This window comes from Klebsiella sp. CN_Kp073, assembly GCF_040065495.2.
In the GTDB taxonomy this organism is placed as follows: Bacteria; Pseudomonadota; Gammaproteobacteria; order Enterobacterales; family Enterobacteriaceae; genus Klebsiella; species Klebsiella aerogenes.
The window spans coordinates 1549822-1663929 of the sequence record NZ_CM198051.1 but is presented as its reverse complement, the minus strand read 5'-3'; the positions used below and the strand labels follow the sequence as shown (position 1 = coordinate 1663929).

The following is a 114108-nucleotide window of genomic DNA, read 5'->3' as shown; positions in this document are numbered from 1 at the left end:
AACTTGCCGCTCTCTTATCCGATGACCGCTCGCCGCTTCCTTGAGAAGCATGGCCTGCTCGACGCTCAGGATTACCAGCGCCGTCTGGTTGAACAAGGCGCGCCGGAAGCGGTTTCGGTGCAGTATCCGCTGAGCGATCTGCGCTATCGCGACCTCGGCACGGGCTACAACGTGCTGCTCATTACCGTGGATAATCTCAACTATTCACGCTTCGAGAAGAACATGCCGCAGCTGGCTGCTTTTGCAAAAGAGAGCGTCAACTTTAGTCAGCATATGAGCTCCGGTAATAGTACCGATAGCGGAATGTTCGGCCTGTTCTACGGCATATCGCCGGGTTATATGGATGGCGTGCTCTCGGCGCGTATCCCGGCGGCGCTGATTACCGCCCTCAACCAACAGGGTTACCAGTTGGGCCTGTTCTCATCTGACGGTTTCAGCAGTCCGCTCTATCGTCAGGCGCTGCTGTCGGACTTCTCGCTGCCGGCGGCCAAAACGCAAAGTGACGAGCAAACGGCAGACCAATGGATCGGCTGGCTGGATCGCTACGCCCAGGATGAGAACCGCTGGTTCTCGTGGGTATCGCTGAACGGCACTAATATTGATAACAGCCAGCAGCAGAATTTTGCGCGCACCTATGGCCGCGCCGCAGGCGACGTCGATACGCAAATTGGCCGCGTGCTCGACGCGCTGCGCAAAGCGGGCAAACTGGATAATACGGTGGTGATTATTACCGCCGGGCACGGTATGCCGCTGGATAACAAGCAGGGTAAATTCGACTGGTCACGGGGCAATCTGCAGGTGCCGCTGGTTATTCACTGGCCGGGAACCCCAGCGCAGGAGATCGCCACGCTCACGGATAACAAAGACGTGATGACGACGCTGATGCAGCGTCTGCTGCACGTGTCGACGCCAGCGAATGAATATTCGCAGGGCGAAGACCTGTTTAGCCCGGCGCGCCGCCGCAGCTGGGTCACCGCGGCCAATAGCGATACTCTGGCGATTACCACGCCAACGATGACCGTGGTGCTCGACCACAACGGCACCTATCACACCTGGAACAGTAACGGCGAGAAGGTGAAAGACCAAAAACCACAGCTCAGCCTGCTGCTGCAGGTACTGACGGATGAAAAACGCTTTATCGCTAACTGATTGATTAATTTTGAATCAATCAGTTGTCGGTCGCTTGCATTCGATGGGGGAACGGGTAATATTATCCTCCACGCGTCGGCACGTAGCGCAGCCTGGTAGCGCACCGTCATGGGGTGTCGGGGGTCGGAGGTTCAAATCCTCTCGTGCCGACCAAAAACCTTCGAAAAACCAGCCTCTTATGGCTGGTTTTTTTGTACCTGTTTTTCATACGGGGAGTTATTGGGGTGAAACTGGGGTGAAACTGGGGTGAAACCCCGTCAAAAACTAGATGACTGGGCAACCTTCTGAAATCTCTGAATGTACGTCTGTAATTAGGAAAGTAACGACTCCAATCACTTCAGTTTCATCAAGTGCCTCACCTTCTATTGACTCTCCATCTGCCGTGATAAAAGCCCGGCCTAGGATCTTTGCAAACTCGATCTTTCCTTCGCTCCTGATTAGGACAGTATTACCCTGCTCAGCCTTTCTCGCTAAATCAACAACCGCATAACCACTATCCGTAACAATCGCTCGTGTATTAGCACCCAATCTACACAATGTGTTGATGTCTAATCTGCGTTCTACATAATCATTTGCCGGCGAGGGAAACCCCATAATTTCGCTCCTACCACTTGAATACTGTACAAACAAACAGTATAAATACTGTATATCCAACCAGTAAAAAAGGAAACAAAAATGTTTGTTGAACTCGTCTACGACAAAAGAAACTTTGAAGGCCTGCAAGATGCGAAAGGGATCATCCATGGCGAACTAACCAAGCGAATACATCGTATCTTTCCTGATGCTGATATTAGGGTAAAACCAATGATGTCATTACCAGCTATCAACACTGATGCAAGCAAACACGAAAAGGAAAGGATTAGTGCAGCTATTCAGGAAATGTTTGAAGAAGCAGATATGTGGCTGGTTGAGGAGTAATCCTGCATGGACAACATCATCATTTCAGGTGTCAGGATTTACTTCCCAAAACCAGGGGAAAAGCTACCTCTTCCTCCAGATACTATGCCTACTTTTGCTATTCAGGGAACAGCTGATTCTCGTTGTTGTCTTCTTGGCTTTCTGCAAAATTCATGGATGGTGTGGTCGCTACCTGAATACGAACATTCAGGCAAAGCAATAATGGCTGCTGTCAGACAAGGGAAAAAAATATGGCGATAATCTGCGGAAATGCACCTCGTTTTGATCGACTTAATGTCGATCGCCGGGCATGAACACCTGCGATTCCCCACCCGGTAACTTTTGTATACGGTTACAGGGTGGCTTCCAGTTTCAGCCTCTCTGTAAAGTTGATAACGTTTAGTGATTGTGTTGCATCGAAGCAAGTAGTGTACTATTTTACCTTTAGTCTTCCATGGCTGGATGGGCAAATATGTCACAAATTGATCTTCTAATTCTTGTTTTTACCTTTGGCATTACGGCCTTGGGTTATTCCATCTGGCTTCTGATTGAGCATTCCCTGAGTTTAATATCAAAAAAAAGTCTGGATGAATGAGATCCCTAGTTATTTGCTTTAACTACAACCAGATGCTAATTAAAGCCCATTACTGAATAGGAACACTCAGCAATGTCAGTGATGCTTAAGTTTATCTTTTTATGGATATTTTTTGTCTTAATTGTCAAAGCTACAATTAAGGCAGGTTTTCTCGATGCGCTGATCATTTGATTGCCCTAACCTCCGTGCAAACTAGTCAGGCGTAAATTTTTAAAATAGCCAAACCAGCCAAAGCCTTCACACATCTCACCAGGTAACTATTACATACTGTTACTCAGTATTAACATGGTATCAGATGGCATTATTGCTAGTTTTCACATGCAGATAATCTCGCCTCCAGTTCGTCTACTCGCTTAATCAATACTTGTACCGCAGCCAGTGTGTCCATCATTATCACGTTATTATCTAACTGAAGGCGGTCGTCATCCACCCGTTCACCGTTGCGCATGTATGCCGTGTTAACCTGTTTCACATACTGCGGATCAACGTCCCGCGCCTGCTGCGCGATAATTCCCCGGCGCGTCCTTCCCTGCTCGTCGTCGTTATAGACGAACGTCACCAGCTCAAGCGCCCGGATGCGGTCGACAGATAGCTGTCCGTCCGTCGGATTAATGTCATGCTTCATGCGCGCGTCGGACGTTCCCTGGAACTGGACGTTACCGTTCTGGCTGCTGTAGATCCTGCCGTCGCTCAGGAACTGCCACCACTGCTGGTTAGCGTTGAACCCCTGAACGGTGATCGCTAATCGGTGGTTTGTTCCCACCTGTTCCTCAAAATACGCCGCCGCCATTCCGGCCTCTGCGCCTTTACTGTCTGCGCCTCGCTGTTTGAACCGCCATGTCATGTTAGGGGAGTTGATAAGAGTACCGTTAGCCGGTGCGCCAGGTTCGTCAAATCGCGTAGCTACGAACCCCCACCAAATATTGCCCTCGACAGTGTTAGCCCCAAACGTCCGCTGATTACCGTATACACGCCAGCCAGGTGACACGGCAAGCGCGCCGTCTTCGGCGATGATGCGATGCGTGTAGTCAGCCGTACTATTGCCATAGTGAAAATCAATGTAAGGCGTTGGTGCGGTTAGCTCGATATGAGACCCGGCAATCTGTACGCCGTTTAAATTTCCGTTAACCGTTAGGTTCTTGTCGACCGTCAGGTTGTTTTTAAAGGTGCTGCTTACATTCCACGTCTGCGCCTGCGTCCACGTGTTGTCCGCCGTCGTCTTCGCTACGTCCTTCAGCGCCGTGTCGATGTTCTGCTGTCGTGTGGCGTATTCTCTCAGAAATTGCGCCCACGATTTTACCGTGCCCGTTGTACCGTCCGGCTTCGTGATCGTCACGTTCCCGGCTCCAAATAAAAACTGCTGTTGATTTGCTAAATCCACATAAGTGCGGTCGAAACATTTCTGGATGCTGGCCGCTAATTCGTCACTAATTATCGCCATATTGTTAAGGGCCCCGAAGGCCCCCTCCTGTTAAAGTAGGCTTATCGCGTTACTGTTGCGCGCGACAAAAGCGTCGAAGCGCATCAAAGTACGAAGTTCCATTGAACCGTTACGGTCGAGATAACATCCGAAGCGGACAATCGCATCACCAGTTCCAGCCGGTACAATAAAGCGGAGACTTTCTATCGTCGCGTACCCTTCCTTTGACGACCAAAATATTTGTCCGTCAATAGATATCGCCGTTGTCATCGGCCCACCGCCGGAAGTATCGCCACCTGGGCGCATAAGTATTGCGTACCCTACGTAGCCCGGATTGAGTCCGCCATCCGCGCCGGACTGATATGACATACCAGCACGAAGGTCGCCGTACTTATCCGCCTGACGTAATGCGCCTTTGATATCGACTACTTGATCAAATCCCTGCTTACGAATACGCAGAAGATCCCACCACTGCCATGTTGCTTTTGGCACACGGTTGTACGTGGCCTTGTAACAGTTGATTGCGAACGAGCCAACGTCACCCTCGATCCGCGACGCGTACACGGTGCCGTTAAAGTAACCATCATTGGCACGTACGGTGCCGGTAAATACGCCGTCCGTCGCGAATACCCTACCGCGGACCGTTACGTCGTTGAACTCTGCGCCGCCGCCTTTCGAGATGCTCCACCCTTTACCCGCCTGGCCTGGCTGGTAGTTCGTCGAGCGGATGTTGTCGGAGATTTGCGCGAAGTCGATGACCAGGTTACGGGCCATCGCCTGCTGCATATAAGCGCCGTTCCCGTCGACACCGAAGGCCAGATTGCTTTTATCGCCGTTAGGCACATAAATGCCGAACTGGTCAGCCTGCACCAGGAACTGTGACTGGCCGCTGCCGTCAATCCCCAACTGAAGACCCGCTACGTAGTTCTTACCGCCGGAAGACGTGTTGACCTTCACGCCCCACTGCGCTCCCAATTTCCCGTTTAAATCCGCCACGGTGGATGCCGTCTGCTGAACGGTCGCAGACATATCCCCGACCTGCGAGGTCAGCGTGGTGATTTGCTCCGTGGTTGATTTTTCCAGGTCGGCAACGGTTTTGTTCGTCGTGGTGATTGCCGCGCTGTTGTCGCCAATCATGCTGCGCATCTGGTTAAAGCCGGTCGCCATTGCCAGGCCGTTAGAGGCGATGGTTTCGTCCTGCTTCGTGATACGCGACTCTGCATCGCCCACACGCGAGCCGAGGCTGGTGATTTGCCCTGCCTGCGCGGTGATATCCTTCCCTTGCTGGGTAACGGTCGCAGTAAGCTGGGTAACGGCGTTCGCTGCGCCGGTGGCAGTATCCTGCGCCTCCTGTGCGTCGGTCACATCGACAATGCTGATATCGTCCAGATACAGCGAATAACCGGCTCCACCGTTCGACCCCCTGGTGGAAATCCACATCTGCGCAATGCTCCGGTCGGCACCGACGGTCGCTACTCCCGTCAGGAGAACCCATTTGCCGCGCGAGATGTTTGTCTCGGAGATACGGACGGCTTCCGGCCACTGGTTTGCGCCGCCATTCTCTCCGCGAGCAAAGAGGCCGACAGACACGTTCCATCCGTTCGGTGTCGACATATCACTGGCCATGTAAGCCCAGAGAGAAAACCGATACTTACCGCCACCACGAACAGCAAGCCAGTTCCCAATCATCTTGTCGCTGTTGCCGTTCTCGCCGTTGTTACGCGTGATTTTGAGCGACTTCTGGCCATTGCGGTAAACATCGGTCGAGACGCGCGCCAGCGAGCTGCTGCCCAGCTGCTGGTTTGCGGTGTACGACTCAAATGAGCCATCACACCAGGGGTTTAATCCCTGACTCTGCAGCGCACCGATTGAGGCGTTGACCGACGTGATCGCGCTGGCATTAGAGGCAATATCTTTTCCCTGCTGTGTCACGGTCGACTGCAGGTTAGATACAGCGCCAGCCGTGGCATCGAGATCGACCCGGTCAGTAATATCGATAACGTACACATCGTCGATATAAATTTCGCCTGCATTCAAAAACGCGTTGATGCTGACCGACATGGTGCCGTCTTTAGTGGCGGTATACGTGTTGCTGTACTCCTGCCATACGCTGCCAGTAGGCATTGTGGCCGGGTCGAAGCGCGCCTCAGCGATTACAGAGCTATCGAGGTAAGCAAATCGAACCTTGTTATTCGGCTGCGTATTCGGTTGCATAGTCGACCCGGCCTTAGCCCGCAACCACGCACCAAACTTGTACGTCCTGCCCTTAACGGCAGTAATAACAGTGTCGCTCGACAAAAGAGTCGCGTTGGTAGCAGCGACATATTTCACGATTTTTTTGCCGCTGTGTGGATTCTGCGCCGACATCACTGTCGCCTGTGCTGGCGCGGTCCAGTTGGTGAAGTCACGCTCGAATCCCCCGTTTAAAATCAGGTTGCCCGTGATTTTGTTATCCACGTCAGCCATCGCTGCATTCAGGTTTGCAGAAACTGCGGTCGTGGCGCTGGCATTCGCAGCAATATCCTTGCCCTGCTGTGTGACCGTCTGCTGCAGCTGCGTGACCGCAGACGTATTCGCATCGATGGCCACCGCATCGGTGATGTCATAGATGGCGATGTAATCAATCTGAATGACCGACGCGTTCGGGTAGCAATAGAGCGCAAAAACAGAACCATCCACTGTCGCCGACGATGGCGCGCTAAACTCAGCGGCGTACGTCGCCCAGGTATCCGTGGCGGAGAACTGGCGGTTTTCATAAGTCCCGGCCACATTCCCCAGGTAGTTAAACCGGCGAACCATGAAATTCATCGCGCCGGATACGCCCTTCGCCTTAACGATGACCTGGTAGCGGCGTGGGGTATTGTGTGGCAGCGGCGCTTTCTGGTTAGCAAAGAGGCCGGTATACAACGTGCTGTCGAGCTGCGTCATCTGGACGCCGGGTTTACCGTCGCCAAAGTCGCCAAACTCCACCTTGTTACGCGTATTCCCCTGGACACCCCACAGCGCCGATCCGCTCATAAAATTAAAATCGTTTGCCAGGTTCTCGCCGCGATTGAGCATCGCATTCACCGAGCCGGTGACGGAGGTGATCGCCTGGCTGTTCGTTTCAATTTTCCCTTCCGCTGCCGTGGTTCGTTGCGTCAGGGATTGAATTGCGCTGCTGTTCGCGCTCTGCCCGGATTCAAGGTTCGACACCCGACCAGTGATGGCCGTAATCGCCTGGCCCTGGCTGGTAATGGTGTTGCCCTGCTGCGTCACTTTCGCATCCAGCTGGGTCACAGCACCGGCGGCAGCGTCGGCAGCAGTCTGCGCACCCTGCGCGGCGGTGATCTCCCGGCAGTGGAAATCAGTTGCATACCATACGGAGCCATACGGCGCGTTCTGGTTCACCTGCAGGAACGGGCGCATATATCCGCGCGGGAAGTTAGCCGGGACCGTCCAGCGGTATTTTTTCTCCGTCCAGGTCTGAGTGGGCACAACACTACCCGGTAACGCAGCGTACGCCACGGCACCCGTATTCGGTCCCGTAGCCGAGCCGATGTACATGTTAAATGCGGCGTTGGAACCTGCCTTTGCCGCTACCCAGACCGAAATCTCGAATACCTGTCCCGCTTTTACCGGCCACGGTGGCGTATTGAGCTGGTGATCGCGTGAGGCCAGTCGTGCTACATAGCGACGCGGAGCCCCAGCCGGGATGTCAGCATCATACGGAATACCATCATCGTCGTTGCTGTCTACCGTATCCCGGCGGGTAAAGCCCATAGACGGATATGCGGGGTCAAATGTCGGGTTCAGGATGTAGTCGCCACCCGCTGCCGTCTGCGAATTCAGAGCAACATTAATCCCGGTGATCGCCGTTCCCTGCGATTCAATTTTCCCCTCAGCGTTTGTAACGCGTGTATCCAGTTTACTCACGGCATCGGCGGTGGCCGCTTTGGCCAGCCCTTCCTCAACCGTCGAAACACGCCCTTTCAGGCTGGTGATGGCCTGGTTCGCCGCCGTAATATCCTTGCCCTGCTGGGTCACGGTGGCGCTAAGGTCCTGTACTGTCTTGTTATCGGCCTTCTGGTCAATCCGCTTGCCGAGGTCAGTATTCACCGTATCGACTTTATTGCTGACCTGCGTAATCTGCTGGCCCTGACTGGTGATGCGGTCGCCCTGCTGTGAAACAGTTTGCGATAAACCAGAGATCGCCTGGCCGTTCGCGGCAATCGCAGAATCAGCATTCTGCTTATTCTGGTTAACGGTATTGGTTAACGCCGTCGTCCGCTCCGCCTGTGCGGTAATATCCTTACCCTGCTGCGTGACGGTGGCCTTCAGGCTATCCAGCGCGGCGGTGGTGGCTTTCTTCGCCACCTCGGCATTGGTGGCATCAATACGCCCACCCAGGCTGGTGATCGCGCTGGCGTTGGTGGCAATGTCGTCACCGTTCTTCGTGACCTGCGACTGCAGGTCCTGCACTGCTGATGCATCGGCTTTACCAGCGATACCGTTTGAGGCGGTCAGCATGAAGCCCTGCAGGTAAACGCGAGCGGTCGACGGCGTCCATCCTCCGCAGGCCATGCGCAGGTAACACCACCTCCCTTTGAAGTTATCCGGGATCGTGAACGTCAGCGTGCGGGTCTGGTAGCCGGTGGTGATACCCGCAAACCAGTTATTGTCCTGGACAAGCCAGTTAGTCGGATTCCCCCAATTCTCAATCAGGCCCATCGTAAAATTCTGGGTCCCGATGCTGATCGTCGCGTCGTCCGTCTTGAATCCGAAGGTGAGCGTCAGTTTCTGACCGGCTTCAACCGGGATTTTTGTTCCGTTGGCGATCCGCATCGCCGGCTCGGTCGTGGTGAGACCTTTCATCACCGCGTCATAGACCGGAGCCCCCGCGCCGGTGCCGGACAGCTGCCAGTTATCCGCTTTATTAATCAGGTCGCCATTCAGCAGGAGGTTGCCGGTCGTAATCTGTGACTTGAGCGCCGTCGTCTGCTGCGCCGTGGTGGCCAGCGTATTCTCGGCAGTCGTGACGCGGGTCGTCAGTTGCTGGACGGCATCCGAGCTGGCGCTGTCTGCCGGTGCCTGGCTCCAGTCGCTCACAATATTTCCGGATTCAAACATCGGAGAGCTGATCCACGCTTCGCGCGCTGCAGCTGCGCCGTCGAGTCTGGCCACAACGAGGTACGCCGTCCCGGACAAGCCAGGTTTGCGTTTGTATTTAACCCAATAGCGTCTCCAGGACGTGGAGAGCGTTACGGTCACATCGCCGTTATACCCGGCTGGACGCTCCACAATAACGCCCTGGCTGGTTTCAGCGCGGATAGTGGCATCCGGCGTATTCAGGAAACAACGAACCGGCGTTTTGTCCGTCTTCGCTTTCGCATAGAACGACAGAACATACTCGGTACCGTCAACCGGCGCGGCCAGCGTGTAGTCGAGGACGGCGAAATCAGTCGCTCCGGCGGCACGCGTCAGGATGCGAACCGCGTTCCCCCGGTAGCGTTCGGTTGCTGATGGCGATTTGCCGGTCAGTTCCCCGGAGTTGGGTATCAGGTTTACGCCGCCGATTCGGATGTTATCGACCTTAGATTCCACCCCGGCAATCTGGCTGGCGTTAGCCTGAACTTTGCCGTCGATGGTCTGGACGTCACCCTCGATTTTCTGGATGGCCAGCGTATGGCCAGCAATGACGCCGTTCGCTGAAACAAGGTCCGCGGCGACCTGATCCGTTTTCGAGGCTGTCGACTGCAGGTCGCTCGCCAGCGTATCCATGCGCTGGGTCGCCGCTGCAGTGGATTTATCATAATCGACGCGCAACGTATCAACGCGGGAGCCGATGGCCTTCTCCGCCGTCACGCGGATTTTCCGCTCTTCGAAAATCAGACCAGAAACCAGTTTATCCGGGTTGGTGCCTTCTTCGTTGCCGCGCAGCTGCACCGCCAGCTGGTTACGCGCCAGCGCCTCGGCGGAATCAGCGGCGGTCATCGCCGTTTTCAGGTCCTGAATCTGCGCCTGCGATGCGCCAGGAGTCGGGCGCCCAACGGCCAGCCAGTCAACGGCATAATAGTTATCAGCGTCAGCCGCTCCACCCTGTGAGAAGTCGAGACGCAGGCGGCGGATGGTGCCGGAGGCCTGCCACGGGATATCCGGGATCGCGATAGTGCTGATGCCGGTGGCCGGGTCAAAATCCGGTGCTGGCAGCACCAGGCGGCGTCTTTCGATCCAGCCGGTTTCATCAGCACCAATCCAGTACAGCCGACCGCCCCAGGCCGGGTTGCCGACTTTCTTGATGCGCAGGCGGAGGTACTTATAGGCGCTGCCGTCAATCAGCGTGCCAGCGCCCGACGGGCTGCGCATGGTCGAAATGGAATCCGCAGGAAGGATCCACCCGTCGTCGGTCGTCGGGAGCGGTTTCGTGCCGCCGTCGTCAGAACTCCACCCCTCGTTGTCCTTATCGAAATACCAGATTTTGAGACTGTCGAACTGCTCGCCGGTACCGGCTGAAATCGACGCCATCTGCTGCGCCAGACTGTCAAAGCCGTCCTGCATGGTGACGTTCGTCGTCTCAATCGCTGCTTCAACTTCGCGTTTGGCACTCAGCAGGTTATCGGCGGCCTGCTTCGCCACAGCGGCATCGTCCGTTTCGGCTTTCGCCACCGCTGCCGCAGTGTCGCTGGCCGCTTTCTGCGCCGTGGCAGCATCACCTGCAGCGCGGTCTTTCACTTCCTGCGCCAGCTTGTTGGTCGTGTCATTGGTTTTAGCGATGTTGGCAGCCAGGTCCTTGCCCTGCTGCGAGACGATGGCCCCCTGCGCGGCGACATCCTTCGCCGCCTGGTCAGCGGTTCCCTGGGCGGCGTCCGCAGCCTGTTGCGCAGCGTCGGCGGCAGCGCTGTTGTCCTGAATACCTTTGTTCAGTTCCTCGTATGTATCCGAGCCTTTAAGGGCATCATCGAGCTGCTGGTAATAATCAGAAACGTTATCGCTGGACATACCATGCACCCAGTCGGTCCACGGCGAGGCATTGCCCAGGCGGTCAACCAGGCGCGCACGGTACCAGAACTGCGTGGCAATCTGCAGGCCCATCTGCTGATAGTGTTTGCCCGGATACGCTAAATCGGTCAACGGCATCGCGCCGTTCCCGCTCTGGTCCGGGCTGTACTGCAGTTCGGTTCGCTGGGTATCCTCTGCACCTTCAGGGAATTCCCAGCGAATTTCGATACCTGCGGTCAGTGAAACGGTCGTCAGCGACAGTGGCGGCAGCGGCTCGCCGACTTTCCCGGTCAGGGTTTTCTCTTCCGAGTACGCCCAGCCACTGGAAATTTCCGCCGCGTTGATTGCACGGACGCGAACCAGATAACGGCCGGCATAAATGCCGCTGACCTCAAATGACGTGGTCGAGCTGCGCGGCACGTTAATCCAGTTGCCATCATTTCGGCGCCACTGCGCCTCATAGGCGATAGCATTTTGCACCGCGTCCCAATTGGCCTGCAGCGTTTCGACGCTGATACCCTGATTCACCACGGAGAAGGACGTCAGGAGGATGCCATCTGGCGGAGCCTGGTTGCCAGGCGGGATAACACTAATCGGGCGTTGGTCGATGATCGCGCCGTTATCGATACGCGGGAATTTATCCGGGTCGTGAGCCACGCCGGTGATGGTGAGCGTGCCGTTATTGTTGTCCTTTACACCGATAACGCGGTACTGCTGAGGCACCAGGTCTGTATATTCGACGATCCAGACGCACTCCGCCTCTGGCGTCTCGCTGTATGCCGTTGTGACTGTCACCTGCCGACGACCGTTCACCGACTGAATGGTCCGGGCCTGCGAGATACCCGACGGCAGATTCAGATGCAGGCGGTCGCCCTCTTTTGCATCAATATCACGGTCGAGCGTGATGACGCGCCCATTCACCGCGCTGATACGACCACCATTAACCCGCCCGGCCAGCCGTTCGTCGCCCAGCCCAATGATGTAACCCGGCTGCGGGATCCTGCCGTCCAGACCAACATCAATTTCGACCATGCGGTCCTTGTTGTTGGTCAGAATGGCCCATAACCCTTTACGATGGGCTTCACTCTGCCGCGTACATCCAATGGCCGTGACTTCCACCTGATTAAAGCTGTAACGGGAAACCAGTTCCGGGATAAATGCGGGTTCCATCGCATCGGCATAGGCGTTATCCGGGTCAGACCACGAAACAAGGGCATTGGTGTACCGAGCCTTACTGGTGCTGCTGGAATAACGAGGACTACCGATAATATTCGCGCGCGTATAGTTGAAATCGACATCACGCGGCATATCGGCCTGCACGATAATCTGCTCACCACTCCAGCAGGTCATACCCCGGAAAATAGCAGCGAAATCACGCAGTACGGTGTAGGCGTCGTTGCGCTCCTGCACATAAACGTTACAGATATGGCGAGGCTCCATGCCATCGCCACCCCTGCCATCGGGTATCAGCTGATCGCAATACTGCGCAATCGGGTAAAGCGCCCATTTGGAGATATTCGCGCTGGTCAGACGATCGCCAAGACCGAAACGATCAGAGACAACAATGTCGTAATAAATCCATGCCGGGTTATCAGTCCATGCCCATTTAAAGCCTCCGGTCCATGTGCCGGTGTATTCGCGTGTTTCCGGGTTGTAGTTATCAGGGACACGGATAACACGCCCGCGCGGCTCGCAGGATATTTGCGGGATAGAGCCATTGAACTGGCTGGAGTCGAATTCGATGTACAGCAGCGCGGTGTGTGGGTAACGCAGTTTCGCGTCAATAACCTCGGTGTAGCTCTGCAGCGTCATGACGTCACCGATTTTGACGCTGTTCGCGTCCGGCGATACCTTGCGAAGACGCAGCGTCCAGGTGCTGCCTGCCTGCGGTAAATCGATGCGGTGGCTACGTTCATACCCGGAAGTGGTTTTGCCGGAGACGGCGGTCTCCAGTACCGTCTGCCAGGCACCGCCATCCGTTTGTAAATCGATTGCGTATTTAACGGTATTCCCCACCACATCGCCGTCGTCTTCCTGTTTCATCAGGGACGGCCATTTCAGGCGGACACGAACGGCAGAAAGCTGGGTATTGGTAAATGTGTGGGTCCATGCGGTCTCACTGGAAACCTCCGTCCCTACGGAAATTTCATTTTCAGTACCGGGAATACCCTGAATATAACTTTGTGCCTGCGTCCCAGGTCGGAATTCCCAGGCCACACCACTGAAGTTTTGCGAACCATCGGCATTCTCAAGAGGGGTACCGTCGAGATAAATATCTTTCCCGGTTAGACCACCCGCAAACTCCCCCTCACCCAATGCGATAAGAATTTTGGCTTTTGCTACAGACTGTAAATCGTCCGGCTGTTCCGTCGGCGTGCGCTGTTTAGAGCTGCCACCCTTGCGCCCTTTAATTATGTTATTTGCCATATTGCGCCCATAAAAAAAGCCACCGCAAGGTGGCCTGAATTGGAGGGAATTACTTACTGAATATATTTATTGCTGGTCTTCGACATAGATACCGGCGGAAATAATCGCGCCGCCAATTCGCCGCTTACCATAAAGCAAACCAACGGGATAACCCTGTGAGGCGGTATTGGTTACACCGCCAAAGGCATAGCTGGCTTTATTCTCGGGGGACTCTTTACGGGCAAGTCCTCCGGGCTGAGGGGAGAGCATCTGGACAACGCCACCAGCCATCATGGATGCCCCGGACATCATACCATACGCTGCGTTCCCCCAATCCTGAGTGAAATATCCATACACCGCACTGGCGGCGATAATGACAGCACCCAGAATGGTCTGAAGCAAACCGGCTTTTTTACTGCCCACGATAACCGGGACAATGCGAATAGCATCACCCGTTACCGGATAACCCAAATCATCGGGGCCAATATTAGTTTTTCCCCTGAAAACAGCAAAGGTCAGCCCTTTATCTTTGCTATCAATCATGAATCGCTCAAAACCCGGGATCGTCGCCGCTAATGCTACGCCGGCTTCCTGAGTCGTTCTAATTACTCGGTGGTGAACACGGCCGAATGTTTTAGCCAAGACACCACTAAGTTCAATACGGGTCATTACTTCTTTCATTCCATCCCCCAAAAGAAAAGGCCACTAAATGGCCTTTTCTAAAAACAATTAAAAAAAATAATTAGTCCAAAAAGCATTTGGTTCAATGTTTATTTTGACATTACAAAGTCATGTATTTCTTTTGCTTCTCGACATGTATCATCACGCTGCGCCGCTGCAATATTCGAGCACTCAATGTAAACATTTTCATTTGCAACAAGATAACTCATAGTTGAAAAAAATAATTTTTCACATGAGGAAGGGTTATGGCTATTGATACAAATATTACTTGCTGTGTTATTTAATTTTTCGGTTATCGATGGTTGCTCAGCATGCGCAGCTGTCACAAAAATAGATGCAATCAGTAAGATGTATTTAGTCACTTATATCACTCCATTAGTCAATCAGAAAAGATACTATCACACTTACTGTATCTGACGACCTTCATCGTCCTGTCCATCCAGTAACCTCCATAAGGCACGCGCTGGCTGAGATGGCCATAAAGGTGGTGCAGCAGCATGTTACCTTCCAGCAAAACCCCGGCATGGTTCCATTTGTCCGACTGCACCTGCATGATCACCAGATCACCCGGCTGCGGTGGACCTTCAAATTCACGAAACCCGCACTCATACCAGCAATCGTGGTAGAAGTTTTCGGGATAGTCGTTCTCCCACCAGGGGTAATCAACACGGTAATCATGCAACTCGATGCCGTGGATCTGCCGGAAATAGCTCATCACCAGCCCCCAGCAATCATAGTGGCCAAGCACGAACGGACGCTCAAGGAGGGGCAATTCTCCGCGTGGGTGGATGGTACGAAGATCGCCTTCCGGCCAGCTGATAATATGCCAGGGGAGCAGCGTTGCATCGCACTGCGCCTTATCCAGTTCGCTGGGTTGCGTGGTCGCATCAGGATGGCTGTGAACAATGCCGATAATCGTTCCCCAGTCCTCTACTGCTGCGTAATCCTCCGGCGCCAGTACAAAATTATCATTTGACTCGCAGGCCAGGTTTCTGCAGGGAAAGTATCGCTCTACTCGCCCCTTTTGGGCAATCAAGCCGCATGCCTCACGGGGGTAATCAGCTGCAGCATGAACCTGTATCGCCTCAATCGTTTTTTGGCGCATATCAGCTCCTTATCAGCGACGTGCCGGGGAACCCGCCAAACGGCAGTTCGTTATGCTCACCAAAACGCAGTTTGCAGGCAGTGAGTGTTCCGTTGCAGACGTCCTTCGATGGATCATCAACCGGCTTGTTATTCTTGTCGAAATACTTTGTCCCGGCATAATCGCAACCATCGCCACTACGGTATTTATTGCGAATACACCAGGTACAAACCGAATGATACTGACGAGTAGGGATCAGTTTCCCCTGCAACCCCATCGGGCTATCGAGCGCGAACTCCACCGTTTCATCGGTTTCAAGACTTTTGGTGTCGATAAAATAGAGGTGCCGTTTTTCCTGCGTTGGATCCGCGGTGGCATTACCCGCAGGGAAATTTCGCGCATCCAGATACTGCTTTTGTGTCTCATGGATAATGACCCGAGCCATCGCCAAATCGTCATAATGCAAACACAACGCGGAAATCGAACCATCAATGTTGCCCACCCTCAGTGTCGGCTGCGCGTCGCTTCCTGAAGTCGAGGATTCGATCCCCTCTAATTCACACGGCCACGCTTTATATTCGGTGCCCTGCCACCAGATACTTTTAGCGGGCAATTTTGATTCATCGCCACCAGCGGCTAAAATTTCCGCTTCAGTATGGGGAATGTTATATCCGTGGAAATATAAAATATCCCCCATATTAAAAGCACTTCCGTCAATTTCGAAAAGCCGGATTTCATCTCCCGGCTCCAGTTTTTGATAATCAGCGTGAAGACTCATGGTACGAATGCCTGTTCAAATGTTGCGGTGACTGTCATGACTTTGCTATTCAGAATGGTTTTTTGCAGGCTGTCAGCCTGAACCCGCCATAGCGCTAACTCGTCATACGGTGGTTTAAAGGCAAAGGATTTAGTTTTATGCCGTCGCAGGAATTTATAAATATCCAGGCCGGTTTGCAGATCTCCGGTAAATGAAAATGCATAATTTAAGGTTTCCGGGTTTATTCCCTCCCCTGAAACCTGCGCATATCCATCGCCAAATTGCGCCTTGCGAATATTATCCTTACTCGTTGTCGCCGGCTGACTGGCGGCCTGAATTCGCCAGGAAAATGTTTCAATAGTCATAAATAGCCTTTATCTCCGCCAGTAAAAAAGCCGCAAAGCGGCTTCTGGTATTAACGCCCTTCTTTTATTGCCTTCCAGAGTGGCGTGCCGGGCCGTTGGGCCTGTTCACTGACGACACTAATGATGGCGGGTTTCAGTTGCTTGAGGATACCGTTACTGTCAATCGCTGACCGCTGCGTAGACTGCTGTTCGTTGCCACTACTGATATAGACGCCGCCCATGTTGACCATTACACTGCCAGGAGACACACTTGCTGGACTGGAAGCGTTGCCGACATACCCGCCGGAGGCATAACCGCGCATCATCCGGTAAAGGTTGCTCACGCCGATGCGGCTGGTCGCCTCTTTGGTGAATACAAACTCACCGCGGTGAACAACCCCGGCGGGCTCGTACTTACCACCATGCCCGGTATAACCACCACCATCAAAGCCAGAGGGACGATAGGAAGGAACGGCAAAAGACTGACCAGAATTTGAAGAACTGCTCCCTCCGCTGATCCACCCCATCGCAGCCTGAAAGGTGTAGGCCACAATAAGCTGATCAATGACCTGAGCGATCATCTTCAAAATGGATGTGGTGAATTCCTTAAAACTCGCTTTGCCGGTGGTATTGAGCAATGTCAGCTGATTGGCCAGCCCCCCGAAGGTGGCCTGGGATATTTGTTGAACAGAGGAAAATACATTAGTCGCGGAATCCTGATACTCCGCCCAGCCCTGTTTGGCGCCGGCCAGCCAGTTACCGCGTAATGCATCCTCAGCTTCATAGGTGGCTTGCTGTTCCGCCAGCACCTTCCGCTGCGCATCAGGATTGAAGGCGTACGTTTCACTCAGCTTTTCAAGCGTGGTCCTTCTGTTCGACTCCCTGCCAGAAAGCCCCTCGGCCTGAGCCTTGATCCCCGCCCGGATCGCACTCTGCTGCTGCGCAAATTTATTGGCCTGATCAGCCAGATTATTCAGCTTCTGCTGCCGGGCGACCTTATCACCGAGATCGGCCAGCTGGCGTTTGTATTCCAGCGTTTCGTTTTTGTGGGCCAGCAGGGATTTTTCCTGCGTGGACAACTGGCGGCGGCCGGCGGCCTCCTGTAAAACGGCATACTGGTTTTCCGTCTGCCAGAGGTCACGGCGCTGCTTACTGATCACATCGTTAACGTCGGTATGCTGCTGCAGGGTTTTAAGCTGCGCCTTTAGCGTCAGCAGATCCGCCTGCGCCCCTTCCTCAGCTTTACTGCCAGCGGGCGTAGTATATTGCCTGCCTTTCGGCGTTTTCGGATCTTTGTATTTGCTATCGATACCTGCGCGGATTTTCGCGATATCGCTGTCCGTCCAGCGGGTAGCAATCCCATCGATGGCATCCTGTTTATTTTTCGCAACAAGCTTATTAAATTCTTCCTGAGCGCGGGCCCGCCGCTCGGCAGGTTTCAGGCCAGCGTCAAGAAGCTGGTTAAACTGCTGCTGATTCCTTATTGCCTGCTGCTGCTGGTCATTGCGCAGCTTCTCGCGCGCCGCAGCTAACCCCTCCTGAGCATATGCTTTATCAGCCTCGTCATAGGCCTGTTTTTTGAGAGATAACTGCTCACGGGCGTTGCGAAGACGCTCTGCATCAGCTTTCACCAGCGGGTTATTCCCCGCATAGTCAGGATCGACTTTAAGGTTTGAAGACAGCGCGCGATATTCCTTTTCGGCTGTCTGCCAGTCCGCAAAAGCCCCCTGCTGCTTCATGGCCGTATCAGGATTCCGACCAATGCCCATCATGGCATCCCAGGCGCCGCTGGCGGCATTTTTCACCCAGTTCCACGCAGTTTCCAGTGTCCCCAGATTTTCCTTCACCGCATTTGCGCGCTGGATAACGCTGTCGGAATAGGCCCGCATCGCGAGCTCGGCAGCGCGCTGCGAATCCCCCATCGCCTGCGCAGCTGAAATCTGTTCAAACTGGCTTGCGGTCAGAAAATGTAACGACTCATTCAGCGTTGCAACCGCATTAACCGGATCCTCTTTCAGCCGTTTGAACTGGTTAATAGTTTCATCCACCGCCTGGCCGGTCGCCTGCTGGAGCCTTGCAGCCACGTTGGCAACGCGTTCGACGTCGGCGCCACCGAATGCCCCACTTCCGACAACCTGCGCTAATACAGCTGCCGCGGCGTGCTGAGTGACTCCATTTCCTGAGATGTTCCGCGCCAGCACCTGCAGTTGTCCCGATGTTTTCCCGGCATAGTTCCCGGTGAGAATGAGCTGTTTGTTAAACTCTTCGGCTTCCTTCCCGCCCTCGTACCATGCCTTTCCCAGCAGAACGACGGATGCCGCTATGCCACCGACCACGCCGGCGATCCCCAGTCCGCGTAGCGTCATCATTTTTTCGAGCCACCCGGCCTGGTTCGCCAGGGTTATCCCGGAGCCACGCAGCGCGCCGAAATTACCACGCAATAATTCCCCCGCCAGCACGCCAAGTTCCCGACGTGCGCCAGCGCTCTCGAGACCAAGGCTGTGCGTGGCGACCTTTGCCGCTTCCAGTTTGCGGATATAGACTTCAGCAGCATCGCCGGCGCCCACCTGCGCCGCTTTCATTCTCAGGAGCTCTGTACCAGACAGCTTTTGCTCGACAACCTGCGCCTTCAGCTGGCGAAGAAATTTCTCGCGCGCCTGGTTCGCTTTTTCCTCAACCTGCTGGAGTTCTTTCTGCCGCGCCGTGGTGCGGGAAATCAGGGAGAGATAATCACCCTGAGTGATGTTCCCCTGTGCGCGGGCCTTGCGGAATTGTTCCTGGACACTGGCCAGCGACCGTGTTTCACCACTGAGGGATCGAACGCCATCTATCTGCCGAAAGAACGATTCCGCCAGCGCATCCTGCCGCCGCGCCAGCGCCTCAGCCTGCGCATCGTTCTCCCGATAACGCTGGTTTAGCCCGGTGACGCGCTGGTAAGTCTCATCGACCGATTTGGAGACCCGTTGCAGTTCGCTCTGAAGCCCGGCGGCGGCATCCGCCTGTCGCTTCTGCATATCGGACACGGCGCCTGCGCTGGCGGCGCTGGTGGTTTTCAGCGCGCTAATTTGTGCCTCTGCTGCACTACGCATGCGCGTCTGCACTTTGTCCGATTCATTCGCCATACCGGACAGTTGCCCCTTAATCCTGGCAATCTGTTCGGTGAATGTGGCGTTGTCGACATCCAGGTTAATGACAAGGTCGCTAATCTGCTGGGCCATATCTGGTGCCTCCTGTTATTCCCTCTGCGGCCAGCATCATGGCGTCATCGTCCTGCACATTATCCGCTGTAGCCTCAGCAGACGGGGACAGCAGGCTGAAGTGTGCAGGGGTGATATCCGGATCCCGGTATAAGAAGGTTGAAATGGTGTAAAGCAGCCCGGAGAAATGGGCATCGAGTTGCGCATCCTGAAAATAACGATCCCGGTAAAAGTGATGCCAGTCGCCCAGCTCGGAGGACGTCATGCCAGCAAGCATGGCGCGCCAGTCGGGCCGCCCGAACTCACGCGCCAGTTTCAGGACAAAATCAAGCTCGCTGGCTAGGGCTTTTCCGCAGTAACAGGTTCATCACCCAGCGCGGTGGCATCAATATCTTCATCCGTGGATTGATCTTCTTCGGCAACCGGCGCCAGCATGCCGGAGAGCAGCTTGATCTGCATTTCCGCTTTGCCAATCGCTTCCGCCGGCCAGGTACTCATCACCTGCTGGTGGAGTTCCTCTTCAGATGGCCCCTTCGGATCGTTATGCCAGAGCGAGAGCGCAATCAGGCGCGCGCCTGCGCGAATACTCATGCTGACCAGCCCGGCGGACATTGTCTGGTCATCCACGTCATCAGAAATGGCGGATAAGGCTTTTTCTTCTGCGGCCAGATATTCGAGATAAGTAATGCGCTGCAATGCCGACAATTCGGTGATTGGCACCGAAGCGCCGTTATGGGTAAATTCGTCTTTCTTCAAAAACATGCTCATGCCTTTATCCTCAGGACGCAGTCACGGTGGTCTTGCAGGTCGCCACAAAATTACCGTCATTGCTCATGACAATAATGTCTACCGCGCCAGCCGCCACGCCGGTGACAATCAGAGATTTACCACTCACGGCCACAGTCGCCTTCGCGCTATCCGAGGTCGCCGCACGGAAAGACTGTTCCGATGCACTGGCAGGCAGGAAGGTGACGTTTAGCGTTGTGGTTGCGCCGACGGCCACGCTGGCCGTTGCCTTGTCGAGTTTGATGCCGGTCACTGCGATCGGCGGGTTGCCGCTTTCTTCCGCCAGTTCCGGTTTCCCGGTATTGGTGATTTTGGCGGTACGCGTGATCACTTCCTTCGCGGGGATGGCCTTACCCAGGCTACTGCACCAGCCTTTGAACACATCCACGGTGCCATTCGGATACTTAATTTTGTACGCCCGTACAGAGCCATCGACGAACCAGGCCACCAGCGATTTTTGACCCTCCTCTCCCGGTTTCCAGGCCAGCGTTAATGATGTATCACCTGCCGATTTTGCCCCCTGGGCGGTAGCGGTCCAGTCTGCATCTTCATCATCAAGGTAGGTGTCATCGTAGGACTCCGCCGTCATTTCGCCCGGCGTCAGTTCCTTAATTTTTGCCAGGCGCTGCCAGTCAGCATCTGACAGAGGGTTCGCATAAGCATCCCCGGTCCCGGTGTACAGCCAGAGTGTCGTTCCTGCCCCTTTTACCGGCGCAAGTGGGTTAGGTGTTGGCATAAATCCTCACATATCATAAGTAATTGAATATTTCATATCCGCGGAACTCCATAGCCCGAGGCTGTCATCCCTCTGGTATTCATAACCCTGCTGCACCATCACGGTAATCAGTCCACTCAGCGCAGAGATACCTGATATTGCCGGATAAACCCGGGTTTCCATCCACTCATCAAGTTCGGAGTCAGGCACCTGGGCAGGAAGGAAAACTTCAATATGTAAAGTGGCCTGCCAGGTATCAGCATCCAGATCCTCCCCGGTGTATTCGGCATCAGTCAGATAAACCGCCACAGCAGGAAAATCTTCTTCCTCAATGACAGCCGGACGACCATCAAAAAAAATGGCGCTATTCCCTATCATGCTTTCCAGGCCATCGATCACGGCCTGACGTATTTCGGTGTGTTTCATCGTTTAAGGTGTAACCTCAGTTGTTGCTTGAGCGCAGCGGCCAGTTGCTTTGGCATCTCCTCATCAAGCATGCGTTTTTTCTCCGCTTCGAAAGCAGTTGTAAGCGGCGCAGCCAGTGGGATTTTCACAACATCGATGGGGTAGCGATTTTTCCCTTCGATACGCTTCATGACATGCCAGCGACCGTTGGCTAATTGCTGAATGAAAGAGTCCCTGAAAAGATATTTCCCGATTTTCAGGACACTCCCTCTCCGTAGAAGCGCCCCTTTCTTTCTTGTTAAGCGGACTTGCGCGGCACCAAGCTTGATTGCCGGTAAGTTTCCCCGGTTGACCTTTATCCTGGCGTTCATCCGGCCATTAGAGGATGCTTTACTGACTCTGACCCGCTGTTTAACCAGCTTGACCGGGATACCTTTCACGCGGTTATCGCCCGCTATCGTTTCGTTAGCCACTTTTCGGGTCGCTGCGGTAACGGCAGTTCTGGCGACGCGGTTGATTGCCCAGGCGCTGGCCTTAGGCACCATATTGCGATCAAGGCTGTTCAGGTTCGCAATGACTTGCTCCAGCCCCTTAATACCCATAAAACCTCCTATCGGCGGCGGTTTCCAACGGGGGGATGTCCGGTGCCTAGCCAGAGATGGCAGGATCCACAATCGTCCGGGCCAATACGGTCAATCCAGTAGGAGATGCCGTTAATGGTGAGGGTATCCAGCCGCTGTAACGCGCTGGCATACACTGACTTAATGAAAAATGAAGGGCTTGTGCCCTCCACCCTCACGCCGGGAGCCGCATAGTCAATATTTTCAGGATCATCAAATACCCCGGAGATACTCCGCCCGGTAAGCTCGCCCGAAGAGATAAGCGCCACCGTGCCCATGGTCGAGCGTATCGTTTCATCCGCCCGCGATATTGCAGCATCGAAAATATTATCGAAATCGGTCATACCCGCCCCGCTATGGTTCGACAGCCAGCCCCCGTGCAATCAACTCTTCCGCATCCCCAGTGCTGACACGAACGGTAGTACCCGGCAAAACAAGGCTCACTTGTTCATTCTTTACAGCGTGCAGTGCTTCGAGGTGTAACGTCGCACGAGTTTTCACTGCTACCAGGTCCCCAGATCCGGATTTTTTTTCCTGGGGCGACGGAGTTAATACGTTATTCTGTGCTTTGCTATCGTTGCCCTCCCCGCCGGGGGCCGAATTCTCAGTGCCTGGTTCATTGCTGTCTCCGCCATCGTCAAGCTCCTCTTCCAGCTCAGCAATACGCAGCGCCAGCTCTTCTTTTGATCCGGTCAGGCTGACCTCACGGTTCAGCATGATGCCCAGCTCTTTCAGGCGGGCAATCAACTCTTCTTTGGTCATCACTCTTTCCTCTTTAATAAGAAAGGCCCCGAAGGGCCGTGGTCCCACTTGTTAGGCCAGTTTTACGGAGACGAACTCATCCGGATCTGCCAGTAGCATCAGCGGTGCTGACTGAATCATGGTGAATTCGCGTGCAGGGTCTCCCGACTGAACCCAGTTTTTTGGGTAGCGAGTTGAAGCGTTAATACCTTCGCGCTGGGCGTCTGCATCAAGGATGCAACCATAGGTGCGCAGACCGCGGGCCTGGGTGTTACCCAGTACCATAGACAGGTCCGGCAGAGCATTTTTTTTGACGTCATTTTCAACGAGCTGACCGGCATAAACCACAATAGCGACATCGCCGTACATGCCCTTATAAGAAACGGCTTTACCCAGGTCTTTCAGGGCAGTTTCCAGTTCCGAGTTCGAGCCACGGCGAGTATCCAGCTTCTCCTTAACGGCATCGAAAGAGCGGAACAGTGCCCAGCCCTTCGGATCGAATACGATAATGTTGATCGTACCGCTGGCGTTGAGAGCATAGGCTTCAATGTCATCGGTCGGATCATAGGTTTTTTTATCGCGGCCAGACCATGCTGCCGCCCCTGCCTGAATGATGTTATTGCCGGCACTGCGCCCCATATCAACTTCAACTGGCTCAAATGCTTCTCCACTCATGGTGTATTTCCCATAGAGCACAGCTTCAATTGCTTGTTTCTCTTCGACCTGTGCAATCGCCAGTTCCTCATCTTTCATATTCTGAAGAATGATGCGGCGACGGCGATAAGCAGGATCTGCCAGTTTCTGAGGATCTTCATCAGGCAGGCGACGGAGAGTCATTTGTGGGTTAACTTCGTGTTTCGGCTTCACATAGCCCGGGGTAAATTCTGACGTGCTGCCGCCACGAGAGCGAATCACTTTCCCGGAGACAATCGGCGACACATACAGCGCCATGTTGACCAGGCCTGGAATTTGCGACAGGTAGACCTTCTCAGTCGTGAAGGGATAACTTTCACGGAAGAAGATGCGCAGGAAAAGCGGATCGAATTTGAATTTCTTCTCATTGACCGCCAGCAGTTGGGCTGTTGTATAAACTGACATAGATTTTTCCCGTAAAAAAAGCCGCTAAGGCGGCTTTTATGAATGATGAAATTGGTAAAGGAGTCGGTTAAACGATGCTGATAGCAGTGCCAGCAAAGGCATTACGTTTAATGCTGTCGTCGGTGACTGCATCCGGCCAGTGAATATCTTCAACACGGAAAGAGCCGGATTTATAAAAGGTAAGTTCTGTGCTGTTCTGGTCGGCGGCTACCGCCAGGATGCCGCATGCCGCGCCAGCATGCTCGCCGTCCCAGGCAACGAGTTTTCCCGCCGTCGCCTCCAGCATTAACGGAGTCATAACGGGCGTTGCCGCTGCCAGTGCGCCAGCGCCATAAGCGGTGTGGGCTGGATCGCTATTACCCAGCGGCTGGTAGTGTGTAAATTCTTCAGTGTTAGCCATGTGAGCCTCTTAAACAGGGGTATTCATCAAATCATCGGTTTCACTGGCAGCCGGTGCTCCGGACGCCAGCGTTTCTGGTGCGGTTTCCATCAGGCGATCCAACGCGGTTTCGCTTCGGGCCTGTGAACTTTGCGGCGCCGCCGCCAGAATGCGTTGTGCATGCTCAACCGTCATTCCCGGCGTTTCTGCCAGCGCACGGGCCTGTTCCTCCCGACCGCTTGCGGCCTCACAGTTCAGGATCCCCATAATTCGGGCATTCTCAGCAGAGACCGCCGCGGCAACCTGAGCATTTACATCCGGTGTGGGTGCAGCAGCCGCTGGCACTGCCGGAGCAGTTACAATTGCGCCATTGGCTTCCGCCGCGGCATTGGCGTCTGGTTGGGTTGCAGCTGCATTCGTCGTCGTTGTCTTCATCGTTCCTCCGATATGGATGGTCTTTTTGGTATCCAGCGCGCTGCGCATTACGCCGATCGCATCTGTACTGTTAACAAGTTCGTCCGCCAGCCCATGATCAATGGACTCCTGCCCGGAGAAGACCGCAGCCTCAGTATCGAGAACCGCCCTCACCGACATTCCCGTATAACCTGCCACTTTTTCAGCAAACATCTGCCGGGTGGCATCGATACGGGACTGAAAAGCTTCACGAACATCTTTCGGCAATTTTTCGTAAGGGTTGCCATCAACCTTGTGGTCGCCGCTGTAAATCAACGTGACCTCGACCCCCTGCGATTTCAGCACCTGACCATAATTGCTGTGGGCCATCATCACACCGATGGACCCTGTCCTTGCTGTCTGTGTCACAAGCCGACGTGATGCCGCACTGGCGATAAGCTGTCCGGCGCTGCAGTTCATATCGTTCGCCAGCGCCCAAACGGGTTTAATATCGCGGGCCCGGGCAATAATGTCGGCGCAGTCAAAAGCTCCGGCGACCATCCCGCCCGGCGTATCCATATCCAGCAAAACTCCGTCAACATCAGGATCGCTGATAGCCTGCTGCAGGCGGGCAATAACACCGTTGTACCCGGTCATGCCGGAATACGGCTGGAGTGAACGGGTTTTATTGACCAGGGTCCCGGCAACCGGTAATACCGCGATGCCATTCATTACCTGATAGCTACGAGCCGGACGCGGCCCGGCCTCCTCGTTACCGAATAGCATTAGTGGTTCCGCCATTTGCTCGGTGCCCAGGGTTGTCCCCGATACGGTATCAGTCAGGCGGGTAATGCCCAGTTGGCCTGCCAGCGCGCAAAAGAAAACCCGCGCATAGGCGGGTTCAAGGAGCAGCGGTTCGTTAAATGCCAGGCTGGCAATATGTGGAAGGTTACGCAGCTCGGGCGTCATCTTGTTCCTCCTTACCGGAATTCTCCAGACCAGACTGGAACGCCGCAGCTGCCCACGAAGGCGGTCTTAACCCTGCCTGTCGCCGTTCCATCGTTTCACGCACCTGCTGGGCAAAGATTTCCTGATAATCATCGCCGCGCTTCGCGCATTCTTTTTCATAGGTACTGAGGCCTGCTTCAATCAGCATAACCGCCTCCTGCACCTCCTTAAGGCCGTCAATCGCCATCCTGCCGGAGCCGATCCAGTCGCAGTTCGCCCAGCTTGTCCTGGCCTCCTGGAAACTGTAACGGGCGCGGGATGGCAGGCTGACGACACGACGGACGATCGCCTCTTCCAGCCAGCACAAAAACATCATGCTCGCCTGCCGGGCAGCGATAAATTTGCGCCGGCCCATGAAATAGGCCCAGGACTCATTGGCGCTCGCGCGTGCGGTGGAATAACTCATTTGTGAGTAGTTACGGGATAACTGCTCGTAAGAAACGCCAAGCCCTGCGGCGATGTAACGTAAGAGCGATTGCTCGAATACGGAATACCCATTATCGGTATTCTGAGCAGATTGCAGATTCAGTGAATCCCCGGGCATCAGGTGTGGCACCTTCGCCCCTCCAAGTCTGACCGGGGCGGCCGCATAATACGTTGCGATTTCCCCAAGCCATCCGGTCAGCTTTTTCGTCTGCTCCGGATTGTCCGCACCGAGGATAAAATCCATCGCTGTCTGGGTATCCATCTCACTTTCAATCGTGGCGGCATACATCGCCTTGACGATGGCGCTTTGCAGTTGGGTGTTTTGCAGCGTATCGAGCATTTTCATCTGCTCCATAACGCTATAAAACTGATTCGCTCCCCTTGTCTGTCCATCTTCCATTGGCTCAAACACATGGATAAAGGCCGTTCGCCCGCCAGGTAGCTCACGCGGAATATAATTCCACTTCTGAGCCATCCACCCGGGATAGTTATCCTCGCTGACGTAGTAACCCTGGGCGGCACCAGCATCATTAATTCTTACCCCTGCCCGGCAATTTCGGGTATCACCCTGATTGCCTGGATTACCGATCCGCTTAGGACTGACCATCTTAAACTGTGTTCTAAATAGCCTGTTCGCGCTGGTATCCCAGGTCGCCTGAGTAAATAACTCTCCGTTAAAAGTGTGCATGGCCACCCCTTCACGGATCATCATGGTGAACGTGCGTTTACGTTCGGCATCAATAAAACAGTGGTCGTCCTCCGCGTATTCTTTCCAGGCATCCTCGCACTCACGGGCAAACGCACGCGCATCCTCTTCGCTGATCCCAAGATAGCGCCAGGCAGGCCGGTGGCTAAGACGGAAAAATGAACCAACGATATGATCCTGGTGAAGCTGTACCGCATTCGCCGCGAGGCCGTTATTACGAACAAGATCGTCGGCGCGGGCGTTTCCACGCTGGAAGTTCGGCAGTAGTGCGGCATCACCACTTTCACTGGGTGGATTCCACGCGCGCAGCTGGCCACCAAAGCCACCAGCCCCACCATGGTATCCGGCATATTCCCGGAGCGACGTTTTACCGTCGGGTCCAACAAGTGCTGGTAATTTCATGCGTAAAATCCTGCTGGCCCGCGCCGGCGACTGGTGATGCCAATCTGAACTTCAAGTTCGGCAATATATTTTTTCAAATCAGCAACTGACGTGGCAGTAAACTCAACGCGGCGGCCATCTTTCTGTACCGTCGCAACGCGTTTCCCTGTCATCAGGTCATGAAGTGCGGCGCGGGCACTGTCCAGTTCAGACTGTGTTGCCATTATTCATCTCCGGCTAATGCCCGGGCATAATCCGCCAGGGTCTTTTTCGGTTTAGAGGTAAGTTCGTCCTCCTGCATGCTGATCAGAAGAGACTCAAGATTCAGCTGCCAGCGGGAAACACTTATCCGCAGAGCTGCCAGCGCGTAGACAAAACAGTCCAGCGCCTCATTACGACGTTTTTTACTGTCCCAGAGTATTTTCCGCTCGCCGTTTACCCATTTTTCAACCTGCTCCTCTGCTGTCAGCTGCTGAGCCTCGGTCAGGTCGAAGATTTCCGGGTTGTTAGGAAAATGAACGGCGCCGGCCATTGGCTCATCACCAACCGGAATAAGCGTTAATCGGTTATAAATCTGCTCCTTCGCCGTATCGGTACCAACCTCCGTCAGATACACCCCGTTTTTATTTCGTTTACGGGGCATATTCGCTACAGGTTTACCGTATACAGAAGCACCTTTGATGGGAATTACGCGAAAAAGACCATGCTTTTTCGAACGGCTATAAACGATTGTTGGGTCAATCCCCCCGATATCCCAGCAGATGCGGGAAATACTCATCTCCGCGCCATTTCGGCGTTTATAGGTCTTGTTGATCGCCTCATCTACGCGTTGAAGGGTCTGCTCGTCATCATGACGCCCCATGATTATCTGTCGGTCCACCAGCCAGCTTTCTTCACCAGGTCCCCAACCCCAGACTCGCATTTCATAACGATCAAGCTGTGAATCAATTCCGGCAGTAAGGTAGACAACGCGATCCGGCACTGCGGCAGCAAAGAGTTCCTTTCGCTCTTCGATAAGATCGGCATCAGGCCGTTCACCAATTTTCGCCTCCCAGGTTTCCCCGAGAGTGGTATTGGTGAAAGTTTTGCGTTTGCCTGTATCACCCTTGGTTTTAATCCACTCTTTAACAATCTGCACCCATGTGGTGAACGGGCTGTAAGCCGTCCAGATATGGAAGGTCACACTGTCAGGCGGGTCTATTTCTCCACCCGAGGAAGAGAACCAGTTAAGACCGTCCCCCGTCCAGATACCGGTTCGCTCGCAGATATAGCGTGCATGAGTGAAATCCAGCTCCTGTTGCTTAATGACGCACCCGTTATGCTCGCACAGGTAAAAAACGCTGGCAGGCTCACCGGGAGACCATTTAAAACCAAAAGGCGTTTCCTTATCGCCGAACTTGAGGTATTGCTCTTCCCCGCAATGCGGGCACGCAACATGGAAACGCATAAAATGCTGCGATTCGCTGGCGGCTCGCTCAATCTGGCAGGTACCGCGAATTTTTGGGGTAGAGCCGCGGATCGATTTGGGCCAGACAGAGCCCTCAATTCGCTTATCACCCAGAAACGTTGGCGAACCTTCTTTCTCGATGTCCTCATCGAATGCCGCCAGCTCATCATAACCGGCAACATCGACCGATTTCTCACGGTAGTTCTTGGCAGCCTTACCGCCGAGACACCAGAAGCCGCGGCCGTTAGAGAATCGTTTCATGCTGAGCGTGTTATTGCGGTGTTTTTTCCCATACCACGGCGCCAGCGCCAGCAATGCTGGAATATCACGGATCGTCGGCTCAACGTGCGACTTCATAAAGTTTTCGGCATCGCCGTCGGTCGGCAGCCAGATGAGGGAATTTCGCTGCTTATGCTCAATAAAATAGGAATAGACGCCCAGCAGCATCTTTGAGTAACCGACACGGGCAGACTTAACAACGTTCACTTCCCGTATGTAGTCATTTCCCATCGCATTCATTATCGCGCGCTGAAAAGGCAGCGTGACCCAGCGCCCTTCCTGGTATGCCGACTCTTTCGGCAGGTAATAATTTTTGTCTGCCCATTCCACTGCCGTTTGCGGCTCCGGGCGATAGAGTGAGCGCAGCCCGGCGCGTGCGGATGACTGCAGCCCCTTAATCTGACTGTTCGATATATTCACTCAGCAACCCCGGTATAATTTCATCCAGCGCAGCTGCCTTGTTCATGGCTTTGATTACGTCCTTTTTAAGGAAATCAATGTGTCGATTCTCCAGCTCAGGAAACCGCCGCTGCACCGACAGGGGGATCCCGTCCAGGATACTGGCTATTTCGCCGGCCACGCGTGAAAGCACGAACGTGCAGAATGCGGTCTCCACCACCTCAGCAGAACTTTTGGCGTTTTTTAGCTCCTGGGCATCAGCCTGCGACCGGGTCAGACGGTAGCGCTCATAATCAATCGTTCCAGGCTGTAGCTCTGATTCACCAGCCTTACGGAGCTCTTCTACTTCCTTTCTCAACTTTTCGTTTTCGATATCAGCATCGCGCTCGGCAAACCACTTAATCGCAGCGGCGGAATCGTAAAGCACCTCATTACCTTTGCCGCCGCCGCGTACAACCGGCATACCCTGATCCTGCCAGTTCTGGATCGTACGAACGCTGACACCAAAAATATCGGAGAGCTGTTTTTTGTTCACCTCCATACGCACTCCTTGAGTGAAAACGGGGTACGGAAACGATCTTGAGTGATCCGGGCAGGAAACTAACTCCTGGCTTCCTTTCTTCTCATGTAACAACCTATTAATAAACAATGAGTTACACAGAAGAAGAACGGAAACGCCTTAAACTCAGAAATTTTCATATGTAGCGAGAATCCGCGAGGTCGCCGCCCCGTAACTGCTCGAACTCCCGGAAAGGACCCGCAACGATAACGGTTATCATTACCGTTTTAATGGTCATTCATCGAGGTCGCTCACTGAACAACCTCTGTGAATGCTCACCCTGCGGACGCGCCACCGTCGGCCTGCAGTACATCCTCGGGGATGCGCGCCGGCAGAGGTTCATTCTCGAAGACCTTCAGCCCATTGAAGCCGAGGAACGTAGAGGACTGGCTGATATTGCCAGCAATGAAGTCGCCAACATCGACCAGTAACCCGGTCACGACCGCCTCAGTGTTCTGGCGCCAGTAGCTCTCCAGAGCAACCAGCAGCGGATCAGAGCCATTGGAGACCATCTGCTCGCCGACGGAATAAGCCTTCTTACCAGCCTTATCAGTGATGCACTGCAGCTTGTTGCTCTGCATGGCCACCATGTCAGAATTGTTCACCTGAACGGTCAATGTCGCGACTTTTTCGCCTTCCTCATTCGTGCTGGAAGCATAGAAAAGCGAAAGGGTCAGATCATTACGATTAAACATTACTGGCTCCGGTTGCGGTTACGGTTGCGATGACGGTGACGGCGCGCTGGTCGTGGCGCAGTATCACCCGGCGGCAAGAGCTCACCTTCTTTTGCAGGCTGCACTTCTTCTACAGCAGTTGGTGTCTGTTCTGGCTCTGCCGATTGTGGTTGCGCTGGTGCTGCCGGTACGAATGGTGCACCACCAGCTTCAATCTCAATCTTGAGGTGCGGGAAAATCTTAGCGGTATGGTCGAAATGGATAGCTGAAACAGGCAGATGCGCGTAAGACACGCCGTCACGCTCCAGCGCCACCAGCGCGCCATTAACATATTCAATCTTGATATTTTGCATCGTGTACCTTAACGAATAGAAAAGCCCCACGGACGAGAGGCTACTGGTTAAATATCAGGGTGTTACTATGAATCTTCAGCGTGTAAGGTTGCCTCTCAGCCCGTCAGTGGTGGGACACTGGCGCTTATTTAACCGGGGGAAAGGCTGATTACCTCTGATGAAGGATAAATATGACTATTTCAAAAGAAGAATTTGAACAACTCAAAGCAAGAACTCTCGTGACCGAAGTCGCGTTGGCTTATACGATTACAAACCTTTCAGCAAAATTTAGTGATATTAAGCCATCTGTGGTCGAGGCTTTAAAGTTAGATGCAAAATCAAATACGGAAAAAGCACCTCAAGTTGCGAAAGCATTGAACGATTTAGCTGGGTTGATCGAGACTTTTGCTTTTACGCAAGACTAATGATCCCGGAGAACGTAGCGTTCATCATTTCGTTCTCTATTTTATTAAATACGGTCTTATTTTGGGCCGTATTTTCAGTCCCCCCCCGACATAACAGCTCCTGACTCGTCTGATTTAAAGCCGAATGAACATCTGCGCGAAGCGCTTCAATTGAGCAGCTAGTAGATTTAGTAACATCTTCGAGCTGCTTTTTCAGCGCTTCCACTTTTTGCTCTAATACTTCGATTCTTTGTTCTGAAGTCATATAACACTCCCTAATTTTAAACCCTGCTAAGGGATATCATGAGCTTTACCCCTCGCAGGGATAGAGGTTCTCACCGATTCGTAAATCCGCTCGCAGGTCATTCCTGCTGTGTAGCGTTCGTCAGCGATTGCAGCATATCGTCGAGCCTCTTCTGCAAGGTCTCCAAGCATGTCGGCGAGCATTCCGGCGGTGGCGCCGGTTGTTTTGCTTCTGACGGTAGCGGCAAGACTTGCGGTGTGCTTTGCGGCGTCCAGGCGGGTGGCAAGGTTTTTTGCCTGCTGGCGCAGCTGGTTAACAGTGCCAGAGAGAGTAGCGGCAGCAGCGCGCGCTGCAGCGGTTTGGGCTTGAGCATCTTGTACGGCCTCATCACGGGCGATCATACGCCCTTGTTCAATCATCCGGGCGGCGGTTTGCGCGTTAACTTCCTGAGCCGATTCGGTGCTATCACGTTCAGCCCACCGCTTTTCCCATGCCCGATCGCTCCAGGCTAAACCAGCAACAAAGGCACCAGCAATAATCACCGCGGCGATAGCTGGCTTTAAGTAAGTTGCATTCACTGGTCAATCCCCCAGCACGTCAGCGCACTTTCCTGATCCCGGCGAGTTACCTGCCCATAGCAGTTATTAGAGCGTATGCGGCAATCCTTCCCACCGTCCTTAATCCACCAGCGAATCGCTTCACATGCGCCTTTACGGTCGCCGGCGTTGATGCGCTGGTAGAATGTAGACGGGAAGCATTTACCGGGGCCGATGTTGTACGGACAGAATGAAGCAATGCCGACTTTCTGCGGAGGAGTCAACGGAACGCGGATATTCCGGTCAACCCACGCCAGCGCCTTATCACGTTCGATAGCATTCACCTCGTCGCATTTTGCCTGGGTTAACTTCATTCCCTGCGTGACAGGTTTACCATCAATACGCGTGGCACCTCGGCAAATAGTCCAGATACCCTGGCTACCATCGCGATACGCGGTAAGGCTGTTACCTTCTTTCTCATCCAGGAACTGATCCATCAGGGTTGGGGCGGATGCACCAGCCGCTATTAATCCCAGCATGGCTGCGCTGAGTTTCGTTTTCAGGGATGCCATTTTATTTATCCTGCGGCGGTTGCGTCACATACCCCCGCCTGAGCGCATCCTCATAGGCTTTGGTTTGCCGACGTTTGAAATATAGGTTCGTGAAATAAGTGGCGACGCCGATCACTACACCACTGACAAGCGCAATGAAGTTCCAGTCAAGACCATGGAACCAGTCATAAACACGCGCCAGGCCAGTACAAATCAGGCCGCCTGACGTGCAGTACGTAGCCGCTGAAAAGATTTTGTCAGGCATGATTTTGTTCATCCGTCACCTCCTGCTGAGGTGTTAACCGTGAGATTAAAAAAGGTGGGTACTATAACCACTAAACTATTGCACGCTTCGTCGATGGTGGGTATAATACCCACATGTTAACGAAACGGAGGATTGATGAGCAGTGCAGAGTTAATCAAAAAACTGATAGCTGATGGTTGGGTTAAGCAAAGACAGACAGGAAGCCATGTAACGCTAACAAAACCGGGAATAGAGAAAATAATCACCATTCCCCACCCCAGAAAGGATTCTTCAAAGGGGATTGTTAGACAGGCTCAACAGATATCAGGACTTAAATTGATGTAAAAGGGAGCGGCGAAAGCCGCCCCTCTCTGCAAGGGTTATCAATACGCAATTAGTGAGGTACCTATGATTTATCCGCTCTTCATTTTCAAAGCCGATGACGGCACTTTTGATGGCTACTTTCCTGACGTCGAAGGTTGCATGTTTGCCGGGAACAACCTCGAAAGGGCATTGAGGGATGCTGAGACAGCTTTCGGTCAGCACATGGAAGTGCTAACCGAACAAGGCGGGCATGTGCCTGCGCCGCGCGATCCAGCTGATTATCTGGGGGATAACCGCTTAACCTCAGATAATGGCTTTCTAGCGCTTGTAGAAATAGATCCAGCAAAGTACGAAACAAAAGCTATCAAGTTCAATCTCACCATGCCTGGCAACTTGTTGACTGCAATCGACAGATACATTGAAAGCCACGGTAGATACAAAAACCGTTCTGCCTTTCTTTCTGAGATTGCAAGAAAAGAGATAGCAAGAGGCTAAAAATAACAAGGCACCTGCGGGTGCCTTGTCTTTGAACTAATGATATAAGTTAATAAATTCTGCATATAAGCCCCCTTTTCCCATCATCTCATCCCATCTGCACGCAAACATTTTTCAATTTATTGATCTCTATCTCTTACGTTTCACGAATTGAAGAGCTATATGATCAATGTCCAGTTTTTACTGGTAAAAAAATTACAAATGGAGCTCAGATGATTACAGCAAACGAAGAAGCTTTTATTCTCAAAAAAGACGGTTCACGCAAGGGGCCATACAAAGCTAAATTTGCAGGAGATACTGTTGTTATAAATGACAAGATGGCCGATATTGATGATGGAGATTTTGTCGTTAGAGTCCTACCGAATGGTAAGGAAGAACATAAAGAAATCTACAAAGCAAATTTCTACGACACTAAACTCGGTGGCTTTGGTCCACACTTTCAACTGAAAGTTGGCCCCAAAAAAGACATGCCGTCATTTGCCTCTCAGCATATCAACATTCATGGCGGTAATGTTCAAATAGGTAATCACAATCGTCTAGAAATATCGAATAGCATCGAAACGCTGAACAATCTAATCAATAACGCTGAAACAACTACAGAACAAAAAGAAGAGGCAAAAGGATTGCTACGCAAACTAGCTGAGCACCCTTTAATCACAGCTCTCGCTGGTGGTGCGATAGGCCTACTTTAATAAAAAACCCGCCATTGAGGCGGGTTATAAACTTTTGGTAACGTATCAAATTACCCTAAAATATCGCTCATTTTGTTGCATTTTGCAAGCCCATTTGACGAAGATAGCCAACTTTAATCACATTTTTCCGTTCTGGCCTCTTCTATTAGTTCATGATGGCTGTAGATGTGTTGCAATGCGTTGCTATCCATCTCAACGAAAGCCTTTTTAAGCCGCTCCCAATGACCTGCATACACTCTTTTCCATGTAGAACGATCAACGGAAACCATACGCGCCAGTGCTGCGCCAGCGTAGGCTTTATAAGTCTCATTATTCCGTGTCGCGGCAACCTCCTGGGCAGCTAACCAGACCAGCCCCACCAGCTTTTTGATAACTCTCGATTGGATCGCCCTGCCTACCTGATAGTTCTGGTATTCAGTCCAGACGTGTTGGCACATTATCGTCTGGTACCGAAAGTTAAGGTCGAAGCCATAACAATAGCGCACCCATGCCTGGTGATGCTCTTCCAGCAGGTTCACAGCCCGGCGCCACGGTGAATAACCAAACTCGATATCATTGATGGGTGGCATTGGTCGGCGGCGGCTGCGGGTCTCCATTACATGAACAGGAGTGGTCAGAGCTTTAACTACAGACGGGCCGCAGCCAATCCCCCCACCAAGAACGACCATGTGGCTGGCGCGCCGTGGATTTTTATTCTTATCTGCTGGTGGGTTCTCGCTGAATGCCTCGAGTTGTCCCTTTGTTGCGCCGGATGAATCCAACAACGCTCGACGAACTTCAATACGGGTATATTCCAGATTTTGTAGGTCCATACTGCTCAGTGCTCCATACACTTATGCTTTTACAATCACGCCGATCGCTATGGCTCTATCAAGGAAACGGAACAACAGCTGAAGCTGTGAGCCGTTCTTCTCTTCAAACGCATTTACGTCGGCATGTAGCTCGTCGTGACACTCTCTGCACAGAGGAAACACGAAGAGATCGTGGGCTTTGGTTGCGGTACCGCCCATGCCATGCCCGATGACATGATGCGGATCATCTGCGGGGCGACGACAGCATTCGCATGGCTGACGCTTTACCCAATCGGTGTATGTCTGGTTAACCCAACGGCGGCGCTTAGGTTTAAGCATGAATGATTCAGGCGACTCAGGATCGACAGCCAGCGACAGAACCTTCGGCTGCTCTGGCAGCGCCAGGGCGTTTTGGCTGTGGCCGTTTTTCTTTGGTGCATCTGTAGGTAACTTTTCCCGCAAAATGCTGGTGGCAGCTACTGAAGGCCGGATGTCGCTTTCTTTATATACGGACTGGAATTTATCTTCTGGTAAGCGAAGACCGCGCTGGGCCATCGTCTCGGTTATCTCATCGGCGACGCCAGCATATACTGCCCACCAGCACAGCTCTGCGAGGGATAACTCTCTTTCGAGGCCCAATTGCAGATCCAAAATTGCTGTATCAATGATCCAGTCGACAACATTACGGCGAGCCAGATCGCTGAGGGTTTTCGTTGTTTGTTCCCGCAGGCGCGTGTCGCAATACCAACAGAGTTGAATCGCTCCCGGAGGATGACGCATGGTCACCAGTTCATTGTGGTGATAATCAGAATGGCGAAACTGACATTCGCGTTTATTGCGTTCCAGCCAGTATTCAAGGGCAGGCAGGCCGCCCGCCGCATTAATTACCTTTTCACTGGTAAAAAAGCCCTCCAGTTCCTTATCCTCAGCCAGTGGCTGGCGCGCGTCAGGAACGGCACCAGCCTCCAGCCCCGCCATACTTTTTGGCTCAGACTCGATTAGCACTCTCCCGTTGCGGAAAAGCCTCATCAGTTCTTTACCTGGCTTAAACAGTACCACGCCTAAGCGTGGCACCACTTCAGGAGTTAGCAGCGCTCTCATGCCGCTACTCCTGATAGCTCACTCACCATACCGGCTGCCAATGCAATAATTTCATCCTTTGCCATGCGCTCCAGCCAGAGCTGATTAATCTGGGCCTTTACCTTATTTTGCTGAGGCTCACCCAGTTCTGAAGCACCATCCACCTGTTCAAAAACCAGATTAACTTCCAAAGGCCAGATCCGAGCTTCTACCTGATTCTCAACGGCTGGAGTGATATTTTTACGAACATGGTTGCGGATCACTCGACTATTGAACCAATTCGACTTTTCCAGATTAGCTACAATGACAATAAAGTCCGTGACCTTGCATTCATCCGCAAACTCACTAAAGACAGAACTCATGCGCTCGATAGTTTCGGACCGGGCAGCATCAGATTCGAATTCTTCATCGTTCAGCCATCCCACCAGCACCTCTAGCGAATTTTTATAGGCAATTAAAGATTGAGCCTTTGCAATTACATCAGGATGCACCGGAGTAATCTCTGGTTTATCTACGGAATCCGCCGCCCATGTATGCCCAAACTTAGATTCGGCAAAGGTATACTCTGGCTTATCGCCAAAGGCTGCTACTACACAGGCCCATGCCTGAATACCACTCTGATCGAGGATTGCCGACTGCTGCAGCGGTATTTCGGTTTCAACCGTGGCGTTTGGGATAGTTTTCGTTTCTGCTGGCTGAGCCTGCTTACTAACGGCGAACTGCGCCAGCGCCATACTTGCGCGCCCTTTCGCTTCCAGCTCTACGCGATCGATATAGCTAAAGCGCTCGCCGCGCCAGGTCTTATCAAATATCACTATTGCGCCAGCAAAGAAGGCGCTGGTGGGTTTCTGTTTATCATCCGCTGGCACAAACCAGGTCGGAAGATCGAAGCCAATGCGACCGCGGATAAAACAGACGTGATCAGCATCTTCAGGCCACCATGTCTCACTCGTTGCCGACTTAACCAGGAAAACATAGCGGCCGCCGTTTTCTCGCTGCTCAGATGCATAACTCATGATGTGCTTCATGCCGGTGATAGCCTGTTTTTCATGGTATTGCGAGCGGCTATATGGCGGGTTGCCGAAGGCTGCGCCGCCGAGATCTACCAGACGACCAGACCAGTCCTGCGTCAGCGCATTGTCTTCAGCGGTATACCATGCCGGGCATTTTGCGTTGCTGTCGTCGGCAAACAGGTCCAAGACCAGCGGACCAAACAAAGCGTTAACCCCCCAGAACAACAGATCCGGAGTCCGCCATTGATCGCCAACTTCTTTTAAATAATGCGCTTCCTGGGCGCGCAGTTGCGCCAGTGCCTGGCTGTAAGGACTAAGATTCATGCTGCTCCTCCGTTCTTGGCCACTACAGACCAGATATTGTTCCATCCAAATTGAGCCAAACCGTGGTCATGCCCCTTTGCTTTCAAACCATCGCGATCGGCCCTGGCTCGGACTTGTACCTCAATCTCGCTCTTCGGTTCGTTGTCAGCCTCAAGGTCGTGGTAGCGGCGCCAAGCAAGGTCACGTTCGGCAATATCGACGCCAGCATCCTGGCTGTAGCTGTTTGGCAGTTCGGTCTGTTTTTTCCCCTTCCCCCAACTTTCACGGGCTGGGCGACCACGGCTTTCCCAGCGGGTAGCATTCTGCAAATATCCTTCAAACTTTGTCGGTCGAAACAGCGTGGAGGGCTGCATGTATTCGTAATGTTCGGTGTCCTCCCAATGCACATGCTTGTAGTCAACAACCAGCAGCAGCTGCTGCACCGTGTAATCATCACGCAGGCGGGCTCTAATATTCTCCAGTGAGGTCTTCCCGGTTCGGAATTGTTTCCCGGTGACGGCGTTCAGGTGCTTGAGCACAGCGATCGCATTGTCAGTGATAACCACTTCAGGGTCGGGTTGCGCAGCAACCGGACAAGAGGGTTTTGAATTACCCTGTGTATTCTCCTGAGTAGTCTCTGTGTAATCTCCTGTAGGAAAGTTTGCGGGACCCCCACATGCTTGTTCGGGGGAATCACCCATACTTGTTTGCGGCATTTCCACATTCTTGTTTGCGGCATCACCGCAATCTAGTTTGCGGGATTGCACCAATCCAGATTGCGGCGTTTCCACATTCTGGACATCCCGCAATCTGGATTTATCCTTAGTGACCTTCTTCGCTGGCTTCGCCATTTCAATTAGCAGAGCTTCCAGGCGTTCAGCGTTGATGCGATAGTGCATTGTTGCTGGAACCCCACGACGGTCTTCCTCCAATACACCCAGAGCAATAAGACGCTTGCGAGCGGTTTCCTGCTCGTCCCGGGTCAGCGCTGTCTCGGAAGCAATGTCAGCCTGGGTTTTATACATCCAGCCGCCGTCCATACGGTTATGCCAGTAAACCATCTGAGAAAGGAAAACAGCGGCAACAGGTCCAGCTTTTACCTTCCCCACACGCAGCTTGGCAAACGCCGGGTTATAAGCGATTGGGCGATCAAGTAACTGAATGAGGGTGCTCACTGATCAATCCTCTTGAATCTGGCGCGGAAGATGATCATCGGAGCAACACACTCCCACTCATATCCCGGGCGGCGGTAAATCACACGCTGGCGTCCAGCGTCATAGCCAGTCACATGCACAACAATGCCGTGCTGATCGCGATAAAGGCGGTCCATTGGTTGAATATTCTCTTCCAAATCAACCTCCCATCAGTTCAGAGGCGTAACGCTGTGCTATCCACTGGACGCCGCGGGGAGTTACTCGGGTTTGGGTGTAGGCATGGCCATAATCAGATGTACCCGTTTTGACGGTAAACAGGCCTTCGCGCTGACGCAGGGCATGAGGTAGCAAATTGCCGGACTGACGGAACAGCACCTTGTCACGCAGAAGCGTGTCGATCATGGCCTTTTCCGGCATATTCAGGATTTTTGCGGTTTCACGCAGACTTTTGGCACCGCCGGCTTCGACATACTGATTCACAAACGCCACCTTGGGCGCGTCCTGCTGGACCTTAAGTGAGAGCTTCGCATTTCTTTCAGCCATGTCGGCTGCCAGGCGAAGTGCCTCTGGCAATGTTTGCGGTATAGCGTTGGCGCTTCCCTCAAGCTCACGCAAACGACGGATAATCTTCATGCGTAGCGGCGCGCTGTACCCCGCGATTAAACATTCTGTATGCTCACGGTCTAGGCGGTATTCCCGGTATTGCTGGTGGTTTTGGGGGTGTGTCCAATAATGGGCATACCCCTCCAGTGACTCTCCCAACTGCTGCATCATCGCTTCGATGTCACGCACCACATGCTTATGCTGCTTGCCAGTGAGAGAAGATATCTCACGGCTGCTCATGGTAGCGGCGCCAGCGATGTAAGGAGAGGCATGAACTAAAGATGAAGTCGGCTGGTTATTTACCTGCTGCGCCATTCTGCTTCCCTCCCTTTGTAATAAAATCCCCCACAGCCCATTCGGTAAAGCTGTGGTTAACCTGGGCCCACCCACCCGGTATTCTTACGGCATAGCAATACGCAATAACGCTTTTACCACCGCGAACTGGCAATGCGCGAAGTTGCGAACGCTGATTATTTGCGGTTAAATTGCTCATGCGGATTTCTCCATACACATTGATTTATTCGCCACGACGCCCGGAGCTGCACACTCGCGGGCGTCATTCTTTTCTGGCTGGCAGAAAATGCGATAAACAAGAGCCGAATGCTCCTGAAGTTTTTGAATAGAGCTATAGAGCTCCCCATCGATCACCGCCCGTTCATGCGGCTCAATCACACCATCTTCGATCGCTGCGCGAATCTGTTGCGAATAGGCTGTTATCTGTTCGATAACCTCAAGCAGGCGCTGATTGATATCCGCGTTATCCACTTCTTCAATATCCGCAAGCGGAACAAAAACCCCACCGGATTGGCGCGCTACCGCGTCAGCGATATGACTTGTACCACCAGCACGCTGCAGCACCATCACCCATCCAAACGGGAAGATCTGATCACCATCGACGCGCAGGCGGTTGAATAAGGCGTTTTCAGTTACACCCAGCCATTCAGCCGCCTCGGCATAACCTCCAGGCAGTTCAGTAATCGTTTTCTTGATTGCGGCCACCAGCCAAGCTGGTTGACGCACTACTTTCCAAATTGGCTCGTTACCCACGGCTTACCCCTCGCTTCTGTGGTTTTAATCATGCGACTGAGTGGCTACGCTTCTCATAAAGTGATTGGTCAACTTTCAAATCACCTTTCGTAAGCGCCTGTATCTCAAACGCCCGCCCTTTTGGGATAACCTCATCCCAACCTGATACGGAAGCGTGTGAGATATTCAGCGCCTTAGCGGTTTTCCCGACGCCTCCGAAGTAAGAAATAACGTCACTTTTTTTCATTTTTCCCTCTGGAGTTAGGTAATGCAGTGTGATGATAGTAGGATATCTTACATATCATGGTCAAGCACTCCTACATCAGAAAGTGGTAGGATTGCCTACATGAAAATGAATGATCGAATCCGAAGCAGACGCAAAGAGCTAAAGATGACGCAAGCCGTTCTGGCAAAGCTCGTCGGGGTTAATCGCGTCACCATCACCGGCTGGGAGTCAGGTGACTACAAACCCGGTGGTGAAAACCTCCAGGCGCTTTCGGCTGCATTAGAAAAGAGCCCGCAGTGGCTATTGGAAGGCAAGGATGATGAGAGCCAGCAGCATCCAACTATAAACCCCGAACAAAGATTCGGAATTAGGTCAGTCCCAGTGCTTACCTGGGTCCAGGCCGGTGAATGGACGGCTAATAGTGGTGCAATTACAGAACGTGATATTCGGGACTGGGTCTACACCTCAGCAGCAGTCTCTGAGAATGCATTCGCTCTAATTGTTCGTGGTGACTCGATGACCAACCCCTCCGGCGCCCCAAGCATTCCGGAGGGGTCAATTGTCGTCGTTGAACCTGATTTTGGAGATGCTAACCAAGCTAATGGCAAAATTGTAATTGCTCAGCTCATTGGTAGCGATGAAGCAACCATTAAAAAGTTCGTCATGGATGGTCCGCTGAAATATCTGGTACCTCTCAATCCTAATTACAGGATGCTAGAGGTTAATGGCAACTGCCGATTGGTAGGGCTAGTAAGACAGGTAATAATGGATTTATAAGAAACCGGGTCCTCCGGTTTTTTTTTGCCCCTCCATGTAAGTTATCCAACATTTTCACTTGACCTTTCAATGTAAGTTACCCTACATTAATCACATCAACAGCGAACAGGCAGGATGCCCACGAAGTAGCCGCCGGTGGCGTATGAATAACCGGATGATTCGCTGACAGGTGTCTTAGAAGCGGGTAGCAAAGGAGCAGCAAGTTAAAGATGAAAATTGAGTTAATCGTAGACGGAAGCCCCACTGCTGAATGCAACAGTGAGGCGGAATTTCTGAAATTTCAAGCAGCTGTTTTTAACGCTCTTTACTGCATGCAGTTAACACATTATTCAGAGCGGAGGGAGCGCGCAAAGTCAAAGATGGCTCATCTAAATGAGACCGTTTTCAAAACGGTTCCCAAGGATCGCAATGAAGCGGATCAAGAAGCTTAATTACCTGATAAGTAATTGCCTCCTGACCCACAGTCCTTCCTGGACTAGCAAGTTGGTTGCGTAGAATTTTGATTTGGTTTTGCAAATCTTCGGAGACCGGGCCTTCATTAGCACATATGGCTGCTGAAATAGTTTTAACTGCAGCCTCAATGGCAGAAATCCTTAACTCCATAAGTTCGTTATTCATGGACTTGCCTTATTGGGTGTGTGAGAACTCCCAATATATCACCACTGAGCCTGATGTGGTTAAAAGACAGGCACACAACATGAAAGCGCATTCCCCTTCTTTCCGGTGGGGATCGGTTTGTAACTGAAGGAGTGCGCTTCCAGTTGTGAACGGCAAAATTCACGACCGTTGTATGGCACATGCAGCGTTAGCGGCCTGAGAGTTCCTTTATCCATCAACTCTCAGAACAGCCGGAATGTGCAAGCTAAGTGTTTCAGGCACGACGTGCGCTCCACCAGCGCGGCGAAAAGGTGTGACGCCCGGGAAGAGTCCGGGACACAACAGGAAAGGGGCTGGTTGGAACGCGCATAGAAGCTTTGTTGTCTGCGCCAGTGGCCGGGGACGAATCCGGTACAAACCGAGCAGCGGCCAGATCGGCGCCAGGTTACGCGGCCCCTTTCCGTTGTGGTAATGCGGCTCAGCGCTCGCGGCGTGGCCATTAATTCAACTTTTGAAATGAATGATCGTTTTGTTAAGTGTCGTCGCCGGGCCTGGCCGTTCCGGCAGGTGGAGGCACCACCGCCACAACTCAAATTGTTGTGTGTAGTCTTTGCCCAGTCTCCCCGATGGGCCCTTTTTTTACACAACAGGAAAGAGCACCACCGGCGCCGGGAACTAACCCTACCCGGAACCGGGTTCACAGCGTGGACCCTCTCTCCTTCAGGCTCTGAACTGGTGCTCTTCCCTGTTGTGTATGGAGAAACTGTCGGCGGTGGCAGCCGCCCTAACTAAGAGGTAGTGCTATGAGCAATGATCGCATGACCAATGTCCCGGACTTCCTGGGTGAATTGGATGCTGGCGTGTTCATGAACAAAATCGCCGGGGCGCTCAATACCGCCGCGCTGGGCGTTCTGAACAACGGTAGCAAAGGCAAAGTTGTGCTCACTTTCGACATCGACCGCATGGGTAATTCGATCGAAGAAAAGCGAGTAATGATCAAACACAAGCTGCAGTACGTCACCCCCACCCCACGCGGCAAAGTTTCCGAAGAAGACACGACAGAAACGCCGATGTTCGTGAACCGCGGCGGCAAGCTGACCATCCTGCAGGAAGACCAGGGCAACCTGTTTACTCTGGGCGGGGATCCGGATGCAAAGCTGCGAGCGGCTCAGTAGGCCGCGATTAACGTGCTTTTAGTTTAACTGTATTCATCTTTAAGGAAATTTTATGTCCCAGCAATTAGACAGCAGCGCAATTAACCAAATTAAAGACCTAGTGCTTTCAGGCTACCACCTGAACGACATTCACGGTCTGGCCTGCCCGACGACTATTCTGCCGGAAGGTACCACCGTCGCGAGCCTTGAGCGTTTCGCACTGGAGCGTTACCGCTTCCGCGGCGCTATGGACACAACCAGCATTGACGATTTCGTTCGCTATTCCGTTGGTTATGCCCAGGAAGACGAAAAAGCCCGTTGCTTCATCGATGCAGATAACATGCTGGCGCGCTCTATCTTCAACATCGGTACGCTGGATAACCCAGGCCACGCTGATAATGTTGCTTCGATCAAACTGAAGAAAACCGCACCGTTCCGCGCGCTGCTGTCGATCAACGGCGATCACCTCAATCAGAAGCAAATTGCCGAATGGCTAGAAGACTGGAGCGATTACCTTATTGCCTTCGATGCCGACGGCAACACGATGAAAATCGCCCAGGCAGCACAGGCAGTTCGCCGCGTCACCATTCAGCAAACTAACGCCTCCGATCATGAGGATGGTGATTTCAGTGGCAAAAAATCGCTGATGCAGAGTATCGAAGCCAGCAGTAAAGACGTGATGCCGGTAGCGTTCGAGTTCAAATGTGTGCCGTATGAAGGACTCGGCGAACGAGCATTCAGCCTGCGCAATAGTCTGCTGAAAAGTTCTGACCCGGTATTCGTCCTGCGTATCGTCCAGCTGGAAGCCCAGGAAGAAGCTATCGCTAATGAGTTCCGCGATCTGCTGACTGGTAAGTTCGACGGCAAGCCAGTGGAAACCTTTATCGGCAACTTCAAAGCCTGATTGCTCTCCATTAAATCCCCGGCGCCGCGGGGATTTATTAAAGCGTAATCCTGCAATTAATCGCCACGTGGCGAGGGATTTCTACACCCAAAATTTAGCGCTGTGCAGAGCGCTATTAAACGGAGAAATACGATGAGCTTTATTCAAACACTGTCTGGCAAGCACTTTAACTATAACGATATTCAAGAGGACGCTATCGTCATTGAGGACATTGCAACAGCCCTCTCGCACATCTGCCGCTTTGCCGGCCATCTGCCGGAGTTCTACAGCGTCGGCCAGCATAGCGTTCTGGTTAGCCACCTGGTACCTCAGGAATTCGCACTCGAGGCTTTACTGCATGACGCGGCAGAGGCTTATATGCAAGACATCCCTGCGCCGCTTAAGCGATTACTGCCCGACTACCAGGTTATAGAAAAACGTGTTGATGCGGCGATCCGCAGAAAGTTTGGTCTGCCGGCAGAGCAGCACCCCACCGTTAAATATGCAGACTTAGTCATGCTGGCCAGCGAACGCCGTGATTTCGAGATCGACGACAGCACGCACTGGCCTATGCTCGATGGAATTATTCCTACCGACCAATTCGTTATTAACCCGGTCCGCCCTGGGCAGTCTTACGGCATGTTCATGAACCGCTTTAACCAGCTGATGGAGCAGCGCTAATGGCACACGTAAAAGTAAAAGACCTCGTTGCGGCAGCTTATGCCGCATCACAGGGTTTGCCACCAGCAGAGGCAAAACTGATGCGTGATGTCGCTACCCGTCTGGATGTAACTTATGTCGCTCTGACTGAATCGATGGATATTAATACCGCGCTGTCCGCCGATATTGCCAAGCTTCGCGAGGTTAGCAATGACTGATATCACCCGACTGTTAACCAGCCTCAAGCGCCGCTCAGCCCACGCAAAAGAGTTTGGGGATAGCATTACGTTTGTAAAGCTGAAAGACATCGACGCGCTGGTAGAGGCGCTGGAGAAGGCGCAGCAGCGAATTGATGAACTGGAGAACGATGAAGTTCGTCAGCGCTTGGCTAACGCTGAGCATCAACTATATATGGCTGAACTGGCTAAGCATAACCTCAAAGCAAGTCGCAAAGCCCAGTTCCGCAAGCGCAAGGCGGCTGAGCAGCGCATCGCCGAGCTGGAGCCCCGCACCGTGAAGCTGCCGAAGCGCTCCGTTGGCGAAGTTATGCACATGAGCGGGTTTAGCCGGGATTATGCCGAGGGTTGGTGTGCCGGTAATGACAACGCCATTCATGAAATGCGCGTCGCTGGAGTCAATGTTATCGAAGGAGAGCAGAATAATGGCTAAATCATCAGACGTACATGACCTGTTAACGGCTTACCAGAAACAGGCGCGGAAAATCCCTGTTAAGGGTGTCTATGCATCGAGGCATCGGCAGGTTGAGGTACAGGCGGCTCACACACGCAAGATAATGCGCAAGCGTCGGCGGTCAGTTGGCAAGTCAAATAAGCTTGGCTGTCGCTTTACTGCGGAAATGCGAGTGGCGCTGATTTGCGATATGAATTTTTGGGCATTGGTGTGCCGCTCTAACCGCAACCAGGTAAATACGACGGGAGCCAACCAATGACCAAATCAAACATAACCAGAGAGCCAATTACTCACTACCTGAAAATTTACCCGGAGTTCTTCTCTGTTGTGTGTACTGGCGTTAAACGTGCGGAACTGCGTAAAAATGACCGTGATTATCGTGTTGGCGACACTCTTCACCTAATTGAGACGCCACGCGGTAGTAGCTTTCCAACAGGAGAATTCATCAACGCTAAAATCACTCACATAGCTGATGTTGGCGAGTTAATGCCGGGTTATGTCATGCTGAGCATCGAGAGAGAGGCGCTGGACAGCGAGCCGGTAGCATGGACTGAAAAATGCGAAATTACCAATATGCAGGCAACCGGGTTATACCTGCGTGGTTTCCCTGATAACTCGCATGGTCGAGATATTCCGCTCTATCGCCACGCGCAGCAAGTGCCTGTAGTGCCGGATGGTTACGTGATGGTGCCGAAGGTACCCACTGAATATATGCTCGTAGCCATTCCACCAGCACCGAAGAATTAATCTAACGCCCGGGTGCAGCCGGGCTGTATGGAGATCTTGTCATGGCAAAACTAATGAAAGCGAGTCAATGGGGCAAACGCGAATTTGCCAAAGACTCTATTCCGGATAACCGAACCATTAAACGTTGGGTTGAAAATGGACTACTCACTGGGAAGATCGTTGACGGTTCTGTTTTCGTCTTCGAGTCTGAAAAATGGGGAGTCGACTCAATGGTTAATCATACGGTTCGACAGTTAATAAATGAAGGTTGACCATGGCAGCCAGACCAAGAAAAAGAGAATATCGCCACCTTCCTGAATATCTTTTATTTGATAAAGATCGCGGTGTTTATAAATTTACGCTTATAACAGGAAAGAAAAAAAACCTTGGTAAAGATCGAGCTATGGCGATTGCTGTAGCTCGCGAATATAACCTAAGAATGAGACCATTAAACGCGCCATCTGTTGATATATTAATTAGGGAATCAGGTGGTATCGCTGGTGAGGCCAAACCATTTGCTGAATATGTAGACCATATTATGAAGCGAGCAATTGAGAATGAGCGGCCATCACAAAATACCCTCGACGATTGGAATAATGATGCCATTCGTGTGAAAGAATTTTTTATCAATATTCCCGCTTGCGATATTGAACTGGAGCATGTAAACGCCTACATAAACCATTATCATGCTGAAGCTTCAGCAAACGTACAGAATAGGAAAGTCAGCTTCCTTAAAAAACTTTTCTCCTATGCGGTCGATGAATCATTAATGTTTGATAACCCGGCCACACGTAAAAAGATGCGCAGGACTGAGGAGAAGAAACGGCAGCGCCTGTCACTCGAACACTTTAAAGCCATCAGACGCGCTGCCGAACCATGGCTACGTACTGCTATGGATTTAGCATTGCAGACGACGCATGCGCGCCTTGAGGTGTCACGAATCCGATATTCAATCAGTGAGCCAAAAGATGGCGTCTGCGGGTGCGTATGGCTTGCACAGTCGGAAAACGGGATTTATGGCACGCTGTACATCCACCGCCAGAAAGTGCAGAAGAAAGAGGCCTCGCATGTCGCAATCCCGATCGGGGAAGAGTTGAAGCGGATTATTGACGAAAGCCGCGATAATGTAGCCAGCCCGTTTATCGTTCACCGGATTCCAGACAGGCAGGTTAAGCGTAGTAAAGAAGTTTCACACCCAACACAGGTTGCGCCGGACTATCTGAGCCGGGCCTTTTCAGCGGTGCGCGACAAACTAGGCTTATGCGACAAACTGGCGATGGACGAAAGACCAACCTTTCACGAAATTCGAGCGCTGGCCGCCCATCTTTTTGATCAGCAAGGTATCGATCCGCAAGGACGAATGGCGCACAGTGATGCGAAGTCGACCAAGATTTACACGCAAAACCATATCGATTGGGTTGTCGTTCCACATGGAGAAATAAAGGCTGGTTAAAAGCACAATGACTTAGACTTTTCATGAAAAATGTTGCGGCACAGAGCTAATTAATTATAATAAAAATGCTTTGTGCCGCAAGCGGATTTTATATAAAAAGCTTTAACCAAGCTCAACTTTAAATAACACATTAAACATGAACATTAAAATCCCTTAAATAAATAAATTTTCATTTGATTCATCCCTAAAATAAGAATATATAAATCGCCCCACTAGAACTATGAAACCTACACTAAATAAGTACTTAATAACATCAGAAAATGAAGTTCCAAATATTTCCAACTTAGACTTAAGATATGTTATCTTTCTTATGTTTAACATTTTGTCATCTACAAACAACAAATCCGCAGTTCCATATATTTTTATTTTTTTATTCTTATTAACAAGCCCAACCAAATTTCCACTGTAAATAATCACGTCAGACTCTGGTTTAATCTCAAGTTTCTTACCATTTATGATGATTTGACTAAGCCCCTTCCCCCTCAAAGAAATTAACTTTCCATTACTAATATCATCATATATTTTTTCAATATTCGGATAGGTTTTTTTATAAAAAGCAAATTCGGCGCTTAATGTTATTGTTGGTGAGTTTTTAAAGATAATTATATCATCAGGAATAACTGAAATTAGAATTCCGGTTAAATATTTCCCCTTAACCTCATAGGTGTAGCTATCAGCTGATAACTGTTGATATTCACATTTCATTTTCTTATTTGCATCTAACCTTGATCTTGGCTCTATCAAATTTGTTATTGTATATTTTTTATCATTTACTATGATATCATAGTGATACTTATCTAAATAGGTGTGATCGCTAATTGGCAAAAAAGTAAAAGCTGAAACTGTTTTAGCATTATTTGTATTAAATACGATTTTCGACTTACTTATACTTGATGCTAACATGTATTCTTTGCTTTCTTTGGTTAACATCAATTGAGAAGCACCGTGTGGAGTCACTTGTACCGAATCACCTTGAATATAACCCATCATTGGAAAATCTTGTTTCAAAACTATAGATGTTGCATTCAATATAGTTTTGTTTTTGTCTACCGGGGGATGTTCGAGTAGAGTGGGCATAGAAAAACAACCTGAAATAATAAATATATTCGCGGCACTCAAACCCTTTTTATCATTATAAACAAACTCCCCTTTACGCATAACATCTAGATAAGTCGGAGTGCTTGTCAGTTTATCATTTAAGAATCCAAATGAATCTTCATTATCTGGGCTTCCAGAATAACCAATATTAGCGCCTTCGGAAACATCAAGTTCTACCTCAACAGGTTGTCTTGCATATACAAGATAAATAAGTACCGTAAGCGACAACGTTAAAATTATTGATATAATAAAAGGAACTATACAAGATAAAAATATAGAAACACCCTTTTTTTTATGCAAGTAAAAAACAATGGAGTTTGATACGCATACAATAAACGACAAAATCAAGGCACCAGCCAAGTTATATATCAAATTAAGTATAAAATCATTTAGAGTTAATCTTTGATATATATAAGACAAAAACAAATCCGTTACAGTTAAAGCACCCCAAATAATAGTTAATAGTGAAAGATAACTTTGAAGCCTTTTCTTGATAAATAAAGCTGCCAACGAAATAATTATAGCAGGAAAGAAATAATAAAAGGTATCGCTTGAAAAATAAAATTGTTTTATATAATCAATTTTCATAGAACATTCATAGCAATTACCAGGATTAAAAGCACCAGTAAAATATTGAAAAAAAACGCCACTCCTCAAAATAAGAAATAGAGACAATATATAAAAGAATAAAAATACAAATGTTTTTGCTTTATTTTTAAGGACACCAAAAAAAACATCCCTTTGATTATGTATCATCATAGCTTATCCATTTTTACCCTATAGCAAGCAATAAAATATTTTTGCAGCCTATGGAATGTCACAACGTTAGTAAAAAATTGTAAAGTAATAATACACCTTCGCAGTAAACATGTGAAGATTGTGTGCTTGCTCTTATCGTGTTAAACAATCCCCCCCGTCATCAAAAGCATAACATTGTGTATTTGTTCTTATTTTTGCTTAACTAACGTAATTTTCAGAACAATATGTCGTGTCGAGCGGGTTCATTGAGTCCCGATTGACCTTCAACCCTTGTTACAAAGCCCAGCATAACTCACCATCACAATTGAAACGGAATGCAGCATAGAGTATTTAGTTTTAGATACTCCCATAGGAGTAGGCATTGAAAGCAATGCCGTATTTCATCTAGTCTCACTTATGTGATCTGCGTACACGATTTACACCTGCCAGAGTTCATCTGCTCCATTTCACTGCATAATGTTGAAAACGATAGGTAAGCACTGAACTAAAATGTTCAAATATCTGGGGTGAAACTATCCCCTAACTCATTGATGTATATAGAGCAGATTTTGCCAAAAAAGCACTGTCTGTTTATACATACAAACATCCCTCACCACCAGTAATGGCGCGGCTTTCAGCGTTTTGAAAGCGGTGTCATGGGGTGTCGGGGGTCGGAGGTTCAAATCCTCTCGTGCCGACCAAAAACCTTCGAAAAACCAGCCTCTTATGGCTGGTTTTTTTGTGCCTGTTTTTTGCAGGGGGTGAAACCCCGTCGAAAAACTCGATCCTTCCTTCACTCCAGACCTGAAACGTGTCTCCCTGCCCGGCCTTTCTCTATAGATCATTCACCGCGTAACCGCCGGCTGTAACTCCCCCTGCCCATCATGATGAAGCAGGACATCCGCCCCTCGCTCCCAGCGGAAATTCAACTCAGTAAATATATACTTCTTACTCAACCTGTTTTCCCATATTTGTTATATGACGGCAGGAAACTTATATGGCATAAGAGCAATAAACGCACATCAAAAGGAATGGCGCTATGTCGCTTTATGACCTCAGAACCGAAGCGCATGCATTACCTGAAGCCTGGCACTCTCATGTATTAGGCCGCATTGGCACTGCAAATCTTAAAGTTGTACGAATGGATGAACGCTCAGTAGCTGAAGAAGTACATGAGTATGACGAGGGGTTGCTGGTCATTAATGGACAACTGGAGCTGAGTGTGAAGGGAGAAAAAATCACTGTATCGTCTGGCCAGCTTTATGTGGCAAAAGCTGGCATTCCTCATACGGTAGATACGGGCAGCTTTGGTATACTGGTTATCATTGATTTACCCGAAACGGACGTTGTCTAAACGTTGATTGCAAGGATGTTAAAGACCGCTTTATGGATATGTTCAAGTTAACACCCTGGCTAAATTGCTGGAATCTCATTCCTGATGGCACCCCATTTGTCACTCATACGTCACAGTTGTATCCGGTCAAAACAGCAACCCATGGTATTAAAGCCATGTTAAAAGTCACTGATGATACTGACGAACAAGCCGGTAATGCACTCATGGTATGGTGGGAAGGGAACGGCGCTGCCCATGTGATTGCACATGAAAAGGAAGCTATTCTTCTCTCAAGAGCCACAGGTTCCGCGTCTTTATCAGCAATGTCTCGTGGAGATAGGGATGATATCGCTTGTCGTATTTTATGTATGACTGCGAACCGGCTTCATTCATTCGCCAAAAGACCGTTCCCCCGGCTAACCTCCCTGCGTGAATGGTTTTATCCTCTAAAACCAGCCGCCTTGCAGTATGGCGGTATCCTGACACGTTGCGCAGAAATTTCAGAAGAGTTGCTTTCTTCTCCACGAGATGTGGTTGTATTACATGGCGACTTACATCACGGTAACGTGCTTGATTTTGAAACGTCCGGTTGGTTAGCCATTGACCCCAAAGGGCTGATAGGTGAACGGGGATTCGACTTTGCTAATATTTTTACTAATCCGGATCTTGGTTATCCGGTACCTGCTGTTGCGACTGTACCAGAGACCTTTAAACAGCGTCTAAGCATCGTTACCAGGATGGCAGACATGGATAAAGAGCGCCTGCTCAAATGGATAATTGCGTGGTGCGGTCTTTCAACCGCCTGGTCACTCTCAAGTAACGAAACGACTTCAATAACAATAAAAATTGCCGAACTGGCGATTGCTGAATTGGAATCGTGAGTGGGATATCGCAACTGGATATGGTGATTTCCTGCACGCCCGCTTCGCGTCAAGAGTAGATACATCAGGAAACAAGCCAACAAGTACCTGAATATGAGTGTTTGCCAGACAGATTTTATCCCTTGGTATAAATATCAGGCCTGGTAATAGTCCAGGCGTAGTTTTCCTGGTTTACTGGCTGGTAGCCGAACTTTTCGTAAAGCCAGGGCGCGGTGGTGGTGAATAACATAATTCTGCGAAGCTGTTCAAATAAAGGATGATTATGCAAACATTCCATCATCCACCTTCCAAGCCCTTCTCCCTGATATTCTTCGAGCACATACACATCACAAAGATAGGCAAATGTAGCAAAATCCGTAATCAGGCGAGCGAAGCCTATCTGAGTATCATGATGATAAATGCCAAAATTAAGGCTGTTTTCAATTGATGTAGCGACAGTGTCAAGATTGATACCCTTGGCCCAGGTCGACCTTGTCAGATACCGATGGATAGCCTTAACATCCAGTTTTTCTCTGTCTGTACTGACCAGGTAGCTATTCTTGCGCCACTCGTAGATCTCGGAAATATTCACTTTCGGCCATACCTCAAATAGTTAGATAAACCCAAGCCTATCACCTGACGAAAAAATGTATGATTTAAATTGCACGGACGGATCGCCACACATGATCATGTCGTCTTGTAGCACATCTTTTTAATGTTTGTACTCCCCTTCCCGCTAAGACTGCGATTATCCTGATGGCAAATTGTTAAATTCCATCTATTATTCGACTGTATTCGTTATCATCTGGAGCGGACCCAATGAGAGTTAAAGGACTTCCCAAAGGATTTTTTATCCTTATTTTACTGATCGTTACCCTGGCCTTTTTTGACGTACTCTCCCCTTACTATTCCGCTATCCTGTGGGCCGCAATCCTGGCGGTGATATTTAATCCGATAAAAAACAATATCCGTACGCGCATCGGTGAACGCAACGGCATCGCGGCGCTCCTGACCGTCGTCATTATCTGTCTTATTGTTTTCACCCCGTTGGCGATTATCATTTCGTCGCTAGCCTTCGAGCTGAACGTGGTCTACACCAAGCTACAGCATAATGACACCCAGTTTCCGACGGTGGTCGCGAACCTGTTTGCCCATCTCCCGAGCTGGGCCAGAAGTTTCCTCTCAGAGCACAATCTCGACAGCGCGGAACAGATTCAGCAGCAACTATCCGATGCCGCCCTGAAAGGTGGACAATATCTGGCCGGTAGCGCCTTCCTGATCGGTAAAGGGACGTTCGGCTTTACCGTCAGCTTCGGCATTATGTTATACCTGCTGTTCTTCCTGCTGAAAGACGGCCCTTATCTGGTGCTGTTAATCCTTGAATCTTTGCCGCTATCCAATTATGTCAAACAGCACCTGTTTGCCAAATTCGCCGCCGTCGCGCGGGCGACGGTTAAAGGTACCGTCGCCGTCGCGCTGGCACAGGGGGCGCTCGGCGGCTTTGCATTCTGGATCGTCGGTCTTGATGGCAGCATTCTATGGGGCGCTTTAATGGCCTTTCTGTCGCTCATCCCGGCGGTGGGCTCCGCCATTATCTGGGTGCCGGCGGCGATTTATCTGTTCGCCACCGGGCAATTGTGGCAAGGGGCGTTTATTGTCGGTTTCTTCGTCATTGTCATCGGCCTGGTGGATAACATTCTGCGTCCGCTGCTGGTGGGAAAAGATACCAAAATGCCGGATTACCTGATCCTGATTGCCACTCTTGGCGGCATGGAAATCTACGGTATCAACGGTTTCGTCATTGGCCCGCTGATTGCCGCCTTGTTTATTGCCTGCTGGAACCTGTTATCGGGGCGTGAACACGCCGGGAACGCCGACTTACTGGACGAAGAGTTTATTGAAGAAGCCAAAAACAGCCGCGATGAATAGCTGGCGCACGCTTCACTTCACTTCACTAGTGCATTTCACTATTCATAATGAAAATAATGGTAAATAACTCTTACCATTCAGGCCAATGATGTTAGTCTGTATTGGTTAGTAACGATAATAAAGGATGATCAACCGTGAAAAAAAATCGCTACGCTTGCTGTTTCTCTGCTGGCCGTTGCCTGTGTTTCCACCAGCGCGTTAGCCGCTGAGCAGCCGTTGGAGAAAGTCGCCCCCTATCCGAAAGCGGAAAAAGGGATGAAGCGTCAGGTGATTCAGCTGCCGCAGCAGCAGGATGAATCCGCGTTAAAAGTTGAACTGATGATTGGCCAGACGCTGGAAGTCGACTGTAACTACCATCGTCTCGGCGGACAACTGGAAAGCAAAACCCTGCATGGCTGGGGCTATGATTATTATGTCTTTGATAAGCTGAGCGGCCCGGTATCAACCATGATGGGTTGCCCGGACGGTAAGAAAGAGAAGAAATTTGTTACCGCGGGTCTCGGCGATGCAGCCATGCTGCGCTACAACAGCAAGCTGCCGATCGTGGTTTATACTCCGGCCAACGTTGAAGTGAAATACCGCATCTGGAAAGCCGAAGAAACTATCGGTAATGCCGTGGAGCGTTAATCGCCAGCGGTAATACAAAACGGCAGCCCTCGGGCTGCCGTTTTTGTTATAGCGCGATATCCGCCATCGGTTTGCCGCCGGTCAGCGGCTTGAGTTCGGCCTGCGGCACGTCGTCTGCCGCGGTCGTCGGCTCGTAGTGTAGCCCCAGCACTTCACTGGTCCACGCCAGCGCCTGCTCAATAGCGGCCGGATTACCATCCAGACGCATGCCGTAGCTCGGCACGATCTCTTTCATCTTCGCCTGCCAGGCCGGCGTCTGTACTTTGTCTTTGAAGACTTTCTCCAACAGCTGCACCATGATCGGCGCCGCCGTCGACGCGCCAGGAGAAGCGCCCAGCAGCGCGGCTACGGTGCCTTCATCATCGCACACCACTTCGGTGCCAAGACGCAACACGCCGCCCATCTTCTTATCACGCTTGATAATCTGTACACGCTGGCCGGCCTGCCACAGGCGCCAGTCTTCTTTGCGCGCTTCCGGGTAGTACTCGCACAGCGCGGCATGACGATCTTTATCTTTCTGCAATACCTGGCTAATCAGATATTTCACCAGGTCAAAGTTATCCATCCCGACGTTAAGCATCGGCAGAATATTCGAGGTATTGGTCGACGCCAGCAGATCCCAAAGGGAGCCGTTTTTCAGAAAGCGGGTCGAGAAGGTCGCGAACGGCCCGAACAGCACCACGCGTTTGCCGTCGATAATACGGGTGTCGATATGCGGCACCGACATCGGCGGCGCGCCAACTTCCGCCTGGCCATAGACTTTCGCCAGGTGATGATTAACCACTTCCGGGTTCTCACACACCAGGAACTGTCCGCCAACCGGGAAGCCCGCATACTCTTTCGCCTGCGGAATGCCGGTTTCCTGCAGCAGCGTCAGGGCAGCGCCGCCCGCGCCAATAAAGATGAATTTGGTTTTGATCGTCCGCTTCTGGTGACGATTGTTGGCATCCGCCAGCGTCACCGTCCAGCTGTTGTCCGCATTGCGCTTAAAGCGGCGAACGACGGTACCCAACTGGAGAGAGAAGTTATCATGCGTCTGTAGCCCGGCGATCAGCTGGCGAGTGATCTCGCCGTAGTTAACGTCGGTACCCATTTCGGTACGCGTCGCCGCGACTTTTTGCTGCGGATCGCGCCCTTCCATCACCAGCGGCGCCCACTCTTTGATCTGCTGATGATCTTCAGAATAACGAATACCGCGGAATAGTTCGCTCTGCTGCAGCGCCGCGTAGCGCGCGCGCAGGAAGTTAACGTTGTCTTCGCCCCACACAAAGCTCATGTGCGGCACGCTGTTAATAAAGGATTTCGGCTTAGTCAGGATGCCGCGGGTCACCTGGTGGGCCCAAAACTGACGAGAAATATGGAAGGACTCATTGATATCGACCGCTTTGTCGATATTGATCCCATTGGCGGTTTGCGGCGTGTAGTTGAGCTCCATCAACGCCGCATGGCCGGTACCCGCATTGTTCCAGCCGTTCGAGCTTTCCTCGGCAACGCTGGTCATCTGCTCGACCATGGTAATAGACCAATCCGGCTCCAGTTCCTGCAGCCAGGTTCCCAACGTGGCGCTCATGATACCGCCGCCAATCAACAATACATCCGTCTCTTGCTCATGGCGGGTGTTGGTCCGATTTGTATTGGAACCAACCGCCTGTGAGCTGGGTACGGCCATCTTTTTCTTCATCGGATTTGAGCCTTACTTTTACTCGCTTTTTTTATTTAGCGCAGGTGAAACGATTCTCGGGATCAAAGGTACCACCTGTACTCAAAAATTTAAATATTGTTTAAATTTTAAGTTGAGTTTTGAGATCTGTTATAAAAATGTTTAATAAATGTGTACACAAAATCACTTTTTGTACTGGTATGATAGCCCTTTCCGCGCTATCATCTCCCGTTCTGTGATGGAGCGCACGCCAACGGCGGCTTCTCTCCCTTCAAATTTTTAATCATCCGCGAACTTTTATGCCCTCAACTTCCCGCACTCTCTCACCGGCGTTGATAACACGCGAGACCCTCGCTGGCGTGCTAACTGCCCTGGCGTTAATCCCTGAAGTCATTTCATTTTCGGTCATTGCCGGCGTGGACCCGCAGGTCAGCCTGATTGCTTCAGTGGTGCTCTGTCTGGCGATGTCGGTTCTCGGCGGGCGTCCGGCGATGGTGACGGCGGCGGCAGGTTCTGTCGCCCTGGTAATTGGCCCGATGGTACATCAGCATGGCGTAGGGTATATTCTGCCTGCTGTCATTCTGGCTGGTATTATTCAAATTTTGTTTGGGGTATGCGGTATGGCGCGGTTAATGCGCTTTATCCCGCCAGCGGTGATGACCGGTTTTGTTAATGCGCTCGGCATTCTTATTTTTTTCGCCCAGGTTCCCCATTTCTGGAGCAGGCAGCCGCTCATCGTCGGCCTGTTCGTTCTGACGCTGCTCATCGTGCTGTGGGCGCCGCGTTTTATCAAAGCCGTGCCGGCGCCGCTTATTGCTATCGTCCTTCTCACCGTTTATACCGTCACCAGCGGACAGTTGCTGCCGACCGTGGGTGATGAAGGCGCCATGGGCGGCGGTCTGCCGGGCTTCAACGCGCTGGCGGTGCCGCTGGATTTAAGCACCTTGAAAATTATCTGGCCCTGCGCCCTGAGTATCGCCTTTGTCGGCCTGATGGAATCGCTGTTGACGGCAAAGCTGGTTGACGATCTCACCCATACGCCGTCAAATAAGTCGCGTGAGAGCGCAGGACTGGGGGTCGCCAATATCCTCGCGGGCTGCTATGGCGGCATCGCCGGGTGCGCGATGATCGGCCAGACTATCGTTAACGTGGAAATGGGCAAGGCGCGTAGCCGCCTATCGACGATAGTGGCCGGTCTGGTACTGCTGCTTCTGGTGACGGCGCTTAGCCAGGTGATGGCCAAAATTCCAATGGCGGTGCTGGCCGGGGTCATGGTGATCGTGGCGGTGAAAACCTTCAGCTGGCAGAGTATTCGCCCAACCGCGCTGGCGCGCAATCCGTGGCCGGAAACGCTGGTCATGGCGGCAACCGTCGTCGTGACGGTCACGACCAGTAATCTGGCGATCGGCGTACTGGCGGGGCTTATCGCAATGGCGCTCATCCCTCGCCGCCTGCGCGTAAAAGCGCAGCTTACATCAGAAACAGCGTCGCCAGACCAAGGAAAATAAAGAACCCGCCGGTGTCGGTAATCGCGGTGATCATCACGCTGGAGCCGACCGCCGGATCGCGCCCCAGCTTGACCATCACCATCGGGATGATAACCCCCATCATCGCCGCCATCAGCAGATTGAGCATCATCGCCAACGTCATCACCCCGCCAAGCTGCGGGTCATCGTATAACCACCAGGTGATAGCCCCCATAATCCCGCCCCATACGAGGCCATTAATCAGCGCCACCCCCATCTCGCGCAGGATCAGGAAGGTAAAACTTCCCGGCTGGATCTTTTGCAGCGCCATCGCGCGGACGATCATGGTGATCGTCTGATTGCCGGTATTCCCGCCTATCCCGGCGACGATCGGCATCAGCGAGGCCAGGGCCACCAGCTGCGAAATGGTATGTTCAAAGCCATCGATCACCCGTGAAGCGATAAACGCCGTACAGAGGTTCACCGCCAGCCACGCCCAGCGGGTTTTCACCGCTTTGCTTACCGGCGCAAAAACATCATCATCTTCGCTCAGTCCGCCCATCCGGCGCAGATCGTTATCGGTCTCTTCGTACACCACATCGACGATTTCATCGATGGTCAAACGCCCCATCAGCTTGCCGTCGGCATCAATCACCGCAGCACTCAGTAAGTCATCACGTTCGAAGGTACGCGCCACTTTCTCCGCCTCTTCCTGCGGCTGGAAAGTCACCGGATCGCCTTCCATCACCTCGCCAACGCGCTTTTGCGCATCGTTGAGCAGAATAGTCTGCAGCTCCAGCTCGCCGAGCAGCAGTTTATTGCGCGTGGTGACGAACAGTTTATCGGTGTTTTCCGGCATTTTGCCCAACCGGCGCAGATAGCGCTGTACCGCCGCCAGAGTGGCTTCCGGGCGAACGGTAATCACCTCAAACTCCATGATCGCGCCGACGGTGTTATCGGCGTAGCGCATCATCTGGCGAATGCGCGCGCGTTTATCCGGCGGCAGCGTCGCCAGCAGGCGGCCGGTTAAGTCGCGCGGCAGGTGCTGCAACAGGTAAACCTGTTCATCAATATCCAGCGATTGCAGGGCAAATATCAGGTCGTGGTCGCTCATCTTGTCGATGAGATCGCCCCATACGCTCTCTGACGCCTCCAGCAGCACTTCGCCGCGCTTGTCATCGGCAACCAGCCCCCACAGCGCGGTACGCGCGTCATAAGGCAGCGCTTCCAGGGCATCGGCGAGATCCGGCGGCGGCAGATGCGACACCAGCACTTCCACTTCCGCCAGGTCATCGGCCAGCGTCCCTTCATCATAGCGCTCCGCGAGGGTGAGTTTCCCCAGCAGCGCGGAGGTGACGGCTTTATCAGTGCTCAATAGCCAAATCAGGCGGGCGCGTTCTTCATCGCGTAATCGGGCGCTTTTTTTATGCAAAACGGACATCGCTCAGGCAATCCTTGTGAGAATAGAAGTCGACCTGCATGGCCGCAGCCATAAGCATAGCGCGAGGAGGGGGAAATAATAACCGCCAGCAATTTATCTGCTGTAAAAACCAGCAATATGTCCCGATCGGACGAAAACGCCCGATCGGGTAACCAGCAAAAACGTTAAGCAGTACGTGCTACCGCGTCGCGGGTCGCCAGTTCGCGCTCAACGCCGGTGAGCTCGCTCAGCTTGCCGCTGCGCATCTCCAGCAGGCGATCGGCATGCTGGAAATAGTGATCATCGTGGCTGATGGCAAACACGGTTTTCCCCATTTGCTGCATCAGCGGCAATAGCACCTGATAAAACTCGCGGCGGAAATGCGGATCCTGATCCGCGGCCCACTCATCGAGCAAAATTATATCGCGCTCTTCGGCCAGCGCCAGCAGCAGCGCCACACGCTTTTTCTGCCCTTTAGACAGCTTCAGATCGAGGATTTTCCCCTCTTCCAGCTGCAGCTTGTGGTCCATCTTCAGATACGCCAGCCACTTCGCGACCAGCGCCGGATCGGCGCGTTCGCCTTTTGGCCCTAACAGACGATCAAATAGCCAGACATCGGTAAATACCGCCGAGAATAGCTTGCGGTAATCTTCTGGTTTTTCCGTCGCCAGAGGTTGACCATCGAGCAGGATCTGCCCGGAGAGCGGTTGATACAGCCCGGTCAGCAGCATCGCCAGCGTCGACTTGCCGCTGCCATTGCCGCCAATCAGAAACACCAGTTCGCCGCGTTTGAGAGTCAGATTAATCGGCCCGACGGCAAAACTGTTATCCGGGTAGCGGAACGAGACGTCGCGCAGCTCCAGAGTCTGCCAGTGCGGATGCGCCTGCGGCTCGGGGAAACCGGGGCGGTAAGGCGCCAGCGCGAACTGATGCAGTTTATTGAATGCCACCTGGGCGCTGAGCAAGGTCGGCAGCGCCCCCACTGCCGACAGCAGCGGCGTACGCAGGAATAGCAGCGTCAGGGAATAGGTCGCCGCCACCGCGGTATTGGCCCACCCGAGGCCATTAGCCATCCAGAACACCAGACCGATGGCGCCAAGCATCATGATATTCGACCAGTTCACCGCGCTCAGGTGGAACGTATCGGCGCGAATGATGTGGTGGCGATAATCGCGGGCATCCGGCAGATACAGCTGATTAAAAACATATTCGGCGCGTTCGCGGTTCAGCGTCAGCTCTTTGCGCCCTTCCAGCACCGTCTGATAATCATGATACAGCTTATCTTCGGTCTCGCGCAGCGTCGCCATATGCTTATAGACGCGCGCCACCAACACAAAGCCGCCCCAGATGGTGACCGCCATCCAGACCGCGGTCACCAGCATCATTTTACCTGACAGAAAAGCCAGGTAGGCGGCGGACCCGAAGGTCAGGATAATCCCCTGCACCAGCTCCGGCAGGCGCACAAAGGCGATGGTAATGTTACGCACGTCGCTGGTTAAGCCCGCCAGCAGCGAAGCGCTGCCGATTTTTTCGATCTTTTCGATTTGGGTGTCGAGAATGCGTTTTATAAATTCGCCGCGCAGGCGATAGACGAAATGGTGGCCAAGGGTGGTTAACGCCAGCTGCGAGCCGAGCGTGACCGCCATCAACAGCAGCAGCAGGCCGAGAAACTCCGGCAGCACGGTGAGCGAGGTATCCACAAGGGAAATCAGGCGCAGGTTTATAAAAGCGATAAGCCCGATACCCAGCGCCGCGCTGAGCAAACTGAGCGCCATGACGGCAATGAACGGCCAGCGGTACTGGCGCCAGACAAGAACAAGTAATTCCATAAGCTACGATCCGGACAAGCAAACAGCCAGCAGTTTAAACGGCTTGCCGACGACAGCAAGAATAATTCTTATTTTTGTTTTTGCCGGTGACCCGCGAGGCGAAAAGTGAGGTTGTAACGACAGGCGCCGGTCAGCGGGTGCTCCCCCGGTTTAAGCGGCTGGATGCCGTGGTAAAAGAGCCGTGATTCGCCGCCCCACACCACCACATCGCCATGCTCCAGCAGCAGCCGACGCAGCGGATCGTTACGTTTCAGCCCGCCAAACTGAAACACTGCCGGCAGTCCCAGCGACACGGAAACGATAGGCGCGCGCAAATCCCGCTCGTCTTTATCCTGATGCAGCGACAGCTTCGCGCCAGGCTGGTAGCGGTTAATCAAACAGGCGTCCGGGGAGAAATGAGCATAGCCCGCCTCCTGCGCCGCCTCCGCCGCCAGTTGCTGAAAAATCAATGGCATCGGCGGCCAATGTTCGCCGGTCAACGGATCGCCCGGCGCATAGAGATAGCCGTGCATATCGGTCGTCCAGCCGAGTTGGCCACAGTTGGTCATAGCCACCGACATGGTATAACCACCGGGGGTCACCATCTGGCGGAACGGAGAAGCGCTGGCCACTCCGGCGATGGCCTGCAGCAGCGCCGGCGCGCGCTGAACGGCGAAACGGCGTAATATCATCGCCCCGGGGGCCAGCGGCTCCTGCCAGGGTGGCGTATCGGCAAACAGATCGAGCATTATTTCTCCCGTATTTTTGCTTCGCGCGCCAGCAGCAGCGCTTTGCGTTCGCTGCCCCAGCGATAGCCGGAAAGCGCCCCACCCTCACGCACTACCCGATGGCAAGGAATGACTATCGCCAGTTTATTAGCCGCACAGGCCCCGGCAACCGCTCTGACCGCACGCGGTTGACCAATGCTGTGCGCCACCTCGCGGTAGCTGCGGGTTTCGCCTGGCGGGATCTGGCGCAAGGCTTGCCACACCCGTTGCTGGAAAGCGGTACCGCGAATATCCAGCGGCAAATTCACCGCCTGCTGCGGATTATCCAGATGGGCAACCACCTGCGCCACGCGTTCGGTAAACGTGTCATCACCCGGCTGTAATTGGGCGCCGGGAAACAAGCTCGCCAGCTGCGCATATAACGCCTTATCGTCATCGCCCAGCAACACGGCGCATACGCCACGTTCGCTGAACGCCACCAGGCACCGGCCAGAGGCGCTATCGCTGCAAACCCAGCGAATCACCACATCTTCGCCGCCGCGTTTAAACTGGCGGGCGGTCATGCCCAGCGTCTCGTTTGCCTGGCGATAATAGCTGGCGGAATCGGGGAAGCCTGCAGCTAATGCCGCGCGGGTGACATTCTCGCCCTGGCTTAATGCTTCGCGTAGGCGCCGCGCGCGCCACGCCTGCTGCCAGGCCTTGGGCGTAAGCCCGGTGACCGATTTAAAAATACGATGGAAGTGAAACGGGCTGACCGCCAGCTGCTGCGCCAGCGCCTCAAGGGTGATTGGCGCCTCTTGTTCCAGCAGGCGACAGGCGGCGGCCACCTTCTCGACCCGCTGTTGGTCGGGGTCGAGATTATCCGGCCGACACCGTTTACAGGGGCGATATCCGGCGGCCTTTGCCGCTTCGACATCAGAATAAAAGCGGACATTCTCCCGTAGCGCGCGCCGTGAACGGCACGAGGGACGGCAGCAGACGCCGGTGGTCAACACGGCGAAGACAAACTGCCCGTCGGCGCTGGCGTCACGTTCGCAGACCGCCTGCCAGCGGCGGTCATCGTTAGTCATATCGGCAATCATCGGTTTCATAGCGGGCTCCTGCTGTAAGTGTATCCTTACTTTGCGCCTTGCTCCGATCTAAAAAACTGCGCTTCTTGCTTTTTAATTCTGCTCGCCGACCAGGAAGGTGCGGAACTGCGGCGACATCCAGGTCTTAAAGCCGTCGCCCTCTTTGACAATCATATAGACCGCCAGCCCCTGCTCGTGTGCCACCTGTTGGGCTTTTTCCGGCCCTAATACCATCAGCCCGGTATCCCAACCGTCGGCTTCCAGCGCCGTCGGCGCAATCACCGTCACCGAAACCAGCTTATGGTTGATGGGGTGCCCGGTTTGCGGATCGATAACGTGAGAAATACGTTTGCCGTCCAGCTCGTAGTAGTTGCGATAGCTGCCGGAGGTGCTGATGCCGTGGCCGTTGATATCGACTATCGCCTGGACGGCGTTTTCGCGGTCGGTTGGTTTTTGAATCGCCACTCGCCAGGGTTTATCGTCGCCGTTCATCCCGCGGCTGACCAGCGCGCCGCCAACCGATACCAGATAGCGGGCAATTCCTTCCTGCTCCATCAGCCGCGCCAGATGATCGGCGGCATAGCCCTCGCCGACCGTGGAAAGATCGACAAATAAATCGGCAATATCTTTTTGCAGATACTGTTGATCGGCGCGGTTAATCACCGTCAGATGCTGCAGCCCGGTACGCGCTTTTGCCGCCGCGATTTGCTGCTCCGTCGGCGTTTTTACCGGTTGCTTATCCGGGCCAAATCCCCATAGATTGACCAGCGGCCCGACGGTAACATCCATCGCTCCGGCGGTTTTTGCGCCAATACGCAGCGACAGAGTGACGATATCCGCCATCGCTTCGTTCACCGGCCACTGTTCGGTAGTGGCGGCATGATTGAAGCGCATCAGCGCGGAGTCGTTTTTCCAGGTCGAAAGCAGCAGATCGTCACCATCGAGCTGCGCCTGAACTTTATGGCGTAAATCTTCGGCTTTCGCCGGATCCAACCCGACGACGCTAACGCGCCAATAGGTCCCCATCGTTTTGCCATCGAGCACGGTGGCGGCGGATTTTGGCGTGGCCGGGGAGGTCGCGGAATCACAGCCGGTAAGCAGAACGCAGAGGCCGATAAAGGCGGCGCGGAAAAAGGTGGTATCCATGAAAACGGGCTCCTGTTACAAAGGCAGCCAGAGTATACCAGCGAGGTTAAACCGGGCATAAAAAAAGGCGCCCACAGGCGCCTTTTTCAACACTTCAGCTTGCTTAGAACTGGTAAACCAGGCCCAGAGCAACGACGTTGTCGGTAGAGATACCGGCAGCGCGGGTGAAGTCGTTGTCGTCCAGCAGGTTGATTTTGTAATCAACGTAGGTGGACATGTTTTTGTTGAAGTAGTAGGTCGCGCCCAGGTCAACGTATTTCAGGATATCCTGGTCGCCATAGTTGATACCGGTGCCACGAATGGACAGGTCCTTACCTTTAGACTGCAGGTAAGCGATGGACGGACGCAGGCCGAAATCGAACTGGTACTGAGCAACCACTTCGAAGTTCTGCGCTTTGTCAGCAAAACCGATGTCGCCAGTGCGAGTTGCGTTGTAAGTCTGGGTGTACTGAGTCGCCAGGTATACGTTGTTAGCGTCGTATTTCAGGCCACCGGTATAGGTTTCAGCGTCGTCGCCGTGACCCATAACACCATTAACGTTCTGATCGTCAGTACGTTTAGAGTGGGAGTACGCGAAACCAGCGCTGATGCCGTCCCAGATATCATAAGTAACGGAGGTGCCGTAGCCTTCGCCGTTCTGTTTCTGGAAGCCGCGACCGTTGTTGGTCATGTCTTCACCGCTGGTGCTGCCGTTTTTACCCTGGTACTGCAGAGCAAAGTTCAGGCCGTCAACCAGACCGAAGAAGTCAGAGTTACGGTAGGTAGCAACGCCGTTAGCACGGGACTGCAGGAAGTTGTCGGAACCGTAGGTGTCGCCGCCGAATTCCGGCAGAACGTCGGTCCAGGAAGTCACGTCGTATACAACGCCGTAGTTACGACCGTAGTCGAAAGAACCCGCGTCGCCGAATTTCAGACCAGCGAATGCCAGACGGGTCCAGGACTGCTTGTCAGAACCTTCGGTGTTGTTAGCCTGAACGTTGTATTCCCACTGGCCGTAACCGGTCAGCTGGTCGTTGATCTGGGTTTCGCCTTTCACGCCGATACGCATGTAGGTCTGGTCGCCGTCTACGCTCTTGTCGTCAGAGAAGTAGTGCAGACCATCAATTTTACCGTACAGATCTAATTTGTTGCCGTCTTTGTTATAAATTTCAGCCGCATTTGCTGCGCCCGCTACCAGCAGTGCTGGTACCAGGAGGGACAGTACTTTAACTTTCATGTTATTAACCCTCTGTTTGTTATATGCCTTTTATTATTGCCACTGCTTACTGATTACCCTTCTAATCAGTCGGCTGTATTCATTGTGCTGCAAAATGCAGAATAATCCAACAAGAATATGATACGAAAACTTCTAAGGTGTTTCAAAATGCGCACAAGATGTTTCAATTTGTAAATATCAAGGAACTTTTCAGGCACGATAATGGTCGCCAAAATAAGCATCAAAAATCAAAAAAATAATATTTATCTTTAAAATCAAATTATTGAAAGCATGTAAATGTATAGCACTGAATGGTAAAACAAAATCTTCCCCGAAGACTAAAATAATCCTCGCTATCATCATTAACTTTATTTATTACCGTCATTCAGTTCTGAATGTCTGTTTACCCCTATTTCAACCGGATGCCTCGCATCCGGTTTTTTTTACCCTTCTTTACGTATCTTTAATTATGCTGTGCTATCGCATAAAAAAAATAACGACTATTAATCAATCAATTCCGAATGAAAGTTAGCCTATTTCGCCAATTTCTTGTTTTTTCGTGCTATTTACCTGCAACAAATGCCAGTTAATTGTACAAGATCAATTCCACTGTACATATTCGTCGTCGCTATGGTTTTGAGACAAATCTCAGCATTAAAAGATCCCTCAGCGTCAATCTGTTGTATGGATTTCCCGTTTTAGCCTTTATACTTCCAGCCAGTATTCGTTGTGCTGCCCGTCACTATGGCGCAACATCTTGTTTACAAACACTACTGAGCAGCTCTGCTACGCGATGACCCAAAAAAAATTCTCCCTGATCCCAGGCAACATCACCCGCTTCTTCATTTTGATGGTTATCGTCTTGCTCGCGACGATGGGCGTGATGATCCAAAGCTCGGTCAATACGTGGCTAAAAGACAGAAGTTACCAGGTGGTTGATATCAGCCACGCGTTGCACAAACGCATCGATACCTGGCGTTACGCCACCTGGCAGATTTACGACAATATCGCAGCCACCAGTTCCAGTACTTCAAGCGATGGGCTGCAGGAAACCCGGCTAAAGCAGGATGTCTACTATCTGGAAAAGCCTCGGCGCAAAACCGAGGCGCTGATTTTCGGATCTCATGACAGCTCGACGCTTGAGATGACGCAGAAAATTTCTAATTACCTCGATATTCTATGGGGCGCGGAAACCATCCCCTGGTCGATGTATTATCTGAACGGGCTGGATAACAGCTTGATTCTGGTCTCTACCCTGCCGCTGAAAGATCTGTCTTCGAGTTTTAAAGAATCGACGATTAGCAGCGTGGTGGAATCCCGCCGCGCCGAAATGCTGCTGCAGGCAAATACGCTGGACGAACGGGAAACCTTTTCTTCGCTGCGCCATTTGACCTGGCAAAATGGCCACTACTTCACGCTGCGTACCACCTTTAACCAACCGGGCCACCTGGCAACGGTGGTGGCCTTCGATTTACCGATTAACGACCTCATCCCCCCGAGCATGTCGTTGGACAGCTTCCGTCTGGAGGCAGATCCGGCGCAGAATGCCGCCAACAGCCCTGATAAAGAAGCCGTTGATAACGTTAGCGTCAGCTTCAATGGCCTGCGTATTGAGATAACTACCGCCATCAATACCACCGGCATGCGGCTGGTGTGGGTCGTGCCGTTCAGCACTTTGCTGATGGAATCCCTGCAGAATATTTTACTGCCGCTGCTGCTCACCATTGGTCTGCTGGCATTAACCCTGTTTGGCTTTACCACATTCCGTCACTATAGCGGTCGCCGTAATCCTGGCAGCGTTAGCGCGGCACCCACCGCCGCCAACAGCGAGCTTCGCGCTCAGCGCGCAATTAATGAAGAGATTGTCTCTTTGCTGCCGCTGGGCCTGTTGGTGCACGATCAGGAAGCCAATCGCACTATTATCAGCAACCCGATCGCCGATCATCTGTTGCCTCATCTGAACCTGCAGAACATCACCAACATGGCCGATCAGCATCAAGGGGTCATTCAGGCGACGATCAATAATGAACTTTATGAAATCCGCCAGTACCGTAGCCAGGTTGCTCCTCGCACGCAGATCCTGATTATTCGCGACCAGGACAGAGAAGTACTGGTGAACAAAAAGCTCAAACAGGCCCAGCGTCTGTATGAAAAAAATCAGCAGGGGCGTATCGCCTTTATGCAGAACATCGGCGCCGCGCTGAAAGAACCGGCGCAGGCGCTGGCGCATGAAGCGGCGGCCATCGGCATTAATGAGAGCCGTAAACTGGCGCAGCGCGCGGATGAACTGGTTCATCTGGTCGATGAGATTCAGTTGGCGAACTTACTGGAAAGCGACGCCTGGAAAACTACCCCCGGTTTATTCTCCATTCAGGGCTTAATAGATGAAGTGGTTCCTGAAGTCCTACCGATGGTAAAACGCAAGGGACTTCAGCTGTTAATCAATAACGCGCTGCCGGCCAACGAGCAGCGCTACGGCGATCGCGACGCGCTGCGCCGCACGCTATTACTGCTGATTCAGTACGCGATCACCACTACCTCTATCGGTAAAATCACCCTTGAGGTGAGCAAAGATGAATCTGCCGACGATCGGCTGACTTTCCGTATTCTTGATACCGGCAACGGCGTAAGCGCTAATGAAATCGATAATATGCACTTCCCGTTCCTTAACGAGACGCAAGCCGACCAGTACGGCAAGGCCAATGCCCTCACCTTCTGGTTATGCGACCGTTTAACCCGCAAGCTTGGCGGGCAGCTTAATATTAAGGCGCGAGAATCGCTCGGCACCCGCTACTCGCTACACCTTAAAATGGCGGCAAGCGAGGAAGAGAGCGACTCCGGCGAACACCTGTTAGACGATGTAGTCGTGATGATTGACATTACCGCCAATGAAGTACGCCGCATCGTGACGCGCCAGTTAGAGAGCTGGGGCGCAAGCTGCATCACCCCGGACGAAAGACTCGCAAGTCAAGAGTACGATCTCTTTTTAACTGATAATCCGTCTAATCTTACTGCTTCAGGCTTGCTTTTAAGCGATGATGAGGTTGGGATACGCAAAATTGGCCCTGGTCAGTTGAGCGTCAATTTTAATATCAGCACTGCCATGCAGGAAGCTATCCTGCAGCTGATTGAGCAGCAGCTGGCGCAAGAAGAGATTCAGCCCACCTCCACTGGAAATGAAGGGAATGCTGAACTCCATGCCAGCGGTTATTACGCGCTGTTTGCCGACACTGTTCCGGATGATGTTCAGAGATTGTATACTGAATTAACCATCAGCGATTTCGCTGCGCTGGCGCAGACCGCTCACCGCCTCAAAGGGGCGTTTGCGATGCTTAATCTGATACCCGGCAAGCAGTTATGTGAAGCGCTTGAGCATCTGATTCATGAAAGAGATGCTCAAGGTATAGAAAAATACATCAGCGACATTGACGGTTACGTCAAGAGCTTGCTGTAGCAAGGTAGCCTAATACATGAACAATATGAACGTAATTATTGCCGATGACCATCCGATCGTACTGTTCGGCATTCGTAAGTCACTTGAGCAGATCGAGTGGGTGAATGTTGTTGGCGAATTTGAAGATTCCACAGCTCTGATTAACAATCTTCCTAAACTTGACGCGCACGTCCTGATTACCGACTTGTCGATGCCTGGCGACAAATATGGCGATGGGATCACCCTGATCAAATACATCAAACGTCATTTTCCTGAACTGTCGATTATCGTTCTGACCATGAACAACAACCCGGCTATCCTCAGCGCAGTACTGGATCTCGATATTGAAGGGATCGTACTGAAGCAGGGTGCGCCGACCGATCTGCCGAAAGCGCTGGCCGCGCTGCAGAAAGGCAAAAAGTTTACTCCGGAAAGCGTCTCCCGCCTGCTGGAAAAAATCAGCGCCGGCGGTTATGGCGACAAACGCCTGTCGCCGAAAGAGAGTGAAGTTCTGCGTTTGTTCGCTGAAGGCTTCCTGGTCACCGAGATCGCCAAAAAGCTGAACCGCAGCATTAAAACCATCAGTAGCCAGAAGAAATCGGCAATGATGAAGCTGGGTGTCGAAAATGATATCGCACTGCTGAACTACCTCTCTTCCGTTTCTCTTACCTCAACGGATAAAGAGTAATTCACTTTTCCCGGATGGCGGCCAGCCGCCGTTTCCGGGCCATTCTGAAACTTTATTCCCGCCCCGGAGAGCATCGCGCGCCGGGGAGCTCTCAGCACCATTCCGTGCGGCCTCAGCTTGTTTTTCTGGCTTTACGTACCTGTGCGGCATAGGTGGCCAGCGTGTGCTTAAGGATATCCAGCGTCACCGGTTTTGACAGGCAGCTATCCATTCCCGATTCCAGACAACGCTGTTTTTCTTCCGCCAGCGCGTTAGCCGTCACGCCAATAACCGGCAACGTCATCTCCAGCTGACGGATCCGCTGCGTCAGACGGTAACCATCCATATTGGGCATGTTCACATCGCTGAGAACAATATCAATATGCTGTTTACTGAGGACGTTAAGCGCATCGATGCCATCATTGGCCGTTACGCATTGATAACCCAGCGAGCCAAGCTGATCGGCCAACAGGCGGCGGTTAATCGGATGATCGTCGACCACCAGAATCATCATGTCGTCATTGCTGGCCGTTGGCGCGTCATGGGCCGATAGCGCCGGACCATTCTCTTCCGCCGCCAGCGCCAGATGCAGCAGACGCCCCAGTAATGGCAGGAGCTCATGCGGCGTGGTAACGCTATGTAGCCACTCTCCCGGCGCGCGCTCAACAGGAATGCCGATATGGCGGCGGCAGAAGATCACCGCAGCGCTTCCCGGCCAACCCTCATAGCCTTCATCATCGGTTAATAAAATATCGTCGGCAGCCGGCGTCTGACCAGCAAATTGACGTACCGTCAGGCCATGATATTGCAGCAGCGATTCGACAAAAAGCGCCAGTGACGTGTTATGAATCGCCAGCCAACAGGTGCTGTTGCTGTGCCGATCGGCCAGCAGCGGCGGCATCGGCTGCATGCCGTATAGCGGAATACGAATAGTGAAACGGCTTCCCATGCCGGGTTCAGTTTCCACGGCAATGTCGCCATCCATCATGCTGATAAGTTTTTCACAGATAGCCAGCCCCAAGCCGGTGCCCTGGAAATTACGCTGTACTCCGGTACCGACCTGGAAGAACGGGTCGAACAGGCGCACAACCTCTTTCGCCGGGATCCCCTCGCCGGTGTCACGTACGCTAATTTGCAGATAGTCGCCGGCGCGCTGGACGTGCAACACGATACAGCCGGTATCGGTAAATTTAATAGCGTTACTCAGCAGGTTGGAAATAACCTGCTGCAGACGCATCGGGTCGCCGATCATCGTTTGCGGGACACCCGGCTCGATGAAACAGTACAGCCCCAGCTGTTTGCGCACCACCAGCGGTAGATAGTTCGCCGAAATATGATTCATGACCTCGCGTGGCGAGAACTCTCGCGGTTCGATTTTTAGCTGCTCTGACTCAATCTTCGAGAAGTCGAGAATATCGCTGATAATCTTCAATAGCAGGCTGGAGGAGTTATTCATCGCCGTCACCAGCCGATCGACTCCCTTCGGCAACGCTTTGGTCTGCAGCAGATCGAGGTTGCCAATAATGCCGTACAGCGGCGTACGCAACTCGTGGCTAACGGTGGCGAGGAACATCGATTTCGACTGGCTGGCCTGTTCCGCCGCCTGGGCCATCTCCTGCAGCGACTCTTCCATTTTCACACGGGCGGAAACATCCACCAGCACGCATATCGCTACGTTTTCATTACGATAGCGCGAGTGTACAAAGCTAATCTGCAGGTTGGTGTTGTTGCTGGTTAACACGTCGACGAAGTTGACCTGCTGGCCGCAGATAATCTGCGTGAGCCGCTGGCGGTCTTCGTGAGTCAGCATATTCAGATAGTTATGCGCCAGTTCGTTACTCAGTATGTTAGTGCCGTCCTGGGTACGCAAAATACAGATCCCTACCGGCGCGGAGGCGACGATTTTACGGTTGAACTGCTCATGCTCTTCCAGACGCTGGGCGTCGTTTTCCGCCGGAATAAATATCCGCCGTTCATACATGCGCGCCAGCGCGAACAGGATCGCGCCCGTCAGGATATTCAGCACGATAGCGTTGAGGATCAGCATCCTGATGCGCTCGAGCACCTGATCGACGGAAACCGAATAGACAATACTCAGCGATGACGGCAGCAGGCTCTTTTTCAGCACCAGTTCGCGGAAACCAGAGCTGTAGCCAAACCACATCCGCTCCTGCATCCAGCGGGTTTCCGGTTTAATACTGTTATCCGGCCCGGCAAGGGAAATGAGCTGCTGGCCGTTATCATCGAGGATCGTCACGCTCATCGGCAGGCTGCCCGGCGTAAAGAAGCTCTCCATGCGGATAGTCTGCTCGACGCCGAGCATCGCCTGCAGGCGGTTAGCCATATAGATTGGCGTCAGGGCATAGAAATAGCCGACGCCGGGACGCACGCCCTGGCTAATCCAGAACAGGTTATTGCCCCGCTCGTTTTGCGGCGCATCGCGATATTGTTCGATACGTTGATGCAGCACCTTCAGCGCCTGATCGCGCTCCAGCGGCATATCGCGCAGGCCGAAGTTAGCCATACAGAGGTTGTCGCTGCCAATTAAAAAGATACGGTTCAGGTCGTAGGCGGCGGAGAAATTATCGCGCCAGTAGCGCATGAACCACGCCAGCGATTGCAGCGAATTGCGCCAGGCGCCGCTCATTGCGCTGCAGTCGGAATCCGGATACAGCGGTTCAAAATTGGGGATAGTGATATTGCCGCTGTTGGCCAGCGCCGCGCTGCCCTCGCTCCCGGTCGCCGCACGATTGCCTGCGACGTACTTCAGCTCTTTAATGACATCCGCAGTCCGCTGGATATAGCGCTGCGCCTGGTCGGCGTTAAGATTCAGTTCCTGACGAATTTCCGATTCCCGTTCATGCAGCGCATTAACGATATAAAACACGGAGACAAAAGCAATCAGCATCCATAGCAGAACCGCCAGCGCTCTGAACAGATAACGAGAAACCTTTAAGGTCGTATGAAACGAGGCAAGATATTTCAATGGGGCAATGCTCGGTCGTCAGGGGCTCAACAGAATGGGGTTAAAGTAGCGGTAAATGGGCTTTATCGCAATGTTAATGCAAAAAGGGCCGGGATAATACCCGGCCCTTTCAGAACATTTACCTGCGACGATTACTCTTCGTCTTCGGCGATGTCGTCGTCAGCATCGTTTTCCGGCGTGATATCATCATCGCCTTCCGCTACGCTGCCGTCGATGGCATCCAGTTCTTCGTCGTCAACCGGTTCAGCCACGCGCTGCAGGCCAACAACATTTTCATCTTCCGCGGTACGGATCAGAATCACGCCCTGAGTATTACGACCCACGATGCTCACTTCAGAAACGCGAGTACGCACCAGGGTGCCCGCATCGGTGATCATCATGATCTGGTCGCAATCATCGACCTGCACGGCGCCGACCACGGAACCGTTACGTTCGGTGACCTTAATAGAGATAACGCCCTGCGTCGCACGTGACTTGGTCGGATACTCTGCTGCCGCAGTACGCTTGCCGTAACCGTTTTGCGTCACGGTCAGGATAGCGCCTTCGCCGCGAGGAATGATCAGCGACACTACGCTATCTTCGCCTGCCAGCTTGATGCCGCGTACGCCGGTTGCGGTACGCCCCATCGCGCGAACGGCGTCTTCTTTAAAGCGCACCACTTTACCAGCGGCGGAGAACAGCATCACTTCGTCCTGGCCAGAAGTCAGATCGACGCCGATCAGTTCGTCGCCTTCGTTCAGATTAACGGCAATGATACCGGCAGAACGCGGACGGCTGAACTCGGTCAATGCCGTTTTCTTCACGGTACCGCTGGCGGTCGCCATAAAGACGTTAACGCCCTCTTCGTACTCGCGAACCGGCAGGATAGCGGTGATACGCTCGTCAGCTTCCAGCGGCAGCAGGTTGACGATCGGCCGACCACGCGCGCCGCGGCTGGCTTCCGGCAGCTGATAAACCTTCATCCAGTACAAACGACCACGGCTGGAGAAGCAGAGGATCGTGTCATGGGTGTTGGCCACCAGCAGGCGGTCGATAAAGTCTTCTTCTTTAATACGCGCTGCCGATTTGCCTTTACCGCCACGACGCTGCGCTTCGTAGTCGGTTAATGGCTGATATTTCACATAGCCCTGGTGCGACAGGGTCACGACAACATCTTCCTGGTTGATCAGGTCTTCGATATTGATATCGGCGCTGTTGGCGGTGATTTCGGTACGACGCGCATCGCCAAACTGTTCTTTAACCAGCTCCAGCTCTTCGCGAATAACTTCCATCAGACGATCGGCGCTACCCAGAATGTGCAGCAGCTCGGCAATCTGATCCAGCAGCTCTTTGTACTCGTCGAGCAGTTTTTCATGCTCCAGACCGGTCAGTTTCTGCAGACGCAGATCCAGAATCGCCTGGGCCTGCTGTTCGGTCAGATAGTACTGGCCGTCACGCACGCCGAACTCTGGCTCCAGCCACTCCGGACGCGCAGCGTTATCGCCGGCGCGCTCCAGCATCGCGGAGACATTGCCCAGATCCCATGAACGCGCGATTAAACCCGCTTTTGCTTCCGCCGGCGTCGGCGCGCGGCGAATCAATTCGATAATCGGATCGATGTTAGCCAGCGCAATCGCCAGCGCTTCAAGGATATGCGCACGGTCGCGCGCTTTGCGCAGTTCGAAAATAGTACGACGAGTGACAACTTCGCGGCGGTGACGAACAAACGCCGCGATGATGTCTTTCAGGTTCATGATCTTCGGCTGACCGTGGTGCAGCGCAACCATGTTGATACCGAAAGAAACCTGCAGTTGGGTCTGGGAGTAGAGGTTGTTAAGAACCACTTCACCCACCGCGTCGCGTTTTACTTCGATAACGATACGCATACCGTCTTTGTCAGACTCGTCGCGCAGCGCGCTGATGCCTTCAACGCGTTTTTCTTTCACCAGCTCGGCGATTTTCTCAATCAGGCGCGCTTTGTTCACCTGATACGGAATTTCGTGCACGATGATGGTTTCACGACCGGTTTTCGCGTCAGCTTCGACTTCCGCGCGCGCGCGAATGTAAACTTTACCGCGACCGGTACGATAGGCCTCTTCAATACCGCGACGGCCGTTAATGATAGCGGCGGTCGGGAAGTCCGGGCCCGGAATGTGTTCCATCAGCCCTTCAATGCTGATGTCTTCGTTATCAACGTACGCCAGGCAGCCGTTGATCACTTCCGTCAGGTTATGCGGCGGAATGTTGGTCGCCATACCTACGGCGATACCGGAAGAACCGTTCACCAGCAGGTTAGGGATTTTTGTCGGCATGACGTCAGGGATTTTCTCCGTGCCGTCATAGTTGTCGACGAAATCAACCGTCTCTTTTTCGAGATCGGCCATCAGCTCATGAGCGATCTTCGACATACGGATTTCCGTATAACGCATCGCTGCGGCGGAGTCGCCATCGACAGAACCAAAGTTACCCTGGCCATCGACCAGCATATAACGCAAGGAGAACGGCTGCGCCATACGTACGATGGTGTCATAAACGGCGGTATCACCATGCGGGTGGTATTTACCGATTACGTCGCCAACGACACGGGCTGATTTTTTATAGGCTTTGTTCCAGTCATTGCCCAATACGTTCATGGCGTATAGTACGCGACGGTGTACCGGCTTCAGGCCATCTCGGACATCCGGCAGCGCACGGCCAACAATGACCGACATCGCATAATCCAGATACGAGCTTTTCAGCTCTTCCTCAATGTTGACCGGTGTAATTTCTCTCGCAAGGTCGCTCATCTAACCGCTATCCCTCTACTGTGTCCCGGATTCAAAGGTCGCAAATTATAACACAGCCGTCGTAATAGAGGTAAAGCAATACGGTTTATTCGTGGCAGTCTGCTGATATACTCGCAGGTCAGAACAGAAAAGGAGTAAAAGCGCCCATGAATGCCGAAAAACCGTCGGTGGCCCCCAACGTTGATCACAATGAAATCGCCAAATTTGAAGCCGTCGCCTCGCGCTGGTGGGATCTAGAAGGCGAGTTCAAACCGCTGCATCGCATCAACCCGTTGCGCCTTGGCTATATTGCCGAACGCTCCGGCGGCCTGTTCGGCAAAAAAGTGCTTGATGTCGGCTGCGGCGGCGGCATCCTCGCCGAAAGCATGGCGCGCGAAGGTGCGACAGTCACCGGTCTGGATATGGGCTTCGAGCCGCTGCAGGTCGCAAAACTGCACGCGCTGGAGAGCGGCGTTCAGGTGGAGTATGTGCAGGAGACCGTCGAAGAGCACGCGGCGAAGCACGCCCAACAGTACGACGTCGTCACCTGTATGGAGATGCTCGAGCACGTCCCTGATCCACAGTCGGTCGTGCATGCCTGCGCGCGACTGGTGAAGCCCGGCGGCCAGGTCTTCTTCTCGACCATTAACCGCAACGGCAAAGCCTGGCTGATGGCCGTGGTCGGCGCAGAATACGTGATGAAAATGGTGCCAAAAGGTACGCATGACGTTAAGAAGTTCATCAAGCCGGCGGAGCTCATCGGCTGGATCGATCAGACTTCTCTGAAAGAGCAGCACATTACCGGCCTGCATTACAATCCGCTCACTAATACCTTCAAGCTGGCGCCGGGGGTTGATGTTAACTATATGTTGCATACAACGGCGAAAAAAGCATAACGTCATACGTTTTTATGATGATGATTGCGCGGCATCAAGCTGCGCAATTTTCCCTTCCGACGAAGAAATCAGCACTCGATCAAATTTTGATTTTTTTTTCTGTTTTATTGACTTCTTCTCCAGGCCTTATACGGCGTGGACTTAGCGATTATTACGCCTGCGCAACCTCAAATTAACGTCAAAATCAACCCTTGTACTCAAAAGAATCCTTACTAAAATAACTCACCATATAGCGTTCTTTTTATCGACAACCCCCTACATATAGTATTTATCCACAGAGTTAGTCACAACGACTTGCTGTGGATAAATGGGGGGATATTTTTTCTCACGGACAGGTAAAAACCACATGAATCAGAGTCTGCTGGTGACAAAGCGCGACGGTAGCACCGAGCGTATCAATCTCGACAAAATCCATCGCGTACTAGATTGGGCGGCAGAAGGACTGAATAACGTTTCGATTTCTCAGGTAGAACTGCGTTCGCATATTCAGTTCTATGACGGCATCAAAACCGCCGACATCCACGAGACCATTATTAAGGCCGCAGCGGACCTGATCTCCCGCGATGCACCGGACTACCAGTACCTCGCCGCGCGACTGGCGATTTTCCACCTGCGCAAAAAAGCGTTTGGCCAGTTTGAACCGCCGGCGCTGTACACCCATGTGGTGAACATGGTCGAAAAAGGTAAATACGATCATCATCTGCTGGAAGACTACACGGAAGAAGAGTTCCAGCAGATGGACGGTTTTATCGACCACTGGCGCGATATGAACTTCTCCTATGCGGCCGTTAAGCAGCTGGAAGGTAAATACCTGGTGCAGAACCGCGTCAGCGGCGAAATCTATGAAAGCGCCCAGTTCCTCTATATTCTGGTCGCGGCTTGCCTGTTCTCTAATTATCCGCGTGAGACTCGTCTGGACTACATCAAGCGTTTCTATGACGCGGTGTCCACCTTTAAAATCTCGCTGCCGACGCCGATCATGTCCGGCGTGCGTACCCCAACTCGTCAGTTCAGCTCCTGCGTGCTGATCGAGTGCGGCGATAGCCTGGATTCGATCAACGCCACCTCCAGCGCGATTGTGAAATACGTTTCCCAGCGCGCCGGTATCGGTATCAACGCCGGCCGCATTCGCGCGCTGGGTAGCCCGATCCGCGGCGGCGAAGCTTTCCACACCGGCTGCATCCCGTTCTATAAGCACTTCCAGACCGCGGTGAAATCCTGCTCGCAGGGCGGCGTTCGCGGCGGCGCGGCCACCCTCTTCTATCCAATGTGGCATCTGGAAGTCGAAAGCCTGCTGGTGTTGAAAAACAACCGCGGCACCGACGCCAACCGCGTTCGCCACATGGACTACGGCGTGCAGATCAACAAGCTGATGTACACCCGCCTGCTGAAAGGCGAGGACATCACCCTGTTCAGCCCGTCCGACGTTCCTGGCCTGTACGATGCGTTCTTCGCCGATCAGGACGAGTTCGAACGTCTGTACACTAAATACGAAAAAGACGACAGCATCCGCAAACAGCGTATTAAAGCCGTTGAGCTGTTCTCGCTGATGATGCAGGAACGCGCCTCCACCGGCCGTATCTATATCCAGAACGTTGACCACTGCAACACCCACAGCCCGTTCGACCCGGTTGTCGCGCCGGTGCGTCAGTCTAACCTGTGCCTGGAAATCGCCCTGCCGACCAAACCGCTGGACGATGTGAACGACGAAAACGGCGAAATCGCGCTGTGCACGCTGTCGGCGTTCAACCTTGGCGCCATCGATAGCCTCGATGAGCTGGAAGATCTGGCGGTGCTGGCGGTGCGCGCGCTGGATGCGTTGCTGGATTATCAGGATTACCCAATCCCGGCGGCCAAACGCGGCGCGATGGGTCGTCGTACGCTGGGCATCGGCGTTATCAACTTCGCTTACTATCTGGCGAAACATGGCAAACGCTACTCCGACGGCAGCGCCAACAATCTGACGCACAAAACGTTCGAAGCTATTCAGTATTATCTGCTTAAGGCCTCCAACGAACTGGCTATCGAACAAGGCGCCTGCCCGTGGTTCAACGAAACCACCTACGCGCAGGGTATTCTGCCGATCGATACCTACAAGAAAGACCTGGATGCGATCGTGAGCGAATCCCTGCATTTCGACTGGGAGCAGCTGCGGGAATCCATCAAAACCCACGGCCTGCGTAACTCCACGCTCTCCGCATTGATGCCGTCTGAGACCTCTTCGCAGATCTCCAACGCCACCAACGGCATTGAGCCGCCGCGCGGCCACGTGAGCATCAAAGCGTCGAAAGACGGGATCCTGCGCCAGGTCGTTCCGGATTACGAAAATCTGCAGAACGCCTACGAACTGCTGTGGGAAATGCCGAATAACGACGGCTATCTGCAGCTGGTCGGCATCATGCAGAAGTTTATCGATCAGTCGATTTCCGCCAACACCAACTACGACCCGACGCGTTTCCCGTCCGGAAAAGTGCCGATGCAGCAGTTGCTGAAAGACCTGCTCAACGCCTATAAATTCGGCGTGAAAACGCTGTACTATCACAACACCCGTGATGGCGCGGAAGACGCCCAGGATGACCTGGCGCCGTCAATTCAGGACGACGGCTGCGAAAGCGGCGCATGTAAGATCTAAGGTATTTTTGCCGGGTGGCGCGATGCCTACCCGGCCTACGGTTTTGTAGGCCCGGCAAACGCAGTGTTGCCGGGCGATACAATCTCAACAGGACCCACTCATGGCATACACCACTTTTTCACAGACGAAAAACAATCAACTGCTTGAGCCGATGTTTTTTGGCCAGCCGGTTAACGTGGCCCGCTACGATCAGCAAAAATATGACATCTTTGAAAAGCTGATTGAAAAGCAGCTTTCCTTCTTCTGGCGCCCGGAAGAAGTCGACGTTTCGCGCGATCGCATCGACTATCAGGCGCTGCCGGAACATGAAAAGCATATTTTCATCAGCAACCTGAAATATCAGACGTTGCTCGACTCCATCCAGGGCCGTAGCCCGAACGTCGCGCTGCTGCCGCTGATTTCCATCCCCGAACTGGAAACCTGGGTGGAAACCTGGGCCTTTTCCGAGACGATCCACTCGCGCTCTTACACCCATATTATTCGCAACATCGTCAACGATCCGGCGACGGTGTTCGACGATATCGTGACCAATGAGCAGATCCAGAAACGCGCGGAAGGCATCTCGCACTATTACGATTCGCTGATCGAAATGACCAGCTACTGGCATTTGCTGGGCGAAGGCACCCACACCGTCAACGGCAAAACCGTGACCGTGAATCTGCGCGAGCTGAAAAAGAAACTGTATCTGTGCCTGATGAGCGTCAACGCGCTGGAAGCGATCCGCTTCTACGTTAGCTTCGCCTGCTCCTTCGCCTTTGCCGAACGCAAGCTGATGGAAGGCAACGCCAAGATTATTCGCCTGATCGCCCGTGATGAAGCGCTGCACCTGACCGGCACTCAGCATATGCTGAACCTGCTGCGCTCCGGCAGCGACGATCCGGAAATGGCGGAAATCGCCGAAGAGTGCAAACAGGAGTGCTATGACCTGTTCGTGCTGGCGGCGCAGCAGGAAAAAGAGTGGGCGGACTATCTGTTCCGCGACGGCTCGATGATCGGCCTGAACAAAGATATTCTCTGCCAGTACGTCGAGTACATCACCAATATCCGCATGCAGGCGGTGGGCCTCGATCTACCGTTCCAGACCCGCTCCAACCCGATCCCATGGATCAACACCTGGCTGGTTTCCGACAACGTTCAGGTCGCGCCGCAGGAAGTGGAAGTCAGCTCTTATCTCGTCGGCCAGATCGATTCTGAAGTCGACGCTGACGATCTGAGCAACTTCCAGCTGTAATGAAGCGGATTTTCTTGAGGATTTCTGACACTCGCCTTGAGTGTCAGGATGAACATCCTTCCCTGTTGGCCGCGCTTGAATCGCATAACATCGACGTGGAGTATCAGTGCCGCGAAGGCTATTGCGGTTCCTGCCGCACGCGTCTGGTGTCAGGCCAGGTTGACTGGCTGACCGAACCGCTGGCGTTTATCCAGCCGGGAGAAATTTTGCCCTGCTGCTGCCGGGCGAAAGGCGATATTGAGATCGAGATGTAGTGTTGTCGATGTGTGCGGCCTGATGCCCTCACCCCGGCCCTCTCCCACAGGGAGAGGGGGAAAACATAAAAAAGGGCCTTACGGCCCTTTTGTTTTATTTCGCGTCCAGGAACTGCGCCGCTTTATCCGGGAAATCGGTAAACAAGCCGTCGACGCCCGCCTGGTTATACAGCACGTCATAGAGCTGATTAACGTTAGTGGCGTACTCCGGCAACTGATCCGCGCGCACGGTGTACGGATGTACCTGCAGATGGCTGGCGTGCGCCTCTTTTACCATCGCCGTCAGCTTCACCGCGCCCGGCTTCGAGCCTTCCGCTACCAGCATATGGTAATCCGGGCCGATACCGTCGGCGTACTGCGCAATCTGCGCCATCGCCCCCGGCTTGAACATCCAGTCATAGCTGTAGTTCACCCATTTACCATCGGCCTGTTTCTGCTGCGTTTCATTCCAGTCGGTATAGGCGATGAGCTGCACCAGATTGAGATCCATCCCCATCTTCGGCTCCAGCTCATTCTTAATGCGTTTGAGCTCGTTGGCGTCAAAGCACTGCAGATAAACCTTATCCTGCTTGCTGGTGTAGCCATATTCCTTCAGCACTTTCAGCGTGCTGGCGGCAATATCTTTGCCTTCCTGATGGTGGAACCACGGCGCTTTGATTTCCGGGTAGATACCGATATTTTTACCCGTCGAATGGTTTAGCCCCTGCACAAACTCAATCTCTTCTTCAAAGGTATGAATACGGAAATCGGATTTACCCATCGGGAAACGCCCGGGATAGGTTTGCACGTTTTTACCATCTTTCGGCTCAAAACCTTCGGTGAACTTCAGCGACTTAATCTCGGCCAGGGTAAAGTCAATAGCGTAAAAACGACCATCTTTACGCGCCCGCTGCGGGAAACGCTGCGCTACGTCAGTCACCCGATCAAGATAGTGGTCATGCAACACCACCAGCCGGTCGTCTTTGGTCATCACCAGGTCTTGCTCAAGATAATCCGCCCCCTGAGCGTAAGCCATCGCTTTCGCCGGCAGGGTATGTTCCGGCAGATACCCGCTGGCGCCGCGGTGGGCGATGACAATTTTCTCTGCCGCGACGGCGCTGAAGCACAGCGCCGCACTGGCCAAAATCATTCCGCTCATTAGCGCGGTAAGTTTCATTTTCATCGCCGCTCCTTAGGCTTGTTTCAGTTGTTGATGATGACGACGCTCGCCAAGCATAACGATAATCAGCAGCAGAACCGCCAGTACGCTACCGCCAATCATTACCATGAAGCCGCCGTCCCAGCCGAAGAAATCGACGGTATAGCCAACAATGGCGCTCGCGGCTACGGAACCGCCGAGATAACCGAACAGACCGGTGAAGCCCGCAGCGGTGCCGGCAGCTTTTTTCGGCGCCAGTTCCAGCGCATGCAGACCGATCAGCATCACCGGGCCGTAAATCAGGAAGCCAATGACGATCATACAGGCCATATCGACGCCCGGATTACCCGGAGGGTTCAGCCAGTAAACGATAGTGGCAATCGTCACCAGGGTCATAAAGAACACGCCGGTTGCGCCGCGGTTGCCTTTAAATACTTTGTCCGACATCCAGCCGCACAGCAGGGTGCCGGGGATCCCCGCGTACTCATAGAGGAAGTAGGCCCAGGAGGACTTATCCAGCGCGAAGTGTTTGACCTCTTTCAGGTAGGTCGGCGACCAGTCCAGAATGCCGTAGCGCAGCAGATAAACGAAGACGTTAGCGATAGCGATGTACCACAGCAGCTTGTTTGGCAGAATGTACTGCATAAAGATCTGCTTCGCCGTCAGCTCTTCTTCGTGCTTTTCGCTATAGTCATCCGGATAGTCGTTTTTATACTCTTCGATCGGCGGCAGACCGCAGGACTGCGGGGTATCTCGCATCATCGCGAAGGCAAAAATGGCCAGCAGAATCGCGCCGAAGGCGGGCATATACAGCGCCGCGTGCCAGTCGTTAAACCACGCCATCCCCAGCAGGAACAGCAGCGGCGGAATACCGCCGCCGACGTTATGCGCGCAGTTCCACACTGAGACAATCCCGCCGCGCTCTTTCTGCGACCACCAATGCACCATGGTACGACCACACGGCGGCCAGCCCATCCCCTGGAACCATCCGCAAAGAAACAGCAATACGAACATGATCATGATGCTGGAAGTCGCCCACGGCACGAAGCCCATCACCAGCATCACCAGCGCCGCCAGAATTAACCCTGCGGGCAGGAAAATGCGCGGATTCGAGCGGTCGGAGACCGATCCCATGATGAATTTCGAAAATCCGTAGGCGATGGAGATACCGGAAAGCGCGAAACCGAGGTCGCCACGAGAGAACCCCTGCTCAATCAGATAAGGCATCGCCAGCGCAAAGTTCTTACGAACCAGATAGTAAGCGGCATAACCGAAGAAGATGCCAATAAAGATCTGCCAACGTAATCGACGATACAACGGGTCGATTTCCGCCGCCGGCAAACGCGCTTTATGCGCTGCGGGTTTAAAAATACTTAACATATCAGCCTCCGTGGCCATTGCTGTTTTACTGACATCGACGCAAAAAATCTAATTTATTCACGCACTTCTAATTAGGTCGCGATGGTAGGCAAAGCGTAGAACTAATACTGTGAAATATCGCACATTTTGTTACAGATATATGACAAAATTTTCCAATGTGAGCACAAAATCACAGCAAACGCTCGAATTGCGCGCAAATATGCTCGAAATCAAACATTCCACACTTTTGATATGGCTAAATGGTGTAAAACGAAAGTAGAGGACCGGAAGATGGCCGAGACGCAAGAATTTGATGCGCTGATTATTGGCGGCGGCGCCACCGGCGCGGGAATCGCCCGCGACTGCGCCCTGCGCGGGTTACGCGTAGCGTTGATTGAGCGGCACGATATCGCCACCGGCGCCACCGGCCGTAACCATGGTCTGTTGCACAGCGGCGCACGCTATGCCGTCACCGATGGCGAATCCGCGCGCGAATGCATCAGCGAGAATCGCATTTTACGCCGCATCGCCCGCCACTGCATTGAACCCACCAACGGGCTGTTTATCACCCTACCCGAAGATGACATCGCCTGGCAGCAAACCTTTATCAACGCCTGTCAGCAGGCCGGTATCGATGCCAAACCGCTTACCCCCGCTGAAGCTTTGCGTCTGGAACCCGCGGTCAACCCGACGCTGCTTGGCGCCGTACAGGTACCGGACGGCACCGTCGATCCGTTCCGCCTGACGGCCGCTAATATGCTCGACGCCCGCGAACACGGCGCGCAGATCCTAACCGGCTGCGAGGTTACCGGCCTGCTACGTCAGGGCGATCGTGTGTACGGCGTACAGATCTACGATCATCAACGCCGTGAAGCGCGCAGTATGCGTGCACAGGTCGTCGTCAACGCCGCCGGGATCTGGGGCCAACGCATCGCGGAATACGCCGATCTGCGCATCTCCATGTTCCCGGCAAAAGGCTCGCTGCTGATCCTCGATCACCGCATTAATAACCAGGTGATTAACCGCTGCCGCAAGCCGGCGGATGCCGATATTCTGGTGCCCGGCGATACCATCTCGCTGATTGGCACCACCTCGACGCATATTCCTTATGACGAAATTGACGATAACCGGGTGACGACGGAAGAGGTCGATACGCTGCTGCGCGAAGGTGAAAAACTAGCGCCGATCATGGGGCGCACCCGAGTGCTACGCGCTTACTCCGGCGTCCGGCCGCTGGTCGCCAACGATGACGATCCCAGCGGGCGCAGCGTCAGCCGCGGTATTGTGCTGCTCGACCACGCCGCGCGCGACGGTATGGAAGGCTTTATCACCATCACCGGCGGTAAGTTGATGACCTACCGTCTGATGGCGGAATGGGCCAGCGACGCCGTCTGCCGCAAACTCGGCAATACTGAGCCGTGCCGTACCGCGGAGCGTCCGCTGCCGGGCTCGCAGGAAGCCACAGAAACCACGCTGAAAAAGATTATCTCGCTACCGACGCCGCTGCGCGGGTCGGCGGTCTATCGCCACGGCGACCGCACCCCGGCATGGCTCGGCGACAGCCGCCAGCACCGCAGCCTGGTCTGCGAATGTGAAGCGGTCACCGCCGGGGAAGTGCAGTACGCGGTAGAGAATCTGGCGGTGAAGAATCTGCTCGACCTGCGCCGCCGTACCCGAGTCGGTATGGGCACCTGCCAGGGGAAACTGTGCGCCTGCCGCGCCGCCGGGCTGCTACAGCGCTTCAACGTCGCCACACCGGCGCAGTCGTTAACTCAGCTGTCGGAATTTCTTAATGAACGCTGGAAGGGCGTTCAGCCCATCGCCTGGGGCGACGCGCTGCGCGAAAGTGAATTTACCCGCTGGGTCTACCTCGGCTTATGCGGACTGCAAAAGGAGCATCAGGATGAAATTTGATTGCGCCATCGTCGGCGGCGGACTAGCCGGTCTACTGTGCGGGCTGGCGCTGAATCAATACGGCCTACGCTGCGTGATAATCAGCCGCGGGCAAAGCGCGCTGCACTTTTCCTCTGCTTCGTTAGACCTGCTCTCGGCGCTGCCGAACGGTGATACCGTCACAGACGTCGCACAAGGTCTTCAGCAACTGGCCGTTCAGCTTCCTGAACACCCTTACTCCCGCCTCGGCGCAGACGCGGTGCTCGAATACGCCAGGCAGACCGAAACGCTGCTGGCCGCTTGCGGCGCGAACATGCAAGGCGAAGCGCACCAACCTCATCTGCGGGTGACGCCGCTGGGGACGTTGCGCCCGGCGTGGCTGTCGCCGGAAGAGGTTCCGCTGGCGCCCTTCGCGCAGCAACGGGTATGCCTGGTAGGAATTAGCGGTTTTGCCGATTTTCAGCCGCACCTGGCAGCCGCCGCCCTCGGGCAGAGCGGAGTGAATGCCACCGCCGCGGAGATTGATTTACCGCTGCTTGATGTGCTGCGCGATAACCCTACGGAGTTCCGTGCCGCCAACATCGCCCGCGTGCTTGATGATGAAAACCTGTGGCCTGCCCTGCAGTCCGCGCTGCTGCCGCTGGCGCAAGAGTACGAGCTGCTGATGATGCCCGCCTGTTTTGGGCTCGCGGATAATCGCCTCTGGCATTGGCTACAGGAACATCTGCCCTGCCCGCTGCGTCTGCTGCCGACGCTACCGCCTTCGGTGCCGGGGATGCGCCTGCATAGCCAGCTTCAGCGTCAGTTCATCCGCACCGGCGGTACCTGGCTTGCCGGTGACGAAGTGGTGAAAATCAGCCATCAGCAGGGCGCCGTCGAGGCCGTATGGACGCGAAATCACGGCGATATCGCGCTGCGCCCGCGCTTTACCGTGCTGGCGAGCGGTAGCTTTTTCAGTAACGGTCTCGTCGCCACGCGTGATAGCGTGCGCGAACCGATTCTCGGCCTCGATCTGCAGCAAACTCTGGCGCGCGATAGCTGGTATCAGCGTGATTTCTTCGCGTCACAACCGTGGCAACGCTTTGGTTTGAAGACGGACCCCATGCTACGCCCACACCTGCTCGGCCAGCCGCTGAGTAATCTTTTCGCTATCGGCTCGCTGCTCGGCGGTTTCGATGCCATTCAACTCGGCTGCGGCGGCGGCGTTTGCGCCGTCACCGCGCTGCATGCCGCCAGACAGATCCACGACCTTGCAGGAGGCCGGCCATGAATGATACCCGCTTTGAAAGCTGCATAAAATGTACGGTCTGTACCACCGCCTGCCCGGTGAGCCGGGTGAATCCGCGCTATCCTGGCCCGAAACAGGCGGGGCCGGACGGCGAACGTCTGCGTCTGAAAGATGGCGCGCTGTACGACGACGCGCTGAAATATTGTATTAATTGCAAACGCTGCGAGGTGGCCTGTCCATCTGATGTGAAAATCGGCGATATCATTCAACGCGCGCGTGCGCAGTACAGCCAGCAAACACCGACCCTGCGCGATGCTATCCTCAGCCATACCGACCTGATGGGTACCCTTTCCACGCCTTTGGCGCCGCTGGTCAACGCCACGACCGGTTTAAAACCGGTGCGCCGCCTGCTCGATGCGGCGCTGAAAATCGACCATCGCCGCACGCTGCCGAAATATGGCTTCGGCACCTTTCGCCGCGCTTACCGCCAGCTCGCCGCCGCACAGGCGCAGTACAGCGAGCAGGTGGCTTTCTTCCATGGCTGCTACGTCAACTATAACCACCCGCAATTGGGTAAGGATCTGATTCGCGTCGTCAACGCGCTGGGTACCGGCGTGCAGCTCTTATCAAAAGAAAAATGCTGCGGCGTCCCGCTTATCGCCAACGGCTTTTTTGACAAAGCGCGCAAGCAAGCGCACAGCAACGTCGCCGCCATGCGCGAAAACACCTTGCCGATCATCGCCACCTCTTCAACCTGTACTTTTACCCTGCGCGATGAATATCCCCATCTCCTGGATATCGATAACAGCGATCTGCGGGATCGGGTGGAGTTAGCAACCCGCTGGATTTGGAAACAGCTCGATGCCGGCAAAACCCTTCCATTGCGCCCGCTGCCGCTGAAGGTGGTCTATCACACTCCATGTCACATGGAAAAAATGGGCTGGTCGCTATACACCCTTGAGCTTTTGCGCCAAATCCCGGGCCTACAGCTGGAAGTACTGGATTCGCAGTGCTGCGGTATCGCCGGCACCTTCGGCTTTAAGTCGGAAAACTATTCGTCGGCGCAGGCGATTGGCGCACCATTATTTCGCCAGATTGAGGAGAGCGGCGCGGACTTAGTGATTACCGATTGCGAAACCTGCAAATGGCAGATAGAGATGTCCACCAGCAAGCGCTGCGAACATCCCATTACTCTGCTGGCGCAGGCGCTGGGGGCGCCTGCCTGAATCAGTCGATAAACAGCGTCTCGACGACGTTGATCCAGCCATGCTCGCCGCTGACCGGCTTACCGTTGAGCCAGCGGCGCAGCATATTCAGCGCCATCATGGCGCACACTTCTTGTCGCACCGCCAGCCCGTGGCGATTCACGCTGAACTTAACCCGCAGCGCGTGCGTACCTTCCGGCGTCGCCAGCACAAAGTTCAGGTAATCGGCCTCCTGACCGCTGACCGACAATGCCAGTCCGGCAAAATGGTTTACGCGCCGCTCGGCGGCCCAGCGCGCCGATTGCGCCAACGTCTCCTCCTGCGCCGGCACCACTTCGCTGGCGAGAAGCGGCGCGTTCGCCCGCCTCAGCTGCAGCGCCAGCAGGCCGCTGGTGAACTGTTCGCTCAAGGTCAGGCTAAGCTGACGCTCCTGCAGGCAGCGCGCGATCTGCGCCGGTAACCCTTCCGTGCCCTCGAAGATAACGCTCTCCCCGGCCACTTTACGCACCTCTGGCCACAACGCCAGCATCGCATCGCGCTGCGTGGCAGGACCGGTCAGCTTCAGTTCGATAATCGGCATTGACGAGCGATAGCCCATCACCACACCCGGCGGTAGCTGCAGATGGTTGAGGCTCTGCGCCAACTCGCTTTCCGAACGTCCGAAGGTAGTTAAACGCAGACAAACCGGCGGCGACGGAAGCGTGAAGCGCGCACGTAAACGCGGTACGATCTCCTGCTCGACCATAACTTTGAATTCAGACGGCACGCCGGGGGTGAAAAACATCAGGCAGCGGTTGAGCTGTACGGCGAACCCGCAGGCGGTGCCCACCGGATTATTGATCATTTCGGCGCTGGCGGGGATTTCCGCCTGCTTGCGATTGCTTTGCGCCATTGGCCGACCGCGCTCGGCAAAGAATCGCGTCATCGTCTCCAGCCATTCAGCGTTGAGGACCAAACCTTCGCCTTTCGCCGTCGCCGCCGCCAGCGCGCTAAGATCGTCGCTGGTCGGCCCCAGACCGCCATTCACGATCAGCACATCCGCCTGTTCGCTGCGTTCGCGCAGAATAGCCACCAGCGCGTCGAGGTCATCGCCGACGGTATTGCGGCGCGTTAACGGTAAACCCTGATTAAAAAAGTAATCCGCCAGCCAGGCGGCATTGGTATCGACAATCTGCCCATGCAGCACTTCATCGCCGGTGGACAGCATTTCCACTTGTAGCATTATGAACTCCAGCCTGATAAGTCGAATTACTATAGCGCAAAGGCGCGGGCTGGCGACGAAGAAATTTGGCGCGGCGGCAGGCCGCGCCGGAGGATTAGAAGCTGGCGCTGGCGCCGATGTACGGACCGTCGGCGATAGTGTTATCACGGTTGCCGTCTTTACCCGCCAGGTTCAGATAGCGATAGCCTGCCTGGATGCTAAGCGGACGCATAATGGTCCAGCTGGCGCCGACGTTAGCTTCTTCATAGCTATCGATGCCGCTGGAGAGTGAATCAGGCGAGTAGTAATAGTCGCCGTACAGACGGAAGCTATCGCCGATTTTCCACTGCAGGCCGCCGCCGACCGCCGCCGCGTAACCTTCATCGCCCTGCTTCGGATTGGTGTAGATACCTTTGCCACCCACGGTCGCCAGGAATGGTCCCAGCGGAATATTCAGACCCAGACCCAGGCCCGCGGCGTCGCCGTCGTTATCGCTGTGCAGCCAGTTGCCGGAAATTGCCAGGCCGGTGGATTCGGTGCCAAAGCCAACGCCGAGGTTGGTATAGTGCTCGCCGGCTTCGCCGGTAACGCTAATAGCATGGGCCGCCGAGGAAACCATCATTACCCCGGCCAGGGCCATAAAAATGCTCTTTTTCATTATTTACTCTATCCAGAAAAGAAGAATCAAAGAAGTCCCGAAAAAACCAGAAAATTCTACTGCGCACCCGTCAGGAATCAATGACCTGGCGAAATGATTTTTCACAAGAGTGTAACCAGTTGCGTCTTTTTACATCAATACCGACGCGCATTTGCGAAAGAAAGTAAATTCCACCGAATTCAAATTCAGCGTAATTATATTTAATTAGGTCGTATTGATTAAATAAATCTATATAAACCTGCGCAATCAGCGTCGCGCAGGCCATTTGAAGGATGCAGAAAAATTAATGGGCGAGCAGGGCCAGACGCTCCGGCGCAAGCCCCGTCAGCTTCGCCACCAGCGCCAGGTCAAGCCCGTTTTCCAGCATCGCCTGGGCAATACGTTGCGCAGCCAATTGTTCTCCCTGTTCAAGACCTTGCTGCAGGCCCTGCTCAAGGCCCTGCTGATGGCCGCGTTGTTCCAGAAACTGGGCAATGTTCATTAGCGTCTCCTTATGCGGCCGTCTGGGGACATTTTGCGCAAGATTACGTAAAAAGGCGACCGGATCGGCGGCATTTCCTGCCTGCAATAAATAGTGAAGCAGCGTCCTGAGCTGTCTGCGGCTAGTGTATCCCAGCGCCAACAGGCTGGCTAGTTGCTCCTGCAGTTCCATCATATCGCGTTGCCGGATATGCTTTTGCAGCAACTCAAGCATCGCGACCCGTCGGTGCTGCATTATTGTATCGTCAGGAAGCACCGTGATATCGATTAAGTGAAAATCCTGATTGTATACCTGCCGCGCGGTTTGTGGATGAGCAAATCCTTCCAGCCAGCACATGGGATACGGCCAGGGCGAGACTTGCCCATGATAAAAAAGCAGCGGGATCACCAACGGCAGTTGCGTATGCCCTTTATCCAGATGCCGCTGCATCGCTGCTATCGCATAACGCATCAGGCGAAATGCCATATGACGGTCCACAGAGCTTTGATGTTCGATAAGCAGATAGATATATCCGTCTCCCGCCTGGGTTTGCAGCGAGTAAAGAATATCGGAATGGCTGGCGCGCAGGTCTTCATCGATAAAACTTCCGGACTCCAACTGCAGCGTTTGCAGATCGCATAATTCTCGCAAATGTTCAGGAAGGTGAATGTCCAGAAAATCCCGCGCCGTCGCCCGATGCGACAGCAGGTGTTTAAACACGGCGTCATGTGGGGAATGGGTGGTCCTTTCCATGGTGGCTCTCCATAAGATAATTTCGCTTAACTTAGCACTCTGTAGAGCCAGCGCCGTATTTCCCTTGCGGTTTGCCGAGGCGCCTCGCAAACTGTTTCCTCGATACCCGGCCCGACTCACTGCGAAGGAGAAAAATCATGCGTCAAAGGACGATTGTTTGCCCGCTCATCCAAAATGATGGCCATTATCTGTTGTGCAAGATGGCTGCCGACCGCGGGGTTTTTCCCGGACAGTGGGCGCTGTCCGGCGGCGGCGTGGAACCGGGGGAAAGTATTGAAGAGGCGCTGCGACGCGAAGTCCGCGAGGAGCTTGGCGAAAAACTGCAGTTGACCCACATCACGCCATGGAGCTTCCGCGATGATACCCGCGTGAAAACCTATGCCGATGGTCGCCAGGAAGAAATCTACATGATCTATTTGATTTTCGATTGCATAAGCGCCAACCGCGAGGTCACGATCAACGAGGAATTCGACGATTACGCCTGGGTGAAGGGCGAAGACCTGCAACATTACGATCTTAATGCCGCGACCCGCCTCACCCTCAGCCAGAAAGGGCTGCTTTAAGCCACGGTCAGCAGACGCAGCGTCACCTTTAATCCTCCCAGGCTTTCGCTGCGCGACAGCTGCGGCCGGCTACGATGCAGACGCGCGATATCGTTTACCAGCGCCAGGCCCAGCCCGGCGCCGGGTAGACCGCCGCCATTCTCCAGCCGTCGAAACGGCGTCAGCGCCTGGTTAATCAGGTTTTCCTCGATACCCGGGCCGCTATCCTCCACGCTCAGCGTGACGGCTTCGCCATCGCGATGCAGGCTCAGCGTCACCGTTCCGCGTTCCGGGGCGTAGCGAATCGCATTGTCGAGCAGGTTGGCGCACAGTTCGCCCAACAAAACGCCATCACCCAAAACGTACACCGGCGACTGTTCGCCCTCATAACCCAGATCGATGTTTTTACTGCGCGCCTGAGCAATACGCGAAAAACAGCTATGGTGCACGACCTCCTGCAGATCGACCGCGACAAAAGCCTGCTCGCCCTGCTCCCGGCGTTTCACCGTCGCCAGTTGCAACAAACGTTCGGTGAGTAAAATCGTATCATCCAGCGTCGCGCGCATGGCCTGCAAACTCTCGCGCCACAGCCGCGGATCGTCGCTGGCCAGCGCCACCGAAGCCTGGGTTTTCAGGACCGCCAGCGGCGTTTTCAACTGATGTGAAGCATCGGCGCTGAAGCGTTCCTGCCGGGAGATCATCACCCGCAGGCGGTCGATATAGCGGTTAAAAGCCACGATCAGCAGCCGCGTTTCCGACCACGGCAACAATTCCGGTAGCGGCGTCAGCAGGCCGGGTTCACGGCGCACCATCAGCGCCGAGAGCTGACGCATTGGCCGCAGAACGCGGCGCAGTAGCCACCCAGCCAGTACCAACGTCAACAGCACTAATAAGCCCTGTGACACCCAGGATGAAAACAGCAGTTGCCCGGCCAGCCAGCGCCGCGACTGCAGCGTTTCGGCAATATAAATCTCCGCCATACCAACGATACCGCCTTCATTGACCGGCTGCAGCAGGCGCGCCACGCGGATGGCCTGACCGCGGTATTCGGTATGATAAAACCATGCCAGCGCCGGATAAAGTTGAGTTCGTGAAGTGGCCGGCGGCATCGCCGGCAGATCGTCAAAGCCGGAAATCACTTTCCCCTGCGGGTCGACCACCTTGTAATACAGCCGGTCGTTCATGTTGAGTTCAAAGCTGTCCAGCACCACCCAGGGCACATTGACCTCCAGATGACCGCCGCGCACTACCAGCCGCTCCGCCACGGTGCGCGCCGAGGAGAGCAGCGTACGATCGTAGGCCTGCGTCGCCGCCTGCAGCGCGCTCACGTAGCTATTGAATGCCGATAACCCCCACAACAGCGCCAGCGGCAGGCCGAGAAACAGCAGCAGTTGGGCATACAGCGATTGCGGTTTACCCCAGCTCATGCGGCTCACACTCCAGCAGATAACCCAGCCCGCGTAGCGTAGTGATACGCACGTTACTCTGCTGGAGCTTCTTGCGCAGACGGTGAATGTAAAGTTCGATGCTTTCCGGACTGACGTCGTCGCTGAGGCTAAACACCTGTTCAAACAACTGCTGGCGGGAAACCGGACGGGTACGGCGAAACATCAGCACTTTCAATAGCGCCAGCTCGCGCGGCGTCAGGGGCAACATCTCACCGCGCAGCAGAAAATAGCCTTCATCGCGATATTCCAGATCGCCAAGCTGCTGCACCTCATGTACCTGCCCTTCGCTACGTCGCAGCAGCGCCCGCAGCCGGGCGTCGAGCTCCTCCAGCTCGAAAGGTTTAGGCAGGTAATCGTCGGCGCCGACGTTCAGCCCTTTCACCCGATCCGCTACCGCGCTGCGCGCGGTCAACAGCAGCACCGGCAGCGTTTGTCCGCGCTTACGTAACCGCTGTACCACCTCGAGGCCATCTAAGCCCGGCATACCGATATCCAGCACCGCCAGCGCATATTTTTCGCTTTGCAGCAGGTGATCCGCCGCCCGGCCATCAAAAACGCAATCCACGGCAAAACCGCCCTGCACCAACGCTTTTTCCAGCCAGTGAGCCAGCTCACGGTTATCCTCGGCTAATAAGAGACGCATATCACATCCTGTAAAGTTGCTGCCGCATTGAAAGGGAAATGAAAGGTAACTGTTTTAACAATCACGCAACCGAATCGCCACATGTCGGTTCACATAATCAGAAAAACATTCCCTGTACCAACTGAGGAAGCCTATGAAAACGCCATTTTTCCGCCATCTTAGCGCCATCGCGCTGTGCCTCTGTACAACCACCGCTTTCGCGGCGCAGGCCCCGTCCCGCACCGAATGTATCGCGCCCGCCAAGCCCGGCGGCGGCTTCGACCTCACCTGTAAGCTGATTCAGGTGAGCCTGATGGAAACCGGCGCGATCGAGAAACCGATGCGCGTCACCTATATGCCCGGCGGCGTCGGCGCGGTAGCCTATAACGCCATCGTCGCCCAGCGCCCGGCGGAAGTCGGAACCGTGGTCGCCTTTTCCGGCGGCTCGCTGCTGAATTTGTCGCAGGGGAAATTCGGCCGCTACGGCGTTGATGACGTGCGCTGGCTGGCCAGCGTCGGTACCGACTACGGCATGATTGCCGTACGCGCCGATTCGCCATGGAAAGACCTGAAGTCATTCATGACCGCGATGGAGAAAAATCCCGCCACTATCGTCATTGGCGCCGGGGCCTCCATCGGCAGCCAGGACTGGATGAAAGCGGCGCTGCTGGCGCAAAAAGCCAACGTTGACCCGCACAAGATGCGCTACGTCGCCTTTGAGGGCGGCGGCGAGCCGGTAACCGCGCTGCTCGGCAACCATGTGCAGGCGGTCTCCGGCGATCTCAGTGAAATGGTGCCGTACCTGCAGGGAAATAAGATCCGCGTATTGGCGGTCTTCTCCAACGAACGTCTGCCGGGCGCGCTGGCCGATGTCCCTACCGCTAAAGAGCAGGGCTATGACCTGGTCTGGCCGATTATTCGCGGCTTCTTTATGGGCCCGAAAGTAAGCGATGCCGACTACCAGTGGTGGGTTGATGAATTCACTAAACTGCAGCAAACCGATGAGTTCAAAAAGCAACGTGAACTGCGTGGCCTGTTTGAATTCAACATGAACGGCAAGGAGCTCGATACCTATGTAAAACAGCAGGTCAGCGATTATCGCGAACAGGCGAAAGCCTTTGGCCTGGCTAAATAATCCGCGGAGGCGCTAATGAGCGATCGTATCTTTGCCGGAGTCTGGTTGTTGTTATGCATTGGCGGCCTGTTTATCGCCTGGCAGATCCACAGCGAATACTCGTATGAACCCGTCGGCCCACGCCCTTTCCCATTGGGTATTATCGGCCTGATGCTGCTGTGTTCGGCGCTGATGCTGCTGCGTCGCCCGGACGCCATCGAGTGGCCGGGACGACATGTCCTGCAACGGCTGTTAACCATGGTCGTGGTGCTGGTGATCTATGCCTGGGGATTTGAATGGCTGGGCTTTCCGCTAGCCACCGCGCTGCTGACGGCGGTGATCGGCCTGCTGTTCGGCGCCACGCTACCGGCGGCAGGTATTGCCGGCGTGGTGATGGGCGTCTCGTTATGGTACGCCTTCGATACCTTACTTGATGTGACTCTGCCGCTTGGCGTCTGGTTAAATTAACGGAGAAGCTTATGGATACCTGGATCTATCTGTCGCAGGGTTTCGCCGTCGCCATGACGCCGGAAAATCTGCTTATCGCCCTCATCGGCTGCTTTGTCGGAACCATCGTCGGGCTGCTGCCCGGCCTCGGGCCGATTAACGGCGTCGCCATTCTGCTGCCGCTGGCCTTTGCCCTGCACCTGCCCGCGGAATCGGCGCTGATCCTGTTGGCGACGGTCTATATCGGTTGCGAATATGGCGGGCGTATTTCGTCTATCCTGCTGAACGTGCCCGGCGATGCCGCCGCCATCATGACGGCGCTTGATGGCTATCCCATGGCGCAGCAAGGGCGCGGCGGCGTCGCGCTGTCGATTTCCGCCGTCAGCTCTTTCTTCGGTTCGCTGATTGCGATCGGCGGTATTATTCTGTTCGCGCCGCTCCTCGCCCAGTGGTCGCTGGCGTTCGGCCCGGCGGAATATTTCGCGCTGATGGTGTTTGCCATCGCCTGCCTCGGCAGCATGATGGCGCAAAACCCGCTGAAATCGTTCCTCGCGGCGTTAATCGGTTTGGGCCTGGCGACGGTCGGCGTCGATGCCAACACCGGGGTTTACCGCTTCACCTTCGACAGCGTCCATCTCTCCGATGGCGTGCAATTTATTGTGGTGGTTATCGGTCTGTTCTCCGTTTCGGAGATCCTGTTGATGCTGGAGAGCACCAGCGGCGGGCAAACGCTGGTGCGTAAAACCGGGCGCATGCTGTTTAACACCAAAGAGGCCGCGCAGTGCGTCGGCGCGACCCTACGCTCTTCCGTGGTGGGTTTCTTCGTCGGTATTCTGCCCGGCGCCGGGGCGACCATCGCCAGCGCCATCACCTATATGACGGAGAAAAAAATCAGTGGTAATAGCGATAACTTCGGCAAGGGGGATATTCGCGGCGTAGCGGCGCCGGAAGCCGCGAATAACGCCTCCGCCTGCGGTTCGTTTATTCCAATGCTGACGCTCGGCGTGCCTGGTTCCGGCACCACCGCGGTCATGATGGGCGCATTGACGCTGTATAACATTACGCCCGGCCCGGCGATGTTCACCGAACAGCCGGATATCGTCTGGGGGCTCATCGCCGCGCTGCTTATCGCCAACGTGATGCTGCTTATTATGAACATTCCGCTGATTGGCCTGTTCACCCGCATGCTGACGATCCCGCTATGGTTCCTGGTACCCGCCATCGCCGCCGTTTCCGCCGTTGGCGTCTATGCTGTTCACAGCACCACCTTTGACCTGTTGCTGATGGTTGGCCTCGGCGTGCTCGGCTACATCATGCGTAAAATGCACTTCCCGATGTCGCCGCTGATCCTCGGTTTTGTATTGGGCGAGATGCTGGAGCAGAACCTGCGCCGCGCGCTGTCAATCAGCAACGGTAATCTGGCTATCCTCTGGGAAAGCGGCGTAACCAAAACGCTGCTGATGCTGGCTGTCGCTGTCCTGGTGGTACCGCCGCTGCTGCGTCTGAGACGTAAACAGCGCCAGCGCCGCGCCGAGGCCAATATCGGCTAAACCGGCGAATTGACCCATTCGCGCAGCGCCCGGCGCGAAATCTTAATCCCGCCGTTCTTTAACGTTTCCGGCAGCCGTAGCCACTGTATCGGCTGCTGGAAACGCGCTAACCGTTCAGCACTCCATGCCGCCAACGTGGCCATTTCGCAGCCATCCTCGCATTCAACCACCGCCACCGGGCGCTGGCCATATTCGACATCATCCTGCGGCACAATAAACACCTGCTGAACCTGCGGATGGGCGAGTATCACGCGCTCAACCTCCTCCGGCTGAATGCCTTCGCCGCCGCTAAAAAAGAGATTATCCAGTCGCCCAATAACCGACAGCCGACCGGCACGTAACTCCCCGCGATCGCGCGTCGCAAACCAGCCTTCATCATTGGTTAATGACAACAGTTGACCATTCCGCCAGTAGCCGGCGGCCATGCTCGCCGCCCGTAGCCAGATCTCGCCGGCGACAATTTTCACCTCCCTTCCCGGCAGCACCTCGCCCACATCCGCCGCTCCGTCGGCCTCTTTAGCGCAGACCGTGGAGGCGAATTCGGTGAGGCCATAGCCGCAGAAGCTGCGTATCCCCTGCGCTCGCGCCCTTTCGGTCAGCTCGACGGGGATCGCCGCGCCGCCAAGCAGCACCGCCTTGAGTGAAACATCGGCATCGCCATTCAGCAGGCGCCATAGCTGAGTCGGTACCAGTGAAGCATGGGTACAGCCCAGCAGCGCTTGCTCCAGCGGTTGTCTATCGCGCACCGTCAGCCGCGCGCCAGCCAGCAGCCAACGCCAGATGATCCCCTGCCCGGAGACATGGAACAATGGTAGCGACAGCAGCCAGTCGTCCTCCCCGGCAAACGGCATCAGCGCCAGCACGCCAGCGGCGCTGGCCAGATGGGCGCTGGCGCTATGTACCGCCGCCTTTGGCAGGCCGGTCGAGCCGGAGGTTAACGTCATCGACACCAGCCGTTCGCCATGCCAGCAAACGGCATGGGCGCCTTCTGCCGCCTGCAGAGTTAACGCCGGTAAATTCCCCGGCAGCGTATCACCGTTAAGCACCAGTTGATGCTGTACGGTTAACGCAGGCAGCAGTTCCTGCAGCAATGCCATAGGCAGCTGCGGATTAAGCGGCAGCACCCGCGCCCCGCACTGCAGCAGCGCCAGCCAGGCGAGTAGCGTCTCCGGCTGGTTGTAGGCCCGTAGCGCCACGCCCTGACCTTCCATTACGCCCTGCGCGGCAAAACCAGACGCCAGCGCGTCAATCCGCGCGCATAGCTCACGCCAGGTCAACGCCTGGTCATTCAGGCGTAGCGCCTGCGACTCGCCGCGTAACTGACGCCAGTGGCGCCACGGCCAATCGGAAAACATCACAGCAGTTGCTCCAGCTCATCAGCATTGAATATTGGCAGCGTACTCTCCGGCCACGCCCGCACCAGCTGCGCGCCCATCAGCGCCAGCGTGTCGAGTCCGGGGATAGTCTGCGGGGTCAGCCAGGCGGCGATCCGCGCCAGCTGCGTTAACCCCAGGCTGGACTCGATCGACGAGCTAATCACCGCGCTCAGCCCCAGCGCATGCGCCGCAGCGACCTGTTGCTGAACCTTTTGCAAGCTGCCGGTCAGCGTCGGTTTGATCACCACCGCACGCACGCCGGGCTCGGCGACAAAGCGGAAATCCGCCTCGCGCAGGCTTTCATCCCAGGCGATAGCGATACCGCTCTGCTGGCTGAATTCGCGCGAATCGTCGCGGCTTTTGCACGGTTCTTCGAGAAAGGCAATGCGTTGGCGATACGCCGGATTAACGTATTTGGCGAACTGCTGCGCTTTGACCGGCGTCCACGCCCGGTTGGCATCCAGCCGCAGCTGCAGGTCGGGGATCGCTTCCAGCAGCAGATTCACCACCATGCCGTCGCGTACCGCCTCCCACAGCCCCACTTTCACCTTAGCGACTTTCTCGCCGGGCATCGCCGCCAGTTTGGCGAACAGTTCATCCGGGTCGCCGGAACAGAGCGGCGCCGCGCGATAATCCGCCGCCTGGGGTAGTTCGCCGCCAAGCTCCGCCTGCGCGCAGCTAATACCAAAAGCGACGGAGGGCTGCATGGGAAGCGGCGGCTCGGCGCCGTCGCGCCAGGCCCGCGCCCACGCCAGCAGCGCCATTTGCGCCTCTTCCAGCGTTTCGTCACTGAATCCCGGCAGGGGAGAAATTTCCCCCCAGCCTTCGCGTTCACCCTCCTGCAGGCGGATGAACAGCCCATCGCGGGTTTTTAACCGCCGTTCGCGCAGAACCACGCCCGCGTCCATCGGTATCTGCCAGCGGTAAACCTGCGAAACGCGCATTATGGATTCCGTTTAAATTTGCTGAAGTCCGGCTGACGTTTCTGGTTAAAGGCGTTACGTCCTTCTTGCCCTTCTTCCGTCATGTAGAACAGCATGGTGGCGTTACCCGCCAGCTCCTGCAGCCCGGCCTGGCCATCGCAGTCGGCGTTCAGCGCCGCTTTAAGGCAACGCAGCGCCATCGGGCTGTTTTGCAGCATTTCACGGCACCAGCGCACGGTCTCTTTTTCCAGATCCGCCAACGGGACCACGGTGTTCACCAGCCCCATATCCAGCGCCTGCTGGGCGTCGTACTGACGGCACAGGAACCAGATTTCGCGCGCTTTTTTCTGCCCGACGATACGCGCCATATAGGAAGCGCCCCAGCCGCCATCAAAGGAGCCGACTTTAGGCCCGGTCTGGCCGAAGATGGCATTATCCGCCGCGATGGTCAGGTCGCACATCATGTGCAGTACGTGGCCGCCGCCGATAGAGTAACCGGCGACCATCGCTACTACCGGTTTCGGGCAGGTGCGGATCTGGCGCTGGAAGTCGAGTACGTTGAGATGGTGAACGCCGGAGTCGTCCTGATAGCCGCCGTAGTCGCCGCGGACTTTCTGGTCGCCGCCGGCGCAGAAAGCTTTATCGCCTTCACCGGTCAGCACGATGACGCCGATATTGTCGTCATAGCGGGCATCCGCCAGCGCCTGAATCATCTCTTTAACGGTCAGCGGACGGAAGGCGTTGCGCACCTGCGGACGATTGATGGTGATTTTAGCAATCCCGTCAGTCGATTTTTGATAACGAATATCGGTATAGCCTTCTGAGCAATCGTGCCATTCAACGGGGGCATAGAGCATTGCTTCATCAAGAGAGATCATAGAATGTCCTTCAGTTAACTTGCCAGAATCTGCGCCAGACAGGCAATCACCGCCGCGGGGTTGTCCCGGTGCGCGTTGTGTCCGGCATGGTGAATGATATGGGTATCGGCGGCGAGCGCTTGCGCGATAGCGCGAAACTTCGCGTCGCGTTCGCCGCACAGGTAGTGAAAAGGAAAATCGCGAGCCTGCAGAGACGGGCGCAAATCGGCCTGCCGGGCAAGGGAGGTCGCCTCCAGCATCGCCGCCAGCGTAGCGCCGTTATTGTGGCGACGTAGGGCGACCAGCGACGCGCGCTGCGCCGCATTCAGCGAAGCGAAGACCGGCTGCTGATACCAGTCGGCGAAGACCTGCGCTAACGGCTCGCGGCGAAAGCGCTCCGCCCAGGCGCTATCATTGCCGCGCCGCGCCTGCCGCGACGCTTCATCCTGCAGGCCCGGATGTCCGCCCTCGACGATCAGGCCGCGCAGGCCCAGGCGCGGCTGGCAGGCGAAGTTCATCGCCACCCGGCCGCCCAGGGAGTAGCCAACCAGCCAGTAATCCAGGATGTTGTAACTATTTAGCGTAGATTGCAGTAATTCGCTGACCCCGGCAAAACCATCGACCGCGATATCCGCCGAGCCACCGTGTCCCGGCAGATCGAGATACAGCCGCGGCCAGGCCGGAAACGCTTCGCCAACCGTACGCCACTCGTCGCGGTCTCCGGAAAAGCCGTGCAGGAATACCAGCCAGGGATAACCCGGTTGGCCGCTTTCAACCGCCGCGTTGAGCGTCACAGCCGGCTTACCTGCGCCAGCAGTTGTTGGAGAGTCTGCGTACCGTCGGTCTCGTTAACCGCCAGCTCAATCACCGTCGCCCCGGCGCGGCGCCACGCGCCTGCCATCGCCTCATCCAGCGACTGCCAGTCATCAGGGCGGTGATAAGCCAGACCGAACATCGCCGCCGCGTGGCTGAAATCCACGTCCTGCGGCATTAAATAGAACTGACGCCTCTCGTCCTGCGGCGTCGGCAGCATAGAGAAAATCTGCCCGCCGTTATTATTGACCACGATCAGCACCAGCGGCGCCGACGCCTGGCGCAGCAGGGCCAGTGAGTTGAGATCGTATAACGCCGAAAGATCGCCGACGATCGCAAGCGTAGGCCGGGCGCTCGCCCGCTGCACGCCGGCGGCTGTCGCCAGTAGGCCATCGATGCCGCTGGCGCCGCGATTACTATAGACCGGATAACCCGCCGGCAGTTGCCCCAGCGCGTCTATCAGGCGTACCACTAAACTGTTGCCAACAAACAGCTGTCCCTGATCCGGCAAATAGCACCGAATGCGCTGCGCCAGCTGCGCTTCGCCAAAGGGCTCGTTGCTGGCGACCGCGGCCTGCCACGCCTGCCCGGCAAGCTGCGGGATCACCGTCGCCCACGGCTGGCGTTTCTCCGCCGGATGCAGTTCGAGCCAGCGCTCAACGCTTGAGAGCAGACGGCGACCGCGGTGCTGCGCCGGATCGAGGCGACCGCGCAGATTATCCACCAGCCAGTATTCATCCGGCTCGCAGGTCGCCTGCCACTGGAGCACGCGTTTGCCGGTCAGACTGCTACCGAGTTGCACGACGATCTGCGCCTGCGCCAGTTCGCTGACCGCTTTACCGTTGCCCAGCCACAGGTCGGCGCACGGCAACGGCTGCCCGGTCTGCGACAGGACATCGCCAATCAGCGGCCAGCCGAGGGTTTGCGCCCATTCGGCCACTTTTTTACCTTCCGCGGCGCTCATCCTGCCCGCGACCACTACGCCGCGCTTTTGCCGCCAGAAGAACCAGTCGCGCTGTTTCTCACTCTCCATCTGCAGCGCCTGACGCAACCAGGGTTTATCGCTCTGCCACCAGTTGCCGAGCTGCTGTTGCCACTCCAGCCCGCTATCGTCCATATCGCCATATAGCGGCTCAGCGAACGGGCAGTTGATATGCACCCCGCCGGCATGCAGCTCGCCCAGCGCCTGATCGATGGTCGAGACCAACCAGCGGGCGGAAATATCCTGCGAAGGACGCGGTAAAGAAACGGTCTGCGCAGGATGAGAAGCAAACATTCCCGGTTGGCGGATGGCCTGATTGGCACCGCAGTCGATAAGCTCCGGCGGGCGGTCGGCGGTCAGCAGGATCAGTTTTTCACCCGTCAGGCCCGCTTCAATCAGCGCCGGATAGAGATTCGCGGTTGCGGTTCCGGAGGTGACAATCACCGCCACCGGCTGGCGGCTGGCCTTCGCCAGTCCCAGTGCCAGGTGGCCAAGGCCACGTTCGTCAAAATGAGTGTGATGAATAAAAGCGCGGTTTTCCGCCGCCGCCAGGGTTAAGGGCGTCGAGCGCGAGCCTGGGGCAATGCAAATGTGCTGCACGCCGTGGCGGGTTAAAGCTTCAAGGATCACCGCCGCCCAGCGTCGGTTAAATGCGCTTACTGACATGAAATTGTCCGGTATCAAATATTGATGCTAAGTATAGATAAGGCAGAGTTGCGTCGTTTTGATATACGTCGTCTCTCTACGTTTCTGAAAGTAATAACGTTCGTAATCCCGCCGCTTTATTTTCTATTTCTTGCCACTCCTGCTGCGGGTCAGATCCGCTGACGATACCGGCCCCGGCATACAGCCGCAGGGTGTTGTTCTCGACTTTTGCCGAGCGCAGCGCCACGCAAAACTCGCTTTGCGCCAGTGAAAGATAACCTGCGGAGCCGGCATACCATTCGCGGGCGAAAGGCTCATGACGGCGGATGAAAGCCAGCGCCGCCTGGCGCGGTAGCCCCGCCACCGCCGCGGTAGGCTGCAGCTGCAGCAAGCAGCGGCTATCGTCGGGCTCGGCCAGTTCGCTCCAGATACAGCGCCGCAGATGCTGCACCTTGCGCAGGCGTACGACCTGCGGCGGCAGAATGTCAAGCGTCGGCGACTCGCCCTGCAAACGCTGGCAGATATCCTCCACCACCAGCATATTCTCCCGCTGGTTTTTATCGTCTTTCATTAGCCAATCGGCCAACTGCTGCGCCCGGGCGTCATCGTGATGGTTAGCGACGGTGCCCGCCAGCGCTTCGGTGCGCAGCAGCGCGCCGCGTCGCCGCCATAGCCGTTCCGGCGTGGAGCCGAGAAACGCCTGCTGCGGGCTAAAGGCCATCAGGAAGTGGAAACAGTTAAGATTGCTGCGCCGACTGGCCGCCATAATGGCAAACGCCTGCAGCGGCGCGCTAAAGCGTAAATCCGTGACCCGCGCCAGCACAACCTTATCCATTTCGCCGGCGCCGATTGCCTGCGTCGCCTGCATAATCAGCTCGCGCCACTGCGGGTATTCCGGCGCATGCTGCTCGCTTCGCAGCGACGGCATCGATGCCGCCGTCGCCTGCTCGCTATTTAATGATTGAAGAAACGCCCGCGCGGCCACCGCGTCGTCAAGCAGCGAGGTCGCGCTATGTACCACCAGCCGTAAAGTCGCTTTACCGCCCAGGCGGCGCCACTCCAGCCGCGGCAGAAACAGATTACCCTGATGAGGGTCGAACGCGTTCAGCCCGCTGATGCGCAGATCTTCCCGCCCCTGCGCGCATAAAAAATCATGCGCCGCGGACAAAGAGGCAAAGGTGGTTACCGCCCCCAGCGCCGCCAGCTCTTCATCACCGTTACGCTGCTGCCAGTAGAATTGCGGCCAGCACGGCTGATGCGCGCACCACAGTAACGGGTCGAAGGCGTCGTTTAACGGGAAGGGGATATCAAAAATTCGCGTGCCGGGTGACGGAGGGAAATCTTCAGCCAGGCAACCCAACAGGCTTTCCAGCGCAGTGGAAACAGACAGCACGCGAACCTCCACGAAATTAAAAACCCCACATTATAAAGGGTAGCTGCGATAAATAGCAGTACCCATCATGAGGGAGCGAACCTTAACAGGCCCGGCGAACGCCAGCCACTGGATTCGCTACAGGAGGAAAAGTATAGATAATTGATAGCGATACGCTATTACTATTTAGCTTCTTAATGAGTTGTGATGTCACGCGCCATACCGATATGGGCAATCCCGTCTTCATCGTATACGTCCGTCACCGGCACAAAACCAAAGCTGGCATAAAATTTCTGCAAATGCGCCTGCGCTCCCAGATAAATCGCCTTCTGCGGCCAGTTCTGCCGGCAGCTGGCCAGCGCCTGCTCCATCAGCTGGTAGCCCAGTTTCTCGCCGCGCACGGTCGGGCTGACGATAACCCGGCCGATCACCACCGGTTCGAACTCCTCTTCGCTTTTGAGGATCCGCGCATAGGCCACCAGCTCGCCGTCGCGCCAGCCGAGCAGATGACGGTTCTCACCGACTAAATCATCGCCGTCGATATCCTGATAGACGCAGTGTTGTTCGACGACAAACACCGCGCTGCGCAGCTTCAGCAAGGCGTACAGTTGGGCAACGGTGAGCTCACTGTGATGTAAATCCTGCCAGGTCATCATTTGTTACTCCTTATTGATATACTGATGCTTTACCACTCGCCTGAGGACACTGGACGATGGAATTAACATTTTTGGGGACATCCGCCGGCGTGCCGACCCGTACGCGTAATATGACGTCGATAATACTGAATTTGCAACAACCCACCAGCGCTGAAATGTGGTTGTTTGACTGCGGCGAAGGCACCCAGCATCAGTTTCTCCACACCCCTTACCACCCAGGCAAACTGAATAAAATTTTCATCACTCACCTGCACGGCGATCATCTGTTCGGCCTGCCCGGCCTGTTGTGCAGCCGCTCGATGCAGGGAAATTCGCTGCCGCTGACGGTCTACGGACCAAAAGGGATTAAAGAATTCATTGAAACCGCGCTGCGCCTGAGCGGCTCGTGGACCGATTATCCGCTCACTATCATTGAAGTCGGCCCCGGTCTGGTCTTCGACGAAGACGGCTATCGGGTCAGCGCGTACCCGCTCAGTCATCCGGTGGAGTGCTACGGCTACCGCATCGAACAACATGACAAACCCGGAACGCTCGATGCCGCCCAACTGATTGCCGATGGCGTGCGTCCGGGGCCGCTGTTCCATCAACTCAAGCTCGGCCAGCGCGTTGAACTGGAAGATGGTCGGGTCATTGACGGTAGCCGCTATCTGGGGCCATCGACGCCGGGTAAAACGCTGGCCATTTTTGGCGATACCGCCCCTTGTCCGCAGGCGCTGGAGATGGCGCGCGGCGCGGACGTGATGGTCCACGAAACCACCCTTGAGCAGGCGATGGCGGAGAAAGCCAATAGCCGTGGCCACTCTTCCAGTCAGCAGACCGCGGCGCTTGCCAAAGAAGCGGGGGTCGGCACGCTAATCGCCACCCACTTTAGCTCGCGCTACGATGCCGAAGGCTGCCTGCGTATGCTGGCGGAATGCCGGGAGATTTTCGCTAATACGCTACTGGCGGAGGATTTTATGGTCTATCGGCTGGCGTAAACCGCAGGCATAAAAAAACCGCCGACAAGTCGGCGGTTTTTTATTTATAGCGCAGATTACATCAGCGGCGTCGCCAGCTGCACGATGCTAATCAGCGGCTGCGGCCACACGCCAAGCACCAGCACCAGCAGCGCGGAGATCAGCACCACGATACCGCCGGCGCTGTACTGCCAGTTTGACGGCGCATCGCGGTTCAGCTGCTCCGGGGCGCTCAGGTACAGGCTGACGGCAACGCGCAGGTAGTAGTAGAGACCAATCGCCGAGCCGATCACTACCGCGGCAACCAGCCACCACAGGTGCGCATGCACACCGACGGCCAGCACGTAGAACTTACCGATAAAGCCGAGGGTCATCGGAATACCGGCCAGCGACAGCATCATCACCGTCATTACCGCCGACAGGATCGGACGGTGCCAGAACAGACCGCGGTAGGAGAACAGCGAGTCAGCATCCGGGCCGCGGTACGGGCTGGACATCAGGCTGACCACGCCGAACGCGCCGAGGCTGCTGAACAGATAACCGGCCAGGTAGACGCCCACGGCTTCCATCGACATTTCGCCGCTCTGCAGGGCGATTAACGCCACCAGCAGATAGCCGAGGTGGGAAATGGAAGAGTAACCGAGCAGACGCTTAATGTTGGTCTGGCTCAGCGCCATCAGGTTACCGAAGATGATAGAGGCGAAGGCGATCAGGCCCAGCACCACGCGTACCGCTTCGCTGTCGCCCACCGGCATGTACAGGAACAGACGCATCACCACGCCGAAGATGGCAATCTTGCTGGCGGTCGCCAGGAAGGTGGATACCGGCGCAGGCGCGCCCTGGTATACATCTGGCGTCCACAGGTGGAACGGCACCAGCGACAGTTTAAAGCCAAGACCGACGATCATCAGACCGAGGCCCGCCAGCAGCAGCGGCTCGTGCAGCGCGTTGTCAGCCAGGCTCTTGCCCAGCGCGAGGAAGGACAGGTTGCCGGAGTTCGCATACACCAGCGCCATACCGAACAGCAGGAAAGACGAGGCTGCCGCGGAGAGGATGGTGTATTTGATGCTCGCTTCCAGCGAACGTTTCTGGCGGAAGGCGTAGCCGACCAGGCCGAACAACGGCAGCGAAATTAATTCGATACCGAGGAACAGCGAGGCCAGGTGATTGGCGCCGGCCAGCAGAATGCCACCCAGCGCGGCGATCAGCACCAGCAGGTAGAACTCTTCTTTATTGTCCTTGTAACCCTCAAGCCATGGGTAGGCGAAAGTACAGGTCGCGAGGCTCGCCAACAGCACCAGCCCGGTATAGAGCATCGAGTAACCGTCAACGCGGATCAGCGGGGTGACGTCCATCGCCCCGTTCTGACCGACAAACCAGAGCGAGACCAGCGCGGCGTTTAGTCCGAGAACCGACAACGTGGCATTGAGAAAATGATTGCGTCGCCACGCAATGGAGAGCATCACAACCACCACCGTCAAGCCGACGATCAGCAGCGGTAGCAGTGCGATCAGTTGTTGTGGAGTTATTGTCATGGCGAATTACGGCCTTGTAGTAGAAACAGAATTAACAAACCACTGCTGAATGTTGCTCATCGCAGCATGCGAGGTGTCGAGAATCGGCTGCGGGAAGAAGCCCAACAGCACCAGCAGCACCACCAGCAGCAGGATGATAGACAGTTCACGCAGGGACATCCCCGGCAGCTCTTTCGTCGCGATTTCGCTCTTCGCCTTACCGAAGTAGGCGCGATGCAGCATCGACAGCGAGTAAACGGAAGCGAATACCAGACCAAAGGTCGAGATAACGGTAATCACCGGCACCACTTTATAGCTGCCGAACAGAATCATAAATTCGCCGACAAAGTTACCGGTGCCCGGCATCCCCAGGGTGGCGACAGCGAAGAACATCGACATCGCCGGCAGCCATTTAATTTTGCTCCACAAACCGCCCATCTGGCGCATATCGCGGGTGTGCAGACGTTCGTACAGCTGACCACACAGAATGAACAGACCCGCCGCGGACAGACCGTGGGCAATCATCTGAATCACCGCCCCTTGATAAGCCAGCTGGCTACCGGTGTAGATAGCAATCAGCACGAAGCCCATGTGGGAAACGGAGGTGTATGCAATCAGACGTTTGATATCGGTCTGGGCGAAGGCCATCCACGCGCCGTAGAAGATACCGATCACGCCCAGCCACATGGCGATTGGCGCAAACTCGGCGGAGGCGTTCGGGAACAGCGGCAGCGCAAAGCGCAGCAGACCGTAGGCCGCGGTTTTCAACAAGATGCCCGCGAGGTCGACGGAACCGGCAGTCGGCGCCTGGGAGTGGGCGTCCGGTAGCCAGCCGTGCAGCGGCACCACCGGCATTTTCACCGCGAAGGCGATGAAGAAGCCGAGCATCAGCATGTATTCCACGCCGTGCGACATCGGGGTTTTCAGCAGCTCTTCATAGTTGAAGGTCCACACGCCGGTGGCGTTGAAGTGAACGAATGCCAGCGCCAGAATGGCGATCAGCATCACCAGGCCGCTCGCCTGGGTATAGATGAAGAACTTGGTGGCCGCCGTGATACGCGTTTTACCGTCAGAGGCTTTGTGACCCCACAGCGCGATCAGGAAGTACATCGGCACCAACATCATTTCCCAGAAGAAGAAGAACAGGAACATGTCGATGGCGAGGAATACGCCGATGACGCCGCCCAGGATCCACATCAGGTTGAGGTGGAAAAAGCCCTGGTACTTTTCGATTTCGCGCCAGGAACAGAGCACCGCCAACACGCCGAGCAGGCCGGTCAGCACCACCATGAGCAGCGACAAACCGTCAATCGCCAGATGGATGCTAATGCCGAAACGTGGGATCCACGGCAGCACGAATTCCGACTGCCACTGCGGAATCCCCGCGGATTGCGTCAGAGAATAGCCGCCCTGCATCCACAGCTGCAGGCCAAGCACCAGCGTCAGTCCCATGGTAATCAGCGCAATCCAGCGCGGCAGTTTCACGCCAAAGCGTTCAGTCTGCCAGCACAGGAAGCCGCCAATAAAGGGGATTAATATCAACCAGGGTAATAACATAGCTAAGTATGTCCCTTATATTTACTCCTGCTCAGGCTATCTCACTCGTCAGCCCAAATCCCGGCAGTGCTCGCAATCCTCACGTACTTCAGTACGCTCCGGTTGCTCTGCGCTGGCGGTCTCCGGTCTGACTTCGCCGATGACGCCTGTACATCAGGAACAGATTTTCAACGAATTCTAAAAATTATTTTTGGGTTTGTAGGCCGGATAAGCGCAGCGCTATCCGGCAATCGTTCATCCAGCCAACAAACTCAACGCAGTACCATCAGCAGAGCCAGCACCACCACCGCGCCGATGCTCATTGAAGCCACATACCAGCGCAGATAGCCGTTCTCGCTCACCAGCAGACCTTTGCCTGCGAAGCGGGACAGAATCGCCGGGATATTCATCAACGAGTTCAGCGGATCGCTCTTCAGCAGCCAGGCAATACCGAGGAATGGTTTGACGAACACTTTGTCGTATAACCAGTCGAAGCCCCAGGCATGGAACCACCAGGTACCGAAGAAGCGGCCAGGAGCGCTGTTGGCGATGGAAGTCACCAGCGTACGTTTGCCCAGCCACAGCCACGCGGCGATCAGGATGCCGGCGATAGCGATAATCCCGGAGGTCATTTCCAGCGTCATCACGCTACCGTGAGCGAGCTCGGTGGTCTGCGGCAGAACGCCTTCCAGCGGCGGCACAATCAGCGCGCCAACGAAGGTGGACAGAATCAGCAGCACAATCAGCGGCAGATGGTGGGTAATCCCCTTCCCTGCGTGCGCGTGAATTTGCTCTTTACCGTGGAACACGATGAAAATCATACGGAAAGTATACAGCGAGGTCATAAAGGCGCCGACCAGGCCCGCTACCATCAGATTGATATGGCCGTTGGCCATCGCGCCAGCCAGAATCTCATCCTTACTGAAGAAGCCTGCGGTGATAAGCGGCAGAGCGGACAGCGCCGCGCCCCCCACCAGGAAGCAGACATAAACCAGCGGAATGGATTTGCGCAGGCCGCCCATCTTGAAGATGTTCTGTTCGTGATGGCAGGCGAGGATCACCGAACCGGACGACAGGAACAGCAGCGCTTTAAAGAACGCGTGCGTCATCAGGTGGAAGATCGCCGCGTCCCATGCCTGCACGCCCAGCGCGAGGAACATGTAGCCAATCTGGCTCATGGTCGAGTAAGCCAGCACGCGTTTGATGTCGGTCTGCACCAGCGCGGCGAAGCCCGCCAGCACCAGCGTGATTGCGCCAACGATACCGACCAGATGCAGCACTTCCGGCGTCATCAGGAACAGGCCGTGGGTACGGGCAATCAGGTACACGCCCGCGGTCACCATGGTAGCGGCGTGGATCAGCGCAGAGACCGGCGTCGGGCCCGCCATCGCATCGGCAAGCCACGTTTGCAGCGGAAGCTGAGCGGATTTACCGACCGCGCCGCCGAGCAGCATCAGCGTCGCCCACTGCAGCGTGGTGCTGCCGTTAGCGAAGTGCTGCGGCGCCAGCTCAACCATTTCACGGAAGTTCAGGGTGCCCAGTTCGTTATAAAGAATGAACAGCGCGAAGGCGAGGAACACGTCGCCGACGCGGGTGACCACGAACGCTTTCATCGCCGCGGCGTTGTTCTTCGGATCGGTGTAGTAGAAACCGATCAGCAGGTAAGAACAGAGACCCACGCCTTCCCAACCCAGGTACATCAACAGCAGGTTATCGGCCAGCACCAGAACGACCATGCTGGCGATAAACAGGTTGGTGTAAGCGAAGAAGCGAGAGTAGCCCTCTTCGCCGCGCATGTACCAGGAGGCGAACATGTGGATCAGGAAGCCGACGCCGGTAACCACGGAGAGCATGGTCAGAGACAGGCCATCCAGCACCAGGTTGAAGCCGATGTTGAAATCACCGACCGACATCCAGTTCCACAGCGGTACGCTGACCGCCTGTTTGCCGTTAGCGAAAAAGTCGACGCCGACGTACGCCGTCACCAGCGCCGCCAGGCCTACCGAGCCCATCCCAACGGTGGCGGAAAGATTTTCCGACCAGCGTCCGCGGGAGAAGGCCAGCAGCACAAAGCCAATCAATGGCAGAAGAATGGTTAAGGCAAGCATGTTCATCCACGCAACTCACTTACTGAATCGATGTTCAGGTTCTGGCGGCGACGATGGAGCTGCAGCAGCAGCGCCAGACCGATACTCGCTTCCGCAGCCGCGAGGCTGATAGCGAGGATATACATAATCTGACCATCAGTCTGGCCCCAGTAGCTTCCCGCGACCACGAATGCCAGCGCGGCGGCGTTAATCATGATTTCCAGGCTAATCAGCATAAATAGCAGATTGCGGCGGATCACAAGACCAGTCAGGCCGAGCACAAACAGGATGGCGGCCAGGATCAGTCCATGTGTTAAGGGGATCATGCGTGTTCCTCCGTTTTTCTTTTGTCGCTGTCGTTCACGCGGTTGCTCAGCACCTCACCGGCGCGCTCTTCGCGGCCAATGTGGAAGGCGACAACCAGGCCCGCCAGCAGCAGCATGGAGGCCAGCTCCACCGCCAGGACGTACGGCCCAAACAGCGCAATACCCACTTCTTTGGCGTTGATCGCCGCGCCGTCGATACCCTGGTCATTGATGCCCAGGATGGCGTAAACGATAACCACCAGCAGCACCGCGGAAAGGATGGCCGGGCCAATCCAGATCCCCGGCTGCAGCCATTTGCGTTCCTGTTCGATCTCGGTGCCGCCAAGGTTGAGCATCATCACCACGAACACGAACAGCACCATAATGGCCCCGGCGTAAACGATGATTTCCAGCGCACCGGCGAAGTAAGCGCCCAGCGAGAAAAACACCCCGGCAATCGCTAACAGCGAAATGATCAGGTACAACAACGCGTGCACCGGATTGGTGTGGGTGACGACCCGCAAGGTTGCGAGGATGGCTATCAGGCCACAGATATAAAAAGCGAATTCCATTGCCCCTCTCCTTACGGTAACAGGCTCTTGACGTCGATTGGCTTAGCTTCGTTTTCCGCTTCGCCCTTATCTTTGCCGTCGATTGCCATACCCGCCATCCGGTAGAAGTTATATTCCGGGTATTTGCCCGGACCGGAAATCAGCAGATCCTCTTTTTCGTACACCAGATCCTGACGTTTGTATTCGCCCAGTTCGAAGTCCGGGGTCAACTGAATCGCCGTGGTCGGGCACGCTTCTTCGCACAGGCCGCAGAAAATGCAGCGTGAGAAGTTGATGCGGAAGAACTCCGGGTACCAGCGGCCGTCTTTGGTCTCTGCTTTCTGCAGAGAAATACAGCCAACCGGGCAGGCTACCGCACACAGGTTACAGGCAACGCAGCGCTCTTCACCGTCCGGATCGCGCGTCAGCACGATACGGCCACGATAGCGCGGCGGCAGATATACCGGCTCTTCCGGGTACATCTGAGTTTCACGTTTGGCGAAGGCGTGCATCCCGATCATGCAAATACTGCGGACCTGGGTGCCGAACCCTACCAATAATTCTTTTAAGGTCATGTTCAATTCACCCCTTATTGCGCCTGCCAGAGAATGACAGCCGCCGTTACCAACAAGTTGACCAGCGTTAACGGCAGGCATACCTTCCAGCCAAAGGACATTACCTGGTCATAACGCGGACGCGGTAATGATGCGCGGATCAAAATGAACATCATCATGAAGAACGCGGTTTTCAGCGCGAACCAGATGAAAGGCGGTAACCACGGGCCATTCCAGCCGCCGAAGAACAGCGTCACGATCAGCGCTGATACGGTGACGATACCGATGTATTCACCGACGAAGAACAGACCGAATTTCATACCGGAATATTCAATGTGGTAACCATCGGCCAGTTCCTGCTCCGCTTCCGGCTGGTCGAACGGGTGACGGTGACACACCGCCACGCCGGCGATGGCGAAAGTCACGAAGCCGAAGAACTGCGGGATGACGTTCCACAGATGCGCCTGGTTGTTGACGATATCGGTCATGTTGAATGACCCCGCCTGCGCCACCACGCCCATCAGGGAGAGACCAAGGAACACTTCGTAGCTCAACGTTTGTGCGGAAGCACGCATCGCCCCCAGCAGCGAGTATTTGTTGTTGCTCGACCAACCGGCGAACAGGACCGCGTAAACCGCCAGGCCTGCCATCATCAGGAAGAACAGAATACCGATGTTCAGGTCGGCGACCACCCACGACGGGCTAACCGGCACGATAGCAAAGGCCAGCAGCAACGAGGTAAAGGCGATAACCGGCGCCAGAGTAAAGATCACGCGATCGGAGAAGCGCGGGATCCAGTCCTCTTTGAAGAACATCTTGATCATGTCGGCGACCAGCTGCAGCGAACCGCCCCAGCCCACGCGGTTAGGTCCGTAGCGGTTCTGGAACAGGCCGAGCAGACGACGCTCGCCGAAGCTCATGAACGCGCCGCAGGTGACGACCACCAGCAGAATGACCACGGCCTTCAGGATGCTTAACAGAATGTCGATAAGATCCGGCGTTAACCAACTCATGCTTGCGCCTCCTGCAGTGAATCAATACGCGCCCCGGCCAGTACCGGCGCGATGCCCGGCATGCCCATCGGTAAGCCAACCTGTCCTGCGGTCAGCCCTTCAGAGATAACCAGCGGCAGACTCAGCGTCTGGCCTTCTACGCTGAAGGAAACCATCGCCCCGGCGTTGACGCCAAGCTTTGCGGCATCCGCCGGGTTCAGCTTGATGTACGGCTCAGGCATCCGGCTCTGGAACACCGGAGAGCGCTGCGACAGCTCATCGCTGCCAAACAGGTGATAGTACGGCGCGATACGCCATTTGCCTTCTTCCGCGTGGAAGCTGGCCGGAACCGCCGTGAAGTACTCCAGCCCGCTGGCGGAAGCTTCAATCAGACGCACGCCCGGATCGCCGTGGCGCAGTTTACCGCCCACTTCATCCTGGAATTTGTTCCATGCCTGCGGGGAGTTCCAGCCCGGCGCCCAGGCGAACGGGATCTGCGAACGCGGCGCGGACGGCTGGTTGTTCCCTTCCATTGAGAAGGCGAACATGGTGTCTTTATCCTGCGGCTGACGCGGCTCGTGCACGCTGATGTTAGCGCGCATCGCCGTGCGGCCACTGTAACGGTGCGGTTCACGCGCCAGCTTCTGGCCGCGAATGCGGAAGGTCGCATCCGGCGCGGCATCTTTAATGCCCGCCAGCTGCGGCAGGGCGGCAATCGCCGCATCGATGACGTGGTCCAGCTGCGTCCAGTCAACCTGACGGTTGTTAACGGTACTGTGCAGCGAATGCAGCCAGCGCCAGCTTTCCAGCATCACGGTTTTCGCGTCGTAGTAAGCCGGGTCGTAAACCTGGAAGAAGCGCTGGGCGCGGCCTTCGTTGTTCACCACGGTACCGTCGCTTTCCGCAAAGCTTGCCGCGGAGAGCACCAGGTGCGCTTTGTCCATAATCGCGGTGCGCTGATGGTCAACCACCATCACCAGCGGCGCTTTCGCAAGCGCTGCGTCGACGCGCGCGGCGGAAGCATGACGGTGCAGGTCATTTTCCAGCACGATAACCGCGTCTGCGGCGCCGCTTTCCAGTTCGTCCAGCGCCTCTTCAAGCGAGCCGCCGCCGATCATGCCCAGACCGACGCTGTTCACCGCGCGGGCAACCATCGTGATGCCAACATCGGCGCCGCGGCCTTTCAACGCTTTCGCCACGTTAGCGGCAGCCTGAATGATTTCCATGCTGCCGGCGTTAGTGCCGGAGATAATCAGCGGTTTTTTCGCCCCGGCCAGCGCCTGAACGATCACATCGACTTTACCCTGCAGGTCATGGCTCAGGCCATCAACCGCCGGCGCGCTGTCATCCAGCGCATGAGCGATAGCGAAGCCCAGACGCGCCTGATCTTCCACCGGCGCGCGGTAGGTCCACGCCGCGATGTCATCCAGGCGCGTGTCGTCGATATTAGTGACAAATAGCGGATGCTTGGCGCGCTGTCCGATGTTGAGAATTGCCGCAATCTGCCAGTCGGCCACTTTCTGCGCCGCCGCCATTTCACGTGCTTTCCCTTTCACCGCCTGGCGTACCGCCAGGGCAACGCGCGCGCCGGTCTGGGTAATGTCTTCGCCCAGCACCAGTACCGCATCGTAGGATTCGATATCGCGCAGCGTCGGGGTATGGATCCCGCCTTCACGCAGCACTTTAAGCATCATCTGCAGGCGCGCTTGTTCGCCTTTAGCGATGCCGGTATAGAAGTTTTCGCTACCGACCAGCTCACGCAGCGCGAAGTTGCTTTCAATGCTGGCGCGCGGAGAACCGATACCAATGACTTTCTTCGACTGACGCAGGATATCCGCCGCCCCCTGCATCGCCTGTTCGGCGTTGAGCGCGATCAGATCGTCGCCGCGGCGCTGAACCGGCTGACGCGGACGATCTTTGAGGTTTACGTAGCCATAGCCGAAACGACCGCGGTCGCAGAGGAAGTAGCGGTTAACGGTACCGTTATAGCGGTTTTCGATACGACGCAGCTCGCCATAGCGTTCGCCAGGGCTGATGTTACAGCCAATGGAACACTGCTGGCAGATGCTCGGCGCAAACTGCATGTCCCACTTACGGTTGTAACGCTCGGAGTGCGTTTTATCGGTGAAGACGCCGGTCGGGCAAACTTCAACCAGGTTACCGGAGAACTCGCTTTCCAGCGTGCCATCTTCCGGGCGGCCGAAGTAGACGTTGTCATGAGCGCCATAAACGCCCAGATCGGTGCCGTCGGCATAATCTTTATAGTAGCGAACGCAGCGGTAGCAGGCGATGCAGCGGTTCATTTCGTGAGAAATAAATGGCCCCAGATCCTGGTTGCGGTGGGTACGCTTGGTGAAACGATAGCGGCGGAAGCTATGACCGGTCATGACCGTCATATCCTGCAGGTGGCAGTTGCCGCCCTCTTCGCAGACCGGGCAGTCGTGCGGGTGGTTAGTCATCAGCCACTCCACCACGCTTTCGCGGAACTGCTTCGCTTCGCCGTCGTCAATAGAAATAAAGGTGCCGTCGGATACCGGAGTCATACAGGACATCACCAGGCGACCACGCGTGTCTTCCGCGTTCTGATATTGCTTCACCGCACACTGGCGGCAAGCACCGACGCTCCCTAGCGCCGGGTGCCAGCAAAAGTATGGAATATCAAGACCAAGAGAGAGACAAGCCTCTAGCAGGTTGTCCGCTCCGTTGACCTCGTATTCTTTGCCGTCTACATGAATCGTAGCCATTTGCGTGCTTCCAAAAATAAAAAACCTTTAGATTACCAGCGCGTCTTAAGCAGGTTCGGCTGAATACCGTTAATTGCATGGGTATTGCTGAACTGCTGCTTAATGCCAGCCTCGAATTCTTCGCGGAAATATTTGATAGCGCTCTGCAGCGGTTCAACCGCGCCCGGCGCGTGCGCGCAGAAGGTTTTACCCGGCCCGAGGAATCGACACAGTTGCTCAAGGGT

General features: G+C 54.6%; 109 protein-coding genes and 1 tRNA gene (2 of these 110 cut by a window edge). 37 read left to right on the top strand and 73 right to left on the bottom strand.

What is annotated here, in order from left to right; translation table 11 throughout:
• Both yejM and ABLV66_RS08105 read left to right on the top strand, forming a co-directional pair.
• A protein-coding gene (yejM, locus tag ABLV66_RS08110; RefSeq protein ID WP_045391375.1) for an LPS biosynthesis-modulating metalloenzyme YejM crosses the window boundary here: on the top strand, positions 1 to 1149 show its 3' portion. The gene continues 612 nt to the left of window position 1, outside the view; 1149 of the gene's 1761 nt are visible here — the last part of the coding sequence; its start codon lies beyond the left edge, outside the window; the stop codon is at positions 1147 to 1149.
• Positions 1150 to 1225: 76 nt separating this feature from the next.
• A tRNA-Pro gene (locus tag ABLV66_RS08105) sits at positions 1226 to 1302 on the top strand.
• A gap of 111 nt (positions 1303 to 1413) precedes the next feature.
• Here the strand turns inward: ABLV66_RS08105 and ABLV66_RS08100 are convergent.
• On the bottom strand, positions 1414 to 1743 hold the full coding sequence (locus tag ABLV66_RS08100) for a S24/S26 family peptidase (RefSeq protein ID WP_348876033.1): 330 nt from the start codon (positions 1741 to 1743) through the stop codon (positions 1414 to 1416).
• 81 nt (positions 1744 to 1824) lie between these two features.
• Here ABLV66_RS08100 and ABLV66_RS08095 point away from each other — a divergent pair, with 81 nt between their 5' ends.
• Positions 1825 to 2067: a DinI-like family protein gene (locus ABLV66_RS08095; protein WP_348876034.1), complete on the top strand. Its 243-nt coding sequence runs from the start codon at positions 1825 to 1827 to the stop codon at positions 2065 to 2067.
• A gap of 6 nt (positions 2068 to 2073) precedes the next feature.
• Positions 2074 to 2307, top strand: coding sequence for a hypothetical protein (locus tag ABLV66_RS08090; RefSeq protein ID WP_348876035.1), 234 nt, complete (start codon positions 2074 to 2076; stop codon positions 2305 to 2307).
• A 641-nt stretch (positions 2308 to 2948) separates the two neighbouring features.
• Here the strand turns inward: ABLV66_RS08090 and ABLV66_RS08085 are convergent.
• From ABLV66_RS08085 to ABLV66_RS07970, 24 genes are all read right to left on the bottom strand, one after another.
• A complete protein-coding gene (locus tag ABLV66_RS08085) occupies positions 2949 to 4082 on the bottom strand; it encodes a tail fiber domain-containing protein (protein ID WP_348876036.1) in 1134 nt (377 codons plus the stop codon).
• Positions 4083 to 4112: 30 nt separating this feature from the next.
• Positions 4113 to 13466, bottom strand: coding sequence for a TipJ family phage tail tip protein (gene gpJ, locus ABLV66_RS08080; protein ID WP_348876037.1), 9354 nt, complete (start codon positions 13464 to 13466; stop codon positions 4113 to 4115).
• Positions 13467 to 13532: 66 nt separating this feature from the next.
• Entirely contained in the window at positions 13533 to 14126 is a 594-nt protein-coding gene (locus tag ABLV66_RS08075; protein WP_348876039.1) for a tail assembly protein, read from the bottom strand.
• Between the two features lie 89 nt (positions 14127 to 14215).
• Positions 14216 to 14488, bottom strand: coding sequence for a hypothetical protein (locus ABLV66_RS08070; RefSeq protein ID WP_348876040.1), 273 nt, complete (start codon positions 14486 to 14488; stop codon positions 14216 to 14218).
• Positions 14489 to 14505: 17 nt separating this feature from the next.
• Positions 14506 to 15231, bottom strand: coding sequence for a C40 family peptidase (locus ABLV66_RS08065; RefSeq protein ID WP_348876041.1), 726 nt, complete (start codon positions 15229 to 15231; stop codon positions 14506 to 14508).
• Between the two features lies 1 nt (position 15232).
• Positions 15233 to 15988 (bottom strand): phage minor tail protein L, encoded by a 756-nt coding sequence (locus tag ABLV66_RS08060; protein WP_015367367.1) that lies wholly within the window; start codon positions 15986 to 15988, stop codon positions 15233 to 15235.
• The gene (locus ABLV66_RS08055; RefSeq protein ID WP_348876042.1) at positions 15985 to 16332 is read right to left on the bottom strand and encodes a phage tail protein; all 348 of its coding nucleotides are present in this window, start codon (positions 16330 to 16332) and stop codon (positions 15985 to 15987) included. Before ABLV66_RS08055 ends, ABLV66_RS08060 begins: the two co-directional genes overlap by 4 nt.
• 50 nt (positions 16333 to 16382) lie before the next feature.
• Complete coding sequence (locus tag ABLV66_RS08050) at positions 16383 to 19529, bottom strand: phage tail tape measure protein (RefSeq protein ID WP_348876043.1); 3147 nt, start codon at positions 19527 to 19529, stop codon at positions 16383 to 16385.
• Positions 19513 to 19785, bottom strand: coding sequence for a phage tail assembly protein T (locus tag ABLV66_RS08045; RefSeq protein ID WP_059342088.1), 273 nt, complete (start codon positions 19783 to 19785; stop codon positions 19513 to 19515). Before ABLV66_RS08045 ends, ABLV66_RS08050 begins: the two co-directional genes overlap by 17 nt.
• Positions 19786 to 19847: 62 nt before the next feature.
• The gene (gene gpG / locus ABLV66_RS08040; protein WP_331435248.1) at positions 19848 to 20276 is read right to left on the bottom strand and encodes a phage tail assembly chaperone G; all 429 of its coding nucleotides are present in this window, start codon (positions 20274 to 20276) and stop codon (positions 19848 to 19850) included.
• Positions 20277 to 20286: 10 nt separating this feature from the next.
• Positions 20287 to 21030 (bottom strand): phage tail protein, encoded by a 744-nt coding sequence (locus ABLV66_RS08035; protein WP_047052030.1) that lies wholly within the window; start codon positions 21028 to 21030, stop codon positions 20287 to 20289.
• Positions 21031 to 21036: 6 nt separating this feature from the next.
• Positions 21037 to 21435, bottom strand: a complete 399-nt coding sequence (locus ABLV66_RS08030; RefSeq protein ID WP_047052031.1) for a phage minor tail U family protein — start codon at positions 21433 to 21435, stop codon at positions 21037 to 21039.
• Entirely contained in the window at positions 21432 to 22016 is a 585-nt protein-coding gene (locus ABLV66_RS08025; RefSeq protein WP_171824339.1) for a phage tail protein, read from the bottom strand. The genes ABLV66_RS08030 and ABLV66_RS08025 overlap by 4 nt, the downstream gene beginning before the upstream one ends.
• Positions 22017 to 22024: 8 nt before the next feature.
• Positions 22025 to 22378, bottom strand: a complete 354-nt coding sequence (locus tag ABLV66_RS08020; RefSeq protein ID WP_348876045.1) for a head-tail joining protein — start codon at positions 22376 to 22378, stop codon at positions 22025 to 22027.
• Positions 22379 to 22388: 10 nt separating this feature from the next.
• Positions 22389 to 22796, bottom strand: a complete 408-nt coding sequence (gpFI, locus tag ABLV66_RS08015; RefSeq protein WP_348876047.1) for a DNA-packaging protein FI — start codon at positions 22794 to 22796, stop codon at positions 22389 to 22391.
• A 51-nt stretch (positions 22797 to 22847) separates the two neighbouring features.
• Positions 22848 to 23873 carry a major capsid protein gene (locus ABLV66_RS08010; RefSeq protein WP_157194958.1) on the bottom strand — a complete coding sequence of 342 codons (1026 nt, stop codon included), beginning with the start codon at positions 23871 to 23873 and terminating at the stop codon, positions 22848 to 22850.
• A gap of 67 nt (positions 23874 to 23940) precedes the next feature.
• Entirely contained in the window at positions 23941 to 24273 is a 333-nt protein-coding gene (locus ABLV66_RS08005) for a head decoration protein (protein WP_171824336.1), read from the bottom strand.
• Between the two features lie 9 nt (positions 24274 to 24282).
• Positions 24283 to 25614: a S49 family peptidase gene (locus ABLV66_RS08000; protein ID WP_047052037.1), complete on the bottom strand. Its 1332-nt coding sequence runs from the start codon at positions 25612 to 25614 to the stop codon at positions 24283 to 24285.
• The gene (locus ABLV66_RS07995) at positions 25595 to 27187 is read right to left on the bottom strand and encodes a phage portal protein (RefSeq protein WP_047052039.1); all 1593 of its coding nucleotides are present in this window, start codon (positions 27185 to 27187) and stop codon (positions 25595 to 25597) included. Before ABLV66_RS07995 ends, ABLV66_RS08000 begins: the two co-directional genes overlap by 20 nt.
• Positions 27184 to 27390: a phage head-tail joining protein gene (locus ABLV66_RS07990; RefSeq protein ID WP_015367380.1), complete on the bottom strand. Its 207-nt coding sequence runs from the start codon at positions 27388 to 27390 to the stop codon at positions 27184 to 27186. Before ABLV66_RS07990 ends, ABLV66_RS07995 begins: the two co-directional genes overlap by 4 nt.
• Positions 27390 to 29312 (bottom strand): terminase gpA endonuclease subunit, encoded by a 1923-nt coding sequence (locus ABLV66_RS07985; protein ID WP_171824334.1) that lies wholly within the window; start codon positions 29310 to 29312, stop codon positions 27390 to 27392. Before ABLV66_RS07985 ends, ABLV66_RS07990 begins: the two co-directional genes overlap by 1 nt.
• Positions 29287 to 29832: a terminase small subunit gene (locus tag ABLV66_RS07980; protein WP_015367382.1), complete on the bottom strand. Its 546-nt coding sequence runs from the start codon at positions 29830 to 29832 to the stop codon at positions 29287 to 29289. Before ABLV66_RS07980 ends, ABLV66_RS07985 begins: the two co-directional genes overlap by 26 nt.
• Positions 29833 to 30125: 293 nt before the next feature.
• Positions 30126 to 30545 carry a hypothetical protein gene (locus tag ABLV66_RS07975; protein ID WP_348876049.1) on the bottom strand — a complete coding sequence of 140 codons (420 nt, stop codon included), beginning with the start codon at positions 30543 to 30545 and terminating at the stop codon, positions 30126 to 30128.
• Positions 30545 to 30877, bottom strand: coding sequence for a hypothetical protein (locus ABLV66_RS07970; protein WP_348876050.1), 333 nt, complete (start codon positions 30875 to 30877; stop codon positions 30545 to 30547). Before ABLV66_RS07970 ends, ABLV66_RS07975 begins: the two co-directional genes overlap by 1 nt.
• Before the next feature lie 170 nt (positions 30878 to 31047).
• Here ABLV66_RS07970 and ABLV66_RS07965 point away from each other — a divergent pair, with 170 nt between their 5' ends.
• On the top strand, positions 31048 to 31281 hold the full coding sequence (locus ABLV66_RS07965) for a hypothetical protein (RefSeq protein WP_237372663.1): 234 nt from the start codon (positions 31048 to 31050) through the stop codon (positions 31279 to 31281).
• Here ABLV66_RS07965 and ABLV66_RS07960 read toward each other — a convergent pair.
• From ABLV66_RS07960 to ABLV66_RS07945, 4 genes are read right to left on the bottom strand one after another with little or no spacing between them, the layout of a single operon-like run.
• Positions 31268 to 31525 carry a hypothetical protein gene (locus ABLV66_RS07960; RefSeq protein WP_348876051.1) on the bottom strand — a complete coding sequence of 86 codons (258 nt, stop codon included), beginning with the start codon at positions 31523 to 31525 and terminating at the stop codon, positions 31268 to 31270. The two genes, ABLV66_RS07965 and ABLV66_RS07960, sit on opposite strands and share 14 nt — an antisense overlap.
• A 26-nt stretch (positions 31526 to 31551) precedes the next feature.
• Positions 31552 to 32082, bottom strand: a complete 531-nt coding sequence (locus ABLV66_RS07955; protein WP_348876052.1) for a DUF2514 domain-containing protein — start codon at positions 32080 to 32082, stop codon at positions 31552 to 31554.
• Positions 32079 to 32612, bottom strand: coding sequence for a lysozyme (locus ABLV66_RS07950; RefSeq protein ID WP_004122979.1), 534 nt, complete (start codon positions 32610 to 32612; stop codon positions 32079 to 32081). The genes ABLV66_RS07955 and ABLV66_RS07950 overlap by 4 nt, the downstream gene beginning before the upstream one ends.
• Before the next feature lies 1 nt (position 32613).
• Positions 32614 to 32856, bottom strand: coding sequence for a class II holin family protein (locus ABLV66_RS07945; RefSeq protein WP_164485153.1), 243 nt, complete (start codon positions 32854 to 32856; stop codon positions 32614 to 32616).
• A gap of 135 nt (positions 32857 to 32991) precedes the next feature.
• Between ABLV66_RS07945 and ABLV66_RS07940 the strand changes: the two genes are divergently transcribed.
• The 3 genes from ABLV66_RS07940 to ABLV66_RS07930 all read left to right on the top strand — a co-directional run bounded on the left by ABLV66_RS07940 (position 32992) and on the right by ABLV66_RS07930 (position 34346).
• Positions 32992 to 33180 carry a type II toxin-antitoxin system HicA family toxin gene (locus ABLV66_RS07940; protein WP_032423251.1) on the top strand — a complete coding sequence of 63 codons (189 nt, stop codon included), beginning with the start codon at positions 32992 to 32994 and terminating at the stop codon, positions 33178 to 33180.
• 63 nt (positions 33181 to 33243) lie between these two features.
• A complete protein-coding gene (locus tag ABLV66_RS07935; RefSeq protein WP_320944809.1) occupies positions 33244 to 33654 on the top strand; it encodes a type II toxin-antitoxin system HicB family antitoxin in 411 nt (136 codons plus the stop codon).
• A gap of 212 nt (positions 33655 to 33866) precedes the next feature.
• Positions 33867 to 34346 (top strand): hypothetical protein, encoded by a 480-nt coding sequence (locus tag ABLV66_RS07930; RefSeq protein WP_320944808.1) that lies wholly within the window; start codon positions 33867 to 33869, stop codon positions 34344 to 34346.
• Positions 34347 to 34459: 113 nt separating this feature from the next.
• On the opposite strand, the gene ABLV66_RS07925 is transcribed toward ABLV66_RS07930, so the two are convergent.
• Genes ABLV66_RS07925 through ABLV66_RS07885 form a run of 9 tightly spaced genes read right to left on the bottom strand, consistent with a single transcriptional unit; the run spans position 34460 to position 40563 of the window.
• Positions 34460 to 35158 carry a bacteriophage antitermination protein Q gene (locus tag ABLV66_RS07925; RefSeq protein ID WP_348876054.1) on the bottom strand — a complete coding sequence of 233 codons (699 nt, stop codon included), beginning with the start codon at positions 35156 to 35158 and terminating at the stop codon, positions 34460 to 34462.
• Between the two features lie 21 nt (positions 35159 to 35179).
• On the bottom strand, positions 35180 to 36238 hold the full coding sequence (locus tag ABLV66_RS07920; RefSeq protein WP_084816681.1) for a DUF968 domain-containing protein: 1059 nt from the start codon (positions 36236 to 36238) through the stop codon (positions 35180 to 35182).
• A complete protein-coding gene (locus ABLV66_RS07915; protein ID WP_348876055.1) occupies positions 36235 to 37554 on the bottom strand; it encodes a phage N-6-adenine-methyltransferase in 1320 nt (439 codons plus the stop codon). Before ABLV66_RS07915 ends, ABLV66_RS07920 begins: the two co-directional genes overlap by 4 nt.
• Positions 37551 to 38708 carry a conserved phage C-terminal domain-containing protein gene (locus tag ABLV66_RS07910; protein ID WP_348876056.1) on the bottom strand — a complete coding sequence of 386 codons (1158 nt, stop codon included), beginning with the start codon at positions 38706 to 38708 and terminating at the stop codon, positions 37551 to 37553. Before ABLV66_RS07910 ends, ABLV66_RS07915 begins: the two co-directional genes overlap by 4 nt.
• Complete coding sequence (locus ABLV66_RS07905; RefSeq protein ID WP_348876058.1) at positions 38705 to 38884, bottom strand: DUF4222 domain-containing protein; 180 nt, start codon at positions 38882 to 38884, stop codon at positions 38705 to 38707. The genes ABLV66_RS07910 and ABLV66_RS07905 overlap by 4 nt, the downstream gene beginning before the upstream one ends.
• A 1-nt stretch (position 38885) precedes the next feature.
• A complete protein-coding gene (locus ABLV66_RS07900) occupies positions 38886 to 39605 on the bottom strand; it encodes a phage antirepressor KilAC domain-containing protein (RefSeq protein ID WP_081050453.1) in 720 nt (239 codons plus the stop codon).
• Positions 39586 to 39783: a hypothetical protein gene (locus ABLV66_RS07895; protein ID WP_348876059.1), complete on the bottom strand. Its 198-nt coding sequence runs from the start codon at positions 39781 to 39783 to the stop codon at positions 39586 to 39588. Before ABLV66_RS07895 ends, ABLV66_RS07900 begins: the two co-directional genes overlap by 20 nt.
• Positions 39780 to 40337 (bottom strand): YmfL family putative regulatory protein, encoded by a 558-nt coding sequence (locus ABLV66_RS07890; RefSeq protein ID WP_348876060.1) that lies wholly within the window; start codon positions 40335 to 40337, stop codon positions 39780 to 39782. Before ABLV66_RS07890 ends, ABLV66_RS07895 begins: the two co-directional genes overlap by 4 nt.
• Before the next feature lie 28 nt (positions 40338 to 40365).
• Complete coding sequence (locus tag ABLV66_RS07885; RefSeq protein WP_047077464.1) at positions 40366 to 40563, bottom strand: Cro/CI family transcriptional regulator; 198 nt, start codon at positions 40561 to 40563, stop codon at positions 40366 to 40368.
• 99 nt (positions 40564 to 40662) lie between these two features.
• On the opposite strand from ABLV66_RS07885, the gene ABLV66_RS07880 reads away from it, so the two are divergent.
• Entirely contained in the window at positions 40663 to 41319 is a 657-nt protein-coding gene (locus ABLV66_RS07880; RefSeq protein ID WP_348876061.1) for a LexA family protein, read from the top strand.
• 384 nt (positions 41320 to 41703) lie between these two features.
• Here ABLV66_RS07880 and ABLV66_RS07875 read toward each other — a convergent pair whose 3' ends face one another.
• Positions 41704 to 41937: a hypothetical protein gene (locus ABLV66_RS07875; RefSeq protein WP_183268869.1), complete on the bottom strand. Its 234-nt coding sequence runs from the start codon at positions 41935 to 41937 to the stop codon at positions 41704 to 41706.
• Positions 41938 to 42719: 782 nt separating this feature from the next.
• Between ABLV66_RS07875 and ABLV66_RS07870 the strand changes: the two genes are divergently transcribed.
• The 9 genes from ABLV66_RS07870 to ABLV66_RS07830 all read left to right on the top strand — a co-directional run bounded on the left by ABLV66_RS07870 (position 42720) and on the right by ABLV66_RS07830 (position 47482).
• Entirely contained in the window at positions 42720 to 43091 is a 372-nt protein-coding gene (locus ABLV66_RS07870; protein WP_045419620.1) for a YfdP family phage-associated protein, read from the top strand.
• Between the two features lie 52 nt (positions 43092 to 43143).
• The gene (locus tag ABLV66_RS07865) at positions 43144 to 43974 is read left to right on the top strand and encodes a YfdQ family protein (protein ID WP_047050077.1); all 831 of its coding nucleotides are present in this window, start codon (positions 43144 to 43146) and stop codon (positions 43972 to 43974) included.
• 132 nt (positions 43975 to 44106) lie between these two features.
• Positions 44107 to 44634 (top strand): HD family hydrolase, encoded by a 528-nt coding sequence (locus tag ABLV66_RS07860; RefSeq protein WP_348876062.1) that lies wholly within the window; start codon positions 44107 to 44109, stop codon positions 44632 to 44634.
• A complete protein-coding gene (locus tag ABLV66_RS07855) occupies positions 44634 to 44831 on the top strand; it encodes a hypothetical protein (RefSeq protein ID WP_084816722.1) in 198 nt (65 codons plus the stop codon). Before ABLV66_RS07860 ends, ABLV66_RS07855 begins: the two co-directional genes overlap by 1 nt.
• Positions 44824 to 45282, top strand: coding sequence for an ead/Ea22-like family protein (locus ABLV66_RS07850; RefSeq protein WP_348876064.1), 459 nt, complete (start codon positions 44824 to 44826; stop codon positions 45280 to 45282). Before ABLV66_RS07855 ends, ABLV66_RS07850 begins: the two co-directional genes overlap by 8 nt.
• Positions 45275 to 45562, top strand: coding sequence for a hypothetical protein (locus tag ABLV66_RS07845; protein WP_348876066.1), 288 nt, complete (start codon positions 45275 to 45277; stop codon positions 45560 to 45562). The genes ABLV66_RS07850 and ABLV66_RS07845 overlap by 8 nt, the downstream gene beginning before the upstream one ends.
• A complete protein-coding gene (locus tag ABLV66_RS07840) occupies positions 45559 to 46050 on the top strand; it encodes a DUF3850 domain-containing protein (RefSeq protein WP_348876068.1) in 492 nt (163 codons plus the stop codon). Before ABLV66_RS07845 ends, ABLV66_RS07840 begins: the two co-directional genes overlap by 4 nt.
• A 41-nt stretch (positions 46051 to 46091) precedes the next feature.
• Positions 46092 to 46301 (top strand): hypothetical protein, encoded by a 210-nt coding sequence (locus ABLV66_RS07835; protein WP_045419636.1) that lies wholly within the window; start codon positions 46092 to 46094, stop codon positions 46299 to 46301.
• 2 nt (positions 46302 to 46303) lie between these two features.
• Positions 46304 to 47482, top strand: coding sequence for a phage integrase Arm DNA-binding domain-containing protein (locus ABLV66_RS07830; RefSeq protein ID WP_348876069.1), 1179 nt, complete (start codon positions 46304 to 46306; stop codon positions 47480 to 47482).
• A gap of 153 nt (positions 47483 to 47635) precedes the next feature.
• Here the strand turns inward: ABLV66_RS07830 and ABLV66_RS07825 are convergent, their stop codons facing one another.
• Positions 47636 to 49339 carry a DUF1761 domain-containing protein gene (locus ABLV66_RS07825; RefSeq protein WP_348876070.1) on the bottom strand — a complete coding sequence of 568 codons (1704 nt, stop codon included), beginning with the start codon at positions 49337 to 49339 and terminating at the stop codon, positions 47636 to 47638.
• Positions 49340 to 50357: 1018 nt separating this feature from the next.
• On the opposite strand from ABLV66_RS07825, the gene ABLV66_RS07820 reads away from it, so the two are divergent.
• Both ABLV66_RS07820 and ABLV66_RS07815 read left to right on the top strand, forming a co-directional pair.
• Positions 50358 to 50672: a cupin domain-containing protein gene (locus ABLV66_RS07820; protein WP_045391377.1), complete on the top strand. Its 315-nt coding sequence runs from the start codon at positions 50358 to 50360 to the stop codon at positions 50670 to 50672.
• 32 nt (positions 50673 to 50704) lie between these two features.
• Positions 50705 to 51532, top strand: a complete 828-nt coding sequence (locus tag ABLV66_RS07815) for an aminoglycoside phosphotransferase family protein (protein WP_047043227.1) — start codon at positions 50705 to 50707, stop codon at positions 51530 to 51532.
• Positions 51533 to 51647: 115 nt separating this feature from the next.
• Here the strand turns inward: ABLV66_RS07815 and ABLV66_RS07810 are convergent, their stop codons facing one another.
• Positions 51648 to 52103: a GNAT family N-acetyltransferase gene (locus ABLV66_RS07810; RefSeq protein ID WP_045376845.1), complete on the bottom strand. Its 456-nt coding sequence runs from the start codon at positions 52101 to 52103 to the stop codon at positions 51648 to 51650.
• 227 nt (positions 52104 to 52330) lie between these two features.
• Here ABLV66_RS07810 and ABLV66_RS07805 point away from each other — a divergent pair, with 227 nt between their 5' ends.
• Entirely contained in the window at positions 52331 to 53440 is a 1110-nt protein-coding gene (locus ABLV66_RS07805; protein ID WP_045391382.1) for an AI-2E family transporter, read from the top strand.
• A gap of 144 nt (positions 53441 to 53584) precedes the next feature.
• A complete protein-coding gene (gene eco, locus ABLV66_RS07800) occupies positions 53585 to 54067 on the top strand; it encodes a serine protease inhibitor ecotin (RefSeq protein WP_348876117.1) in 483 nt (160 codons plus the stop codon).
• A gap of 46 nt (positions 54068 to 54113) precedes the next feature.
• On the opposite strand, the gene mqo is transcribed toward eco, so the two are convergent.
• Positions 54114 to 55748 carry a malate dehydrogenase (quinone) gene (gene mqo, locus ABLV66_RS07795; RefSeq protein WP_047043232.1) on the bottom strand — a complete coding sequence of 545 codons (1635 nt, stop codon included), beginning with the start codon at positions 55746 to 55748 and terminating at the stop codon, positions 54114 to 54116.
• A gap of 278 nt (positions 55749 to 56026) precedes the next feature.
• Between mqo and ABLV66_RS07790 the strand changes: the two genes are divergently transcribed.
• Positions 56027 to 57235: a SulP family inorganic anion transporter gene (locus tag ABLV66_RS07790; RefSeq protein ID WP_047043234.1), complete on the top strand. Its 1209-nt coding sequence runs from the start codon at positions 56027 to 56029 to the stop codon at positions 57233 to 57235.
• Here ABLV66_RS07790 and mgtE read toward each other — a convergent pair.
• The 6 genes from mgtE to ABLV66_RS07760 form a co-directional block, all read right to left on the bottom strand.
• Positions 57198 to 58634 (bottom strand): magnesium transporter, encoded by a 1437-nt coding sequence (gene mgtE / locus ABLV66_RS07785; protein WP_045391390.1) that lies wholly within the window; start codon positions 58632 to 58634, stop codon positions 57198 to 57200. The two genes, ABLV66_RS07790 and mgtE, sit on opposite strands and share 38 nt — an antisense overlap.
• Positions 58635 to 58798: 164 nt before the next feature.
• On the bottom strand, positions 58799 to 60442 hold the full coding sequence (locus tag ABLV66_RS07780) for a multidrug ABC transporter permease/ATP-binding protein (RefSeq protein WP_047043236.1): 1644 nt from the start codon (positions 60440 to 60442) through the stop codon (positions 58799 to 58801).
• 68 nt (positions 60443 to 60510) lie between these two features.
• Positions 60511 to 61170 (bottom strand): DNA oxidative demethylase AlkB, encoded by a 660-nt coding sequence (gene alkB / locus ABLV66_RS07775; protein ID WP_348876072.1) that lies wholly within the window; start codon positions 61168 to 61170, stop codon positions 60511 to 60513.
• Positions 61170 to 62240: a bifunctional DNA-binding transcriptional regulator/O6-methylguanine-DNA methyltransferase Ada gene (gene ada, locus ABLV66_RS07770; protein WP_045391396.1), complete on the bottom strand. Its 1071-nt coding sequence runs from the start codon at positions 62238 to 62240 to the stop codon at positions 61170 to 61172. The genes alkB and ada overlap by 1 nt, the downstream gene beginning before the upstream one ends.
• Before the next feature lie 72 nt (positions 62241 to 62312).
• A complete protein-coding gene (gene apbE / locus ABLV66_RS07765) occupies positions 62313 to 63365 on the bottom strand; it encodes an FAD:protein FMN transferase ApbE (RefSeq protein ID WP_348876073.1) in 1053 nt (350 codons plus the stop codon).
• A gap of 103 nt (positions 63366 to 63468) precedes the next feature.
• Positions 63469 to 64581 carry a porin OmpC gene (locus ABLV66_RS07760; RefSeq protein ID WP_045391399.1) on the bottom strand — a complete coding sequence of 371 codons (1113 nt, stop codon included), beginning with the start codon at positions 64579 to 64581 and terminating at the stop codon, positions 63469 to 63471.
• A 772-nt stretch (positions 64582 to 65353) separates the two neighbouring features.
• Here ABLV66_RS07760 and rcsD point away from each other — a divergent pair.
• Together rcsD and rcsB are read left to right on the top strand one after the other, a co-directional pair.
• Complete coding sequence (gene rcsD / locus ABLV66_RS07755; RefSeq protein WP_348876075.1) at positions 65354 to 68014, top strand: phosphotransferase RcsD; 2661 nt, start codon at positions 65354 to 65356, stop codon at positions 68012 to 68014.
• 16 nt (positions 68015 to 68030) lie between these two features.
• The gene (rcsB, locus tag ABLV66_RS07750; RefSeq protein WP_015365624.1) at positions 68031 to 68681 is read left to right on the top strand and encodes a response regulator transcription factor RcsB; all 651 of its coding nucleotides are present in this window, start codon (positions 68031 to 68033) and stop codon (positions 68679 to 68681) included.
• Positions 68682 to 68793: 112 nt separating this feature from the next.
• Here rcsB and rcsC read toward each other — a convergent pair whose 3' ends face one another.
• On the bottom strand, positions 68794 to 71646 hold the full coding sequence (gene rcsC / locus ABLV66_RS07745; RefSeq protein ID WP_348876076.1) for a two-component system sensor histidine kinase RcsC: 2853 nt from the start codon (positions 71644 to 71646) through the stop codon (positions 68794 to 68796).
• 131 nt (positions 71647 to 71777) lie between these two features.
• Complete coding sequence (gyrA, locus tag ABLV66_RS07740; protein ID WP_348876077.1) at positions 71778 to 74411, bottom strand: DNA topoisomerase (ATP-hydrolyzing) subunit A; 2634 nt, start codon at positions 74409 to 74411, stop codon at positions 71778 to 71780.
• A 146-nt stretch (positions 74412 to 74557) separates the two neighbouring features.
• On the opposite strand from gyrA, the gene ubiG reads away from it, so the two are divergent.
• From ubiG to yfaE, 4 genes are all read left to right on the top strand, one after another.
• Entirely contained in the window at positions 74558 to 75286 is a 729-nt protein-coding gene (gene ubiG, locus ABLV66_RS07735) for a bifunctional 2-polyprenyl-6-hydroxyphenol methylase/3-demethylubiquinol 3-O-methyltransferase UbiG (protein ID WP_045391407.1), read from the top strand.
• A gap of 346 nt (positions 75287 to 75632) precedes the next feature.
• The gene (gene nrdA, locus ABLV66_RS07730; RefSeq protein WP_015365619.1) at positions 75633 to 77918 is read left to right on the top strand and encodes a class 1a ribonucleoside-diphosphate reductase subunit alpha; all 2286 of its coding nucleotides are present in this window, start codon (positions 75633 to 75635) and stop codon (positions 77916 to 77918) included.
• Between the two features lie 100 nt (positions 77919 to 78018).
• A complete protein-coding gene (gene nrdB, locus ABLV66_RS07725; RefSeq protein ID WP_015365618.1) occupies positions 78019 to 79149 on the top strand; it encodes a class Ia ribonucleoside-diphosphate reductase subunit beta in 1131 nt (376 codons plus the stop codon).
• The gene (yfaE, locus tag ABLV66_RS07720; protein WP_015365617.1) at positions 79149 to 79403 is read left to right on the top strand and encodes a class I ribonucleotide reductase maintenance protein YfaE; all 255 of its coding nucleotides are present in this window, start codon (positions 79149 to 79151) and stop codon (positions 79401 to 79403) included. The genes nrdB and yfaE overlap by 1 nt, the downstream gene beginning before the upstream one ends.
• Before the next feature lie 94 nt (positions 79404 to 79497).
• On the opposite strand, the gene glpQ is transcribed toward yfaE, so the two are convergent.
• Positions 79498 to 80565, bottom strand: a complete 1068-nt coding sequence (gene glpQ, locus ABLV66_RS07715) for a glycerophosphodiester phosphodiesterase (RefSeq protein ID WP_348876078.1) — start codon at positions 80563 to 80565, stop codon at positions 79498 to 79500.
• Positions 80566 to 80574: 9 nt separating this feature from the next.
• Positions 80575 to 81921: a glycerol-3-phosphate transporter gene (glpT, locus tag ABLV66_RS07710; RefSeq protein ID WP_015365615.1), complete on the bottom strand. Its 1347-nt coding sequence runs from the start codon at positions 81919 to 81921 to the stop codon at positions 80575 to 80577.
• Positions 81922 to 82191: 270 nt separating this feature from the next.
• Here glpT and glpA point away from each other — a divergent pair, with 270 nt between their 5' ends.
• From glpA to glpC, 3 genes are read left to right on the top strand one after another with little or no spacing between them, the layout of a single operon-like run.
• Complete coding sequence (gene glpA / locus ABLV66_RS07705) at positions 82192 to 83814, top strand: anaerobic glycerol-3-phosphate dehydrogenase subunit A (protein WP_348876080.1); 1623 nt, start codon at positions 82192 to 82194, stop codon at positions 83812 to 83814.
• Positions 83804 to 85063, top strand: coding sequence for a glycerol-3-phosphate dehydrogenase subunit GlpB (gene glpB, locus ABLV66_RS07700; RefSeq protein WP_348876082.1), 1260 nt, complete (start codon positions 83804 to 83806; stop codon positions 85061 to 85063). The genes glpA and glpB overlap by 11 nt, the downstream gene beginning before the upstream one ends.
• Complete coding sequence (gene glpC / locus ABLV66_RS07695; protein ID WP_348876083.1) at positions 85060 to 86247, top strand: anaerobic glycerol-3-phosphate dehydrogenase subunit GlpC; 1188 nt, start codon at positions 85060 to 85062, stop codon at positions 86245 to 86247. Before glpB ends, glpC begins: the two co-directional genes overlap by 4 nt.
• 1 nt (position 86248) lies before the next feature.
• Here glpC and ABLV66_RS07690 read toward each other — a convergent pair whose 3' ends face one another.
• From ABLV66_RS07690 to ABLV66_RS07680, 3 genes are all read right to left on the bottom strand, one after another.
• Complete coding sequence (locus ABLV66_RS07690) at positions 86249 to 87448, bottom strand: nicotinamide mononucleotide deamidase-related protein YfaY (RefSeq protein WP_045391423.1); 1200 nt, start codon at positions 87446 to 87448, stop codon at positions 86249 to 86251.
• A 94-nt stretch (positions 87449 to 87542) separates the two neighbouring features.
• Positions 87543 to 88085 (bottom strand): YfaZ family outer membrane protein, encoded by a 543-nt coding sequence (locus ABLV66_RS07685; protein ID WP_015365610.1) that lies wholly within the window; start codon positions 88083 to 88085, stop codon positions 87543 to 87545.
• Positions 88086 to 88368: 283 nt separating this feature from the next.
• Complete coding sequence (locus tag ABLV66_RS07680) at positions 88369 to 89298, bottom strand: Rpn family recombination-promoting nuclease/putative transposase (protein WP_047078300.1); 930 nt, start codon at positions 89296 to 89298, stop codon at positions 88369 to 88371.
• A gap of 137 nt (positions 89299 to 89435) precedes the next feature.
• On the opposite strand from ABLV66_RS07680, the gene nudI reads away from it, so the two are divergent.
• Entirely contained in the window at positions 89436 to 89861 is a 426-nt protein-coding gene (gene nudI, locus ABLV66_RS07675) for a nucleoside triphosphatase NudI (protein WP_047078301.1), read from the top strand.
• Here the strand turns inward: nudI and ABLV66_RS07670 are convergent.
• Positions 89858 to 91267, bottom strand: coding sequence for a sensor histidine kinase (locus ABLV66_RS07670; RefSeq protein ID WP_348876084.1), 1410 nt, complete (start codon positions 91265 to 91267; stop codon positions 89858 to 89860). The genes nudI and ABLV66_RS07670 overlap by 4 nt on opposite strands.
• Positions 91254 to 91931 carry a transcriptional regulator TctD gene (tctD, locus tag ABLV66_RS07665; protein ID WP_045391436.1) on the bottom strand — a complete coding sequence of 226 codons (678 nt, stop codon included), beginning with the start codon at positions 91929 to 91931 and terminating at the stop codon, positions 91254 to 91256. The genes ABLV66_RS07670 and tctD overlap by 14 nt, the downstream gene beginning before the upstream one ends.
• A gap of 133 nt (positions 91932 to 92064) precedes the next feature.
• Between tctD and ABLV66_RS07660 the strand changes: the two genes are divergently transcribed.
• From ABLV66_RS07660 to ABLV66_RS07650, 3 genes are read left to right on the top strand one after another with little or no spacing between them, the layout of a single operon-like run.
• Entirely contained in the window at positions 92065 to 93045 is a 981-nt protein-coding gene (locus ABLV66_RS07660; protein WP_348876085.1) for a Bug family tripartite tricarboxylate transporter substrate binding protein, read from the top strand.
• A 15-nt stretch (positions 93046 to 93060) separates the two neighbouring features.
• The gene (locus tag ABLV66_RS07655) at positions 93061 to 93492 is read left to right on the top strand and encodes a tripartite tricarboxylate transporter TctB family protein (protein WP_047043267.1); all 432 of its coding nucleotides are present in this window, start codon (positions 93061 to 93063) and stop codon (positions 93490 to 93492) included.
• 11 nt (positions 93493 to 93503) lie between these two features.
• Positions 93504 to 95021 (top strand): tripartite tricarboxylate transporter permease, encoded by a 1518-nt coding sequence (locus tag ABLV66_RS07650; RefSeq protein WP_015365603.1) that lies wholly within the window; start codon positions 93504 to 93506, stop codon positions 95019 to 95021.
• Here the strand turns inward: ABLV66_RS07650 and menE are convergent.
• From menE to ABLV66_RS07615, 7 genes are all read right to left on the bottom strand, one after another.
• Positions 95018 to 96379: an o-succinylbenzoate--CoA ligase gene (gene menE, locus ABLV66_RS07645; RefSeq protein ID WP_348876087.1), complete on the bottom strand. Its 1362-nt coding sequence runs from the start codon at positions 96377 to 96379 to the stop codon at positions 95018 to 95020. The genes ABLV66_RS07650 and menE overlap by 4 nt on opposite strands.
• Positions 96376 to 97341 carry an o-succinylbenzoate synthase gene (gene menC, locus ABLV66_RS07640; protein ID WP_348876088.1) on the bottom strand — a complete coding sequence of 322 codons (966 nt, stop codon included), beginning with the start codon at positions 97339 to 97341 and terminating at the stop codon, positions 96376 to 96378. The genes menE and menC overlap by 4 nt, the downstream gene beginning before the upstream one ends.
• Positions 97341 to 98198: a 1,4-dihydroxy-2-naphthoyl-CoA synthase gene (gene menB / locus ABLV66_RS07635; protein ID WP_015365600.1), complete on the bottom strand. Its 858-nt coding sequence runs from the start codon at positions 98196 to 98198 to the stop codon at positions 97341 to 97343. Before menB ends, menC begins: the two co-directional genes overlap by 1 nt.
• A 14-nt stretch (positions 98199 to 98212) precedes the next feature.
• A complete protein-coding gene (gene menH / locus ABLV66_RS07630) occupies positions 98213 to 98971 on the bottom strand; it encodes a 2-succinyl-6-hydroxy-2,4-cyclohexadiene-1-carboxylate synthase (protein WP_348876089.1) in 759 nt (252 codons plus the stop codon).
• The gene (gene menD, locus ABLV66_RS07625) at positions 98968 to 100638 is read right to left on the bottom strand and encodes a 2-succinyl-5-enolpyruvyl-6-hydroxy-3-cyclohexene-1-carboxylic-acid synthase (protein ID WP_348876091.1); all 1671 of its coding nucleotides are present in this window, start codon (positions 100636 to 100638) and stop codon (positions 98968 to 98970) included. The genes menH and menD overlap by 4 nt, the downstream gene beginning before the upstream one ends.
• A gap of 76 nt (positions 100639 to 100714) precedes the next feature.
• Positions 100715 to 102010, bottom strand: coding sequence for an isochorismate synthase MenF (gene menF / locus ABLV66_RS07620; protein ID WP_348876093.1), 1296 nt, complete (start codon positions 102008 to 102010; stop codon positions 100715 to 100717).
• A gap of 173 nt (positions 102011 to 102183) precedes the next feature.
• Positions 102184 to 102645, bottom strand: coding sequence for a GNAT family N-acetyltransferase (locus tag ABLV66_RS07615; RefSeq protein ID WP_047043277.1), 462 nt, complete (start codon positions 102643 to 102645; stop codon positions 102184 to 102186).
• 56 nt (positions 102646 to 102701) lie between these two features.
• On the opposite strand from ABLV66_RS07615, the gene rnz reads away from it, so the two are divergent.
• Positions 102702 to 103622 carry a ribonuclease Z gene (gene rnz, locus ABLV66_RS07610; protein ID WP_015706158.1) on the top strand — a complete coding sequence of 307 codons (921 nt, stop codon included), beginning with the start codon at positions 102702 to 102704 and terminating at the stop codon, positions 103620 to 103622.
• A gap of 56 nt (positions 103623 to 103678) precedes the next feature.
• Here the strand turns inward: rnz and nuoN are convergent, their stop codons facing one another.
• From nuoN to nuoF, 9 genes are all read right to left on the bottom strand, one after another.
• Positions 103679 to 105136, bottom strand: coding sequence for an NADH-quinone oxidoreductase subunit NuoN (gene nuoN / locus ABLV66_RS07605; RefSeq protein ID WP_015365594.1), 1458 nt, complete (start codon positions 105134 to 105136; stop codon positions 103679 to 103681).
• A 6-nt stretch (positions 105137 to 105142) separates the two neighbouring features.
• Positions 105143 to 106672 (bottom strand): NADH-quinone oxidoreductase subunit M, encoded by a 1530-nt coding sequence (nuoM, locus tag ABLV66_RS07600; protein WP_015365593.1) that lies wholly within the window; start codon positions 106670 to 106672, stop codon positions 105143 to 105145.
• 251 nt (positions 106673 to 106923) lie between these two features.
• Positions 106924 to 108765, bottom strand: a complete 1842-nt coding sequence (nuoL, locus tag ABLV66_RS07595) for an NADH-quinone oxidoreductase subunit L (protein WP_015706160.1) — start codon at positions 108763 to 108765, stop codon at positions 106924 to 106926.
• A complete protein-coding gene (gene nuoK / locus ABLV66_RS07590; RefSeq protein ID WP_004865088.1) occupies positions 108762 to 109064 on the bottom strand; it encodes an NADH-quinone oxidoreductase subunit NuoK in 303 nt (100 codons plus the stop codon). The genes nuoL and nuoK overlap by 4 nt, the downstream gene beginning before the upstream one ends.
• On the bottom strand, positions 109061 to 109615 hold the full coding sequence (gene nuoJ, locus ABLV66_RS07585; RefSeq protein WP_015365591.1) for an NADH-quinone oxidoreductase subunit J: 555 nt from the start codon (positions 109613 to 109615) through the stop codon (positions 109061 to 109063). The genes nuoK and nuoJ overlap by 4 nt, the downstream gene beginning before the upstream one ends.
• 11 nt (positions 109616 to 109626) lie before the next feature.
• Positions 109627 to 110169 (bottom strand): NADH-quinone oxidoreductase subunit NuoI, encoded by a 543-nt coding sequence (gene nuoI / locus ABLV66_RS07580; RefSeq protein ID WP_015365590.1) that lies wholly within the window; start codon positions 110167 to 110169, stop codon positions 109627 to 109629.
• Between the two features lie 14 nt (positions 110170 to 110183).
• Complete coding sequence (gene nuoH / locus ABLV66_RS07575) at positions 110184 to 111161, bottom strand: NADH-quinone oxidoreductase subunit NuoH (protein WP_015365589.1); 978 nt, start codon at positions 111159 to 111161, stop codon at positions 110184 to 110186.
• Complete coding sequence (gene nuoG, locus ABLV66_RS07570) at positions 111158 to 113884, bottom strand: NADH-quinone oxidoreductase subunit NuoG (RefSeq protein WP_348876094.1); 2727 nt, start codon at positions 113882 to 113884, stop codon at positions 111158 to 111160. Before nuoG ends, nuoH begins: the two co-directional genes overlap by 4 nt.
• Before the next feature lie 32 nt (positions 113885 to 113916).
• Positions 113917 to 114108, bottom strand: the final stretch of a protein-coding gene (nuoF, locus tag ABLV66_RS07565; RefSeq protein ID WP_045391464.1) for an NADH-quinone oxidoreductase subunit NuoF. 1146 nt of this gene lie beyond the right edge of the window; 192 of the gene's 1338 nt are visible here — the last part of the coding sequence; its start codon lies off the right edge, out of view; it ends in the stop codon at positions 113917 to 113919.

Excerpts from the sequence above, each read along its gene's own strand:
- ABLV66_RS08100 (WP_348876033.1), bottom strand. The coding sequence starts at position 1,743 with ATGGGGTTTCCCTCGCCGGCAAATGATTATGTAGAACGCAGATTAGAC.
- ABLV66_RS08095 (WP_348876034.1), top strand. The coding sequence starts at position 1,825 with ATGTTTGTTGAACTCGTCTACGACAAAAGAAACTTTGAAGGCCTGCAA.
- ABLV66_RS08090 (WP_348876035.1), top strand. The coding sequence starts at position 2,074 with ATGGACAACATCATCATTTCAGGTGTCAGGATTTACTTCCCAAAACCA.
- ABLV66_RS08085 (WP_348876036.1), bottom strand. The coding sequence starts at position 4,082 with ATGGCGATAATTAGTGACGAATTAGCGGCCAGCATCCAGAAATGTTTC.
- gpJ (WP_348876037.1), bottom strand. The coding sequence starts at position 13,466 with ATGGCAAATAACATAATTAAAGGGCGCAAGGGTGGCAGCTCTAAACAG.
- ABLV66_RS08075 (WP_348876039.1), bottom strand. The coding sequence starts at position 14,126 with ATGAAAGAAGTAATGACCCGTATTGAACTTAGTGGTGTCTTGGCTAAA.
- ABLV66_RS08065 (WP_348876041.1), bottom strand. The coding sequence starts at position 15,231 with ATGCGCCAAAAAACGATTGAGGCGATACAGGTTCATGCTGCAGCTGAT.
- ABLV66_RS08060 (WP_015367367.1), bottom strand. The coding sequence starts at position 15,988 with ATGAGTCTTCACGCTGATTATCAAAAACTGGAGCCGGGAGATGAAATC.
- ABLV66_RS08055 (WP_348876042.1), bottom strand. The coding sequence starts at position 16,332 with ATGACTATTGAAACATTTTCCTGGCGAATTCAGGCCGCCAGTCAGCCG.
- ABLV66_RS08050 (WP_348876043.1), bottom strand. The coding sequence starts at position 19,529 with ATGGCCCAGCAGATTAGCGACCTTGTCATTAACCTGGATGTCGACAAC.
- ABLV66_RS08045 (WP_059342088.1), bottom strand. The coding sequence starts at position 19,785 with ATGCTTGCTGGCATGACGTCCTCCGAGCTGGGCGACTGGCATCACTTT.
- gpG (WP_331435248.1), bottom strand. The coding sequence starts at position 20,276 with ATGAGCATGTTTTTGAAGAAAGACGAATTTACCCATAACGGCGCTTCG.
- ABLV66_RS08035 (WP_047052030.1), bottom strand. The coding sequence starts at position 21,030 with ATGCCAACACCTAACCCACTTGCGCCGGTAAAAGGGGCAGGAACGACA.
- ABLV66_RS08030 (WP_047052031.1), bottom strand. The coding sequence starts at position 21,435 with ATGAAACACACCGAAATACGTCAGGCCGTGATCGATGGCCTGGAAAGC.
- ABLV66_RS08025 (WP_171824339.1), bottom strand. The coding sequence starts at position 22,016 with ATGGGTATTAAGGGGCTGGAGCAAGTCATTGCGAACCTGAACAGCCTT.
- ABLV66_RS08020 (WP_348876045.1), bottom strand. The coding sequence starts at position 22,378 with ATGACCGATTTCGATAATATTTTCGATGCTGCAATATCGCGGGCGGAT.
- gpFI (WP_348876047.1), bottom strand. The coding sequence starts at position 22,796 with ATGACCAAAGAAGAGTTGATTGCCCGCCTGAAAGAGCTGGGCATCATG.
- ABLV66_RS08010 (WP_157194958.1), bottom strand. The coding sequence starts at position 23,873 with ATGTCAGTTTATACAACAGCCCAACTGCTGGCGGTCAATGAGAAGAAA.
- ABLV66_RS08005 (WP_171824336.1), bottom strand. The coding sequence starts at position 24,273 with ATGGCTAACACTGAAGAATTTACACACTACCAGCCGCTGGGTAATAGC.
- ABLV66_RS08000 (WP_047052037.1), bottom strand. The coding sequence starts at position 25,614 with ATGACGCCCGAGCTGCGTAACCTTCCACATATTGCCAGCCTGGCATTT.
- ABLV66_RS07995 (WP_047052039.1), bottom strand. The coding sequence starts at position 27,187 with ATGAAATTACCAGCACTTGTTGGACCCGACGGTAAAACGTCGCTCCGG.
- ABLV66_RS07990 (WP_015367380.1), bottom strand. The coding sequence starts at position 27,390 with ATGGCAACACAGTCTGAACTGGACAGTGCCCGCGCCGCACTTCATGAC.
- ABLV66_RS07980 (WP_015367382.1), bottom strand. The coding sequence starts at position 29,832 with ATGGAGGTGAACAAAAAACAGCTCTCCGATATTTTTGGTGTCAGCGTT.
- ABLV66_RS07975 (WP_348876049.1), bottom strand. The coding sequence starts at position 30,545 with ATGTTTAATCGTAATGATCTGACCCTTTCGCTTTTCTATGCTTCCAGC.
- ABLV66_RS07970 (WP_348876050.1), bottom strand. The coding sequence starts at position 30,877 with ATGCAAAATATCAAGATTGAATATGTTAATGGCGCGCTGGTGGCGCTG.
- ABLV66_RS07965 (WP_237372663.1), top strand. The coding sequence starts at position 31,048 with ATGACTATTTCAAAAGAAGAATTTGAACAACTCAAAGCAAGAACTCTC.
- ABLV66_RS07960 (WP_348876051.1), bottom strand. The coding sequence starts at position 31,525 with ATGACTTCAGAACAAAGAATCGAAGTATTAGAGCAAAAAGTGGAAGCG.
- ABLV66_RS07950 (WP_004122979.1), bottom strand. The coding sequence starts at position 32,612 with ATGGCATCCCTGAAAACGAAACTCAGCGCAGCCATGCTGGGATTAATA.
- ABLV66_RS07945 (WP_164485153.1), bottom strand. The coding sequence starts at position 32,856 with ATGCCTGACAAAATCTTTTCAGCGGCTACGTACTGCACGTCAGGCGGC.
- ABLV66_RS07940 (WP_032423251.1), top strand. The coding sequence starts at position 32,992 with ATGAGCAGTGCAGAGTTAATCAAAAAACTGATAGCTGATGGTTGGGTT.
- ABLV66_RS07935 (WP_320944809.1), top strand. The coding sequence starts at position 33,244 with ATGATTTATCCGCTCTTCATTTTCAAAGCCGATGACGGCACTTTTGAT.
- ABLV66_RS07930 (WP_320944808.1), top strand. The coding sequence starts at position 33,867 with ATGATTACAGCAAACGAAGAAGCTTTTATTCTCAAAAAAGACGGTTCA.
- ABLV66_RS07925 (WP_348876054.1), bottom strand. The coding sequence starts at position 35,158 with ATGGACCTACAAAATCTGGAATATACCCGTATTGAAGTTCGTCGAGCG.
- ABLV66_RS07920 (WP_084816681.1), bottom strand. The coding sequence starts at position 36,238 with ATGAGAGCGCTGCTAACTCCTGAAGTGGTGCCACGCTTAGGCGTGGTA.
- ABLV66_RS07915 (WP_348876055.1), bottom strand. The coding sequence starts at position 37,554 with ATGAATCTTAGTCCTTACAGCCAGGCACTGGCGCAACTGCGCGCCCAG.
- ABLV66_RS07900 (WP_081050453.1), bottom strand. The coding sequence starts at position 39,605 with ATGGCGCAGCAGGTAAATAACCAGCCGACTTCATCTTTAGTTCATGCC.
- ABLV66_RS07895 (WP_348876059.1), bottom strand. The coding sequence starts at position 39,783 with ATGAGCAATTTAACCGCAAATAATCAGCGTTCGCAACTTCGCGCATTG.
- ABLV66_RS07885 (WP_047077464.1), bottom strand. The coding sequence starts at position 40,563 with ATGAAAAAAAGTGACGTTATTTCTTACTTCGGAGGCGTCGGGAAAACC.
- ABLV66_RS07880 (WP_348876061.1), top strand. The coding sequence starts at position 40,663 with ATGAAAATGAATGATCGAATCCGAAGCAGACGCAAAGAGCTAAAGATG.
- ABLV66_RS07875 (WP_183268869.1), bottom strand. The coding sequence starts at position 41,937 with ATGAATAACGAACTTATGGAGTTAAGGATTTCTGCCATTGAGGCTGCA.
- ABLV66_RS07870 (WP_045419620.1), top strand. The coding sequence starts at position 42,720 with ATGAGCAATGATCGCATGACCAATGTCCCGGACTTCCTGGGTGAATTG.
- ABLV66_RS07865 (WP_047050077.1), top strand. The coding sequence starts at position 43,144 with ATGTCCCAGCAATTAGACAGCAGCGCAATTAACCAAATTAAAGACCTA.
- ABLV66_RS07860 (WP_348876062.1), top strand. The coding sequence starts at position 44,107 with ATGAGCTTTATTCAAACACTGTCTGGCAAGCACTTTAACTATAACGAT.
- ABLV66_RS07855 (WP_084816722.1), top strand. The coding sequence starts at position 44,634 with ATGGCACACGTAAAAGTAAAAGACCTCGTTGCGGCAGCTTATGCCGCA.
- ABLV66_RS07850 (WP_348876064.1), top strand. The coding sequence starts at position 44,824 with ATGACTGATATCACCCGACTGTTAACCAGCCTCAAGCGCCGCTCAGCC.
- ABLV66_RS07845 (WP_348876066.1), top strand. The coding sequence starts at position 45,275 with ATGGCTAAATCATCAGACGTACATGACCTGTTAACGGCTTACCAGAAA.
- ABLV66_RS07840 (WP_348876068.1), top strand. The coding sequence starts at position 45,559 with ATGACCAAATCAAACATAACCAGAGAGCCAATTACTCACTACCTGAAA.
- ABLV66_RS07835 (WP_045419636.1), top strand. The coding sequence starts at position 46,092 with ATGGCAAAACTAATGAAAGCGAGTCAATGGGGCAAACGCGAATTTGCC.
- ABLV66_RS07830 (WP_348876069.1), top strand. The coding sequence starts at position 46,304 with ATGGCAGCCAGACCAAGAAAAAGAGAATATCGCCACCTTCCTGAATAT.
- ABLV66_RS07825 (WP_348876070.1), bottom strand. The coding sequence starts at position 49,339 with ATGATGATACATAATCAAAGGGATGTTTTTTTTGGTGTCCTTAAAAAT.
- ABLV66_RS07820 (WP_045391377.1), top strand. The coding sequence starts at position 50,358 with ATGTCGCTTTATGACCTCAGAACCGAAGCGCATGCATTACCTGAAGCC.
- ABLV66_RS07815 (WP_047043227.1), top strand. The coding sequence starts at position 50,705 with ATGGATATGTTCAAGTTAACACCCTGGCTAAATTGCTGGAATCTCATT.
- ABLV66_RS07805 (WP_045391382.1), top strand. The coding sequence starts at position 52,331 with ATGAGAGTTAAAGGACTTCCCAAAGGATTTTTTATCCTTATTTTACTG.
- mqo (WP_047043232.1), bottom strand. The coding sequence starts at position 55,748 with ATGAAGAAAAAGATGGCCGTACCCAGCTCACAGGCGGTTGGTTCCAAT.
- ABLV66_RS07790 (WP_047043234.1), top strand. The coding sequence starts at position 56,027 with ATGCCCTCAACTTCCCGCACTCTCTCACCGGCGTTGATAACACGCGAG.
- mgtE (WP_045391390.1), bottom strand. The coding sequence starts at position 58,634 with ATGTCCGTTTTGCATAAAAAAAGCGCCCGATTACGCGATGAAGAACGC.
- ABLV66_RS07780 (WP_047043236.1), bottom strand. The coding sequence starts at position 60,442 with ATGGAATTACTTGTTCTTGTCTGGCGCCAGTACCGCTGGCCGTTCATT.
- alkB (WP_348876072.1), bottom strand. The coding sequence starts at position 61,170 with ATGCTCGATCTGTTTGCCGATACGCCACCCTGGCAGGAGCCGCTGGCC.
- ada (WP_045391396.1), bottom strand. The coding sequence starts at position 62,240 with ATGAAACCGATGATTGCCGATATGACTAACGATGACCGCCGCTGGCAG.
- apbE (WP_348876073.1), bottom strand. The coding sequence starts at position 63,365 with ATGGATACCACCTTTTTCCGCGCCGCCTTTATCGGCCTCTGCGTTCTG.
- ABLV66_RS07760 (WP_045391399.1), bottom strand. The coding sequence starts at position 64,581 with ATGAAAGTTAAAGTACTGTCCCTCCTGGTACCAGCACTGCTGGTAGCG.
- rcsD (WP_348876075.1), top strand. The coding sequence starts at position 65,354 with ATGACCCAAAAAAAATTCTCCCTGATCCCAGGCAACATCACCCGCTTC.
- rcsB (WP_015365624.1), top strand. The coding sequence starts at position 68,031 with ATGAACAATATGAACGTAATTATTGCCGATGACCATCCGATCGTACTG.
- gyrA (WP_348876077.1), bottom strand. The coding sequence starts at position 74,411 with ATGAGCGACCTTGCGAGAGAAATTACACCGGTCAACATTGAGGAAGAG.
- ubiG (WP_045391407.1), top strand. The coding sequence starts at position 74,558 with ATGAATGCCGAAAAACCGTCGGTGGCCCCCAACGTTGATCACAATGAA.
- nrdA (WP_015365619.1), top strand. The coding sequence starts at position 75,633 with ATGAATCAGAGTCTGCTGGTGACAAAGCGCGACGGTAGCACCGAGCGT.
- nrdB (WP_015365618.1), top strand. The coding sequence starts at position 78,019 with ATGGCATACACCACTTTTTCACAGACGAAAAACAATCAACTGCTTGAG.
- yfaE (WP_015365617.1), top strand. The coding sequence starts at position 79,149 with ATGAAGCGGATTTTCTTGAGGATTTCTGACACTCGCCTTGAGTGTCAG.
- glpQ (WP_348876078.1), bottom strand. The coding sequence starts at position 80,565 with ATGAAAATGAAACTTACCGCGCTAATGAGCGGAATGATTTTGGCCAGT.
- glpT (WP_015365615.1), bottom strand. The coding sequence starts at position 81,921 with ATGTTAAGTATTTTTAAACCCGCAGCGCATAAAGCGCGTTTGCCGGCG.
- glpA (WP_348876080.1), top strand. The coding sequence starts at position 82,192 with ATGGCCGAGACGCAAGAATTTGATGCGCTGATTATTGGCGGCGGCGCC.
- glpB (WP_348876082.1), top strand. The coding sequence starts at position 83,804 with ATGAAATTTGATTGCGCCATCGTCGGCGGCGGACTAGCCGGTCTACTG.
- glpC (WP_348876083.1), top strand. The coding sequence starts at position 85,060 with ATGAATGATACCCGCTTTGAAAGCTGCATAAAATGTACGGTCTGTACC.
- ABLV66_RS07690 (WP_045391423.1), bottom strand. The coding sequence starts at position 87,448 with ATGCTACAAGTGGAAATGCTGTCCACCGGCGATGAAGTGCTGCATGGG.
- ABLV66_RS07685 (WP_015365610.1), bottom strand. The coding sequence starts at position 88,085 with ATGAAAAAGAGCATTTTTATGGCCCTGGCCGGGGTAATGATGGTTTCC.
- ABLV66_RS07680 (WP_047078300.1), bottom strand. The coding sequence starts at position 89,298 with ATGGAAAGGACCACCCATTCCCCACATGACGCCGTGTTTAAACACCTG.
- nudI (WP_047078301.1), top strand. The coding sequence starts at position 89,436 with ATGCGTCAAAGGACGATTGTTTGCCCGCTCATCCAAAATGATGGCCAT.
- ABLV66_RS07670 (WP_348876084.1), bottom strand. The coding sequence starts at position 91,267 with ATGAGCTGGGGTAAACCGCAATCGCTGTATGCCCAACTGCTGCTGTTT.
- tctD (WP_045391436.1), bottom strand. The coding sequence starts at position 91,931 with ATGCGTCTCTTATTAGCCGAGGATAACCGTGAGCTGGCTCACTGGCTG.
- ABLV66_RS07660 (WP_348876085.1), top strand. The coding sequence starts at position 92,065 with ATGAAAACGCCATTTTTCCGCCATCTTAGCGCCATCGCGCTGTGCCTC.
- ABLV66_RS07655 (WP_047043267.1), top strand. The coding sequence starts at position 93,061 with ATGAGCGATCGTATCTTTGCCGGAGTCTGGTTGTTGTTATGCATTGGC.
- ABLV66_RS07650 (WP_015365603.1), top strand. The coding sequence starts at position 93,504 with ATGGATACCTGGATCTATCTGTCGCAGGGTTTCGCCGTCGCCATGACG.
- menC (WP_348876088.1), bottom strand. The coding sequence starts at position 97,341 with ATGCGCGTTTCGCAGGTTTACCGCTGGCAGATACCGATGGACGCGGGC.
- menB (WP_015365600.1), bottom strand. The coding sequence starts at position 98,198 with ATGATCTCTCTTGATGAAGCAATGCTCTATGCCCCCGTTGAATGGCAC.
- menD (WP_348876091.1), bottom strand. The coding sequence starts at position 100,638 with ATGTCAGTAAGCGCATTTAACCGACGCTGGGCGGCGGTGATCCTTGAA.
- ABLV66_RS07615 (WP_047043277.1), bottom strand. The coding sequence starts at position 102,645 with ATGATGACCTGGCAGGATTTACATCACAGTGAGCTCACCGTTGCCCAA.
- rnz (WP_015706158.1), top strand. The coding sequence starts at position 102,702 with ATGGAATTAACATTTTTGGGGACATCCGCCGGCGTGCCGACCCGTACG.
- nuoN (WP_015365594.1), bottom strand. The coding sequence starts at position 105,136 with ATGACAATAACTCCACAACAACTGATCGCACTGCTACCGCTGCTGATC.
- nuoM (WP_015365593.1), bottom strand. The coding sequence starts at position 106,672 with ATGTTATTACCCTGGTTGATATTAATCCCCTTTATTGGCGGCTTCCTG.
- nuoL (WP_015706160.1), bottom strand. The coding sequence starts at position 108,765 with ATGAACATGCTTGCCTTAACCATTCTTCTGCCATTGATTGGCTTTGTG.
- nuoK (WP_004865088.1), bottom strand. The coding sequence starts at position 109,064 with ATGATCCCCTTAACACATGGACTGATCCTGGCCGCCATCCTGTTTGTG.
- nuoJ (WP_015365591.1), bottom strand. The coding sequence starts at position 109,615 with ATGGAATTCGCTTTTTATATCTGTGGCCTGATAGCCATCCTCGCAACC.
- nuoI (WP_015365590.1), bottom strand. The coding sequence starts at position 110,169 with ATGACCTTAAAAGAATTATTGGTAGGGTTCGGCACCCAGGTCCGCAGT.
- nuoH (WP_015365589.1), bottom strand. The coding sequence starts at position 111,161 with ATGAGTTGGTTAACGCCGGATCTTATCGACATTCTGTTAAGCATCCTG.
- nuoG (WP_348876094.1), bottom strand. The coding sequence starts at position 113,884 with ATGGCTACGATTCATGTAGACGGCAAAGAATACGAGGTCAACGGAGCG.